Origin of the sequence: Bradyrhizobium sp. Pha-3 (assembly GCF_042258325.1) — a bacterium.
Lineage (GTDB): Bacteria > Pseudomonadota > Alphaproteobacteria > Rhizobiales > Xanthobacteraceae > Bradyrhizobium > Bradyrhizobium elkanii.
Map to the genome: position 1 here is coordinate 514,068 of NZ_CP170151.1, position 115,343 is coordinate 629,410.

General features: G+C 64.3%; 96 protein-coding genes, 1 tRNA gene, 1 other RNA gene and 1 riboswitch (2 of these 99 cut by a window edge). Of the genes, 36 read left to right on the plus strand and 62 right to left on the minus strand.

Annotated features, from left to right (window positions below):
* On the minus strand, positions 1-6,413 hold the 5' portion of the coding sequence (locus ACE10X_RS02355; RefSeq protein WP_375764011.1) for a cadherin domain-containing protein. The gene continues 1,618 nt to the left of window position 1, outside the view; the window shows 6,413 of its 8,031 coding nt (coding positions 1-6,413); it begins with the start codon at positions 6,411-6,413; the stop codon falls past the left edge of the window.
* An 864-nt stretch (positions 6,414-7,277) separates the two neighbouring features.
* Between ACE10X_RS02355 and ACE10X_RS02360 the strand changes: the two genes are divergently transcribed.
* The 3 genes from ACE10X_RS02360 (at position 7,278) to ACE10X_RS02370 (ending at position 13,070) form a co-directional block, all read left to right on the plus strand.
* Positions 7,278-8,462, plus strand: coding sequence for an efflux RND transporter periplasmic adaptor subunit (locus ACE10X_RS02360; RefSeq protein WP_375764675.1), 1,185 nt, complete (start codon positions 7,278-7,280; stop codon positions 8,460-8,462).
* On the plus strand, positions 8,459-11,632 hold the full coding sequence (locus ACE10X_RS02365) for an efflux RND transporter permease subunit (RefSeq protein ID WP_028344243.1): 3,174 nt from the start codon (positions 8,459-8,461) through the stop codon (positions 11,630-11,632). The genes ACE10X_RS02360 and ACE10X_RS02365 overlap by 4 nt, the downstream gene beginning before the upstream one ends.
* Before the next feature lie 247 nt (positions 11,633-11,879).
* The gene (locus ACE10X_RS02370) at positions 11,880-13,070 is read left to right on the plus strand and encodes an ABC transporter substrate-binding protein (RefSeq protein ID WP_038387900.1); all 1,191 of its coding nucleotides are present in this window, start codon (positions 11,880-11,882) and stop codon (positions 13,068-13,070) included.
* A 166-nt stretch (positions 13,071-13,236) separates the two neighbouring features.
* Here ACE10X_RS02370 and ACE10X_RS02375 read toward each other — a convergent pair whose 3' ends face one another.
* From ACE10X_RS02375 to ACE10X_RS02395, 5 genes are all read right to left on the minus strand, one after another.
* Complete coding sequence (locus ACE10X_RS02375; protein ID WP_016839786.1) at positions 13,237-13,629, minus strand: MAPEG family protein; 393 nt, start codon at positions 13,627-13,629, stop codon at positions 13,237-13,239.
* A 264-nt stretch (positions 13,630-13,893) separates the two neighbouring features.
* Positions 13,894-14,979, minus strand: coding sequence for a lipocalin-like domain-containing protein (locus ACE10X_RS02380; RefSeq protein WP_038387901.1), 1,086 nt, complete (start codon positions 14,977-14,979; stop codon positions 13,894-13,896).
* Positions 14,969-17,428, minus strand: coding sequence for an FtsX-like permease family protein (locus ACE10X_RS02385; protein ID WP_375764012.1), 2,460 nt, complete (start codon positions 17,426-17,428; stop codon positions 14,969-14,971). Before ACE10X_RS02385 ends, ACE10X_RS02380 begins: the two co-directional genes overlap by 11 nt.
* Positions 17,425-18,078 (minus strand): ABC transporter ATP-binding protein, encoded by a 654-nt coding sequence (locus tag ACE10X_RS02390; RefSeq protein ID WP_038387905.1) that lies wholly within the window; start codon positions 18,076-18,078, stop codon positions 17,425-17,427. Before ACE10X_RS02390 ends, ACE10X_RS02385 begins: the two co-directional genes overlap by 4 nt.
* Positions 18,079-18,114: 36 nt before the next feature.
* Complete coding sequence (locus ACE10X_RS02395; RefSeq protein WP_038387906.1) at positions 18,115-18,876, minus strand: class I SAM-dependent methyltransferase; 762 nt, start codon at positions 18,874-18,876, stop codon at positions 18,115-18,117.
* Positions 18,877-19,100: 224 nt separating this feature from the next.
* Here ACE10X_RS02395 and ACE10X_RS02400 point away from each other — a divergent pair, with 224 nt between their 5' ends.
* Positions 19,101-20,399 carry an MFS transporter gene (locus ACE10X_RS02400; RefSeq protein WP_038387907.1) on the plus strand — a complete coding sequence of 433 codons (1,299 nt, stop codon included), beginning with the start codon at positions 19,101-19,103 and terminating at the stop codon, positions 20,397-20,399.
* A gap of 4 nt (positions 20,400-20,403) precedes the next feature.
* Positions 20,404-21,063: a glutathione S-transferase family protein gene (locus tag ACE10X_RS02405; protein WP_038387908.1), complete on the plus strand. Its 660-nt coding sequence runs from the start codon at positions 20,404-20,406 to the stop codon at positions 21,061-21,063.
* 118 nt (positions 21,064-21,181) lie between these two features.
* On the opposite strand, the gene ACE10X_RS02410 is transcribed toward ACE10X_RS02405, so the two are convergent.
* Both ACE10X_RS02410 and ACE10X_RS02415 read right to left on the minus strand, forming a co-directional pair.
* Positions 21,182-22,900, minus strand: coding sequence for an amidohydrolase family protein (locus ACE10X_RS02410; protein WP_038387909.1), 1,719 nt, complete (start codon positions 22,898-22,900; stop codon positions 21,182-21,184).
* Positions 22,901-23,065: 165 nt separating this feature from the next.
* Positions 23,066-24,886, minus strand: a complete 1,821-nt coding sequence (locus ACE10X_RS02415; protein WP_051003260.1) for a chloride channel protein — start codon at positions 24,884-24,886, stop codon at positions 23,066-23,068.
* 78 nt (positions 24,887-24,964) lie between these two features.
* Between ACE10X_RS02415 and ACE10X_RS02420 the strand changes: the two genes are divergently transcribed.
* Positions 24,965-25,417 (plus strand): MarR family winged helix-turn-helix transcriptional regulator, encoded by a 453-nt coding sequence (locus tag ACE10X_RS02420; protein ID WP_038387910.1) that lies wholly within the window; start codon positions 24,965-24,967, stop codon positions 25,415-25,417.
* Between the two features lie 28 nt (positions 25,418-25,445).
* Here ACE10X_RS02420 and ACE10X_RS02425 read toward each other — a convergent pair whose 3' ends face one another.
* Positions 25,446-26,684, minus strand: a complete 1,239-nt coding sequence (locus ACE10X_RS02425) for an MFS transporter (protein WP_038387911.1) — start codon at positions 26,682-26,684, stop codon at positions 25,446-25,448.
* Positions 26,685-26,910: 226 nt separating this feature from the next.
* Between ACE10X_RS02425 and ACE10X_RS02430 the strand changes: the two genes are divergently transcribed.
* The gene (locus ACE10X_RS02430) at positions 26,911-28,158 is read left to right on the plus strand and encodes a hypothetical protein (protein ID WP_304557441.1); all 1,248 of its coding nucleotides are present in this window, start codon (positions 26,911-26,913) and stop codon (positions 28,156-28,158) included.
* Between the two features lie 164 nt (positions 28,159-28,322).
* Here ACE10X_RS02430 and ACE10X_RS02435 read toward each other — a convergent pair whose 3' ends face one another.
* Positions 28,323-28,496: a hypothetical protein gene (locus tag ACE10X_RS02435; RefSeq protein WP_016846987.1), complete on the minus strand. Its 174-nt coding sequence runs from the start codon at positions 28,494-28,496 to the stop codon at positions 28,323-28,325.
* Between the two features lie 112 nt (positions 28,497-28,608).
* On the minus strand, positions 28,609-30,876 hold the full coding sequence (locus ACE10X_RS02440; RefSeq protein WP_304557442.1) for a TonB-dependent receptor: 2,268 nt from the start codon (positions 30,874-30,876) through the stop codon (positions 28,609-28,611).
* Between the two features lie 108 nt (positions 30,877-30,984).
* A riboswitch (cobalamin riboswitch) is annotated at positions 30,985-31,183 on the minus strand.
* A gap of 112 nt (positions 31,184-31,295) precedes the next feature.
* On the opposite strand from ACE10X_RS02440, the gene ACE10X_RS02445 reads away from it, so the two are divergent.
* From ACE10X_RS02445 to ACE10X_RS02455, 3 genes are all read left to right on the plus strand, one after another.
* The gene (locus ACE10X_RS02445; protein ID WP_375764013.1) at positions 31,296-32,339 is read left to right on the plus strand and encodes a FecCD family ABC transporter permease; all 1,044 of its coding nucleotides are present in this window, start codon (positions 31,296-31,298) and stop codon (positions 32,337-32,339) included.
* Positions 32,336-33,109 carry an ABC transporter ATP-binding protein gene (locus ACE10X_RS02450; protein WP_038387918.1) on the plus strand — a complete coding sequence of 258 codons (774 nt, stop codon included), beginning with the start codon at positions 32,336-32,338 and terminating at the stop codon, positions 33,107-33,109. Before ACE10X_RS02445 ends, ACE10X_RS02450 begins: the two co-directional genes overlap by 4 nt.
* Before the next feature lie 200 nt (positions 33,110-33,309).
* Positions 33,310-34,125 (plus strand): ABC transporter substrate-binding protein, encoded by an 816-nt coding sequence (locus tag ACE10X_RS02455; protein ID WP_038385667.1) that lies wholly within the window; start codon positions 33,310-33,312, stop codon positions 34,123-34,125.
* Positions 34,126-34,221: 96 nt separating this feature from the next.
* Here the strand turns inward: ACE10X_RS02455 and ACE10X_RS02460 are convergent, their stop codons facing one another.
* From ACE10X_RS02460 to soxX, 8 genes are all read right to left on the minus strand, one after another.
* Positions 34,222-35,262, minus strand: coding sequence for an MBL fold metallo-hydrolase (locus tag ACE10X_RS02460; RefSeq protein WP_038385666.1), 1,041 nt, complete (start codon positions 35,260-35,262; stop codon positions 34,222-34,224).
* Positions 35,263-35,626: 364 nt separating this feature from the next.
* Entirely contained in the window at positions 35,627-36,082 is a 456-nt protein-coding gene (locus tag ACE10X_RS02465) for a hypothetical protein (protein ID WP_028343532.1), read from the minus strand.
* Entirely contained in the window at positions 36,079-37,827 is a 1,749-nt protein-coding gene (gene soxB, locus ACE10X_RS02470; RefSeq protein ID WP_375764562.1) for a thiosulfohydrolase SoxB, read from the minus strand. Before soxB ends, ACE10X_RS02465 begins: the two co-directional genes overlap by 4 nt.
* A gap of 34 nt (positions 37,828-37,861) precedes the next feature.
* On the minus strand, positions 37,862-38,176 hold the full coding sequence (locus tag ACE10X_RS02475; RefSeq protein ID WP_080583398.1) for a hypothetical protein: 315 nt from the start codon (positions 38,174-38,176) through the stop codon (positions 37,862-37,864).
* Positions 38,173-39,030 (minus strand): sulfur oxidation c-type cytochrome SoxA, encoded by an 858-nt coding sequence (gene soxA, locus ACE10X_RS02480; RefSeq protein ID WP_038385664.1) that lies wholly within the window; start codon positions 39,028-39,030, stop codon positions 38,173-38,175. Before soxA ends, ACE10X_RS02475 begins: the two co-directional genes overlap by 4 nt.
* Positions 39,027-39,338: a thiosulfate oxidation carrier complex protein SoxZ gene (gene soxZ, locus ACE10X_RS02485; RefSeq protein ID WP_038385663.1), complete on the minus strand. Its 312-nt coding sequence runs from the start codon at positions 39,336-39,338 to the stop codon at positions 39,027-39,029. The genes soxA and soxZ overlap by 4 nt, the downstream gene beginning before the upstream one ends.
* A gap of 269 nt (positions 39,339-39,607) precedes the next feature.
* On the minus strand, positions 39,608-40,096 hold the full coding sequence (gene soxY, locus ACE10X_RS02490) for a thiosulfate oxidation carrier protein SoxY (RefSeq protein WP_038385669.1): 489 nt from the start codon (positions 40,094-40,096) through the stop codon (positions 39,608-39,610).
* A gap of 32 nt (positions 40,097-40,128) precedes the next feature.
* A complete protein-coding gene (gene soxX, locus ACE10X_RS02495) occupies positions 40,129-40,419 on the minus strand; it encodes a sulfur oxidation c-type cytochrome SoxX (protein ID WP_051003058.1) in 291 nt (96 codons plus the stop codon).
* 376 nt (positions 40,420-40,795) lie between these two features.
* On the opposite strand from soxX, the gene ACE10X_RS02500 reads away from it, so the two are divergent.
* Complete coding sequence (locus tag ACE10X_RS02500; RefSeq protein ID WP_038385662.1) at positions 40,796-41,470, plus strand: DUF938 domain-containing protein; 675 nt, start codon at positions 40,796-40,798, stop codon at positions 41,468-41,470.
* A 6-nt stretch (positions 41,471-41,476) separates the two neighbouring features.
* On the opposite strand, the gene ACE10X_RS02505 is transcribed toward ACE10X_RS02500, so the two are convergent.
* The gene (locus tag ACE10X_RS02505) at positions 41,477-42,349 is read right to left on the minus strand and encodes a protein-L-isoaspartate O-methyltransferase (protein ID WP_038385661.1); all 873 of its coding nucleotides are present in this window, start codon (positions 42,347-42,349) and stop codon (positions 41,477-41,479) included.
* 86 nt (positions 42,350-42,435) lie between these two features.
* On the opposite strand from ACE10X_RS02505, the gene ACE10X_RS02510 reads away from it, so the two are divergent.
* The 3 genes from ACE10X_RS02510 to ACE10X_RS02520 all read left to right on the plus strand — a co-directional run bounded on the left by ACE10X_RS02510 (position 42,436) and on the right by ACE10X_RS02520 (position 45,859).
* Positions 42,436-42,927 (plus strand): type II toxin-antitoxin system HicB family antitoxin, encoded by a 492-nt coding sequence (locus tag ACE10X_RS02510; protein WP_375764014.1) that lies wholly within the window; start codon positions 42,436-42,438, stop codon positions 42,925-42,927.
* Positions 42,928-43,228: 301 nt separating this feature from the next.
* On the plus strand, positions 43,229-44,473 hold the full coding sequence (locus ACE10X_RS02515; protein WP_375764015.1) for an MFS transporter: 1,245 nt from the start codon (positions 43,229-43,231) through the stop codon (positions 44,471-44,473).
* A gap of 171 nt (positions 44,474-44,644) precedes the next feature.
* Complete coding sequence (locus ACE10X_RS02520; protein ID WP_304557443.1) at positions 44,645-45,859, plus strand: MFS transporter; 1,215 nt, start codon at positions 44,645-44,647, stop codon at positions 45,857-45,859.
* 92 nt (positions 45,860-45,951) lie between these two features.
* Here ACE10X_RS02520 and ACE10X_RS02525 read toward each other — a convergent pair whose 3' ends face one another.
* A complete protein-coding gene (locus tag ACE10X_RS02525; RefSeq protein WP_038385653.1) occupies positions 45,952-46,389 on the minus strand; it encodes a helix-turn-helix domain-containing protein in 438 nt (145 codons plus the stop codon).
* Between the two features lie 82 nt (positions 46,390-46,471).
* Between ACE10X_RS02525 and ACE10X_RS02530 the strand changes: the two genes are divergently transcribed.
* Entirely contained in the window at positions 46,472-47,329 is an 858-nt protein-coding gene (locus tag ACE10X_RS02530; protein WP_038385652.1) for a class I SAM-dependent methyltransferase, read from the plus strand.
* Positions 47,322-47,825: a DUF2938 domain-containing protein gene (locus ACE10X_RS02535; RefSeq protein ID WP_038385651.1), complete on the plus strand. Its 504-nt coding sequence runs from the start codon at positions 47,322-47,324 to the stop codon at positions 47,823-47,825. The genes ACE10X_RS02530 and ACE10X_RS02535 overlap by 8 nt, the downstream gene beginning before the upstream one ends.
* A 376-nt stretch (positions 47,826-48,201) precedes the next feature.
* On the opposite strand, the gene ACE10X_RS02540 is transcribed toward ACE10X_RS02535, so the two are convergent.
* Together ACE10X_RS02540 and ACE10X_RS02545 are read right to left on the minus strand one after the other, a co-directional pair.
* On the minus strand, positions 48,202-48,696 hold the full coding sequence (locus ACE10X_RS02540; protein ID WP_038385650.1) for a VOC family protein: 495 nt from the start codon (positions 48,694-48,696) through the stop codon (positions 48,202-48,204).
* Between the two features lie 134 nt (positions 48,697-48,830).
* Positions 48,831-49,376, minus strand: coding sequence for a carboxymuconolactone decarboxylase family protein (locus ACE10X_RS02545; RefSeq protein ID WP_038385649.1), 546 nt, complete (start codon positions 49,374-49,376; stop codon positions 48,831-48,833).
* A 170-nt stretch (positions 49,377-49,546) separates the two neighbouring features.
* Here ACE10X_RS02545 and ACE10X_RS02550 point away from each other — a divergent pair, with 170 nt between their 5' ends.
* The gene (locus tag ACE10X_RS02550) at positions 49,547-50,731 is read left to right on the plus strand and encodes an acyl-CoA dehydrogenase family protein (RefSeq protein ID WP_038385648.1); all 1,185 of its coding nucleotides are present in this window, start codon (positions 49,547-49,549) and stop codon (positions 50,729-50,731) included.
* Positions 50,732-50,884: 153 nt separating this feature from the next.
* The gene (locus ACE10X_RS02555) at positions 50,885-52,024 is read left to right on the plus strand and encodes an acyl-CoA dehydrogenase family protein (RefSeq protein ID WP_038385647.1); all 1,140 of its coding nucleotides are present in this window, start codon (positions 50,885-50,887) and stop codon (positions 52,022-52,024) included.
* 175 nt (positions 52,025-52,199) lie between these two features.
* Here ACE10X_RS02555 and ACE10X_RS02560 read toward each other — a convergent pair whose 3' ends face one another.
* The 9 genes from ACE10X_RS02560 to ACE10X_RS02600 all read right to left on the minus strand — a co-directional run bounded on the left by ACE10X_RS02560 (position 52,200) and on the right by ACE10X_RS02600 (position 60,791).
* Complete coding sequence (locus ACE10X_RS02560; protein ID WP_038385646.1) at positions 52,200-53,237, minus strand: amino acid ABC transporter substrate-binding protein; 1,038 nt, start codon at positions 53,235-53,237, stop codon at positions 52,200-52,202.
* A 60-nt stretch (positions 53,238-53,297) separates the two neighbouring features.
* A complete protein-coding gene (locus ACE10X_RS02565) occupies positions 53,298-53,891 on the minus strand; it encodes a L,D-transpeptidase (RefSeq protein ID WP_038385645.1) in 594 nt (197 codons plus the stop codon).
* A 170-nt stretch (positions 53,892-54,061) separates the two neighbouring features.
* Entirely contained in the window at positions 54,062-54,190 is a 129-nt protein-coding gene (locus tag ACE10X_RS02570) for a DUF2474 domain-containing protein (protein WP_085970665.1), read from the minus strand.
* Between the two features lie 101 nt (positions 54,191-54,291).
* Positions 54,292-55,293 carry a cytochrome d ubiquinol oxidase subunit II gene (gene cydB, locus ACE10X_RS02575; protein WP_028343512.1) on the minus strand — a complete coding sequence of 334 codons (1,002 nt, stop codon included), beginning with the start codon at positions 55,291-55,293 and terminating at the stop codon, positions 54,292-54,294.
* The gene (locus ACE10X_RS02580; RefSeq protein ID WP_375764016.1) at positions 55,290-56,696 is read right to left on the minus strand and encodes a cytochrome ubiquinol oxidase subunit I; all 1,407 of its coding nucleotides are present in this window, start codon (positions 56,694-56,696) and stop codon (positions 55,290-55,292) included. The genes cydB and ACE10X_RS02580 overlap by 4 nt, the downstream gene beginning before the upstream one ends.
* Positions 56,697-56,886: 190 nt before the next feature.
* Positions 56,887-57,465: a thioredoxin family protein gene (locus ACE10X_RS02585; RefSeq protein WP_038385643.1), complete on the minus strand. Its 579-nt coding sequence runs from the start codon at positions 57,463-57,465 to the stop codon at positions 56,887-56,889.
* A 17-nt stretch (positions 57,466-57,482) separates the two neighbouring features.
* Complete coding sequence (locus ACE10X_RS02590) at positions 57,483-58,238, minus strand: cytochrome c biogenesis CcdA family protein (RefSeq protein WP_038385642.1); 756 nt, start codon at positions 58,236-58,238, stop codon at positions 57,483-57,485.
* A 627-nt stretch (positions 58,239-58,865) separates the two neighbouring features.
* A complete protein-coding gene (locus ACE10X_RS02595) occupies positions 58,866-59,477 on the minus strand; it encodes a sigma-70 family RNA polymerase sigma factor (protein WP_016848063.1) in 612 nt (203 codons plus the stop codon).
* 246 nt (positions 59,478-59,723) lie between these two features.
* Positions 59,724-60,791, minus strand: coding sequence for an acyltransferase family protein (locus ACE10X_RS02600; protein WP_038385641.1), 1,068 nt, complete (start codon positions 60,789-60,791; stop codon positions 59,724-59,726).
* Positions 60,792-61,029: 238 nt separating this feature from the next.
* Here ACE10X_RS02600 and hrpB point away from each other — a divergent pair, with 238 nt between their 5' ends.
* From hrpB to ACE10X_RS02620, 4 genes are all read left to right on the plus strand, one after another.
* Complete coding sequence (gene hrpB / locus ACE10X_RS02605; protein WP_038385640.1) at positions 61,030-63,498, plus strand: ATP-dependent helicase HrpB; 2,469 nt, start codon at positions 61,030-61,032, stop codon at positions 63,496-63,498.
* 183 nt (positions 63,499-63,681) lie between these two features.
* Positions 63,682-65,133: an NCS1 family nucleobase:cation symporter-1 gene (locus tag ACE10X_RS02610; protein ID WP_038385639.1), complete on the plus strand. Its 1,452-nt coding sequence runs from the start codon at positions 63,682-63,684 to the stop codon at positions 65,131-65,133.
* A 189-nt stretch (positions 65,134-65,322) separates the two neighbouring features.
* Entirely contained in the window at positions 65,323-65,835 is a 513-nt protein-coding gene (locus ACE10X_RS02615) for a TIGR02281 family clan AA aspartic protease (RefSeq protein ID WP_375764017.1), read from the plus strand.
* A 153-nt stretch (positions 65,836-65,988) separates the two neighbouring features.
* Positions 65,989-67,488, plus strand: coding sequence for a phosphomannomutase/phosphoglucomutase (locus ACE10X_RS02620; protein WP_038385638.1), 1,500 nt, complete (start codon positions 65,989-65,991; stop codon positions 67,486-67,488).
* A gap of 145 nt (positions 67,489-67,633) precedes the next feature.
* Here ACE10X_RS02620 and ACE10X_RS02625 read toward each other — a convergent pair whose 3' ends face one another.
* The 6 genes from ACE10X_RS02625 to ACE10X_RS02650 form a co-directional block, all read right to left on the minus strand.
* Entirely contained in the window at positions 67,634-69,100 is a 1,467-nt protein-coding gene (locus tag ACE10X_RS02625) for a methyl-accepting chemotaxis protein (protein WP_038385637.1), read from the minus strand.
* A complete protein-coding gene (locus tag ACE10X_RS02630; RefSeq protein ID WP_051003057.1) occupies positions 69,081-69,452 on the minus strand; it encodes a hypothetical protein in 372 nt (123 codons plus the stop codon). Before ACE10X_RS02630 ends, ACE10X_RS02625 begins: the two co-directional genes overlap by 20 nt.
* Positions 69,453-69,552: 100 nt before the next feature.
* Positions 69,553-70,053: an Lrp/AsnC family transcriptional regulator gene (locus ACE10X_RS02635; protein WP_375764018.1), complete on the minus strand. Its 501-nt coding sequence runs from the start codon at positions 70,051-70,053 to the stop codon at positions 69,553-69,555.
* A 76-nt stretch (positions 70,054-70,129) separates the two neighbouring features.
* Entirely contained in the window at positions 70,130-71,077 is a 948-nt protein-coding gene (locus ACE10X_RS02640; protein ID WP_038385636.1) for a sugar kinase, read from the minus strand.
* Between the two features lie 78 nt (positions 71,078-71,155).
* Positions 71,156-72,106 (minus strand): NAD(+) diphosphatase, encoded by a 951-nt coding sequence (gene nudC, locus ACE10X_RS02645; protein WP_038385635.1) that lies wholly within the window; start codon positions 72,104-72,106, stop codon positions 71,156-71,158.
* 6 nt (positions 72,107-72,112) lie between these two features.
* Positions 72,113-72,532 carry an HIT domain-containing protein gene (locus ACE10X_RS02650; protein WP_028344138.1) on the minus strand — a complete coding sequence of 140 codons (420 nt, stop codon included), beginning with the start codon at positions 72,530-72,532 and terminating at the stop codon, positions 72,113-72,115.
* Positions 72,533-72,643: 111 nt separating this feature from the next.
* Between ACE10X_RS02650 and ffs the strand changes: the two genes are divergently transcribed.
* From ffs to ACE10X_RS02675, 5 genes are all read left to right on the plus strand, one after another.
* Positions 72,644-72,740, plus strand: an RNA gene (gene ffs / locus ACE10X_RS02655) — signal recognition particle sRNA small type.
* Between the two features lie 112 nt (positions 72,741-72,852).
* Positions 72,853-74,706, plus strand: a complete 1,854-nt coding sequence (locus ACE10X_RS02660) for a DNA polymerase III subunit gamma/tau (protein WP_038385634.1) — start codon at positions 72,853-72,855, stop codon at positions 74,704-74,706.
* 23 nt (positions 74,707-74,729) lie between these two features.
* Positions 74,730-75,050, plus strand: coding sequence for a YbaB/EbfC family nucleoid-associated protein (locus tag ACE10X_RS02665; protein ID WP_018269493.1), 321 nt, complete (start codon positions 74,730-74,732; stop codon positions 75,048-75,050).
* On the plus strand, positions 75,051-75,656 hold the full coding sequence (recR, locus tag ACE10X_RS02670; RefSeq protein WP_038385633.1) for a recombination mediator RecR: 606 nt from the start codon (positions 75,051-75,053) through the stop codon (positions 75,654-75,656).
* 138 nt (positions 75,657-75,794) lie between these two features.
* Entirely contained in the window at positions 75,795-76,238 is a 444-nt protein-coding gene (locus tag ACE10X_RS02675) for a hypothetical protein (RefSeq protein WP_375764019.1), read from the plus strand.
* Between the two features lie 223 nt (positions 76,239-76,461).
* Here the strand turns inward: ACE10X_RS02675 and ACE10X_RS02680 are convergent, their stop codons facing one another.
* The 3 genes from ACE10X_RS02680 to ACE10X_RS02690 all read right to left on the minus strand — a co-directional run bounded on the left by ACE10X_RS02680 (position 76,462) and on the right by ACE10X_RS02690 (position 79,715).
* Positions 76,462-77,838 carry an MFS transporter gene (locus ACE10X_RS02680; protein ID WP_038385631.1) on the minus strand — a complete coding sequence of 459 codons (1,377 nt, stop codon included), beginning with the start codon at positions 77,836-77,838 and terminating at the stop codon, positions 76,462-76,464.
* 79 nt (positions 77,839-77,917) lie between these two features.
* Positions 77,918-78,223: a GIY-YIG nuclease family protein gene (locus ACE10X_RS02685; RefSeq protein ID WP_038385630.1), complete on the minus strand. Its 306-nt coding sequence runs from the start codon at positions 78,221-78,223 to the stop codon at positions 77,918-77,920.
* A 283-nt stretch (positions 78,224-78,506) separates the two neighbouring features.
* On the minus strand, positions 78,507-79,715 hold the full coding sequence (locus ACE10X_RS02690) for a DNA recombination protein RmuC (protein WP_375764020.1): 1,209 nt from the start codon (positions 79,713-79,715) through the stop codon (positions 78,507-78,509).
* Positions 79,716-79,885: 170 nt separating this feature from the next.
* Here ACE10X_RS02690 and def point away from each other — a divergent pair, with 170 nt between their 5' ends.
* The 3 genes from def to truA all read left to right on the plus strand — a co-directional run bounded on the left by def (position 79,886) and on the right by truA (position 82,308).
* A complete protein-coding gene (gene def / locus ACE10X_RS02695) occupies positions 79,886-80,413 on the plus strand; it encodes a peptide deformylase (protein ID WP_038385628.1) in 528 nt (175 codons plus the stop codon).
* A gap of 222 nt (positions 80,414-80,635) precedes the next feature.
* The gene (gene fmt, locus ACE10X_RS02700) at positions 80,636-81,571 is read left to right on the plus strand and encodes a methionyl-tRNA formyltransferase (protein ID WP_304557444.1); all 936 of its coding nucleotides are present in this window, start codon (positions 80,636-80,638) and stop codon (positions 81,569-81,571) included.
* The gene (gene truA / locus ACE10X_RS02705; RefSeq protein WP_038385626.1) at positions 81,571-82,308 is read left to right on the plus strand and encodes a tRNA pseudouridine(38-40) synthase TruA; all 738 of its coding nucleotides are present in this window, start codon (positions 81,571-81,573) and stop codon (positions 82,306-82,308) included. Before fmt ends, truA begins: the two co-directional genes overlap by 1 nt.
* A 218-nt stretch (positions 82,309-82,526) precedes the next feature.
* Here the strand turns inward: truA and dapE are convergent, their stop codons facing one another.
* The 11 genes from dapE to rpmH form a co-directional block, all read right to left on the minus strand.
* Complete coding sequence (gene dapE / locus ACE10X_RS02710; RefSeq protein ID WP_038385625.1) at positions 82,527-83,693, minus strand: succinyl-diaminopimelate desuccinylase; 1,167 nt, start codon at positions 83,691-83,693, stop codon at positions 82,527-82,529.
* 17 nt (positions 83,694-83,710) lie between these two features.
* On the minus strand, positions 83,711-84,322 hold the full coding sequence (locus ACE10X_RS02715) for a DUF805 domain-containing protein (RefSeq protein WP_038385624.1): 612 nt from the start codon (positions 84,320-84,322) through the stop codon (positions 83,711-83,713).
* A 241-nt stretch (positions 84,323-84,563) separates the two neighbouring features.
* Positions 84,564-85,409 (minus strand): 2,3,4,5-tetrahydropyridine-2,6-dicarboxylate N-succinyltransferase, encoded by an 846-nt coding sequence (gene dapD, locus ACE10X_RS02720; protein WP_021079579.1) that lies wholly within the window; start codon positions 85,407-85,409, stop codon positions 84,564-84,566.
* A gap of 259 nt (positions 85,410-85,668) precedes the next feature.
* Entirely contained in the window at positions 85,669-86,361 is a 693-nt protein-coding gene (locus ACE10X_RS02725; protein ID WP_038385621.1) for a pyrimidine 5'-nucleotidase, read from the minus strand.
* A gap of 186 nt (positions 86,362-86,547) precedes the next feature.
* Complete coding sequence (locus ACE10X_RS02730) at positions 86,548-87,534, minus strand: DUF1036 domain-containing protein (RefSeq protein WP_304557893.1); 987 nt, start codon at positions 87,532-87,534, stop codon at positions 86,548-86,550.
* Positions 87,535-87,593: 59 nt separating this feature from the next.
* Positions 87,594-88,487: an acetylglutamate kinase gene (argB, locus tag ACE10X_RS02735; RefSeq protein ID WP_016848093.1), complete on the minus strand. Its 894-nt coding sequence runs from the start codon at positions 88,485-88,487 to the stop codon at positions 87,594-87,596.
* Positions 88,488-88,664: 177 nt separating this feature from the next.
* Entirely contained in the window at positions 88,665-89,033 is a 369-nt protein-coding gene (locus tag ACE10X_RS02740; protein ID WP_038385618.1) for a DUF423 domain-containing protein, read from the minus strand.
* Positions 89,033-89,683, minus strand: a complete 651-nt coding sequence (gene yihA, locus ACE10X_RS02745; protein WP_038385617.1) for a ribosome biogenesis GTP-binding protein YihA/YsxC — start codon at positions 89,681-89,683, stop codon at positions 89,033-89,035. The genes ACE10X_RS02740 and yihA overlap by 1 nt, the downstream gene beginning before the upstream one ends.
* Before the next feature lie 253 nt (positions 89,684-89,936).
* Positions 89,937-91,844 carry a membrane protein insertase YidC gene (gene yidC / locus ACE10X_RS02750; protein WP_038385616.1) on the minus strand — a complete coding sequence of 636 codons (1,908 nt, stop codon included), beginning with the start codon at positions 91,842-91,844 and terminating at the stop codon, positions 89,937-89,939.
* Positions 91,845-91,847: 3 nt separating this feature from the next.
* Entirely contained in the window at positions 91,848-92,243 is a 396-nt protein-coding gene (gene rnpA, locus ACE10X_RS02755) for a ribonuclease P protein component (protein ID WP_375764021.1), read from the minus strand.
* Between the two features lie 32 nt (positions 92,244-92,275).
* The gene (gene rpmH / locus ACE10X_RS02760; RefSeq protein WP_008542748.1) at positions 92,276-92,410 is read right to left on the minus strand and encodes a 50S ribosomal protein L34; all 135 of its coding nucleotides are present in this window, start codon (positions 92,408-92,410) and stop codon (positions 92,276-92,278) included.
* Between the two features lie 365 nt (positions 92,411-92,775).
* On the opposite strand from rpmH, the gene ACE10X_RS02765 reads away from it, so the two are divergent.
* The 4 genes from ACE10X_RS02765 to ACE10X_RS02780 all read left to right on the plus strand — a co-directional run bounded on the left by ACE10X_RS02765 (position 92,776) and on the right by ACE10X_RS02780 (position 99,503).
* Positions 92,776-94,254, plus strand: a complete 1,479-nt coding sequence (locus ACE10X_RS02765; protein WP_038385614.1) for a sensor histidine kinase — start codon at positions 92,776-92,778, stop codon at positions 94,252-94,254.
* A 152-nt stretch (positions 94,255-94,406) separates the two neighbouring features.
* Positions 94,407-94,483, plus strand: a tRNA-Arg gene (locus tag ACE10X_RS02770).
* A 1,134-nt stretch (positions 94,484-95,617) separates the two neighbouring features.
* Positions 95,618-97,594 carry an ATP-dependent endonuclease gene (locus ACE10X_RS02775; RefSeq protein ID WP_375764022.1) on the plus strand — a complete coding sequence of 659 codons (1,977 nt, stop codon included), beginning with the start codon at positions 95,618-95,620 and terminating at the stop codon, positions 97,592-97,594.
* A gap of 1 nt (position 97,595) precedes the next feature.
* Positions 97,596-99,503, plus strand: coding sequence for a UvrD-helicase domain-containing protein (locus ACE10X_RS02780; protein ID WP_375764023.1), 1,908 nt, complete (start codon positions 97,596-97,598; stop codon positions 99,501-99,503).
* Between the two features lie 571 nt (positions 99,504-100,074).
* Here ACE10X_RS02780 and ACE10X_RS02785 read toward each other — a convergent pair.
* The 6 genes from ACE10X_RS02785 to ACE10X_RS02810 form a co-directional block, all read right to left on the minus strand.
* The gene (locus ACE10X_RS02785; protein WP_375764024.1) at positions 100,075-100,734 is read right to left on the minus strand and encodes a hypothetical protein; all 660 of its coding nucleotides are present in this window, start codon (positions 100,732-100,734) and stop codon (positions 100,075-100,077) included.
* A gap of 28 nt (positions 100,735-100,762) precedes the next feature.
* Positions 100,763-102,973 (minus strand): ATP-binding protein, encoded by a 2,211-nt coding sequence (locus ACE10X_RS02790; protein WP_375764025.1) that lies wholly within the window; start codon positions 102,971-102,973, stop codon positions 100,763-100,765.
* Positions 102,966-103,277 carry a hypothetical protein gene (locus ACE10X_RS02795; RefSeq protein WP_375764026.1) on the minus strand — a complete coding sequence of 104 codons (312 nt, stop codon included), beginning with the start codon at positions 103,275-103,277 and terminating at the stop codon, positions 102,966-102,968. Before ACE10X_RS02795 ends, ACE10X_RS02790 begins: the two co-directional genes overlap by 8 nt.
* The gene (locus tag ACE10X_RS02800) at positions 103,274-103,570 is read right to left on the minus strand and encodes a hypothetical protein (RefSeq protein ID WP_375764027.1); all 297 of its coding nucleotides are present in this window, start codon (positions 103,568-103,570) and stop codon (positions 103,274-103,276) included. Before ACE10X_RS02800 ends, ACE10X_RS02795 begins: the two co-directional genes overlap by 4 nt.
* Positions 103,571-103,918: 348 nt before the next feature.
* On the minus strand, positions 103,919-104,137 hold the full coding sequence (locus tag ACE10X_RS02805; protein ID WP_375764028.1) for a helix-turn-helix transcriptional regulator: 219 nt from the start codon (positions 104,135-104,137) through the stop codon (positions 103,919-103,921).
* 221 nt (positions 104,138-104,358) lie between these two features.
* Entirely contained in the window at positions 104,359-105,045 is a 687-nt protein-coding gene (locus tag ACE10X_RS02810) for a hypothetical protein (protein WP_375764029.1), read from the minus strand.
* Positions 105,046-105,912: 867 nt separating this feature from the next.
* Between ACE10X_RS02810 and ACE10X_RS02815 the strand changes: the two genes are divergently transcribed.
* A protein-coding gene (locus ACE10X_RS02815; RefSeq protein WP_375764563.1) for an IS5 family transposase occupies positions 105,913-106,676 on the plus strand; the annotation gives its coding sequence in 2 pieces (ribosomal slippage) (positions 105,913-106,248 and positions 106,251-106,676; 762 coding nt in all).
* A 954-nt stretch (positions 106,677-107,630) separates the two neighbouring features.
* Here ACE10X_RS02815 and ACE10X_RS02820 read toward each other — a convergent pair.
* From ACE10X_RS02820 to ACE10X_RS02835, 4 genes are read right to left on the minus strand one after another with little or no spacing between them, the layout of a single operon-like run.
* Positions 107,631-108,827: a GIY-YIG nuclease family protein gene (locus ACE10X_RS02820; protein WP_375764030.1), complete on the minus strand. Its 1,197-nt coding sequence runs from the start codon at positions 108,825-108,827 to the stop codon at positions 107,631-107,633.
* Complete coding sequence (locus tag ACE10X_RS02825) at positions 108,820-110,883, minus strand: DEAD/DEAH box helicase (protein ID WP_375764031.1); 2,064 nt, start codon at positions 110,881-110,883, stop codon at positions 108,820-108,822. The genes ACE10X_RS02820 and ACE10X_RS02825 overlap by 8 nt, the downstream gene beginning before the upstream one ends.
* Positions 110,880-113,657 carry a class I SAM-dependent DNA methyltransferase gene (locus ACE10X_RS02830; protein WP_375764032.1) on the minus strand — a complete coding sequence of 926 codons (2,778 nt, stop codon included), beginning with the start codon at positions 113,655-113,657 and terminating at the stop codon, positions 110,880-110,882. Before ACE10X_RS02830 ends, ACE10X_RS02825 begins: the two co-directional genes overlap by 4 nt.
* A gap of 39 nt (positions 113,658-113,696) precedes the next feature.
* The gene (locus ACE10X_RS02835; protein ID WP_375764033.1) at positions 113,697-114,728 is read right to left on the minus strand and encodes a hypothetical protein; all 1,032 of its coding nucleotides are present in this window, start codon (positions 114,726-114,728) and stop codon (positions 113,697-113,699) included.
* Positions 114,729-115,046: 318 nt separating this feature from the next.
* On the opposite strand from ACE10X_RS02835, the gene ACE10X_RS02840 reads away from it, so the two are divergent.
* Positions 115,047-115,343, plus strand: partial view of a Panacea domain-containing protein gene (locus ACE10X_RS02840; protein WP_375764034.1) — the 5' portion only. 204 nt of this gene lie beyond the right edge of the window; only the first 297 of its 501 coding nucleotides appear in the window; it begins with the start codon at positions 115,047-115,049; the stop codon falls past the right edge of the window.

A 115,343-nucleotide genomic window follows, 5' to 3' on the forward strand; every position in this document is an offset into this window, starting at 1 on the left:
TCGGAGACGGTATTGCCGGTGAAGCTGCCGCCGTTGACGGTCAAGCCCATCACCGATGTCCCGGTGCCGAGGAAGTTGACGAGATTGCCGTGCGGCGAGTTGGCATTGCCGTGGATCGCGACGCCGTTGGCCGAGACCGTATTGTTGGTCAACTGCAGGTTGGTCAGCGTACCGCTGCTGTTGCTGATCTGGATCTCGAATTCCTCGTTGTTGCCGATCGTCGAATTGCTGATCGAGGTCGCATGCGCTCCGTTGGAGGCGGTGCCCGTCAGCCCAGCGATGTTGATGCCCGACTCGTCGGTGGCGGGATCGTCGCCATTACCGGTGATCGTGAGACGATTCAGCACCATACCGTTGACGTTGGAGCCGCCGATACCGTCACCGAAATTGTTGGTGATATTCATGTTGCTCAGCGTGACGTCCTGCGTGGATGTCAAGCTGACGCCGTCGCCGGTGGTGTTCTGAATGGTGCCGCCGGTGCCGGCAGCGCCCGTGCCGGTGACGGCAAGATGTCCGCTGGTGCCGGTGTTGCTGAGCACGATGCCGTTGGCGGCGCCGTTGGACGAGATGTCCTGGAAGGTGACGTTGCTGGCGCCGATTGTGGTGTTTGAGATGTTGATCGCGGTTCCGGTCGTGGTGGTCAGGTGATTGGTGCCGGTGACGGTGATGGTGCCGCCATGGGTGAAATTCATGCCCGCGCCGCTGGCGGTCTTGATCGTGATGTCGGACATCGTGACGGTGCCGACATTGTTGTTGTCGTCACTGATGCCCATGCCGGTCGAGGCCGAGGTATCGATGCTGACGCCGCTGATGCCGTGGCCCGACGTGCCGAGCAGGTCGATGCCGTTGTCGGCGCCGGTCACCTTGATCACCGGATCGGTGCCGGTCGCGGTGTTCGCGGTCACCACGGCGCCGGTCACCGGATTGGTGAAAGTCAGGCTGTGGCTGCCGCCGACCAGGTTGACGCCGTTGGCGAGATTGATGCCGTTGGCCTCGGTATAGGTGCCGGACCTCAGCACGACATAGTCGCCCGAGCCCGCCGGATTCGCCGCGTTGTAGGCGGCGATCGAGGTGTACGGGTCGGCCGCGGTGCCGAGATTGGCGCTGTTGGCCAGCGCCGTGGGCGAGTTGTCGATATAGAACACCTGCGGCACGACGCCGACATGGAAGGTCTGGGCGCCCGACGTGAGCGGCCCGCCGGTGCCGGTGTTGCCGTTGTCGTTGATGTTCAGCGTGACGGTATCCGAGCCGGTGAAGCCGTCGTCGCTGTTGTAGGTCAAGGTCGCCAGCGCGGTGTTGACCTGCGCGACGGTGCCGGTCAGCGTCACTGTGTGGCTGCTGTTGTTCGTGAAGCTGGCGAGCCCGGCGGTATTGAAGGTCAGGTTCGCATGGCTTGAGGCAATCGTCGCCGTGACGTTGCCGCTCGCGGCATCGATGTCGGCGACCGAAAGGCCTGAAATCGCGAAGTTGGTGTGCGAGAACGCTGTTCCGATCGAATTGTCCGCCGGCACCGACGCGGTGGGTCCGTCGTCCATGGCGGTGACGCTCCCCGTCGTCGATCCCGTCCCGGTGTTGCTGCCGCCATTCGCGGTGCCACCGTCATCGTGCATGGTCAGGCTGTAGGACCGCGCGGTAGTATCGGGGTTTTCGCTGGTGTTGTTGAACTGGATCAGGTCCAGCGCCGCATTGTAGTGCGCGAGCGTGTCGGTACCGGTGAAACTGATCGTCTCGGTGCCCGCGGTGCTGGTGATCTCGAAGTGGATGCCGCCGATATCGCCGCTGTTGCCGGCGTGGCCGGCGATCGACAGCGCATCCGACGGCTTCAGATTGTTCAGCACGAAGGTCGCATCGGTCAGGTTGTTGCCTTCGGCGTCCGTGATCGTCAGGTTCGGCGTGATCGTGACCGGCGTCGAGTTCGCTGCCGGCGTGCCGTTCGGCGGCTCGGAGAAGCCGGTGATGGCACCGAAGCTCACGACCGGCGCATCGTTGACCGGGGTGACATGGATGGTCGAGGTCGAGGTGTTGCTGCTGTCGGTGCCGTCGGTGACCGCAAAGCTGACGGTGCGATCCGCCCCGGACGGGTTGTCGCTCGAGTTGAAATAGGTGATTGAATCGAGCGCGGCCTTGTAGTTGGCGACGCTGGAGGAGCCGGTCAGCGTCAGCACGCCGGTCGCGGAATTGTACGAGCCGGTGATGCCGTTCTGGTTGACGAAGCCCAGCACATCCTGGCCGGCGGCGAAATTGCCGGTGATCTGCACCGTCGCGCCGGTCAGGTTGGCGCTGTCTATGTCGGTCACGTTGACCGACGCGTCGATCACGGTCGCGGCCTGGTTTTCGGTGTAGTTCAGCGTGCCGCCGGCCGTCGTGACCGGCGGATCGTTGACCGGCGTGACGTTGATGGTGCCGGTGACCGGTGTGGAGGTCGCCGTGCCATCGTTTGCGACGATCGTGACGGTGCGCGCCAAGCCCGACGGGTTGTCGCTGGTGTTCTGATAGGTCACCGAGGCGAGCGCCGCCTGATAATCGGCGACGCTGGCGGTGCCTGTCAGCGTCAGCATGCCGGTTCCCGCATTGAACGAGCCGGTGATGCCGTTCTGGGACGTAAAGGCGAGGACGTCCTGACCGTTCGCGTAGTTACCGGTGATCTGCACCGTCGCGCCGGTCAGCGTAGTGTTGTCGACGTCGGACACGATGATCGCCGGGTCGAACGCGGTCGCGGCCTGGTTCTCGGTGTAATTGAGGGTGTGACCGGCGGTGACGACGGGCGGGTCGTTGACCGGGGTGACGTTGATGGTGTCGGTGACCGGCGAGCTGTCGAGCGTGCCGTCATTGGTCGTGATGGTAACGGTGCGCGCCAGCCCGGACGGATTGTCGCCGGTGTTGATGTAAGTCACCGACGCCAGCGCGGCCTGGTAGTTCGCGACGCTGGACGAGCCGGTCAGCGTCAGCGTTCCGGTTGCGGCATCGAACGAGCCGGTGATGCCGTTCTGGTTGGTGAAGCCGAGGACATCCTGGCCGCTGACATAGTTGCCGGTGATCTGCACCGTCGCGGACACCAGATTGGCGTCGTCGCCGTCGGTGACGGTGATCGTCGAATCGATCACGCTCGCCGCCTGGTTCTCGGTGTAGTTCAGCGTGTGGCCGCCGGTGACGACCGGCGCCTGGTCGACCACGACGGAAATGGTGAAGGTCTGCTGGCTGTGCAGCGTGCCGTCGCTCGCATCGACCGTGACGTCGTAGGACGGGTCGGCAATGTTGATCTTGCTGGGATCGGCGACCGTGATCTTGCCGGTGGTCGCATCGATGGTGAAGCCGCCGCCGGAGGTGTCGCCGACCAGCGAATAGGTCACGGCGGGGCCGTTGACGTCGGTCGAGGATGCCGTGACGCCGGTTCCCGCGCCGACCGGCGCGTTGACCGCAACGCGGTTGGCTCCGGCGTCGGCATCGACCGGGGTCGACGGCGCGACGTCGGTGACGGCGATGGTGAAGGTCTGCGAACTCGTGAGCAAACCGTCGCTGGCCTGCGCGGTGACGGTGTAGGCGTGCCCGGCCGGGCTTTCGTAATCGATCTTGGAGCTGTCCGCGACGGTGATGACGCCCGTCGTCGCATTGATGGTGAAGCCGCCACCGGAGGTATCGCCGATCAGCGACCAGGTCACGGCCGGGCCGTTGACGTCGGTTGCCGCCGCGGTGATGCCGACGGTCGAGCCGTTGGCAGCGCCTTCGGCGATCGAGTTGGTGCCGACGTCGGCATCGACCGGGGTCGACGGTGCGGCGTCATTGACGGCGATGGTAAAGCTCTGCGAGCTCGCCAGCGTGCCGTCGCTGGCCTGCGCGGTCACCGTGTAGGAATGGGTCGGGCCGCTGCTCTCGTAATCGATCTTGGTCGAGTCGGCGACGGTGATGACGCCGGTCGTCGGGTCGATGGTGAAGCCGCCGCCGGAGGTGTCGCCGACCAACGACCAGGTCACGGCCGCGCCGTTGACGTCGGTCGCGTGCGCGGTGATGCCGACCGCCGTGCCGGCTGCCGCGCCTTCGACAACGCTGTTGGCGGCGGCATCGCCGTCGACCGGGGTCGATGGCGCAACATCCGCGATGTTGATGGTGAAGGTCTGCGAACTCGCCAGCGTACCGTCGCTGGCTTGCGCGGTGACGGTGTAGCTGCCGCCCGAGCTTTCGAAATCGAGCTTGCTCGAATCGGCGACCGTAACGACGCCGGTTGCGGCATTGATGGTGAAGCCGCCGTTGGAGCTGTCGCCGATCAGCGAATAGGTCACGGCCGGACCGTTGATGTCGGTCGCCGACGCGGTGATGCCGACGGTCGAGCCGTTGGCCGCGCCTTCAAGGACGGTGTTGGCGCCGGCGTCGGAGTCGACCGGGGTCGATGGCGCGACGTCAGTGACGGCGATCGTAAAGGTTTGCGAGCTCGCCGTCGTGCCGTCGCTGGCCTGTGCGGTGACGGTGTAGGCGTGGCCGGGCGCGCTTTCGTAATCGAGCTTGGTGCTATCCGCGACGGTGATGACGCCCGTTGTCGCGTTGATGGTGAAGCCGCCGCCGGAGGTGTCGCCGATCAGCGAATAGGTCACCGGCGGACCGTTGACGTCGGTCGACGACGCCGTGACACCGACGGTCGAGCCGTTGGCCGCGCCTTCGGCGATCGCATTGGTGCCGGCGTCGCTATCGACCGGGGCCGAGGGCGGGGCTTCGGTGACGGCGATGGTGAAGGTCTGCGAGGTCGCAAGCGTGCCGTCGCTGGCCTGCGCGGTGACGGTATAGGCGTGGCCGGGCGCGCTTTCGTAATCGAGCTTGCTCGGGTCGGCGACAGTGATGACGCCCGTTGTCGCGTTGATGGTGAAGCCGCCGCCGGAGCTGTCGCCGGTCAGCGAATAGGTCACCCCCGGGCCGTTGATGTCGGTCGAGGATGCGGTGACGCCGACCGTGGTGCCGGCGGCCGCGCCTTCGACGACGGTATTGGCGGCAGCGTTGTTGTCGACCGGCGTCGACGGCGCAACGTCGGTGACGTTGACGGTGAAGGTTTGCGTGCTGGTCTGCGTGCCGTCGCTGGCCTGTGCGGTGATGGTGTAGGCGTGGCCGGGCGCGGTTTCGAAATCGATCTGGGTGGGATCGGCGACGGTGATGACGCCGGTCGCGGCGTTGATGGTGAGGCCGTGGGCATTGCCGACCAGCGAATAGGTCACGGTGCCGCCATTGATGTCGGTGGCGTGCGCGGTGATGCCGACGGTGGTGCCGATGGCGGCGCCTTCGACCACGGAGTTGGTCGCGGCGTCAGAGTCGGCGGGCGCCGACGGCGGAGCGTCGGTCACGCCGATCGTGAAGGTCTGCGTCGTCGAGGTCGCGCCGCTCGTGGCCTGGACGGTAATGGTGTAGGCGTGGCCGGGCGCGCTCTCGTAATCGAGCTTGTTCGGATCGGCGACGGTGACGACACCCGTCGTGGCATTGATGGTGAAGCCGCCGCCGGAGGTGTCGCCGGTCAGCGAATAGGTGGTTGCGGGGCCGTTCGGATCGACCGCGGAGGCGGTGATGCCGACCAGCGTGTTGACGGCGGCGCCTTCGACGACGCTGTTGGTGGCGGCATTGACGTCGACCGGGGTGCTGATCGCGACGTCGTTGACGTTGATCGTGAAGCTCTGCGAGCTGACGCCGCCATGGCCGTCGCTGGCCTGGACCGTGATGGTGTAGGCGTGGCCCGGCGCGGTCTCGAAGTCGATCTTGGTGGAATTGGCGACGGTGACGATGCCGGTGTTGGGATCGATCTTGAAGCCGCCATTGGAGGAGTCCGATGTCAGCGAGTAGGTGACGCCGGGGCCGTTGACGTCGGCCGACGACGCGGTAATGCCGACCAGGGTATTGACCGCGGCGCCCTCGTTGACGGCGTTGGCGGTGGCGTTGCCGTCGGTCGGTGTCGAGGGCGGCGCATTGCTGACCGCGATCGTGAAGCTCTGCGACGAGACGAAGATACCGTCGGTCGCCTGCACATTGACGACGTAGCTGCCGCCGGAGCTCTCGAAATCGACCTTGGACGGATCGGCAATCGACACTACGCCGGTATGCGGATCTACCTTGAAGCCGCCATGCGAGGAATCGGACACCAGCGAATAGGTGACCGGAAGACCGATCAGGCTGGTGGATTGCGCGGTGATGCCGACCGATGTATTGGCTGCGGCGCCCTCAACGACCGTGTTGGCGCCGGAATTGGCGTCGGTCGGAGGCGACAGGAAGCCGGGCACCGGCGGATACGGCGTGCCGGGAGGGCAGCCCAGGTAAAGATATTGCAGACCATACGTATTGACGAACGCCTGCGCGGCCGGATCCAGAATGATATTGCCGCTCGGATCGAGATGAAGTTCGGGGCGTGTTAAACCACCGATTGTATAGGCAGGTATGGTCGACATAAGCACTCCTGCGAGCGGCGTGAAATCCGATCAATAACTACATTTGTTGGGGACGATGACGTGTGAAGCATTTCACACGTTGAGGTTGATCATCGGTGACCCGAGATCGCACCGGTTCGCTCGCAATATGCGGACATCGCGACGGTTGCGGAGTCCCGACATCAGCAAGTTCAAATGCGCTTGCCATTACGTAATCGCTTCCACTCACACTCGCCGCGAGAAAAGCCCAGTGAATGTTCGAGGAAAGCGCGGCGGCCAAGAAAATTTACCGGTTGGCAACCACGACCGTATTGTCGATGTTTCCGAGTGTCAATGTGTGTCCACGTGACACCGCGTCGTTAACCACGATTCGGCCATGCAGCGGGAGGTAGAGTATGGGGATTCGACCATTTTTAATCTTGTGCGACCCCCGGTGGTTTCTGTGCCGCAGACCGAATTGGCGTTGTGTGACGGATATGTGTCGGTGATTCGCCTTGTGATTGAATCCCGGCGAACCCTCTGTGATCTCTCCTCACCCAAAAGGCCAGTGAATCTGTCCCTTCCCGTCGTCACGGCTTCGCGATCACGTCGTAAGGCTTTCAGACTACGCAACTATTTGCTTGATCCGGCGGCCATCTTGAACAGACTGGGGAGCGGCTACATCTGTGACGTCCGCTGCCGCGACATTGCGGTGGTCCATCCGCGTTGAATCACCGCAAGTCCAATTGCGACTTTGGTAGCCCTGCACTGATCCTGGGGGAGAGGGAATTGAGTTCGATTGACAGAACGGGACGTGTGGCTCCGGTGACCGGCGTCGAGCGTCATTCGCTTCGCCGCCATGCCTCGCGCGGACCGTCGCTCAGGCCTTGGCTCGGCCTCGCGCCGATCGGGCTGCTGGCCGGGCTGGCGCTCGGCGGCTGCGACAACAAGAGCGCGCAATCGCAGGCCGCGCCTCCGCCGCCGCCCGTGACCGTCGCGCAGCCGGTCAAGCGCACCGTCACCGACTGGGACGAGTTCACCGGCCGCTTCGAGGCGATCGAGGAGGTCCAGGTCCGCGCCCGTGTCGGCGGCTTCGTCAACAGCGTCGAGTTCAAGGATGGTGCGATCGTCCACGCCGGCGATCTGCTCTACATCATCGATCCGCGGCCGTTCGAGGCGGTCGTGCTGCAGGCCGAGGGCCAGCTCGCCGACGCGCGCGCCAAGGGCGAACTTGCCAAGCGTGATCTCGAGCGCGGGCTGAACCTGGTGCAGACCAGCGCGGTCTCGGAGCAGGTCGTCGATCAGCGCCGCCAGGCGTTGCAGGCGGCGCGCGCCGCCGAGACCCAGGCCGAAGGCACGCTGAAGGCCGCGCAGCTCAACGTCGAATTCACCCATGTGCTGGCGCCGATCACGGGCCGCGTCAGCCGGCATCTGGTGACTCCGGGCAATCTGGTGCAGGGCAGCGAGGGCGGCGCGACGCTGCTCACCTCGATCGTGTCGCTCGATCCGATCTACATCTATTTCGACGTCGACGAGGCCACCTATCAGCGCAACAGCAAGCTGTGGTTCGAAGGCAGGCGGCCGAGCTCGCGCGACACGGCGAACCCGGTGCAGATCGCGTTGACCGGCGAAACCAAGCCCTCGCATGAGGGCAAGATGGACTTCCTCGACAACCGGCTCGACGTCTCGACCGCGACGCTGCGCAGCCGCGCGGTCGTTCCGAACAAGGATCTGTCGGTCCTGCCCGGCCAGTTCGGCCGCGTCCGCATCATCGGCTCCTCGCCCTATGAGGCGCTGCTGATCCCGGACAGCGCGGTTGCCACCGACCAGTCGCGCAAGATCGTGTTCGTGGTCAAGGACGACAACACGGTGGAAGCAAGAGCAGTCACGCTCGGGCCGCTCGACGATGGCCTGCGCGTCGTCCGCGAAGGCCTCAAGGCGGAGGATCACGTGATCGTCGACGGCCTGCAGCGCGCCCGCGTCGGCGCCAAGGTGACGCCGAAAATGGCGCAGGCTCCGGCGGATTCCAAGCCCGCGGCAGGCGACAAGCCGGCGGCCGCTGACAAGCCCGCCGCAGGTGCCAAACCATGAATCTCGGCAGGCTCTCCATCAACCAGCCCATCCTCGCGATGGTGCTGTCGATCGTGCTGCTGATCGTCGGCGCGATCGCCTATCCGACGCTGCCGGTCTCGGAATATCCGCAAGTGGTGCCGCCGACCGTCGTCGTCACCACGCAATATCCGGGCGCCTCGGCGCAGACCGTGTCCGACACTGTCGCCGCTCCGATCGAGCAGGAGATCAACGGCGTCGAGGACATGCTGTATCTCTACAGCCAGGCGACGTCGAACGGCCAGCTCACCATCACCGCGACCTTCAAGCTCGGCACCGACCTCGACAAGGCCCAGGTGCTGGTGCAGAACCGCGTCGCGATCGCGCAGCCGCGGCTGCCCGAAGAGGTGCAGCGCAACGGCGTGACCACGCGCAAGAACTCGCCCGACATCCTGATGGTCGTGTTCATGCTGTCGCCCGACGACACGTTCGACCAGCTCTATATCTCCAACTACGCGCTGCTGCAGGTCCGCGACCAGCTGTTGCGGCTCGATGGCGTCGGCGATATCCAGATGTTCGGCGCGCGCGATTACTCGATGCGGCTGTGGCTCGATCCCGACCGGATCGCCAATCTCGGTCTGACATCGACCGAGGTGCTGGCGGCGATCCGGGCGCAGAACCTGCAGATCGCCGGCGGACAAATCGCCGAGCCGCCGATCGCCGATCGCGCCTTCCAGCCGAACCTCGTCTTCACCGGCCGCCTCAAGGACATCAGGCAGTTCGAGGATATCGTGGTGAAGGCCGGCTCCGACGGCCGCACGGTACGTCTGCGGGACGTCGCCCGCGTCGAGCTCGGCGCGCTGTCCTACGCCACCAACAGCTTCCTGCTGCGCAAATCCGCCGTCGCGCTGCTGGTGACGCAACGGCCCGGATCGAACGCACTCGCCACCGCCAAGAGCATCTCCGACACGATGGAGCGGATGAAGGCGAGTTTCCCGAAGGGGCTCGACTACAATATCGGCTACAACCCGACCGAATTCATCGCCCAATCGGTCCACGAGTTGATCAAGACGATCTACGAGGCGATGGCGCTCGTCGTCATCGTGGTGCTGGTGTTCCTGCAGGGATGGCGGCCTGCGATCATCCCGATCATCGCGATCCCGGTGTCGCTGGTCGGCACCTTCGCGGTGATGGCCGCGCTCGGCTTCTCGATCAACAATCTGACGCTGTTCGGCCTGGTGCTCGCGGTCGGCATCGTGGTCGACGACGCCATCGTGGTGGTCGAGAATGTCGAGCGGCATCTCGAGCACGGCATGAGCAGGCGCGACGCTGCGCTCAAGACCATGGAGGAGGTCGGCGGCGCGCTGGTCTCGATCGCGCTCGTGCTGTGCGCGGTGTTCGTGCCGACCGCCTTCCTCGGCGGCATTTCCGGGCAGTTCTTCCAGCAATTTGCGGTGACGATCGCGGTCGCGACCGCGATCTCCTGCTTCTGCTCGCTGACCCTGTCGCCGGCGCTGGCCTCGCAGATCCTGGTGCCGCATGAGGAGAAACGCCCGCCGGCGCGCTGGAACATCATCGCGCGCGGCTGGGATAGCTTCACCGCGCTGTTCAACCGCGTGTTCGACCGGCTCGCGCACGGCTATGCATCGGTGGCCGACTTCGTGATCCGGCATACGGTGGTGATGCTTGCGCTCTACCTCGTACTGATTGGCAGCGCCGGCTGGCTGCTCGCGACCACCTCGCAGGGCTTCATTCCGGCGCAGGATCGCGGCTACGTCATCATCTCGGCTCAGCTGCCGGGCGCCGCGTCGCTGGCGCGGACCACCGCTGTTGTGCGCGAGATCGAGCGGATCGCGCTGGATACGCCGGGCATCGTTCGCGTCGCGGCTTTCGCCGGCTTCTCCGGTGCGACGCGCACGCAGCAGGGCAACGCCGCGGCGCTGTTCCCGGTATTCGACGAGCCGGAGGCGCGCCTGAAGAAGGGGCTGACGGCGAACGCGATCACGGCCGAATTGCGCAAGCGTCTGTCGGTGATCCAGGGCGCCTTCATCATCGTCATTCCGCCGCCGGCCGTGCCCGGTATCGGCACCGGTGGCGGCTTCACCATCCGTGTCCAGGATCGCCAGGGGCGCGGACCCGAACTGCTGGCTTCCGCGACCGATGAACTGGTGACAGCCGCGCGCAAATCGCCGTCTCTCACATCGGTGTTCTCGCCGTTCACCGCGAACACGCCGCAGCTGTTCGTCGACATTGATCGCGTCAAGGCGCAGAAGCTTGGGGTGCCGATCGCCAACATTAATGACACGATCCAGACCTACTTTGGTTCGACCTATGTCAACGACTTCAACCTGTTTGGCCGCACCTATCACGTTACCGCGCAAGCCGATCTGCCGTTCCGGAAAGACAGCCCCGATCTCGCAAGGCTGCGCACCCGCAACGTCGCCGGCGACATGGTGATGCTCGGCAGCATCGTGGACTTCAAGGACGTTTCGGGACCCGACCGCGTGGCGCGCTACAATCTGTACTCGGCGTCCGAACTGCAGGGTGAGCCGGCACCGGGCGTGAGCTCGACGACGGCGCTCAACACCATCAAGCAGCTCGCCGACCAGACATTGCCAAGCGGCTTTTCCTTCGAGTGGACCGACCTGTCCTACCAGCAGGTTACCGGCGCCAATGCCGGGCTCTACGTGTTCCCGATCTGCGTGCTGTTCGTCTATCTGGTGCTGGCCGCGCAATATGGCAGCTGGACCTTGCCGTTCGCGGTGATCCTGATTGTGCCGATGTGCCTGTTCGCGGCCACGATCGGCGTGCGCCTGATGGGCCAGGACGTCAACATCCTGACCCAGATCGGCTTCGTGGTGTTGGTGGGGCTGGCCGCCAAGAACGCGATCCTGATCGTCGAGTTCGCGCGCGACATCGAGCTCGAGGGCCGATCGCGGCTGGACGCGGTGATCGAGGCCTGCCGGCTCCGTCTGCGGCCGATCCTGATGACCTCGTTCGCCTTCATCCTCGGCGTGCTGCCGCTGGTGGTGTCGACCGGTTCGGGCTCGGAGATGCGGCAGGCCGTCGGCGTTGCCGTGTTCTTCGGCATGCTCGGCGTCACCCTGTTTGGCCTGATCTTCACGCCGATCTTCTACATGGTGGTGCGCAACCTTGCGGAAGGAAAGAACGAGGGCAAGCCGGCGGAGCCCAAGGCGACCGTGGCGGGTTGAGCAGCCTACACTTGTGTCCGTCACCCTGAGCAGCCTGCGAAGCAGGCGTCTCGAAGGGTGCACGGCCACGAGCCGGGCCGTCGACCCTTCGAGACGCGCGTTCCGCGCTCCTCAGAGTGACGGGAAAGTAGCAAGTGCTGTCGACGCAGCCCATACTTTTGGCTGAGCGGAAAGAGATGGGCAGGCGTGGGGTTATAAAATAATGTCGCGCCGATTTTCCTGATAGAAACTGCTGGGAGAGCATAACATGAAGTCCGGATTTTTGGCCGCCGTCGCGGCTTGCAGCCTGATGCTTGCGGCGCCGGCGATGGCCCAGGGCGTCAAGATCGGCATCCTGAACGATCAGTCCGGCGTCTATGCCGACTACGGCGGCAAATATTCGCTCGAAGCCGCGCGGATGGCGGTCGAGGATTTCGGCGGCGAGGTGCTGGGACAGAAGATCGAGATCGTTACCGCCGACCATCAGAACAAGCCGGACCTTGCGACCGCGATCGCGCGACGCTGGTACGAGGTCGAGAACGTCGACATGATCACCGAGCTCACCACCTCGTCGGTCGCGCTCGCGGTGCAGGAGCTGTCGAAGGAAAAGAAGAAGATCGACATCGTGGTCGGCGCGGCGACCTCGCGCATCACGGGCGATGCCTGCACGCCCTACAGCTTCCACTGGGCCTATGACACCCGCGCGCTCGCCGTCGGGACCGGCGGCGCACTGACGGAGGCGGGTGGCGACACCTGGTTCTTCCTGACCGCCGACTACGCCTTCGGCTACGCGCTGGAAAAGGACACCAGCGACATCGTCGTGTCGAAGAAGGGCAAGGTGGTCGGCTCGGTCCGCGTGCCGCTCAACTCGTCGGACTTCTCGTCCTTCCTGCTGCAGGCGCAGAGCTCGAAGGCCAAGATCATCGGGCTCGCCAACGCCGGACTCGATACCACCAATTCGATCAAGCAGGCGGCCGAGTTCGGCATCGTGCGCGGCGGCCAAAAGCTCGCCGGCCTGTTGATGACGCTGTCGGAGGTGAACGGTCTCGGGCTCGAGGCGGCGCAGGGTCTCGTGCTCACCGAGGGCTTCTACTGGGATCACGACGATGCCTCGCGCGCTTTCAGCGAACGCTTCTTCAAGCGCACCAGCCGGATGCCGAGCATGATCCATGCCGGCACCTATTCGGCGACGCTGAGCTATTTGAAGGCGGTGAAGGCCGCCGGCACCAAGGACAGCGACGCGGTCGCCGCCAAGCTGAAGGAGCTGCCGGTCGACGACGCCTTCGCCAAGGGCAAGGTGCTCGCGAACGGCCGAATGGTGCACGACCTCTATCTGTTCGAGGTCAAGAAGCCCTCGGAGTCGAAGAAGCCGTGGGACTATTACAAGCAGATCGCCGTGGTGCCCGGCGACAAGGCCTTCTTCACCGCCAAGGAAAGCGGCTGCCCGCTGACCAAGTGAGGCGGGGCTGGCGAAACAAACATCGGTGTCGTCCCGGCGAAGGCCGGGACCCATAACCACCGATGTCGGTTGTTGTGCGCAGCCGGAGCTCCAGCCTTCGCAAAACATCTGCCTGTGGTAATGGGTCCCGGCCTTCGCCGGGACGACGGCTCAATATGTGGCGGCGTTACGCGTGGACCAGCCGCCACACCGCGCCGCCGATCGCGCCGACCCAGAGGATGACGCAGGCCAGCGCCTGGATGGCGAAACCGGGGCTGCGTTTCGCCACCGCTTCGCGATAGCCGATGAAATAGACGATGCGGCCGATCACCCAGATTGCGCCGACCGCCGCGGCCGCGGCATCGCCAACATAGATCGCGAACAGCCAGAGCGACGGCAGGAAGATCGGCATCCATTCCAGCGTGTTCATCTGGATGCGGTAGATGCGCTCGAAATCCGGATTGCCCGTGATCGCCGGCAGCTTGACCCCGTAGACCGCGCGGGCGCGGGCGACCTGCAGCGCGAAGAAGAAGTGCAGCGCGACCGCAAGGCAGGTGACGATGGCGGTGTAGTGGTACATGTCAGGCGTGTCCTCTTTCCATTGACCCCGATGTCATGACGGGACAGCGAAGCCCGGTGTGACATGCGGCCGTGCCTTACCTCTCCCCGCGCGCGGGGAGAGGTCGGAACGCATCGTCAGATGCGTTCCGGGTGAGGGGGGACCTCGGCGAGACCAGCTGTCACCGAGTACGCGGAGACGGCCCCTCACCCCAACCCTCTCCCTGTAAGAACGGGGCGAGGGAGCACAGTGCCGCGGCCCCATTCGGACCAATTCCGTCACGTCCTAGTACCCCGTCATCTCAAGATAGCCGATTCCGGCGTGGCTGCCTGAGAAGCGGATCGGGCCTTCCCAATACGGGAAGCTGGTTCCCATCCAGGCCTTCGGATTGAGCGGTGTGGTCTCGATGGCAAGGCCGCGTGCGGGCAGGCTGACGCGCCATGACGTCGGCAGCTTGCGGCCGTCGATCTCGGTGGTTGCGAGCGGCGCGATGCTGTTGCCGCCGGCGGCGATCTCGGCCGAGCGGCCGTCCGGCGTGATCCAGTTGCCGAACAGGTTTTCGCGGCCGTCCTTCTGGCGCAGCCGGTACAGCATCAGCTTCTCGTCGCCGGGCAGATGCAACGAGAACCAGTCCCAGCCGGTCTGGTCGGCCGCCAATGGCTGGCTGCTCCATTCGCGATCCATCCACGCCCAGCCCGTGACGTCGACCGGCCTGTCGTCGATCACGATGCGGCCGGACGCCTTGTAGAACGGCTGGCTGTAGTAATAGGAGGCCTGTCCGCGATCCGACTTACGGCTGTAGCCGTGGTCGCCCTGCAGCACCAGCGCGCGGTCGGCCTCGAGCCGCAGCGCGGTGCTGAAGTCGGCGGCGGAGGCCTTGAGCTCGAGCGGCGCGACGCGCTGCGCATCGAACGCATCGCGCCCGCGCAGCTCCCAGGCGTCGATCCAGGCGCGGAACGGCGTGGCTTCGACGGCGGCCTGCCCGACGCCGCCGCGGGCAAAGGTCTCGCTGAAGCGGTGCGTGCCGGCGCTGGTCACGGCGGCGTGGCCCATCCAGAGCTGCCGATTGGCCCAGCCCTCGGCCGGTCCGCCCGCTTTCATCGCCTGGCGGAACAGCGTCCATTGCGCGCCATAGGCCGCGCCGCTCGTGTCGGACAGGTTGGCGGTCACGTACCACCACTCGATCCGGAATTCCGGATGCGGACCGTGGTCCGCGGGGAACGTGAACGGCTTGCCCGGCGAGACGGCGGCAAATCCTTCCGCCGTCTCGCCGAGCCCGGCAAAGCCCTGCGCAAGGCTCTTGCCGCCGAGCGCCAGCGCCAGCGCGCTGCCGGCAAAGGCGCGACGGGTGATGGTGACGCTAGCGCTCATTGACAAAGATCCTGATCAGGCTGGCTGGCTGCATGCGCGCCAGTCTGGCGACCGGGAGCGCCGCCGCGCAGAACGCGGCGGCCAGCGCCACCGCGAGCAGCTCGATCAGCTGCAAGGGAAATACGTGGAAGGGCAGCCGCCAGCCGAACGCCTTGACGTTGACGATGGCAAGCAGACACCACGCGACCAGAAGGCCGAGCGGCAGCGCGAACAGGGCAGTGATCAGCGCGACCGCCATGGTCTTCAACAGTTCGAGCGCGGCGAGCCGCCGCCGGGTCAGGCCGATCGCCCAGAGCGGCGCCAGCTGCGGCAGCCGCGAGTTGGCCAGCGTCAGCAGGCTGGTCAAAAGGGCGATGCCGGCGACACCGAGAGTGAAGGCGTTGAGCGCCGCGGTTACCGAGAAGGTGCGATTGAAGACCCGCCTGGATTCCGTTTTCATCCTCGCCTGGTCGGCGACGTTGCGGTCGTGGAGGCCGAATTTCTCCTGCAGCGCGGTGATCAGCGGTGCGATCTTGTCCGGTGCCACGCGGAGGCCCATCCGCGTCATTGGTGTCTGCGGGAAGCGCCGGGTCAGCGCGGCGAAGTTGACCGCGATCTGGCCCTTGGGGTTGCCGTAATCGGCATAGATGCCGACGATCTCGAGCGGCCAGTTGCCGCCGGGGACGGGCACCTCGATATGATCGCCGATCGCCAGCTTCATCCGTCGCGACAGCTGCTCGCTGACGAGGCCGGTGTCGCCGGGCCGCAGCCGAACCCACGCATTCGCAGCGCTCTCGAGCAACGGCCAGTTGTCACGATAGGTGGCGTGGTCGGGCAGGCCGAGCACCTCGATCGGCGCGCCGCCGAGCTGGGTGTCGGCGCGGCCGCCGGGCAGGATTGCCTCAACCTCGGGCCGGTCGCGCAGCCAGGCCTTGATCTCCTTTGCCTGCTGATCGCTGGCGGCGCTGATGTAAACGTCGGCGGCGAGCCTTCCGTCGAGCCAGACCAGGAAGGTGCGGTTGAAACTTTCCACCATGGTGCCGACACCGACATTGACCGCGAGCGCAAGCAGCAGCGCCATCAGCGCCAGCGACAGTCCCGACAATTGTTGGCGGCTGTCTGCCCAGAACCAGATGCCGACCGGCGCCCGCGCGCTGCGCTGCCCGAAGGCCAGCGCAATCTGCAGGACCATCGGCAGGATCAGCGCCGCGCCGAGCATCAGCGCGGCGAGCACGGCAAATCCCGCGATCAGGGAATCGCCGAACCAGATCAGGCCCGCGGCGACCGCAAACACCGCGAGTGCCGCCGCGCTCTGGATGATCAGCCAGCGCCGCTGCGCCTGCTGCCAGGCCTGCGGCTGCGCCGTCGCCAGCACCGGCATCCGGATCGCCTTGGCAAGGCTCGCGGCCGCCGCGGCGAGCGCGCCCAGAATGCTGATGGCGATGCCGGCGAACCACCAGACGGGTTTGAGCGAAAGCTGTCCGGGGATCTGCGCGCCATAGAGCCCACGCAGCGAGGCCGCGACATCCGGCAGCAAGGCAGCCGCGATGAAGTAGCCGCAGACGAGGCCGATGAGGCCGGCGACCAGCGCCAGCGACACCAGCTCGATCACCAGCACGGTGTTGAGCATTCGCGCCGAGACGCCGCAGGCGCGCAGCGTGCGCAGCATCGGCAGCCGCTGCTCGAACGCCAGCCCGATCGCGGAGTTGACGATGAACAGGCCGACGAAGAACGACAGCAGGCCGAACGCGGTGAGGTTGAGATGGAAGCTGTCGGTGAGGCGTTCGAGGTCGCTCTCGGCGCTCGGCTCGACCAGGCGGAGCTTGTCACCCGCCACGCTTTCCAGCGCTGCGTGCGGCACTTTGGACTTGCCGACGAGCAGGCGCGAGACCTGGCCGGGCATTTTGAGGATGTCCTGCGCGATGCCGATATCGACGATCAGTGCGCCGGGCGCGAGCTCGGCCTGTACGCGCAGCGGCGGCAAGCTCGTGCCGTTGGCCTGTGGCCGCTCGCCTTCCTTGAGGCCGAGATCGCGTAGCGTTTCGCCCGCCACCAGCATTTCGCCCGACGGCGTGACGAAGGCTTGCAGGCTGCCGCGTCCGACCGTCGGTGCGTTGCCGACCTCGGACGGCAGCGTCACCGGCTCGACGCCGAGCAGGCGGAAGCTGCGGCCGTCGATCTGGACCCGACCCTCCAGCATCGGCGACACCGGCCAGCCGGCGCGGCGCAGATCGACGAACAGTGCTTGCGGGAAGGTCGCGCTGTCCGTGGCGACCAGCATCGCGGTGCGCGATCCGCCGAAGGTCGCGGCGGCGCGGTCATAGGCGATGCGGGCCTGCTGGTTCAGCGCCTGCACACCGCTCCACAGCGCGGTGGCCGAGATCAGCCCGATCAACAGCGTCGCAAGCTGCATCGGATGCCGCCGCCAGTGGCTGAGCAGCACGGCGAGGATCCACAGCGCGCGCCTCATGCGACGATCCCGGCATGCAGGGTGACCTGGCGGTCGAGCGTCGCCGCGAGCCGCGCACTGTGCGTGACCATCAGGAAGCCGCAGCCGGTGCGGGTCACGAGATCGCGCGCCAGTGCCAGCACCTCGTCGGCGGTGTCTTCGTCCAGATTGCCAGTCGGCTCGTCGGCGAGCAGCAACAGCGGCTTCGGCGCCAGCGCGCGGCCGATCGCGACGCGCTGCTGCTGACCGCCGGACAATTGCTCGGGATAGCGCCTGAGCAGGCTTTTCAGCCCGAGGCGATCGACCAGTTCGTCGTGCCAGGCGGCGTCATGCCGGCCGGCGATGCGTGACTGGAACACCAGATTGTCCGCGACCGTCAGGCTCGGGATCAGGTTGAACTGCTGGAAGACGAGGCCGAGCCGGTCGCGGCGCAATTCGGCGCGGCCGGCGTCGTTGAGGCGGGAGACGACGATGTCGGCGAGGGCGATCTCGCCGCTATCGGCGGCATCGAGTCCCGCGATCAGATGCAGCAGCGTGCTCTTGCCGCTGCCGGATTCGCCTGATAGCGCCACGCTCTCGCCGGTTGCAACGGCAAGGTCGACGCCGCGCAGCACGGCGACGTCTTCGCCGGCAGAGCGGTAACTCTTGGTCAGGCCGGTGACGCGAAGCACCGCGGCGGTCTGGTCAGATGAAGCGATGGCCGGGCCTCATTGCGGCTTCTGGTATTTCAGGACGAACTCGTCGATCGGCACAGGTGCCTTGAAGACGGGAATGTCCTTGGGGTCCTCCGCATGATGCAGGAAATTGCCCTCGGCCACCAGCTTGAAGCCGGCCGCCTCGATCTCCTGCTTCAAGGTGCTCTCCTCGATCCGGTGCAGCGTCTTGGCGACACTGGTGCCTTCGCCCGCCTTGGCGGAGTGATCCGCGATCACGAGGAAGCCGCCCGGCTTGAGCGCGGCGAACATCTTCCTGTTCATCGCGGCGCGGTCGACCGGCAGATAGGTGATGTCGTGATAGAAAAAGAAGAAGGTGATCATGTCGAGGTTCTTGACCTCGGGCGGGATCGGGTCGTCATAGTCCCGCACCACATGGACGACGTTCTTCATCGCCGGCGCCTTGGCGCGGGTGTCGAACTTGTCCTTGACGAAGCGCTCGAGCACGGTCGCGGAATCCTGCGCATAGACCTTGCCCGACGGCGCGACGGTGCGCGCCAACAGTTCGGTGCTGTAGCCCGCGCTTGCCGCCATGTCGAGGATCGTCATGCCGGGCTTGACGCCGGCAAAGGCGAGCATCTTGGCCGGCTGCCGGCGCTGGTCGACCTGGCGATCCGCATCGCTGCGATCGGGCGCGGCGACGATTGCGGCGTAGTCGGGATTGGCGGCGTCTTCCGCGCGAACCTGAGGGACGGCAAGCAGGGCGGCGGATACCAGTGCAATGCAAGCGGCCGCACGTAGGATCGATCTGTTCATGAAATAACCCCGGGCTTTTCGTTGGCCTCGAACATAGCAGCCGGGACATGACAGTTCACCGCTTCACTGGCGCGACCGACGCGATCGTGATCAGGCCGTTGGAAGCGCTCTGGGGCGCGTGACCCCCGAGGAAATGCGGTGTTGCGTTGCACGGCGAGGCGTGGCTAGCATCGCCGGACGGGGCCGATTTACGAAGCCAAAAACGAAACGACGGGGAGCCGGACATGACGACGCAAGCGACGTCCAAGACGATCTCAGAGGGGACGCCGAAGGGCGCCTGGCAAATCACCTTCCTTCTATTCCTGTTCATGGTGGTGAACTTTGCCGACAAGATCGTGGTCGGGCTCGCCGGCGTGCCGATCAAGAAGGAAATGGGCCTCACCCAGGAGCAGTTCGGCGATCTCGGTTCGTCATTCTTCCTGCTGTTCTCGATCTCGGCGATCGTGGTAGGCTTCATCGTCAACCGCGTCGCCACCCGCTGGGTGCTGCTGATCCTGGCGGTGATCTGGTCGCTGGCGCAATTTCCGATGGTCGGCACCGTCAGCTTCACGACGCTGGTGATCTGCCGCATCATCCTCGGCGCCGGCGAGGGGCCTGCGTTCTCGGTCGCCGCGCACGCGATCTACAAATGGTTTCCGGACGAGAAGCGCACGCTGCCGACCGCGATCCTGTCGCAGGGCTCCGCATTCGGCGTGATCCTCGCCGTGCCCGCGCTGAACTGGATCATCGTCAATCACAGCTGGCATCACGCCTTCGGCGCGCTCGGCATCGTCGGCCTGATCTGGGCCGTCGCCTGGTTCGCACTCGGCAAGGAAGGGCCGCTGGTGTCGACGTCTGCCGTGACGGCCGACGAGCCGCGGATTCCTTACCTGAAGCTTTTGACCTCGCGCACCTTCATCGGCTGCGTGGTGGCAACCTTCGGCGCCTATTGGGCGCTGTCGCTCGGGCTCACGTGGTTCACGTCCTTCATCATCGAGGGGCTCGGCTTCTCGCAGCACCAGGCCGGCTTCGTCTCGATCCTGCCCTGGATCTTCGGCGCGACGATCGTGCTGCTGACCGGCTGGATCTCGCAGCTGATGCTGGCGCGCGGCTTCACCACCCGCGGCGCGCGCGGCGTGCTCGGCTCGGTGCCGCTGATCGTCGGCGGCGCCATTCTCGCGATGCTGCCCTATGCGCCGCCCGGCGGGATCATGATCGCGCTGCTGGTGATCGGCTCCGGCCTGTGTGGCTCGATCTATGTGGTGTGCCCGCCGATGCTCGGCGAGTTCACGCCGGTGTCGCAGCGCGGCGCGATCATCGCGATCTACGGCGCGCTGTACACGATCTCAGGCATTCTGGCGCCGATGGTAATGGGCAATGTGATCCAGCACGCGGCCACGCCGATGGCCGGCTACATGTCCGGCTTCACCATCAACGCGGCGATCATGGCCGGCTCCGGCCTGCTCGGATTGCTGCTGCTGTGGCCGAATACCGAGCGGGCGCGGCTGACCGGTGAGGCTGCCGGACAACCTAAATTCGCGTGAGACAATGGCGCGATATCGACTCCATTGCATCGGCGCCTCCGGCAACTCCTACAAGCTGGCGCTCTATCTGAACTGCGCCGGCCTCGACTGGGAGCCGGTCGGAGTCGATTTTGCCGGCGGGCAGATGCGAGACGCGGGCTGGCGCGCCAGCACCAACGCGATGGGCGAGGTGCCCGTGCTCGAAGTCGACGGGCAGTTGATGTCGCAGTCGGGCGCGATCCTGGTCTGGCTCGCGGAAACCACGGGGAAGTTTGCACCTCGCGACGACCAGCGCTTCGAGGCGTTACGCTGGATCATGTTCGACAATCACAAGTTCACCAGCAACCATGCGATGCACCGGTTTCAGCGGTCATTCATGCCAGAGCCGGTGCATCCGGCCATTCTCGCGTTCTTGCGAGGGCGGTCGGAGTCGAGCTTCGCGATCGTCGACAAGCATCTCGCGGATCGCGCCTTCATGCTCGGCGACAAGCCGACCATCGTGGATTTCTCCCTGGCGGGATACGTCTATTATCCCAAGGAGGAGACCGGTTTCGATATCGCGGCGGATTTTCCGGCGATCAATGCCTGGCGCGAGCGCCTCGCGGCGCTGCCGGGTTGGAAGCCACCGTATGAACTGATGCCGGTGGGATCGGATCTGCGGACCTCGATGTTGCGGCCAACATAACAAGGTCGCCCGTAGCCTGGATGAAGCGCAGCGAAATCCGGGGCAACTCTATCCGCGGATGGGCCTGCCCCGGATTGCGCTTCGCTGCATCCGGGCTACGCGCCGATCGCTGCGTCTCTCAATTCATCCCCCGCGCGCCGCGCACCAGTCTGCCCGGGCGTGCGCCGGTGGCCTTGCCCTCGCGCTGGGTCACGATGCCCGACACGATGGTGGCGTCATAGCCGTCTACCTGCTGCAAGAGGCGGCGGCCGCCGACCGGCAGGTCGTAATGCACCTTCGGCGGGTGCAGGTGCAGCCGGTCGTAATCGATCACGTTGACGTCGGCCTTGAAGCCCGGAGCGATCACGCCGCGATCATGCAGACCGACCGACAGCGCGGTCTTGCGCGACTGCGCCGCGACCACGAACGGAATCGAGAGCTTCTCGCCGCGGCTGCGGTCGCGCGTCCAGTGCGTCAAGAGATAGGTCGGGAAGCTGGCGTCGCAGATGATGCCGCAATGCGCGCCGCCGTCGGAGAGGCCGGGCACGGCACTCGGCTCGCGCAGCATCTCATGCACGGCATCGAGGTTGCCGTCGGCATAGTTCAGGAACGGGACGTAGAGCATGCCGCGGCCCTCGTCGGTCAGCATCGCGTCATAGGCGAGCTCTTCCGGCTGCCGGCCCTGGCGGCGCGCCTGCGGGCCAAGCGCGTTTTCCGGCGGCTGCTCGTAGTCCGGCGGATTACCCAGGAGGTACATCTTGTCGTAGTTCGGCCGGAAGAACAGTGGATCGTCGGTTGCCGTTGCGCTCTCGCTCAGGATCGCCGCGCGCACCTCGGGCCGGCGCAGCTGCGTGAGCCGCTCGGCCAGCGGCAATTTGGCGATCTCGCGGTAGCTTGGATGGGTCTGGAACGGGTTGCGCGACAATTCGAGCCCGAGCAGCAGCCCGACCGGCCGCGCCGCGATCTGGGTCGTGATCGACAGGCCGCGGGCGGCGGCTTCATTGATGGTGTCCATGGTCTGCCGCCAGCGCCGCGGCGCCTTGTCGGCCTGGGCGACCGAAAACGAGATCGGACATCTTGTGTTCTCGGCGACCCGCAGCATCATCGGCAGGTCTTCGTGCACGGTGCTCTGGTCGAGCACGAATTGCAGCACGCTGCGGCCGACGCCGTGCATCGCGCCGGCGATCACGGTCAGTTCATCTTCGCCGGCTTTCAGCGTCGGTGTGTAGTCGCCGGTCGAGGTGCGGTGATTGAGCGTGCGCGAGGTCGAGAAGCCGAGCGCGCCCGCACGCACCGCGTCGCCGGCGAGCGCCGCCATCGCCTTGTTGTCCTCAGCCGTCGCGGGATCGCGGCGCGCGCCACGCTCGCCCATCACATAGACCCGCAGCGCCGCATGCGGCAGCTGCGCGCCGATGTCCATGTCGAAGCTGCGCTTCGACAGCCACTCCATGTAGTCGGGAAAGCTCTCCCACGCCCAGGGAATGCCGGCGGAGAGCACCGGCTCCGGAATGTCCTCGACGCCTTCCATCAGCTGGATCAGCCTGGTGTGGTCGCTCGGCCGGCACGGCGCGAAGCCGACGCCGCAATTGCCCATGATCGCCGTGGTGACGCCGTTCTGCGACGATGGCGTGATGTCCTGGCTCCAGGTCACCTGGCCGTCGTAATGGGTGTGGACGTCGACGAAGCCGGGCGCCACGAGCTTGCCGCGTGCGTCGATCTCTTCCGTGCCCTTTGCCGAGACCTTGCCGACTTCGGTGATCTTGCCGCCTGAGATCGCGACATCGGCTTCATAGAGGTCGCCGCCCTTGCCGTCAGCGATCGTGCCGCCGCGGATCACGAGGTCTGGGGTCGAGGTCATGGCATTTCATCCCGAGGCTGTTTTTGGTTGACGGCATCATGGGTCAGCCCCTGATGCTGTCAACCAGCACCGATGAAGCTCTGGGATGCGCGGACGCTGATTTACAATGGGATCGAGCGTTGCCGCCCGGCGGAAATTTGTTCCGCCGGGCAACTCGCCGCGAACCTATCGCGCGCCGAAGAAGGCCGTCTTCTGGGTCTCTTCGGCCTGCAGCCTCGCGCGCACCCGCATCAGGTCCTTCCAGCCGATATAGCCGACGAGGCGCTGATCCTCGCGCGAGATCACAGGCAGATGCGAGACGTTGACCTGCATCAGGCGGTCGGCGAGCCGGTCGAGATATTCGTCGGGATAGGCGACGGTGATCTTGCTGCCGGCCAGCAGCTGCTTGAGCGTCGCGGTGCGATGCTTGCCGGCGCGACGCCAGCGCAGCACGGAGGGCGGGTCGATCACGCCGAGCACGTGATGGTTGGCGTCGACGACGGGAAAGCTCGGGTGACCGGTCTTCGGGTTGGTCAGGAAGGTGGCCGCGCCGTGCAGCGTCATGGTGTCGGAGACGGTCTCGACCGCCTTGGTCATGACGTCGCGCACGCGCGTCAGCGCGAACGGATCGACGCGGTACTCGCGCACCAGATGATGGCCGCGCCGCGCCACCTTCTCGGTCAGGATCGAGCGCCGCATCAGCAGCACGGTGACGCCATGCGCGGTGCCGCAGGCCGCGATCAGCGGCAGCAGCACATGGGTATTGCCGGTGAGCTCGACGGCGAAGAAGGTTGCCGTCAGCGGCGAGCGCATCGTGCCGCCCATCGTCGCCGCCATCGCCAGCAGCGCCCAGAAGCCGGGGCTCGCTTCGGGCAAATAGCCGCTCAGCGCCGTTCCCATCGCGCCGCCCATGATGAGCAGCGGCGCCAGCACGCCGCCCGACGTGCCCGAGCCGAGCGCGACCGACCAGATAACGGCTTTCACCACGAGCAGGAGCAGCGCGGCCTTCAGCACGACGTCGCCGCTCAGCATCGACGCGAGGTTGTCGTAGCCGACGCCGAGCGCCTGCGGTTCGATCAAGCCGCCGAGGCCGACGACCAGGCCGCCGATCAGTGGCCACCACATCCAGTGGATCGGCAGCTTGAGGAAGATGTCCTCGCAGCCATAGACCAGCTGGGTGAGCACGCCCGACAGAAGCCCGGAGAGGATTCCGATCAACATCCAGGCGCCGAGCTGCAGCACCGAGATGTCGACGCCGCCGGTGAACGGAAACAGCGGCGCGGGCATGTGCAGGAAGGTGCGCCCGACCGCCGCCACCACGGCGGCGACGGTGACGGGAATGAAGCTGCGCGGCGTCCATTCGAACAGCAACAGTTCGACCGCGAGCATGATCGCGGCGATCGGCGTTCCGAACACGGTGGTCATGCCGGCGGCGGCGCCCGCCACCAGCAGGGTCTTGCGCTCGTTGTCGCTGACCGGGAGCATCTGCGCGATCAGCGAGCCGATCGCCCCGCCCGTCATGATGATCGGGCCCTCGGCGCCGAACGGGCCGCCGGTGCCGATCGACACCGCCGACGACAAGGGCTTCAGGATCGCCACCTTGGGGTCGAGCCGGGAACGGCCGAGCAGGATGGCCTCGATGGCTTCCGGAATGCCGTGCCCGCGGATCTTCTCGCTGCCGAAACGCGCCATCAGCCCGATGATCAGCGAGCCTGCGACCGGCACCAGCACGGTCCAGAGCCCGAGCGGCGAATCCTGCAATTTCAGGTCGGCGAAGCTGAACTGGCCGAAATAGGCGATGTTGGTGGCAAGCTTGATCAGTTGCAGCAGTCCCGCGCCGGCCAGCACGCCGGCGGCGGAGACGAACACGGCGATCGCCGAGATCACCACGACGCGGGGATCGGTCGTGAAGTCGCTCAGGAGGTGGCTGGCCTTGTCGCCGATCTTGGCGTTGGTCTTGGCACTGGTCTTGGCGGAGGCGCTCGATTTGGTGGAAATGACGCTCATTGGTGGCGTAAGGCTCGGGTGAAGTGGACGCGTGGCGTCATATCGCATTGCGATATAATTACAAGCGGGAGACATCGAATGGCAGCGTTGAAAGGACCGTCGAAATCGCCGCGGCAGGACCCAAAGCGGGTTCCCAGCCAGGCCGATTACGAGGCGCTGTCGCAATTTCGCTATCTGATCCGCCGTTTTCTGGAGTTCAGCCAGGATGCCGCGAAGGCCGCGGGCCTGACGCCGCGGCAGCATCAGGCCTTGCTGGCGATCAGGGGGTATCCGGGCGGTGGGCCGGTTGCGGTCGGCGACCTGGCCGAACGGCTGCGGCTTCGTCACCACACCACGGTCGAACTGGTCGACCGGCTGTCCGAGGCCGGGCTGGTCGAGCGCGTGCTTGATCCCGCCGACCAGCGGCGGGTGCTGCTGAAATTAACCGGCCTTGCAGCCGATCATCTCGCCGAATTGTCGGCTGTCCATCTCGATGAGCTGTCGCGGATCGAGCCGCTCCTGAAGCAGGTGCTGTCGCGACGGTCGGAATGACCGCGCCCCGTGCACGACGTTTCGCGCGTCAGGCGCGCGGGCTGGCGGCCTCGGCCTGATATCCCGAAGCCTGTGGCTTGCGCTCGGTGACCAGGGCAAGCAGCACGGTCAGCACCATGAACACCACGGAGGCGCCGAACACCCAGTGCGGCATGTGCTGGTCCATGATCCAGCCGAACAGCAGCGGGCTCACGATGCCGCCGAAGTTGAAGCCGGTGGAGACGATGCCGAAGGCGCGGCCGGCGGCGCCGGGCGGCGCCGCGTTGCGCACCATCATGTCGCGGGACGGCGCGATCACCCCGCCGAGGAATCCGGCGAGCCCCATCGCCAGCGTGAGCGCCACCGGCGGCAGGTTGAGCAGCGCAATCAGCAGCACGAAGGCGGCATTGACCGCGAAGCAGGCCGCAGCGACCTGGCTGTGGCGGTGGGTCCAGTCGGCGAGATAGCCGCCGGCGAGCACGCCGGCGGCGCTGGCGCCGAGGAATGCGGTCAGCGCGATATTGGCCGTCGAGAACGACGCGCCGTAGCCGCCCATCAACGCGACCACGCCGAAATTGTTGATGCCCGAAGTCGACAGGCTGAGCAGCGTGAAGAAGGCCGTCAGCACCATCAGCGCCGGCGTGATCACGCTCGCCTTCGGCGCCGCGTCGTCCTTTGACTTGTTCTTGTTGGCGCCGGCATCGGGAATCCCGAGCACGATCAGGAACAGCGCCACCAGCGGACCGACCGCGCCGGCCACGATCAGTGCGCCGAGGCCGCCGATCGAGGCGAGGAGCGCTGCCATGATCGCGGGCGCCACCGCGCCGCCGAGGAAGCCGGCAAAGGTGTGGATCGAGAAGGCGCGGCCCATCCGCGCCTCGTCCATATGAGCCGAGAGGATTGCATAATCGGCCGGATGATAGACGCTGTTGGCAAGGCCAAGCAGCACCGCGCAGACGATCAGCGACGTATAGCTGAGATGCAGGCCGAGCCCGATCAGCGCGCAGCCGCCGACGGTCAGTCCGATCAAGAGGATCTTGCGCGCACCGATATGGTCGGCGAGGTAACCGATCGGCGCCTGGGTCAGCCCGGAGACCACAGCGAACACCGTCAGCGCTAGGCCGAGCTCGACATAGCCGACGCCCAGCTGTTGCTTCAGGAATGGGAACAGCATCGGCAGCACGAAGATATGGAAATGGCTGACCCAATGGGCGACCGAAATCCCCGTCAGCGTGCGCAGCGCGCTGTCAGCTTTCGCTTGCTGCGGTGCGGCCAGAACGTCGACCATGTTCTCGAAAACCCCAGTTCCATAGCGTTTTCAGGCGAAGAGGGTACCGGTTCGCGTGAAGAAAACGCGTCAAACAGAATGCCCGGCAGGGCCCGCCGAAAATAGAGATTGGCCGCTAATTGTCCATGAACGCGGGCGCATGGCTGCCCCCGGCACGGGCGTGCCGGATCGACACATGCGGCATTAAATGCGGCGACAAAGCGCGGCGGCACGGCGATGATCGGTCATGATCGACGCCAAAAAGCAGCTCAAGGTGCTTGTGTCAGAGGGCTCCAGCACCTCCGGCCGCGAGGCGATCACGATCCTGGGGCTGGCCGGCCATCACGTCGAGGTTTGCGACCCCTCGCGCTGGTGCTTGGCGCGCTACTCCCGCTTCGTCCGCAAATACCACCATTGTCCGCCGCTGCGGTCAGATCCGGCCGGCTTCCTGCGCTTCGTCGAACGCCTGTTGGCGTCGCGGCATTTCGATGTGCTGCTGCCGACCCATGAGCAGGGGTTTCTGTTCGCCCGCGCCGCGGCGGGGCTGGCCTCACGTACCGGCCTCGCGCTGCCGGATTTCGCCAGCTATCGCGCCGTGCACAGCAAGGCCGGCTTCAGCCGTCTGCTCCCCCGGCTCGGCCTGCCGCAGCCGCCGACCCGGATCGTGAGCTCGGCCGAGGAACTGCGCGAGGCGGTGCGGTTTCCATCCGTGGTCAAGACGTCGGTCGGCACCGCCAGCCGCGGCGTCTGGTTCGTGCGCGATACCGGCGATCTCAATCGCGCGCTCTACGACCTCGAGTCCGCAGACGATTTTGCCGGCGAGGTGCTGGCGCAGGATCTGATCACCGGCACGGTCGAGAAGGCGCAGTCGGTGTTCTGCCACGGCACGCTTGTCGGCTTCCATGCGTACCGCCAGATTGCGGCCGGTGTCGGCGGCGGCGAGGCGATCAAGGAGAGCGTGAGCAGGCCGGCGATCCGCGCCGGCCTCGAGACCATCGGCGCGCATCTTCGTTGGCACGGTGCGCTCTCGGTCGACGTCATCATGCCGCTCGACAGCGCGACGCCGCTGTTGATCGATTGCAATCCGCGGCTGGTCGAACCGATGAACGCCTTTCAGTCGGGCGTCGATCTGGTCGACTTGCTGCTGCGCGTCTCGCGCGGCGAGACCCCGGCGCCGCTGCCCGAGGGCCGCGCCGGGGTGCGGACGCATCTGGCGATGCAGGCGCTGCTCGGCAGTGCGTCGCGCGATGGCACGCGGCGTGACCTGATCCGGGAATGCGGCCGCATCGCCACGGGCGAAGGGCACTATCGGGGAAGCAGCGAAGAGCTGACGCCGGTGCGGCTCGATTGGCTCAGCGCCGTGCCGCTTGCGATGACCACGGCGTTGCTGCTCGCATCACCGCAGATCGCCTCATCGCTCGCGCGCGGCGGTTTTGGCGCGCATCTGCTCGATCGCGGCAGCATCAAGGCGATCGAGGGCGAGGAATTCGGTTAACTCCAACCCGTCGTCCCGGGCAAGCGAAGCGCGACCCGGGACCCATAACCACAGACATTAAATTGTTGCGCAGCGTTGGAGCCACAGCGTGCTTCAACAACTACCCTGCGGCAATGGGTCCCGGCTTTCGCCGGGACGACGTGGGGATGAATTGTTGCGTTAACCTACAATGGCTCGTCATCATTGCCGTAGCGGTCGAGCTTCGGCGTGGCGATGTCGCCATCCTCGTAATAGTCATCGTCCTGCAGCGCTGCGGGCGGCGGAGGCTTCTTCGACTTATCGTCGGTCTTGTCTTTGGTCTTGGCGCCGTCCTTGCTCGTCTTTCCGGCCTTGGCCATGCGTTTCCCCTGCACGGGTCAAATCAGCTGGCGGAATTCTACTCCAGTTTGCGGACGCTTGTAACGTGATGAGAGGGTACGGCGGAGTCGCACCCCGCCCCACCGGATAGCTCTAAAACGTCGCGCCGGCCTTTACCATGTAGGTGCGGCCCGGCAGCGGATAGGCCGAGAAGCGGCCCTCCGTGAACGTGCTCGCGATGGCGTAGTCGTAATAGAGCGCGTTGAACAGGTTGTTCACGCTCAGCGACCAGAAGAAGCGGTCATACTGCCCGCTCAGCTTGATATCGGCGGTGGCATTGCCGGGAATCCGGCTCTGGGTGTTGGCCTGGTCGTTGTCCATGATGCGCGAACTCCAGGCCCGCACCGTGGCGTCGAACACCAGATAGTTCTGCCAGATATTCCAGGTGACGCCGAGATTGCCGGTGTAGCGCGACACCAGCGGCACGTCGTTGCCGGCCCAGATGCCTTCGCGGAACACCGCACGGGTGATCGCCATGCCGCCGCGCAGGGTGACGCTGCCGCTGACCTTGAGCGCTGCGCTGGTCTCCGAGCCGTAGCGGCGGGTGGGGTCGAGGTTGGTGTTGAAGAACAGCACCGGGTTGAAATGGATCTCGTTCTCGAGATCCATCAGATAGACGCTGGTTTGGACCTGGAAGCGGTTGGTCCTGAGGCGAAAGCCGCCCTCGACGTCCTGCGAGGTCTGGGTCTTGAGCTGGAAGGTCTGCGGGATCGGGGCGAAGGTCAGCGGGTCGAATGACGGACCCGACGCGACGCGTTCATCGACATCAGGCGTGCGGAATGCGCGGGCCGCGCGGCCGAACACCGAGAAGGTGTCGGTCAGGCGATGCTCGACACCGACATGCAGCGCGTATTGCGTCTCGTTGCTGTCGAGCGGCGCCGCCTGCGCGTCGAACGCGAACGGCGCGTTCGGGTCGTAGCGATCGCGCGCCGAGACGCTGGTGTTCTGCACGCGCGCGCCGTAGGAGAAGTCCGTCGTCGGCAGCACGCCGATCGTGTGCTGCCAGTAGCCGGCCACGCTCTGCTGCTCGATATTGTAGATGTGGAACGGGTCGACGCCCCGATAGGCGCCGCGCGCCTCGCGGAAGGTCGAATCGTAATAGTCGATGCCGGTCAAGATCGTCGACGGCATCCCCAGCATCACATTCTTGACGCTGAGCCGCGGCGTGAGCGACCAGGTCTGCAGCGCGGCGTCATTGTAGGTCGAAGCGAAGCTGATGGTCGGCACCGTGCCGAAGAAGCCGCTCTGCGTCTCGCGCTGCCGCCAGCCGCCGTCGACGATGAGGTCGACGCCGTTGATCAGCGTCCTGGTGAAGCCGGCGGTGACGCTGGCGGTTTGCTGGTTGGCGTAGTCGAAGGGCGTCGCGGCGCCGCGGCGATCGGTGAGCAGTTCGTTGACGCCGATCGACGGATCGACCAGCCGTCCTCCGGGCAGGCCGAGCTTCTGGTCGCTGCCGGTGACGGTGAGGAAGGCGGTGAGATCAGGCGTGGTGTAGCTGACGTTGCCGACGGCGTTGCGTTGGTCGAGCGCATTGTTGACGCGGTAGCCGTCGGACTTGATGCCGTTGCCGTAGAACGAGGTGGACCACGGTCCGGAATTGAGCGCAGCGGAGACCGCGGCCATGCGGGTGTTGAACGAGCCGACTCCGGCCTCGGCCCGCATCGTCGTCGGCGGGCCGCCGACGCCCGTCTTGGTGATGATGTTGACCACGCCGCCCACCGCGTTGTCGCCGTAGAGCACGGCGCCGCTGTTGCCGCGCGTGATCTCGATGCGCTCGATGGAATCGAGCGGGATCGTGGTGAGGTCGAAGCCGGCCTTGTCGACGTCGTTAAGGCGGCGGCCGTTGAGCAGGAACAGCGTGTTGTCGGTCGCGAATGCGCCGAAACCGCGCAGGTCGACCGAGGTCTTGGCGCCGTTCGGCCCGCCATAGGGCGTTTGCAGCTGCACGCCCGGCACCTGCGCAAGAATCTCCGGTAACGACTGCACCGGCGAATGCGCGATGTCGTCGGCGGTGATCACGGCCGAGGAGGCGCCGACAATGCCGGCGAACTGGCGGCCGCCGCCGGTGCCACCCGTTCCGGTGGCCACGCCGCTCCCCGTCGTGCCCGATCCGCTGCCGCTGCCCGTATTGTTACTCTGCGTGGTGCCCGGCGCCGGGCGGCGCGGCGCCGGCGCTTCGTCAGCGGCCGGCCTGGCGCGCGTGACGTTCTGGTCGCCCGGCTTGGTGACTTCGATCGCCGGCAACTGATCGGGAGCGGGTGCCTGCTGCGCCCGCGCGGCGGAGACAAGGATTGCCGGCGCGATCATCGTCGACGCGAGCAGAAGCGCGCGGTGCCGCCGATCGAGAGGGAAGGAAAACATAAGCGAGGCCTCGGCAACGTCAGTGGCACGTCACCGCGAACCAGTCTCACCATCGTGCTCACGGCATCAGGTGAAGCTCATGCCTGTACTCCCCGACTGGCATCCTCGCGTGTGACCACGGCTGACGGCAGGTCTCCTGGCTCGCGGGTCGTTACCCTTCGTCGCCTTCCCAGGACCGAGATTCCCAGTGGCCTGTGACGAAGGATTCACCGCATACAGTTGCGGGGGCAGCCGCGGCGTTGGGGAAGTTTCCCCGTACCGCATTCCCTTTTCATCTCATGAAAGAACCGTCATGTTCATCTAGGGTTCGGCCGGGCAGCAAAGTCAATCCGGCCGAAGTCGGGCGGCGGCCGGGCGGCCACGGTTTTTGTCGAGTGTCGCTTGTCTGCCACGGCGATCGCTGTAAGACCATGGGTTCAATGAGCGTGCAGGATTTTGCCTTGGCGGCCGAGGTCGCGGCGCGACGCCGGTGGGGCGCCACCGCGGCGTTGCTCGCGCTCGTGGTCCTGCTGCTGGTGATCTCGCTCGGCATCGGGCCGGTGCGGCTGTCGCCGCTTGCGGTGATCGAGGCGCTGTTCGGCGGCGGCAGCGACGTGGCGCAGGTGATCGTGCGCGAGATCCGCCTGCCACGCACCATCCTGGCATTCGCGATCGGCGCTATTCTCGGGCTGTCCGGTGCGGCGCTGCAAGGGCTGCTGCGTAATCCGCTGGCCTCGCCGTCGCTGTTCGGCGCGCCGCAATCGGCGGCCTTCGGCGCGGTGCTGGTGATCGCGCTGGGCCTCGCCGATGTGCGCTCCTATGCGCTGCCGGTGGTGGCGATCATCGCCGCCTTCGGCTCGGTGTTCGCGCTGCTTGCGATCGCCGGCCGCAATGCCGGGCTCTTGATCCTGATCCTCGTGGGGCTCGCGATCTCGAGCTTTGCGGGGGCGGCGACGGCGCTGGTGATGAATCTCTCGAGCAATCCGTTTGTGGTGCTGGAGATCGCGTTTTGGCTGCTCGGCTCGCTGGAAGACCGCAGCTTCCAGCACGTGGCGCTGGCACTGCCCTTCATCGTCGCGGGCGCCGCCATCCTGCTCAGCCAGGCGAGCGCCTTCCGCGCGCTGACGCTTGGCGAGGAGGCGGCGCAGAGCCTCGGCGTCGACGTCGGGCGGTTGCGGCTCCTCGTGATCACAGGTGTGGCGCTCGGCGTCGGCGGCGCGGTCGCGGTCACCGGCACGATCGGCTTCATCGGCCTTGTCGCGCCGCATCTGATGCGTCCGCTGATCGGTCACGATCCGGCGCGGCTCTTGGTGCCGAGCGCGCTCACCGGTTCGGCGCTGCTGCTCGCGGCCGATATCGCGGTACGCATCATCCCCTCGACATCGGACATCAAGGTCGGCGTGCTGACCTCGATCATCGGCGTGCCGTTCTTCCTTTACCTCATCATGCGCGAACGCCGCGCGCTCGGCGGAGGCGTGGCATGACGCTGCTCTCCGCCGCCGCTCTCAATGCCTCGCTCGGCAGCCGCGAGGTGCTGCGCGATATCTCGCTGTCGCTGCCATCGGGCCATCTGGTCGCGCTGGTCGGGCCGAACGGCGCCGGCAAGACCACGCTGCTGCGCGCGCTGGCCGGGCTGATTCCCTCCGATGGCGAGATCCGGATCGGGGGCGATCCGCTGGCGTCGCTGCCGCTGCGCGAGCGCGCGAAACGCTTTGCCTATCTGCCGCAGGGGCACATGGTGCACTGGCCGCTGCCGGCGCGCGACATCGTCGCGCTCGGCCGCTACCCACACGGCGCGACCGATCCGGCGCGGCTGTCGCAGACGGATATTGAGGCGGTGCTGCGGGCGATGCAGGCGGTCGACGTCACTGAATTCAGCGATCGGCGCGTCACCGAACTCTCCGGCGGCGAGCGCAGCCGCGTCGCGCTGGCCCGGGTGCTCGCGGTGGAGGCGCCGGTGATCCTCGCCGATGAGCCGACCGCCTCGCTCGATCCGCGCCACCAGATCGACGTGATGCAGAAGCTGCGCAATGTCGCCGACACCGGTGTGCTGGTCATCGTGGTGACGCACGATCTCGGGCTCGCCGCGCGCTTCGCCGATCACGTGCTGGTGCTCGCGGAGGGGCGGCTGGCCGCGCAGGGCGCGCCTGTCGAGGCACTGTCGGAGAGCGTCCTCGCCAGCGTGTTTCGGGTCAGCGCCTATCGTGCCGAATTTCGGCGCGAAGCCGTCATCGTGCCGTGGGCGGACGTCTGATGTGGCCACGGCCTCACCACGAGCTCAGTTCACCTCTCCCGCTTGCGGGGGAGGTCGCTGCGCTCGAAGAGCGCAGCGGGTGGGGGCTCTCTCCACGAGATGACTCGCGGCGACACCCCCACCCCAACCCTCCCCCTCAGGCGGGAGAGGGGGCGCTGTCTTCGCGCGGACGCTCTGTTGCGTCATCTTGCGTCGCCCTGATGCTTTCACTTCTCGTGTGGCTCGCGTCAGCCGACACCTCGCTCGCCGCCGGGCCGCGCATCGTCTCGATGAATGTCTGCAGCGACCAGCTCGTGCTGTCGCTGGCCGACCCCGACCAGATCATCGGCCTCAGCCGCTTCTCGCGCGATGCATGGCAATCCTGGGCCGCGGAGAAGGCGCGAAATTTTCCGCGCCTGTCCGGCGAGGCCGAGGACGTGCTGCTGCTCAAGCCCGACCTCGTCGTGGTCAGCCTGTTCGACAAGCGCGCGACCCGTGACCTGTTGAAGGCCAACGGGCTGCACCTCGTCGAATTCACGGTGCCGCGCACGCTGGACGAAGTGAAGGAGCAGATTCGCGCGATGGGCGATGTGGTGCAGCACCCCGATCGCGCGGAGGCCGAGATCGCGCGCCTCGATGCGGCCACCGCCCGGGCGCGGGCGGCGGCGAGCGCGCATCACTACCGCGTGTTGCCGCTGGAGCGGCGTGGCTTTGTGCCCGGCGACGGCAGCCTGGTCAGCTCGCTGCTGGCGGCAGCCGGCCTTTCCAACGCCGCCGGCGAACTGGGCGTCGGCGCAGGCGGGTTTGCTTCGCTGGAGGCGATCGTAAAACTGCGGCCGGATTTCATCCTGGTGTCGGAAGCCGGCGACCGCGCCGAGGATGACGGTCGCGCCGTCCTGCTGCATCCGGCGCTGGAGCGCTTCTATCCGCAAAGCAAGCGCATCGTGCTGCCCGAGCGGCTCACCGTCTGCGGCGGCGTGATGCTGGCGGATGCGCTGGATCGGCTGACGGAAGAGTTGCAGCGAGTGACGCGGTGACCTTGTAGCCCGGATGAAGCGAAGCGCAATCCGGGGCCACTCAATCCGCGGATGGGCTGATCCCGGATTGCGCTGCGCTTCATCCGGGCTACGGGATCATCCCATCACCACGGGCCCGCCAGCCTTCTTCCACGCATCGATGCCGCCTTCGATATGGGCGGTGTTGACCAGTCCGGCTTTCTTCGCGGCGGCCACCGCCATCGCCGAACGCTCGCCGAAGGCGCAGAAGAACACGACGCGGCGGCCGGTTGCGGCCGCGACTTCGCGCAGCATGCCGCCGGGCTGCAAGGTGGCGCAGATTCCGGGATAGGGCGCGTGCAGCGCGCCCTCCAGCGTGCCGTGCTTGGCCCGCTCGCCGCTCTCGCGCAAATCGACCAGGAGGATATCGGGCCGGCCGAGGCTCGCGATGGCGTCGCGCGCGTTGAGGGAGAGACCTTCCTTGGCGAGTTCGTCCTGGTGCAGGCCGACATGCATGTTGGCGGGCACCACGACATCCATCAGCTTCGGGTTCGGCAGGTTGAGGTTGTTCATCAGCTCGACATAGTCGTCGATCGATTTGACCTGCAGCCGCGGATTGTAGCGCTTCTCCTCGCCGATGGTGGAGACGGTGTCGCCCTTGTAGTCATGCGCGGGGAATACCATGGTCTCCTCGGGCAGCTTCAGCAGGCGGTTGAAGATCGAATCGTACTGCGCCCGCGCGCTGCCGTTCTGGAAGTCGGTGCGGCCGGTGCCGCGGATCAGCAGCGTGTCGCCGGTGAAGACGCGGTCGCCCATCAGATAGCTATAGGAATCGTCGGTGTGGCCGGGCGTGTACAGCGCCTCGAGGCAAAGGCCCTCGATCGTCACCTTGTCGCCGTCGGAGACGCGCATCGACACCACGTCGGCCTTGCTCTGCTCGCCCATGATGGTGATGCACTGGGTGCGGTCGCGCAGCTCGCCAAGGCCGGTGACGTGATCGGCGTGCAGATGGGTGTCGACGGCCTTGACCAGCCTGAGGTCGAGTTCCTGCAGCAGCTTGCAGTAGCGGTCGGCCTTCTCCAGCACCGGATCGAGGATCAATGCCTCGCCGCCGGCGCGGCTCGCGAGCAGATAGCTGTAGGTGCCGGATACGCTGTCGAAGAGCTGGCGAAAGATCATGACGGCTTACCTATTCTCCGGTCCGAGTCACATGGAGGATATTATTCCATAGATAGGGTCCATTCAAAGCAAATCCATCCCCGTGCGACTCCTGTCCCGTCACCCCTAAGGTGCTCGCGAAGCGAGCCTCGAAGGGTGGACGGCCCCGGATATTTCAGGGAATGAGGGGCGGACGCGCGGAGGGAGCGGGGCCGTGCATCCTTCGAGGCTCGCTCCGCTCGCGCCTTCAGGACGACGGGACATATTTCGCAATTTGGGCGGCGCGACTACGGCCGCACGTAACTCCGGCCCTGCTCCTGCAGCTGCATCAGGTGCACCACTCCCGATGGTACGATGGTGGCGTCGGGGACGACGGCGATTAGGGTTACGGCCTCACCAGCGTGTATCCGTTCTCGGTGAGCAGCAAAATCTGTGCGACGCCGACCTGCACGGGGGTGGCGGCGGCGATGTAGTCCGGCCGCTTGCCGCTGTCGCGCTCGATCGTATCGACGGTGTTGAGGCAGATGTCGACCCGCGCGCCTTGCGCGACCAGGCTCTCGACCAGCTTGCGGTTCGGGTTGTCGGGCTTGAGCAGGTCGATGCCCGGGCCGAAGGCGACGATCTCGACCGCGACCTTGTCGGGATCGTAGTGCTTCATCAGATTGTTGGCGACGCTGATCACGAGGCCTTGCTTTCTCGGATCGTTGTCGGAGAGCTGCAGCACGACCTTGTGCTCGGCGAACGGCTTGTCCTGCAACGGCGCCAGCTGGGCGCGGGCGAGCGGCGTCGCCAGCGCGATCGCCGCAAGGCCGAGCGCGGCGATGATCGTGCGCCGCGTCATCCGTGCCTCGCGATGCCCGGATTGTCCTCGACGCCTTTCAGCGTCACGCCGGGCTCGTCGCGGTTCGGCGGCCGGCCGGAGCGCAGATGCCTGGCGACGACATCCCAGATCGGCGCGCCGCTCTGCTGGTTGACCGAGGCCCAGCCTGCGACCTTGTAGTGCTTGCCGGCTTCGAGGTGCTTGCCGTTGCCAAGCTTCAGCTCGGAAATGCGCTTGCCGACGGTCTCGCCGGGCGTACAGGTGTAGGCGAGGCCGCCGACGCGGACCATGTCGCCGCCCTGCTGATAATAGGGGTCGACGTTGAACAGATTGTCGCAGACGTCTTCCAGCACATCCTTGATCTGGCTGCCGGTCATCGTGGCGACGTAGGTCTCCGGATAGGTGATCGCGGTTTCCGACAGCACGTCTTCCATGGTCAGCGGCTGGCCGGCGAGCGTGGTGATGCCCCAGCGGAAGCCAGGCGACAGCGCGATCTCGGCGTTGAACTCGTTCAGCAGCGCATCGCAGATCAACTGGTCGACGGTGCCGGAGAAATTACCGCGGCGATAGAGCAGCCGGTCGGCCGAGGCAAGCTTGCTGTTCCATTCGTCGATATGCGGATCGCGCATCCTGTCGATCAACGTCTGCATCGCAGGATCGGGCTTCAGCAGTTCGGCGAACACCGGCAGCAGCCGGTAGCGGACATTGGCAACCTTGCCCTTGGCAAGATCGAGATCGAGCACGCCGATGAACTTGCCGTTGGAGCCGGCATTGGTCACCAGCGTGACGCCGCCGGCATTGGTCACCGTGATCGGGATCGGGATCGCGTCGTGGGTGTGGCCGCCGAGAATGACGTCGATGCCGGTGACGCGGCTGGCGAGCTTGAGGTCGACATCCATGCCGTTATGCGACAGCAGGATCACCGCCTCGACCTTATCGTTGTTGCGGTGGCCGTCGACGAGCTTCTGCAACTCCTCGTCGCGGATGCCGAACTTCCAGTCCGGCGTGAAGCGCTTCGGATGCGCGATCGGCACATAGGGGAAAGCCTGGCCTATGATCGCGACGCGATGGCCGCCGATCTCCTTGATGAAGGATGGCTTGAACACCCGTCCCGAGGCCGGATCAAACGCCTTGGCGTCGTTGAACGCGGCTTCCTCGGTCAGGAACACGTTCTGCGCCAGGAACTCGCCCTTGAAGCGCGAGAGGTTGTCGCGCAGCACCTGCTCGCCATAGGTGAATTCCCAGTGCCCGGTCATCGCCTCGATGCCGAGCAGATTGGCGGCCTCCACCATGTCGGCGCCGTTCATGGCGTTGGCGAGCCCTGAGCCCTGCCAGAGGTCGCCGCCGTCGAGCAGGATCGAACGCTTTTCGCCGACATCGGCGCGCAGCTTGTCGACCAGCGTCTTCAGGTGGGCGAAGCCGCCGAGCCGTCCGAAGCGGCCGGCGGCCTTCTCGAACTCGACGCAGGTGAAGGCATAGGCGTCGGCGCTGTCGGGCCGGATGCCGAAGCGGTCGAGGAACGCCTTGCCGACGAGGTGCGGCGGCTGGCCGGCCATCGCGCCGACGCCGAGATTGACGCCGGGCTCGCGGAAGAACACCGGCTTCAGCTGCGCATGCGTATCGGTCATGTGCAGGATGCGGGCGTTGCCGAACCGTTCGAGGTCGTAGACGCTGGCGGTGTCGGCGCTGCGCGCAAGGCGCGGCAGGCCGGCCGTCAGCGTTGCGGCGGCCGCAGCTTTCAGGAATTCCCGGCGGCGGATGATCATCATTCTCTCCGCGCGGCCCCTGGCCCGCGCGCTTTTAACGAACTTCCATGTCCTTCCAGCGTTCCTTTTCGCTGGTGGCCTGGAAGATCGAGGCCTTTGCCAGTGCCTCGGCCTCCGTGGCCTTGGCGACTGCGGTGTCGAAATCACCAGCCTCACCGGCCTTTTTTGCGGCAGATAGCGTCGAGGCGGTGGTGGTCCACTGGTTGCGCAGGGCGCCTGCTTCCTTGTTGGCGGCTTCGGCCGCCGCGTAGGCGGCCTTGTAGTCGGCCTCGGAGGCGGCGAGGGTGCCGGTCGCGGTTGCGATCAGCAGGGCTGATGCTGCGAGGACAGCTTTGATGGCCGCGCTCATGGCCGTGCTCCCGGCCCCGAAATCGGCAGGCCGTTGCTGACATAGGACAAATAGTATTCGAGATTGCGGTACTCGTCGTCCTGCGGATTGAGCGGCACGCCGCGGATCTGGCTGTTGCAGGTGGTGAAGCGGCGGCTGGTGGTGCCCATGCCGCTCCATTCCGAGCGGTAGATCGGCATCGCGTTCAGGATGCCGAGCGCCGGCGCCAGCACCTCGGCGCGGATCCGCTCGCCCGGGCTCTGGATGTGGCAGGTGGCGCAGGAGAAATTGAGCTGGCCGCGGCGGGTGTAGAAATACTCCTTGCCCTTCTGATAGGCCTCCAGCGCGCGCGGATCGTTCGGGATCTTGATGTCCATCGGCTTGCCGCGCGAGGTGAAGGCCATGTAGGCGGTGAGCGCCGCCATGTCGTCCTTCACATAGGAGAACGGCGCCTCGCCATTGGCTTCGCGGCAGCGGTTGAGCGCGAGCTCGAGCGTGACGACCTTGCCTTCCTTCTCGTCGAAATAGGGATAGTTCTGGCGGATGCCGATGCCCTTGTTCGGGAAGCAGTCGGCGTAGGTCTTGCCGTTCTTGAACGGCGTGGCGAACATCTCCTTGCCGGCTTCGAGCGAGAACTCGTAGGGCGGAAACTGCTCCTTCTCCTCCCACTGCCTGTGCAGGTCCTCATTCATCGAATAGGGACCGTTGACGAAATCCTCGAGCTTCAGCTTGGGGAATTTGCTGGTGAAGAATTTCTGGAACGCGGCCTTGTCGGCGGCGGGATCGACGGTGTCAGCCGCGCGCGCTGGTGCGCACGCCAGCAAGCCGAGCGCGAGCGTGGCTATTGTTGCGCGGATTGCGAGGCGCCGCGTCATTGAATCTTCGCCGTGGTGGTATCGGTCGCGCCCTTGTTGTCGACCCAGCTGACCTTCAGATCTTCGCCCTTCTTGCCGCCCTTGAAGGCGAACTTGACATAGGGGTCCTTGGAGACGCCGCCGCCCCAGTCGGCGACGAACACCGGCTTGCCGTCATACTCGAAGGTGAGCTGCTGGATGAAATGCGGCGGAATGATCTCGCCCTTGGCGTCCTTGACGAAGCCGGAATCCATCGGGTGCTGGATCAGCGCCTGCACCTCGGTGGTGTCGCCGTTTGACGTGGCGCGCACGCGAATGCTCGATGCCATCGGTTTAGTCCTCTGTTGTCGCGACGGCCCATCGACGGGCTCGCTTCACCTCTCCCGCTTGCGGGGGAGCATAGGCCGCCTTCAGCGGCCGTCTCTGAAGAACGCCGAAGCAAGGCTTCGGCTGCGTCGCATCGCTAGATGCGATCCGGGTGGGGGCTCTCTCCAAACGAAGAATGTCCATCGTGGCGATACCCCCACCCCAACCCTCCCCCGCAAGCGGGAGAGGGGGCACAGCGAGTTCGCGGGTTCGATCGACGCTCATATATGCACTAGCCGCCGCAGCCGCCGACGGTGACCTTGATTTCCTTCTTGGCGCTGTAGAGCTTGCCGCCGGCCTCGACGATCACGGTGACGTTGCTGGTCTTCGCCATCTTGATGCGGTTGACGACGGTCGGCAGCGTTCCGGCCGGAATCCTGTACGACGCCACCAGCGAGATCGGGTTCTCGCTCACCAGAAACGAGATCGAGGTGACATCGGCCAGCGTCGTGGTGGCGGAGATCGGCACCACCGCGCCGTTCTCGGCGATCTCGGGCGCATCCATCTTGACCTTGTCCGACGGCTCGGCGGTCTTGCCATAGAGCGCCTTGATCGCGTCGGCCTCGGTCTTCTGCTTGAATGCGTCTTCGGGATATTTGTCGTTGGCGAGCGCCTGCGGCACGTCGAACGGAATGACGCCGAGGCCAATCAGCGCGGCGATGCCGGCGCCCTTCAGCACCATCCGGCGCGCATCAAAAAATTCGCTGGTCGTGATGTTCATCGAAAAAAACTCCTCAAGCGACGGTCGCGGCGTCACAGCGTCTGCAGGAAGTCCACCACCGCGTCGATTTCCTTCTCGCTCAAAATCCGGTTTCGGCCGAACGGCGGCATCACCGTCTGCGGATTGCGCCTGGTCTCGTCGGTCACGATCGCGATCAGCTCGTCACGGCTGTATTTGGCCTTCAGGCCGGTCAGCTCGGGGCCGATCGTGCCGGGCAGGTCGCCGCCCTTGATGACGTGGCAGGTCAGGCAATTGCCCTTGCCGCGGTCGAAGGCGAGCTTTTGTCCCTCGGCGGCGGATTGGGCCTGCGCGGGCGCGGCCATGGCGGTGCCTGCCAGCAGCGCCAGGACGAAGGCTGGCTTGGAGAAAGTGGCGATCAAGGACGTTTCCCGGGCTTCAATCTCGATGATCCCATCGCAATATAAAGAGTGGAAAGCACAAAGGCCATCGGCTGGCAACACGGAGAATAGGCGTGTTGCGACGGGGTTAATGTCAGGGGCGACATAGACGAGATTAGACCCGTCACCCTGAGGTGCGAGCGGAGCGAGCCTCGAAGGGTCGACGGCCCGACCGCGGCCGATTCATCCTTCGAGGCTCGCAAGAGCTCGCACCTCAGGATGACGGATCAGCAGTGTCGGCATCCCGGTTCCGGTTTTGCTGATGGAGCGGGCTGATCTAGAAGCGGTAAGGAGAAGCGCGGTGGCGGAATTCGTGGCGGAGTTCGGCAAGGACGGACAACCGGTCGAGGCGGACGGGCGGCTCGATGCGCCGGCGTTCCATCGCAACCATCAGCCGATCTGGACCGTCCTGAAGGACTACCTCGCCGGCCAATCCGGCGACGTGCTGGAAGCCGGCAGCGGCACTGGCCAGCATGTCGTCTATTTCGCCGCTCAGACGCCCGACATCACCTGGTGGCCGAGCGACCTCCATGCGGCGCATCTGCGCAGCATCGAGGCCTGGCGGGCGCATGCCGCCCTTGCCAACATCCGGCCGCCGCAGCCGATCGATCTGTCCGACCCGGCCTGGTCGCCCGTGCCGTCGGACGGCAAAGGTCCGGACCAGCTGCTCGCGATCTTCTGCGCCAATGTGATCCACATCGCGCCATGGCGCGTGGCCGAGGGCCTGTTCGCCGGCGCCGCGCGGCACCTGCGCGCCGACGGCCGGCTGTTGCTCTACGGCCCGTTCAAGCGCGGCGGCAAGCACACCGCGCTCAGCAATGCCGTGTTCGACACGTCGCTGCGCGAGCGCGACGCCGAGTGGGGCGTGCGCGACATCGCCGATCTCGAGACGCTTGCGGAAAGCGTCGGGCTCAAGCTCGCCGGCAGCTTCGAGATGCCGGCCAACAACATGATTTTGGTCTTCGCCCGCAAGTAGCCGCGCTCAGTCGTAAGCCAGGCACCAGCCTGGCCCACGCAGCCAGCAACGTTCGTCGGGGATCCCGGCGTCTCGGTAGAGCCGGGTCACCTTCTGCCAGCCGCCGCGGGCGAAAGCTTCGGCAAGCGTTTTTTCGGACGTCTCGTCCCGGCCGCCGTCGCACGGAATGATCGCGACCGCCGATATCCAGTCAGCTTGGTACTCTGCGCCCTCGCGCCGGATCCGGAACACGGCGCCGGATCGCGCCACCTGCTCCGGCGCGCCACCCTTGAATCCCTCATCCGACGTCAGCGGCAAGATCAGGCGGCCGCCGGCGGTGAGCCCGTCGAGCCATCGCGCGGCAGGCCGGGTGCAGCCGGCGTTGACATAGATCACGTCGGCGGACTCGAACGGCGCAATCGTGCCGTCGCCCTGGATGATCTCGACATTTGCGTAAGCGGCGAGATTGGCGCGAGCGTCTGCCGCAAGGTCTGGATCGTATTCGATGCCGGTCACTCGGCCGGACGGTCCGACCAGATGCGCGAGGATCGCGGTGTAGTACCCTGTGCCCGTGCCGACATGCACCACGTGCTCGCCGGCGGCGGCCGCGGCCTGGTGCATGAGATGGGCGTGCAGCGACGGCTGGCCGTTGTTGAGACGCCGCTCGGGGCGCAGGGCGACGAGATCGTTGGTGTAGAGATAGACCGGGTCGGCATCGGGCGTCGGCGCATAGTCGCGGCTCCACCAGCGCAGCATCATCCATGGTCCCGGGCCGACGAAGTCCTCGCGGCGAATGGCGGCGAAGGCCGCGGCCAAGCGCGCATCGACGATGTTGGCGGCGGCCAGGATCTGCTTGGCATAGGCCGCGCGGATGATGCGGAGTTCGGCTTGCGGGTCCATTGCCGCGGTCTCCAACGATGTCGCGTGTTGTGTGATTTGACACACGAAGGTGTGTGAAATAGCATACTCAGACGACGGAGGCCAGAATGAAGAGACGGCTTTATCCGGCCGTGCTGGAGCGCGGGCCGCGCGGCGCGTTCGGGGCGTGGTTTCCGGATTTTCCCGGCTGCGTCGCCGCAGGACGATCGCAGGAAGACGCGATCGAGCGCGCCGAGCACACGCTGGCGCAGACCGTCGACGGCTGGGTCGAGCAGGGCAAGCCATTGCCGGAGCCGACGCCGATCGAGCGCATCGTGGCGCCGAAGGGCTCGGACGTCGCGGCCTTCTTCATGGTCGGCGTCGATCCGCCCGACCCGTCCGAGCGCGTCAACGTCTATTTGCCGAAGAGCCTCATCACACGGATCCACAAGCACGCCGCCGGACTCGGCATGAGCCGCTCCAGCTTTTTCGGTTTCGCCGCGACGCTCGCGCTTGAATGGCACGTTCACAAACCGCACCTCGTCGGGCCGCGCTCCAAGGTGCACAAGACCGGCGCGCTGCGCGCCGAGAAGCGGCCTGGCAAGAAGCCTGAGCGGTAAGTGGTTGATCATCGAGCGACAAGCTTTCTCACCGTCACCCTGAGGAGGCCGCATAGCGGCCGTCTCGAAGAGTCGACGGCCCGGCTGGTGGCCGTGCATCCTTCGAGACGCCCGCTACGCGGGCTCCTCAGGATGACGGGATTAATAGAGGCGCCAAGCCTGTGCGACATGAGAGCAGGGCTAACCCTCGTGCGCCTCCCGCATGGCCTCGGTCCGTTTGCGCCGGTTGATCGGCTTCGACCCGCTCTCCATAGTGCCGGCGATTGGGAGCTCCCGCCGGGGCTTCGAGGCGGGACTACCAATGATCGACGTGACAGCTGCGGATGAGGTGAGCGACGACGCGCGGGCGCGCAGCAATGTGTGGCGGCTCGCGGCGGCGCAAGCGCTGACCGGCGCCAATTCGGCGGTGATCTTCGCCACCGGCTCGATCGTCGGCGCGACGCTGGCACCCGACGTCTCGCTCGCGACGGTGCCGCTCTCGATGTATGTGCTCGGGCTTGCCGCCGGCACGCTGCCGACCGGCGCGATCTCGCGCGCCTATGGACGACGCGTCGCCTTTATCATCGGTACCTTCTGCGGCACGCTCACCGGCGCGCTCGGCGCCTGGGCGATCCTGCACTCATCGTTCTGGCTGTTCTGCGGCGCGACCTTCCTCGGCGGGCTCTACGGCGCCGTCGCGCAGTCCTACCGCTTTGCCGCCGCCGATGGCGCCAGTGTCGCGTTCCGGCCCAAGGCGGTGTCCTGGGTGATGGCCGGCGGCGTGTTCGCCGGCGTGCTCGGGCCGCAGCTCGTGCAATGGACCATGGACATCTGGCCGCCCTATCTGTTCGCGTTCTCCTTCGTGATGCAGGCGCTGGTCGCGCTGGTGGCGATGGCGGTGCTCTCGGGCGTCGACGCGCCGAAGCCTGCGGCTGCGGACCTGCATGGCGGCCGCCCGCTGCTCGAGATCGCAAAGCAGCCCCGCTTCATTGCCGCGGCGCTGTGCGGCGTGATCGCCTATCCGATGATGAATCTGGTGATGACCTCGGCGCCGCTCGCCATGAAGATGTGCGGGCTGTCGGTCAGCGATTCCAATTTCGGCATTCAGTGGCACATCGTTGCGATGTACGGTCCGAGCTTCTTCACGGGTTCGCTGATCGCGCGGTTCGGCGCGCCGGTTATCGTCGCGCTCGGGCTGGCGCTGGAAGCGGTGGCCGCGATGATCGGGCTGTCAGGCGTCACCGCGCCGCACTTCTGGGCGACGCTGTTCGTGCTCGGGATCGGTTGGAATTTCGCCTTTGTTGGCGCTTCCGCGCTGGTGCTGCAAACGCACCGGCCGCAGGAACGCAACAAGGTGCAGGCGTTCAACGATTTCCTCGTGTTCGGCATGATGGCGATCGGCTCGTTCTCGTCGGGCCAGTTGCTCGCGCATTACGGCTGGAATGCCGTCAACTGGGTGGTGTTCCCGCCTGTGCTGCTCGGCCTTGCCGTGCTCTCGTTCGCTTCATTCGCCAAGCGACGCACGAAATTGCGCGCGGTGGAAGAAATCCCGGATCCCAGCATCTAGGCATGATCCGGAAAAGTGTGGCGCGGTTTTCCGCAAGATCATGCCCAAAAGGGTCTCCTGCTGCCAGTTGCTGACACTTCGATCAGCTTCGAAATGATCCGCTTGCAACGCTGTTCACATCATGGGATCGGATTAGTCCGGCCATGACGATGTGAGAAGCAAGAGCAAGAAATGGACGCATCCTCAGCCACGCTGCCTGATGAATCCTCGCTTGGTTATGAGGGCTGGCGCATCGTCGTCGTCTGCTTCCTGCTTGCGACCTTCGGCTGGGGGCTGGGCTTCTACGGCCAGAGCGTCTATGTCGCCGAGCTGCAGCGGCTGCACGGCTGGCCGGCGTCGCTGATCTCTTCGGGCACGACCTTCTTCTACCTGTTCGGCGCGGCGCTGGTTGCCTTCGTCAGCGAGGCGATCAAGGCGTTCGGCGCGCGCAGCTGCCTGATCGCCGGCACCTTCGCGATGGCGATCGCGGCGGTCGCGATCGGCGAGGTGCGCGAGCCCTGGCAGCTTTATCTCGCCGATGCGCTGCTGGCGTTCGGCTGGGCCGGCACCAGCCTCGGCATCATCACCAACACGCTCGGCCTGTGGTTCGACAAGAAACGCGGCATGGCGATCAGCCTGGCGCTGAACGGCGCGAGCTTCGGCGGCATCGTCGGCGTGCCGCTGCTGGTGGCGGGGATCGGCGCTTTCGGCTTCTCAGGCGCGATGATCGCGGCCGCGGTGCTGCTCGTCGTGGTGATGGTGCCTGTCATCCTGATCTTCGTCGGGCGGCCGCCGATGCACCTGCACGCGGTGACGGCAGCGGCGGCCGATGCCCCGTCGGCGACCCAGGTGCGCGCCCGTGCGCTGCGCGACATCCGCTTCCTCTCGGTGTCGGTTGCCTTCGCGCTGGTGCTGTTCGCCCAGGTCGGCTTCATCGTGCATCTGATCGCCTATCTCGATCAGGTGATCGGCCGCGAGCGCGCCACGGTGGCGATGGCGCTGTTGACCGCGATGGCCGTGGTCGGCCGTGTCTCGTTTTCCTTCGTGATCGATCGGCTCAACCAGCGGCTGGCGTCGGCGCTGTCCTTTGTCAGCCAGGCGGTCGCGCTCGCCGTCATCATCAATGTGCACAATGACGTGGCGCAGATCGCGGCCTGCGCGCTGTTCGGCTTCTCGGTCGGCAATCTGATCACGCTGCCGGCGCTGATCGTGCAGCGCGAGTTCGATCCGCGTGCGTTCGGCGTGCTGGTCAGCCTGATCACCGCGATCAACCAGATCACCTACGCCTTCGGCCCCGGCGTGGTCGGGCTGCTGCACGATCTCTCGGGCAGCTACGCACTGCCATTCTACGGCTGCATTGGCCTCGAGCTGATCGCGGCGGCGACGATCATGACGAAGGGGAAGTAGATTGTAGCCCGGATGAGCGAAGCGATATCCGGGACCCGTCCCTGAACTTGCGCCAGACCCCCGGATGTCGCTTCGCTCATCCGGGCTACGTTCTACGACTTGCGGCGTGACTTCCGCACCTTCTTCGGCTCGCCGATCTTGCCGGCGGCCGCGACCCGCAGCAGACGGCGGAAGGTCGGACATTCCATGTGGCTCGGCGCGGGGCAGACCGCGGCGTGGCGCAGGCCGTCGCGCATCGCGTTCAGCCTGCGGATGGTGCGGTCGAGCTCGTCGGCCTTGGCAGAAAGCATTTTCCGGTCGATGCGCGGCCTTCCGTCGGGCGCGAACATTCTTGCGATCTCGTCGAGCGAGAAGCCGGAGACGCGCCCGAGCGCGATCAGTGCCAGCCGGTCCAGCACGCCCGGATCGAACAGGCGGCGCAACCCGCGCCGTCCATGCGAGGCGATCAGACCTTTCTCCTCGTAGAAGCGCAAGGTCGAGGCGCGCACGCCCGACAGCTCCGCCACCTCCGCGATATCGATGTCCCGCATGGCCCTTGACCTCAAGTTCACTTGAACTGGCAGTATCCAGCCTACCGCTTGCGTAAGGCAAGCATCAACAAGGACGAGAATCATGGGTATCGCACCGCAAGTCGACGACGAGCAAGTCAAACTCTGGAACGGCGCCGCCGGCCGCGCCTGGGTCGAGACGCGCGACGTGCTCGAAGGGATCTTCAAGCCGCTTGAAGAGCTGCTCGTCCGGTCAGTGTCTGATGCCGCGGCCAGCTGCGTGCTCGATATCGGTTGCGGCACCGGCGCCACGACTTTCGCTGTTGCCGGTGTGCTCGGCCGTCAAGGGCATTGCACCGGCATCGACATTTCCGAGCCGATGATCGCAGCGGCGCGCGCCCGCGCGGAGCGGGAAGGGCGGCCGGTCAGCTTCATCTGCGCCGACGCGCAGATCTGTCCGTTCGCGCCCGCGAGCTTCGACATGATCATCTCGCGCCTCGGCGTGATGTTCTTTGCCGATCCGGTGCAGGCTTTCGCCAATCTGCGCCGCGCGGCCCGGCCGGGTGCTGCGCTCCGCTTCATCGCGTGGCGCGGCGCCGCCGAGAATCCGTTCATGACGACGGCGGAACAGGCGGCGAAGCCGTTGCTGCCGGATCTTCCGGCGCGGCGTCCCGATGCGCCGGGGCAATTCGGCTTCGCCGACCGGAAGCGGGTCGAAACTATCCTGGAGGATAGCGGCTGGGACGCGATCGCGATCGAGCCGGTCGATGTCGCCCTCAGCTTTCCGGCATCGGAGCTGACCCGCTATGTGAGTTGGCTCGGCCCGGTCGGGACGATGCTGCAGGCGATGGAGGAGGCGCGCCGCACGCAGGTGATCGAGACCGTGCGCGGCGCGTTCGATCGCTACATCCAAGGGACCGAGATTCGCTTCACCGCCGCCTGCTGGATGGTCGCGGCACGAGCGGCGGCCGCGCATGGTTGAAGCCGCGGAATTTGTGGCGAGTGCGGTGCTGATCGGGACCGGTGCGACCGTCGTGATGGACATCTGGGGGATGGTTCGAATGCGCCTGCTTGGCATCCCGTCGCTGGACTATGCCCTGCTCGGCCGCTGGCTCGGCCATCTCGTATCCGCTCGCCTGCGCCACGACCGCATCGCCGCGTCACCGCAGGTCGCGGGCGAACGGGTCATCGGATGGGCCGCGCATTATCTGATCGGGATCGGCTTTGCCGGCGTGCTGCTTGCGATCTTCGGCCTCGATTGGCTGCGGCAGCCCACCATCGCTCCGGCCCTGATGGTCGGGATCGGCAGCGTGGCCGCGCCGTTCCTGGTGATGCAGCCCGCGATGGGCGCCGGCATCGCCGCGAGCCGCACGCCCCGTCCATGGGCGGCGCGGCTGCAGAGCCTCGTGACGCATGCGGTGTTCGGCTTTGGGCTCTACGCGGCCGGCTGGCTCGTGCACCCGTTCCTGAACCCGTAGCCCGGATGAAGCGAAGCGCAATCCGGGGACAGCATCACCTTACGGCGCGAACCCCGGATTTCGCGGAGCCTGTCATGGGGCGCGCGTTCGCGCGACTCGTTGGCTCCATCCGGGCTACCTCTTCACCTCCCCTTGAAAAGGGGAGGTCGCTTTGCTCGCAGAGCAAAGCGGGTGGGGATCTGCTCTCTCCACTAGCAGCAGAGCCCGCGGCTAACCCCCATCCCCTTCCCCCTTTCGGGGGGAAGGGGAATAAAGACCTGTAGAACCCGTAGCCCGGATGAAGCGAAGCGTAATCCGGGAACAGTATTACCTTATGGAGCGAACCCGGATTTCGCTGCGCTTCATCCGGGCTACACGCTTCTCCCGGGTTGCGGAATTACGCCGCCCGCTGCATCAGTAGGTCCTCAACGTCCAGCCGTCGCGTGAACATCGCGAGCTTGCCGTCCGCGCTGCGCGGCCATTCGGCCTCGGGGCGATCCCAATAGAGCTCGACGCCGTTCTCGTCGGGATCGCGCAGGTAAAGCGCCTGGCTGACGCCGTGGTCGCTGGCGCCGTCGAGCTCGATGCCGGCCGACAGCACCCGGTGCAGCGCATCGGCGAGCGCCGGGCGGGTGGGATAGAGGATGGCGGTGTGGAACAGGCCGGTGGTGCCCGGCGGCGGCGGATGGCCGCCCTTGCTTTCCCAGGTGTTGAGGCCGATGTGGTGGTGATAGCCGCCGGCCGAGATGAAGGCCGCGTCCGCGCCCAGCCGCTGCTGCAGCTCGAAGCCGAGGACGCCGCAATAGAAGCCGAGCGCGCGCTCGAGATCGGCCACCTTGAGATGGACATGCCCGATCCGCGTGCCGGCGATGATGGGGGGATTCTCTGGCATGAGCGGACTCCGTTGACGTCAATGCCCCTGCCATCAGGGGCGAGGTTCGCCGCCTGATATAGTCCGGATTTGCCGACGCCGGAGCGATCGATCCGGAAACGCAAGGTTTCCGAAAGGCGCCACGGTCGCCGGGCCTAGCAGAGCTCCGACAGCTCGCCGCCGGGCAGCTGGAACTCGAACGTGTTCAGCGTCATCGACACCATGGTGTAGTAGCCGCAGAGGCCGATCACCTCGACCAGGCCGCGTTGGCTCAGCACCTCGACCGCCTCGTCATACAGTGCCTTCGGCAGGCCATGACCTTCGTGCAGCGCCTTGGCGACGTCGTAGATCACCCTGGCCTTGGGATCGTCGAAGGTCGGCGTCCGGCGCACGCGAATGTCCTCGATGATCTTCGGATCGAGGCCGCCCTTCAGCGCCAGGCGCTTGTGGGCATACCACTCGTAATGCGCGGTCCAGTGCCGCGCGGTGACGAGGATCGCGATCTCCGACAGTTTTGGCGGAAAGATCGTGTCGAAGCGCAGCACTTCGCCGAGCCGCGTGGCATGCCGTGCCATCTCCGGGCTGTTCAGCCAGGCCATCATCGGCGCCGGTGGCGCGCCGCGCTTGCCGGCGATCGACTCGTCGTAGGTTTCTTTCTGGGCGGCGTTCATTTCGCTAGGCGAAAGCAGCTTCAGCCGCATGTCCGTTTCCTCTTGTTTTTCAAGCGTTACCCCATCTCGGCGATACACCCGATCGCGCGCAGTGAGTAGCGACGCCAGAGCATGGCGCGGCCGCGAGGCATATTGAATTCGGCGGCTGCGTAGGTCTAAGGTCGAATCCAATTCGACGATTTTTTGACTGGAAACGCACCATGGCTGACCTCGAGAAATTCCGCGCAGAGACCCGCGCCTGGCTGGAGCAGAACTGCCCGGCGGAGATGCGCAAGCCGATGACCTCGGATGGCGACACCTTCTGGGGTGGCCGCAACACGAAATTCTCGTCCGAAGCGCAGCGCGTCTGGTTCGAGCGGATGCGCGACAAGGGCTGGACCGTGCCGCATTGGCCGAAGGAATATGGCGGCGGAGGCCTCGACGGCGAGGAGGCCAAGATCGTGCGCCAGGAGATGGCGGCGATCGGCGCGCGTCAGCCGCTGACCTCGTTCGGCATCTCGATGCTCGGACCGGCGCTGCTGAAATACGGCACCGAGGAGCAGAAGAAGGAGCATCTGCCGAAGATCACCGCGGGCCTGATCCGCTGGTGCCAGGGCTATTCCGAGCCGAACGCCGGCTCCGACCTCGCCTCGCTGCAGACCCGCGCGGTCGGCGACGGCGACGACTACATCATCAACGGCCAGAAGATCTGGACGTCCTACGCCAACTACGCCGACTGGATCTTCTGCCTGGTGCGCACCGATCCGGCGGCCAAGAAGCATGACGGCATCAGCTTCATCCTGTTCGACATGACCTCGAAGGGCGTGTCGACCAAGCCGATCCTCCTGATCTCGGGCTATTCGCCGTTCTGCGAAACCTTCTTCGACAATGTTCGCGTGCCGAAGTCGCATGTCGTCGGTACCGTCAATCGCGGCTGGGATGTCGCGAAATACCTGCTGCAGCACGAGCGCGCGATGATCTCCGGCATGGGCGAGCGCGGCGTCGGCCGTCCGCTCGGCCAGATCGCCGCCGACTCGGTTGGTGCGGACGCGCAAGGCAAGCTCGACGACACGCAGCTGCGCAGCCAGATCGCGAACTTCGAGGTCGACGAGGCCGCGCTCGCGGCTGCCGCGGAGCGCGCGGTCGATCTCGCCAAGGCCGGGCAATCGCATCCGGCGTTCTCCTCGGCGATGAAATATTACGGCACCGAGCTCAACAAGCGCCGCTACGAGATCCTGATGTCGGCCGGTGGCATCGACGCGCTGGAATGGGAGAGCGAGCGCTCCAGGGGCGGCGCCCGCCCGCGCGCCTGGCTGCGCACCAAGGCCAATTCGATCGAGGGCGGCACCTCGGAGGTGATGCTCGGCATCGTCGCCAAGCGCATCCTCGACCTGCCGGGCGCGTGATTGGAATTCCTCATCCTGAGGAGCGCGGAACGCGCGTCTCGAAGGATGAGGCCCGGACACCAGCCTCATGGTTCGAGACGGCGCTCGCGCGCCTCCTCACCATGAGGGGCAACAGCGAAATCAAACGAAGATCTCTATAGCGGAATCCATCCAATGGCCCTCGTCCTCACCGAAGAACAATCCATGCTGCGCGACAGTGCGCGCGGCCTCATCAGCGACAAGGCGCCAGTGGCGCATCTGCGGTCCTTGCGCGATGCCAAGGATGCCACCGGCTTCTCGCGCGATCTCTGGAAGACATTTGCGGAGATGGGCTTCTCGGGCCTCCTGGTGCCGGACCAGTTCGGCGGCAGCGGGCTCGGCTGCGTCGAGGCCGGCATCGTCATGGAGGAAATCGGCCGCACCTTGATGCCGTCGCCGTTCCTCGCGACCTCGGTGCTCGCCGCCTCGGCGCTGTCGCGCGGCGGCAGCGAGGCGCGGAAGGCGCAGCATCTGCCCAAAATTGCCGACGGCTCGCTGCTGGCGGCGCTCGCGATCGATGAGGGCGCCAAGCATCGCCCGTTGCAGACGAAGTTGCAGGCCACGCGCTCCGGCAACGGCTTCAAGCTGTCGGGCGACAAGGCCTTCGTGGTCGACGGCCACACCGCCGATCTCTTGATCGTCGCGGCCCGCTCGGCCGGCAGTGCCGGCGACAAGAACGGGCTGACGCTGTTCCTGGTCGATCCGAAGGCGAAGGGGCTCGCGGTCGAGCGCACCGCGATGGTCGATTCGCACAACGCGGCGCGCATCGTGTTCGACAATGTCGAGGTCGACGCCGACAGCGTGCTCGGCGAAGTCGATCAGGGCTTTGGGCTGCTCGAGGGCGTGCTCAACATCGGCCGCGGCGCGGTGGCATCCGAAATGGTCGGTCTCTCCGACGAGGTGTTCGGCCGCACCGTGGCCTATCTGAAGGAACGCAAGCAGTTCGGCAAGGCGATCGGCGAATTCCAGGCGCTGCAGCACCGTGCCGCCCAGCTCTATATCGACATCGAGATCACCCGCGCCGCGGTGCTGAAGGCGCTTCAGGCGCTCGATACGGATGCCGACAAGGCCGCAACCGCGGTCGCGGTGGCAAAGGCCCGCGCCGGCACCACCGCGACGCTGGCCGTGCAGGAGGGCGTGCAGATGCACGGCGGCATGGGCATGACCGACCAGTTCGACATCGGCTTCTTCATGAAGCGCGCCCGGGTCTGCCAGGAGCTGTTCGGCGACAGCAATTTCCACACCGACCAGCTGGCGAGCGGCAAGGGGTACTGAGCCGCCGCATCGTCGTTATCGCGCGCACTGTCATCGCCCGGCTCGACCGGGCGATCCAGTATTCCAAAGGCCGTTGCGCTTGAGTCGAGAAGCCGCGGCGTACTGGATCATCCGCTTTCGCGGATGATGACAGTTGAGAGTGCGGCGACAGCGGTGGTTTAAGCCGCGCTGTCGATCAGCGGATCGGCGGTGCGTACTGCACGCCGCCGGCGTTCCAGAGCTGGTTCATGCCGCGCGGGATCTTCAGCTTGGAGTCGGCGCCGACGTTGCGGTCGTAGACCTCGCCGTAATTGCCGACATGGCGGATGATGCGCACCGCCCAGTCCTTGGTCAGGCCGAGATCCTCGCCATAGGAGCCCTCGGTGCCGACCAGCCGCATCACCTCCGGCTTCTTCGACTTCAGCGCCTCGTCGATGTTCTTCGAGGTGATGCCGAGCTCTTCGGCGTTGATCATGGCGTACAGCGTCCACTTCACGATCATCATCCAGTCGTCGTCGCGCAAGCGCACCACCGGCGCCAGCGGCTCCTTGGAGATGATGTCGGCGAGAATCGTGTGGTCGCTCGGCTTGGCGAGGTTGAGCCGCAGCGCATAAAGCTGCGAGGCGTCCGATGTCAGCGTATCGCACTGGCCGGAGTTGTAGGCCTTCACGACGTCGTCCAGCTTGTCGAACTTCATCTCCGTGTACTTCATGTTGTTGGCACGGAAATAGTCGGCGAGATTGAGCTGCGTCGTGGTGTTGGCCTGCACGCAGACCTTGCTGCCGTTCAGGTCGAGCGCGGAATCGATGTTGCGCGAGCGCGGCAACATGAAGCCCTGGCCGTCATAATAGGCGACCGCGGGGAAATAGAGGTCGTAATTGGTCTCGCGCGACATGCTCCAGGTGGAGTTGCGCGAGAGGATGTCGACCTTGCGGTTCTGCAGCTCCTTGAAGCGCTCGCTGGCGTCGAGCGGCACGAACTTCGCCTTCGACGGATCGTCGAAGATCGCCGACGCGACCGCGCGGCAGAAGTCGACGTCGAAGCCGGTCCAGTTACCCTTGTCGTCCGGGATCGAGAAGCCCGGCAGGCCCTTGTTGACGCCGCACAGCACGTCGCCGCGGCGGACGGTGCGCTTCAGCGTGCGGGTGTCGTAGCGCTCATAGGTGATGGCGGCGGCCGCAACCAGCGCGGCGATCGCGAGCCCGATCGTCAGGCCGCCTCGAAATGTACGCATGGGTTCTCTCTCGCGAATGATCGGGGGGAAAGCGGGACGGATATCGAAGCAGGCTGAAGGCTACAGTTCGGGCTTCTGCCGGATGATCACCTTGGTGCCGACCGGAACGCGGTTGTAGAGATCGGCGACGTCGTTGTTGACCAGGCGGAAGCAGCCGGAGGACACGGCGGTGCCGATGGTGTCGGGCCGGTTGGTGCCGTGGATGCGGTAGACCGTGGTGCCGAGATACATCGCGCGTGCGCCGAGCGGATTGCCCGGGCCGCCCGCCATGAAGCGCGGCAGGTAGGGCTGGCGCGCGATCATTTCCGGCGGCGGCACCCAGTCCGGCCACTCGGCCTTGCGGGTGATGCTCACCAGGCCCTGCCATTGAAAGCCTTCGCGGCCGACGCCGATGCCGTAGCGCAGCGCGCGGCCATTGCCCTGCACCAGGTAAAGGTGGCGCTCGGCCGTCGCGACGATGATGGTGCCCGGCGCCTCATTGGTCCGGTAATACACGACCTGCTTCTGCCATTCCGGGTCGAGCTCGTAGCTGTCGTCGGCGACAAGACCGGGCTCGTCGGCGTCCGGGCGGCTCTGGGCGAAGCCCTGCGACGTCGATAGCACGAGCGCGCCCGTCGCGATCAACATCCAGACCAGGTGACGAAGTTTCGTCATGCAAAGCTCTCCTTGTTGGCGCGCGGCCAAATGGTTGCTCCACCCGCAAATCAGGCAGCATCAAATCTCAGCGGCAGCTTGATGGCAAGCTTGGGGCGGCATCACAGGTATATCCCTGTAATGCTTCTGTTTTTTGTCATTGCTTGTCGCGGCACGTTGCGCGGGCCGCCTCATTTCGGCGCGATCCAGAGTCGCAAGGCGAACGAGATCAGGGCCACGGTGCCGACGCCGCCGAGCCAGAGCACCGCGAACCACAGCAGGCGCTGGCCGAGCGGCCGCTGATTCGGCACTAGAGCCATTTCCGTTCCGATGGAATCGGAACGGGGCTCTAGATTCTCGTCCTGACGCGTTTTCTTGACGCGAACCGGGATCCACTTCGCTGGAAAACGCTCTGGTGGCATCAGTGGTATCCGTGGCCGGGGCGCACCTTGCCGCGGAACACCCAATAGGCCCAGGCGGTGTAGCCGAGGATCAGCGGCACCAGGATCGAGACGCCGACCAGCATGAAGATCTGGCTGTTGGCGGGCGCCGCCGCCTGCCAGATCGTGATGCTCTGCGGCACGATGTACGGATACATGCTGATGCCGAGCCCGGCATAGGACAGGGCGAACAGCGCCAGCGTCAGGAAGAACGGCTGGTGGTCGTTCTTGTCGCTGAGCGCGCGCAGCAGCAGCGCGGTGACGGCGGCGACCGCGATCGGCACCGGCGCGGTGAGGATGATGTTGGGCCAGGCGAACCAGCGCTGGGTGTATTGCACGCTGAGGAACGGCGTTGCGATGCTGACGGCGCCGATCGCGCAAAGCATCGCGATCAACAACATCCAGCTCAGATGGTAGGCGCGGTCGCGCAGCTCGCCCTCGGTCTTCATCACCAGCCAGGTCGCGCCGAGCAGCGCGTAGCCGATCACCAGCGCGACGCCGGTCAGGACGCTGAACGGCGTCAGCCAATCCCACCAGCCGCCGGCGTACTGGCGTCCCTCGACATGGATGCCCTGCAGGATGGCGCCGAGCGCGATCCCCTGCGCCAGTGTCGCAAGCAGCGAGCCGCCGGCGAAAGCGAGATCCCATTTGTTGCGCGCCTTCTGGGTCCGCCAGCGAAATTCGAAGGCGACGCCGCGGAACACGAGGCCGAGCAGCATCGCGATCATCGGCGTGTAGAGCGCCGGCATCAGCACCGCATAGGCCAGCGGAAACGCCGCCATCATGCCGCCGCCGCCGAGCACCAGCCAGGTCTCGTTGCCGTCCCACACCGGCGCCACCGTATTCATGATGACGTCGCGGTCGGTCTTTTGCGGAAACAGCGGAAACAGGATGCCGAGGCCGAGATCGAAGCCGTCCATCACGACATAGACGAACACGGCAAAGGCGATGATGAAGGCCCAGATCGTGGCGAGATCGATCATCGCGCGCCCTCCACGGCAGCACCTGCCGCCGGCGTGATGCCGGCCGCGCGGGCGGGAAGATCTTTTGTCGGGCCCTGCTCGCCGGGATGCGGCGGCTGCGCCATCAGCCGCAGGATGTAGATCACGCCCGCGGTGAACACGGCGAAATAGACGATGATGAAGGCGATCAGCGACGAGCCCACCGCCGGCGCCGCCAGCGGCGACGCTGAGTCCGCCGTGCGCAGCAGGCCATAGACGGTGAACGGTTGCCGCCCGGTCTCCGTGGTGATCCAGCCCGCGAGCACCGCGATGAAGCCGGCCGGGCCCATCAGCGCCGCGAAGCGATGCAGCAGCGGCGATTGGTACATCATCCCCCGCCAGCGCATCAAAAGGCTGAACAGGCCGAGCCCCATGATCAGGAAGCCGAGGCCGACCATGATGCGGAACGACCAGAAGGTGATCGGCACCGGCGGCCAGTTCTCGCGCGGCACGGTGTCGAGGCCGGCCAGCGGCGCGTCGAGCGAATGCTTCAGGATCAGCGACGACAGCTTCGGCACCTCGATCGCATACTTCACCTTCGCCTCACGCTGGTCGGGCCAGCCGAACAGGATCAGCGGCGCGCCGTCCTTGTGGCTCTGGTAATGGCCTTCCATCGCCATCACCTTGGCGGGCTGGTGCTCCAGCGTGTTGAGGCCATGCTGGTCGCCGGCGAGGATCTGGATCGGCGCCACCAGCGTCGCCATCCACATCGCCATCGAGAACATCACGCGCGCGCCCGCCAGATGCTGGTCGCGGAGCAGATGCCAGGCACCGACCGCGCCGACCACCAGCGAAGTGGTGAGATACGCCGCCAGCACCATGTGCACGAGGCGGTAGGGGAACGACGGATTGAAGATCACCTTGAGCCAGTCGGCGGCGACGAACTGGCCGTCGGCGTTGACGGCATGGCCGGTCGGTGTCTGCATCCAGGAATTGGCCGACAGAATCCAGAACGCCGAGATCAGCGTGCCGATCGCGACCATCAACGTCGCCACGAAGTGCAGCCTGGGGCCGACGCGTTCGAGCCCGAACAGCATCACGCCGAGGAAGCCGGCCTCGAGGAAGAACGCGGTCAGGACCTCGTAGGCCATCATCGGGCCGATCACCGGCCCGGTCTTGTCGGCAAACGCCGACCAGTTGGTGCCGAACTGGTAGGACATCACGATGCCCGAGACCACGCCCATGCCGAACGCGACCGCGAAGATCTTCAGCCAGTAATTGAACAGGTTGATGTAGACCTCGCGCTTGGTGGCAAGCCACAGCGCTTCCAGCACCGCGAGATAGCTCGCAAGCCCGATCGAGAATGCGGGAAACACGATGTGGAACGACATCGTGAAAGCGAATTGCGCGCGGGCGAGTACGACCGCATCCCAGCCTTCGAACATCACGCACCATCCATCGTCGACCTGGCGTGGACCTTACCACGTCAGCTGTGACGACAAAGAGGGCGGATTGTCCGACTAAAGCGGGTTGAGTTTTGGCTGGATCGGCTTGGCGCGGTCTCGGTTCACCTCTCTCCGCTGGGGAGAGGTGAACTTTCGACGCCGTTCCAGCTCAACCTGATCTCATCAGGCCTTAGCTGTTGGCGTTGAGCAGCCGCGCGACGGTGCGGTCGATCTCGTCGTACTGTCCCTCGCCGGCGTGCTGGAAGACGATCTTGCCGTTCTGGTCGATGACGTATTGCGCCGGCCAATACTGGTTGCGGTAGGCGTTCCAGGTCTGCGAATTGTTGTCCTGCGCCACCGGGTAGAGGATGCCGTGCCGCTTCAGCGCCGCCTGCACGTTGGAGGCCGAATGCTCGAACGGGAATTCCGGCGTGTGGACCCCGATCACGACGAGGCCGCGATCCCGGTACTTTGAATAGAGCTGGGTGACGTGCGGCAGCGTGTTGATGCAGTTGACGCAGCCATAGGTCCAGAAATCCACCAGCACCACCTTGCCGCGCAGGTCGGCCAGCTTCAGCGGCTGCGAATTGAACCAGTTGCTGATGCCGACGAATTCGGGCGCGGTCTGGCTCTGTTCGGTTGTCATGGCGATCGTCCGCGGTACCGGCTGGGCCGGCGCGTCTGACTCGGTGCAGAGGCCGGGGATGACGGCGCCGCCGAGGCCAAGGCCCGCCACCAGAGCGGATACGGCAATCAAGCGCAGGGACATCGATATCTCCTTTGGGCTTACAGGCCGATCTGGCCGTTGGGATAGAATTGGGTCAGCCACGCCACGATCAGCGTGTCGTATTGCAGGTAGGACAGCGCGGCGAATGCGACGATCACGACGCCGAAGCCCTGCTGCAGGCGCGGTGCGATCCGCGCCATGCTGCGCACGCGCGTGGTGACGGCCTGTCCGCCATAGGCAATCGCAAGCATCGGGATCGCGGCGCCGATCGCGTAGGTGACGAGCTGCAAGCTCGCCCACGCCGTGTCCTTCGAGGTCGCGACAATGGTCAGGATCGAGCCGAGCACCGGTCCAGCGCACGGCGTCCACACCAGGCCGAGCGTAGAGCCGAGCACGAAGCCGCCGAACAGGCTGTGCGACGGCGCGGCCTGACCAAAGCTGCCCTCTTGTTTAGACGCGTTTTCTTGACGCGAACCGGTATCCACTTCGCTCGAAAACGCTTTGGCGGCGCCGGTGAGCCGGATCGACAGCCATTCGAACGGCGCCGGCCAGATCATCAGGAGGCCGAAGCCCGCGAGCAGCACGGCCGCGCCGGTCCGCAGCACGTTCGGATCGAAATCGAAGGCGCGCGTGATCGCGCTCAGCAGCAATGCCACCGCAGAGAATGACATCACGAAACCGAGCGCGATCATCGCGGGCCGCGCCTTGCCGGTCTGGCCTATCGATACCCCAAGCAGGATCGGCAGCATCGGCAGGGTGCAAGGGGCGGCGACGGTGGCGACGCCGGCAAGCAGGGCAAGGGCAAGGCTGAGCATCGTCGTCCGTCCATCAGAGTCCCGACGCGCCAGAGGGCCGTGCCGGGTACGCCTGATGTTCTTCGCGAGGACGGTTTGGCCGTTACGGCGGGCCGGTCGCGGCCGACGTCACGTCAGCGTGAGGTCCATGTCATGCGCTGCGCGGCTCGTGCCACCCAATCGGTGTCATCGCCCGGCTTGACCGGGCGATCCAGTATCCCAGAGGCCGCGCAATTGGAGACACGTCGAGCAGTTCGATGATCCAGAGAACGCGATCAAGCGCGAGACGCGGCCCCGGAGATTGCCGGTGGTGGCGGATAGGCCTCTGGAATACTGGGTCGCCCGGTCAAGCCGGGCGACGACAGTCATTTTGAGGCCGCAAGTTGCCACGCCAAAAACAGAGCGACCCGGCTGGGGGGCATCCCGGCCGGGTCGTTGGAGGTTACTTGGGAGGTTAGAACGAAGAGGTATCGAAACCGGTTCAGTAAATGGGGTTGGGGTCGCGTCGTTGGATATGGGTATAGAGATCGTGTTTTTCCGGGTGATGTCGTCGATTGTTTCAATTGTTTCGTCGCCTGACTTTTTCGGCTTCGTGGACAATTGCCTGAATCGCGCGATCTCCGATTAAGCTATTGAATTGGCTATCCTTTATGCGGCGACGCTATCCACGCCGGCACCCCGCAGGAGGTCGGCGAGCTGCTTGCGGGCATAGAACATGCGGGTCTTCACCGTGCTCTGCGGGATACCGATGATCTCGCCGGCCTCCTCGACCGACTTCTCATGGTAGTAGACCAGATTGATGATCTCGCGGTGGGCCGGCGACAGCTTGGCCACGCAGGCGCGCAGGATCTCGCTGGTGGTGGCGCGATCGAGCGAGGTTTCCGGCGTGTCGGCGCCGTCGGCGATCTCCAGCACGTCGTCCTGGTCGATGTCCTCATGCTTGCGCTGGCGCAGCGCGGTCAGCGCCTTGAAGCGGGCGATCGAGAGCAGCCAGGTCGAGACCTGCGAACGGCCCTCGAACTGGGCCGCGGTGCGCCAGACGTCCAGGAACACCTGGCTGACCAGGTCCTCGGCCATGGTGGTGTCGCGCACCATCCGGAGCACGAAGCGGTAGACCCGGACGTTATGACGGGCATAGAGCGTGTGCATCGAGGTGCGGTCATTCTTGGCGATACGCGCGAGCAGCGTTTCATCCGAGGTCGCGCGAGCAGCGTCGATATGCTTCGTGGCTGCAGCGTTGATGGCGATGACGTTCGGCATGACAGGCTCCCAGTTCGCCGTTGGGCGGCGGTTCGTTGGGAGAAACGTTAGTTAGCGCCCGTTTCCGGATGTCTGCGCGAAAAGCGGAAAATGGTTTCGTGACCGGGAGAATTGTTTCGTCGCCGGCCGGACGACGAAACATTCGGGACCAAAAAGCCAATAATTTCAATGTGTGGAAAATTCGAACGGCCGGATTCCCGCCCTCGGAACGAATCCGGCGGTCATGACTTCTGGCACTGTCGGGGCTTATTCGGCCGCCTGCAGCGAGGGCGCCGCCTTTTTCGGGGCAATCCAGAACGCATCGGGCCGTTCGAACAGGAAATTGGCCCGCGCCGCCAGTGCCAGCCGCCAGATCACGAGCGAGCCGGCGACGCCGACCGCGGTCACGATCAGCGAGATCAGGCCGATGTCGTGGATGATGCCGAAGCGCAGCAGAAGGGTGCGTGTCGCAGCCATCGGCAGGAAGAAGGCGAGATAGATCACGATCGAATGCTCGCCGCAGAAGCGCAGGAAGCCAAGACAGTGCGCGCGCGCCAGCAGCGTGCCGGTCACGATGATCGCGCAGGCGCCGGCAAAGCCGAGTGCGAGCGAGACGACCGGCCATTCGCTCACCTCGAGCGCAACCAGGCCGCCATTGATCAGCGCCCAGAGCCCAAGCCCGAGCAGGGCCAACGCAGGCCGTGCCCGCGTGCGGTCCGACAGCGCGAACACGTAATCGGCGAGGACATAGCCCGTGTAGAAATAGACGAAGCGGGAGCAGAACTCGTCGATCACGGTCCAGCCGGTCGCGACATGCGCCGCTTCCAGCAGCGCCGCGATCAGCCAGATCACGAACGGGGGGACGTTGCGCGTGAGCTTGGTGACGACGAAGAAGATCGGTAGCAGATAGATGAACCACAGCGTGCCGAACGGCTCGATGAAGGACTCGAGGTATTGCAGCCCAACCTGGGCCCAGCCGGTCTCGGCGGCCAGCGACGGCGCCTTGAAGCCGAACTGGATCGTCACCCAGAGGACGTAGAAATAGACGAAATGCATCACCTTGCGGTCGAGATAGGTGCGCCAGTCGCGATCGATCACGACCGACAGGAACAGGCCCGAGATCAGGAAGAAGTCCGGCATCCGGAACGGCTTCGCGAACATCACGACATAATGCATGAAGCCGGTCTGCTCGGCGGCCTTCTCGACCCCCAGCACCGAATGCATCATCACGACCATGATGATGCAGATGCCCTTGGCATAGTCGACCCAATCGACGCGTCCGCTCGCGCGTGGGGCGGAACGATCTGTCGCAGCGGCTGTGCCGTTCGTGGTCATCTTTGTCCTGTTCCGGCGTGATCGGGCCTATCATCGGCCCGATCGGTTGCTTTCTCCTTTATTGATACAAGCGATGTGCCATCGAACCGGACCTTTCCGCGGGTTTCCCGTGGCCGGCGAATGGTCTAAGAGGCCCAAGAACCCAAGAGAATCCAACAGGAATCCAAAAGGAATCCGAGACGGTTTGTTAACCATGGGACGCAGCCCGGCCCGAGCGCCGCTGCGGTGATGAGAATCCTTGCCGCGCCAATTCGATAGTCCGCTGCCGATCGACGCCGTGCTCGATGAGCTCGACCGCACGCTCGATGGTCACAACGCCGCAGTGCTGGTGGCGCCGCCGGGCGCCGGCAAGACCACGCGCGTGCCGCTCGCGTTGCTCGATGCACCCTGGGCGAGGAGCAAGAAGATCATCGTGCTGGAGCCGCGCCGCATCGCCGCGCGCGCCAGCGCCGAGCGGATGGCGAAGACGCTCGGCGAGCGTGCCGGCGAGACCGTCGGCTATCGCGTACGCTTCGGCTCGAAGGTGTCGCGCGCGACGCGGATCGAGGTCGTCACCGAAGGCATCTTCTCGCGCCAGATCCTCGACGATCCCGAGCTCAACGGCGTCGCCGCGGTGCTGTTCGACGAATTCCATGAGCGCTCGCTCGATGCCGATCTCGGGCTGGCGCTGGCGCGCGACGCGCAGACCGGCCTGCGCGAGGACCTGCGGATCCTCGTGATGTCGGCAACGCTCGACGGCGCACGCGTCGGAAAACTGCTCGGCGACGCGCCGGTGGTCGAAAGCGAGGGGCGCGCCTTTCCGGTCGAGACCCGTTACGTCGGCCGCAAGGTCGACGCGCCGCTGGAGCGGCAGATGGCCGAGACGATCGCGGCCGCGCTGCGCGCCGATACCGGCTCGGTGCTGGCCTTCCTGCCGGGCGCCGCCGAGATCCGCCGCACGCAGACTTTTTTGGCCGAGCGCGTACATGACGCCGCGGTTGAGATCGTGCCGCTGTTCGGCGCGCTCGATGCCGCCGTGCAGGATCGCGCCATCGCGCCGGCGCCGAAGGGCACCCGCAAGGTGGTGCTGGCGACCTCGATCGCCGAGACCTCGCTGACCATCGAGGGCGTGCGCATCGTCGTGGACTCCGGCCTGGCGCGGGTGCCGCGCTACGAGCCTGACATTGCGTTGACCCGGCTTGAGACCGTACGGGCCTCGCGTGCGGCGGTGGATCAGCGGCGCGGCCGTGCCGGCCGCATCGAGCCCGGCGTCTGCTACCGGCTCTGGGACGAGCCGCAGACCGCGTCGCTGCCGGCCTACACCGCGCCCGAGATCCTCTCCGCCGATCTGTCCTCGCTGGTGCTCGACCTCGCGCAATGGGGCGTCAGCGATCCGGCTGGCCTTGCCTTCCTCGATCCACCGCCGGGGCCGGCGCTGAAGGAAGCCAAGTCGCTGCTGTCAGAGCTCGGGGCGCTCGACGGCGATGGCCGCATTACAGAGGAAGGACAGAGCCTGCGCGCGTTGGCGCTGCCGCCGCGGCTGGCGCGCATGATCGTGGATTCCGCCCGCTTCGGTATGGGCGAGGAAGCGGCCGAGATCGCCGCTGTTCTGACCGAGCGCGGGCTCGGCGGCGACAGTGTCGATCTCGACGTCAGGCTCGACCAGTTCCGCCGCGACCGTTCGCAGCGCGCATCGAGCGCCCGCAGCATGGCGGCGCGCTGGGCCGCGCAGGTGAAGGCGGCGGCCGGCGAAGAGAAGGATCTCTCCACCGGCGTCATGCTGGCCTTTGCATTTCCGGATCGCGTCGCCAGGAATCGCGGCAATGGCAGCTTCGTGCTGGCCAATGGTCGCGGCGCCGCCGTCGAGCAGACCGCGGCGCTGGCGCGGCTGCCTTATATCGCGGTTGCCGAACTGACCGGCACGGCCGCGAGCGGCCGCATCCTGCTGGCGGCGCCGATCTCCCAGGAGGAGATCGAGCAGCGCTTCGCCGACCAGATCGAGAACGTGGAAGAGGTGACGTTCGACCGCGGTGCGATGGCGCTGCGCGCCCGCCGCCGGCGTTCGCTGCACGCGATCACGCTGTCGGAGGCACCGATGCCACTGTCGCCCTCCGCCGAGACCGCGCGCGTCTTCGCCGACGGCCTGATCGCGGCCGGGCTCGACCGGTTGCCGTGGTCGAAGCACTCCAAGCAATGGCGCGACCGCGTCATGTTCCTGCGCAAGGCCGAGGACGAGAGCTGGCCCGACCTGTCGGACGCAGCGCTCGCCGCGCGTGCCGACGACTGGCTGGTGCCGGCGCTCTACGACAAGACCGCGCTGAGGGATCTGTCCGCCGGCGACCTGTCGGACGTGCTGATGACGCTGCTGCCGTGGGAGTTGCGCGCGCGGCTCGATCGCGAGGCGCCGACGCATTTCGAGGCGCCGACCGGAACGCAGCTCGCGATCGATTACGAGGCCGAGCAGGGCCCGACCATCGCGGTGCGGCTGCAGGAGCTGTTCGGGCTCAACACCCACCCCTCGATCGCCAAGGGCGCGGTGCCGCTGGTGCTGGAACTGCTGTCGCCGGCACAGCGGCCGGTGCAGGTGACCCGCGATCTGCCCGGTTTCTGGCGCGGCAGTTACGCCGCGGTGCGTTCCGACCTGCGCGGCCGCTATCCGCGCCATCCCTGGCCGGAAGATCCCGCCAGCGCGATGCCGACCAGGCGCGTGAAACCGCGCGGCACCTGACTCTCTGCGCAACCGCGCAGCGCTTGTTGCGCCCGAAGGTCACATTTCTCTCATTCGCCGGGACGACACCGAGTCTGTCTTTTCCGGATCATGCTGATCAGTTGCGCTGGCGAGCGCCGGCAAACGGTGGTTAGATTTGCGCGCTGGGATGGGATCACGGGCTCGCACATTGGGGACGCTGCCATGGAGATCAAGAACGCATCGCCGTCGCTGTATAACGAAGATCTGGCGCCGGCCAGGGAACGCAACTGGGGCGCCTTCAGCATCTTCAACGTCTGGACTTCCGACGTCCACAGCCTCTGGGGCTATTACCTCGCCGCCAGCCTGTTCCTGCTCTGCGGCAGCTTTGTCAACTTCATCCTCGCGATCGGCGTCGGCTCGCTGGTGATCTTCGTGCTGATGAGCCTGATCGGCAATGCCGGTGTGAGGACCGGCGTGCCATATCCGGTGCTGGCGCGCGCTTCGTTCGGGGTCTGGGGCGCCAACATTCCGGCGCTGGTCCGTGCCGTCGTCGCCTGCTTCTGGTACGGGGCGCAGACCGCGGCGGCCTCGGGCGCGATCGTCGCGCTGCTGACGCGCATCGACAGCTTCAAGGCGTTTCATCAGTCGAGCCATATGCTCGGCCATTCCACGCTCGAGGTGATCTGCTTCGTCGTGATCTGGGCGCTGCAACTGCTGATCATCCAGCGCGGCATGGAAACGGTGCGGCGCTTCCAGGACTGGGCGGGTCCTGCGGTATGGCTGATGATGCTGATCCTTGCGATCTATCTCTGCATCGCGGCCGGCGGCATCTCGCTCACCGCGCCGATCCCGCAGGACGTGCTGCTGGAAAAGACCAAGGAAGCCGGCGTGCCCGGCGTGCCCGGCTCATTCCCGGCGCTCTGCGCCGTCGCCGCCACATGGATCACCTATTTCGCCGCGCTCTATCTCAACTTTTGCGACTTCTCACGCTATGCGCCCGACGTGAAAGCGCTGCGCAAGGGAAATATCTGGGGCCTGCCGGTCAATCTGATCCTGTTCTCGCTGGTTGCCGGTGTCACCACGATCGCGGCGTTCAACGTCTATCACGAGGTGCTGCTGCATCCCGACCAGATATCGGCGAAGTTCGACAGCTGGTTCCTGGCATTGCTCGCGGCGGTTACCTTCGCGGTGGCGACGCTCGGCATCAACGTCGTCGCCAATTTCGTCTCGCCGGCGTTCGATTTCTCCAACGTGTTTCCGCGGCATATCGACTTCAAGAAGGGCGGCTATATCGCAGCGCTGATCGCGCTGGCGCTGTATCCGTTTGCGCCCTGGGAAGGCAGCGCCGCCTCGTTCGTGGGGCTGATCGGCGCGACGATGGGGCCGATCTTCGGCGTCATGATGGTCGACTATTATCTGATCGCCAAAGGCCGTGTGAACGTGCCGGCGCTGTATCAGGAGAACGGCGAATATCGCTTCCAGAACGGCTGGAACGTCAGCGCGCTGATCGCGGCCGGCATCGGCGCGCTGTTCTCGTCGGTGCTGCCGAACTTTACCTCGATCCTGCCGGCGTGGTGGGCGGTCTATGGCTGGTTCTTCGGTGTCGGAATCGCCGGCGCGGTCTATTACGCGCTGCGCGTTGCGATGCCGAGCCCCGTCGCCAGGACGGCCTGAAAGACGGCCTAAAGGACGGCAAATTGCTGCCCGGGCAGCCGGCCGATGTCATTCGGCCGCTTCGCTGGGCTCGCATTAACGCTTCGCTCATCCTTTTCGCCAAAATGGCAGGCTCGTGCCGCCGCCCTCGCTCGCGGCGGGGCGGGCGGCGTGGTGAAATTGCGTGTTCGGTTTTCCGAGTATGGTGTCATGCGTAACCTGATGATTTTCGCGGCCATCCTGATCGGGCTGGGCACCTTCATGGCTCAGATGGCCAGCAAGATGTCGCCCGCCGCCGCGACCACCACAAGGCAGACCGTCGCCCCAGCCGTCACGGTGGCGCAGGCCAGCGCCCGCACGCTCAGCATTGCGCCCGATCCTCGCGGTCATTTCGCGACCGACGGCCGGATCGACGGCCAGCGCATCAACTTCATGGTCGACACCGGCGCCTCGGTGGTTGCGCTGAACGAGGCCTCGGCCGCACGCTTCGGCCTGCGTCCGGTGCCGGGCGATTACACCTCGCGCGTTACCACTGCGAATGGCACCATCAAGGCCGCACGCGCCCGCATCGCCATGATCGAGATCGGCGGCCTCACCGTGCGCGACGTCGACGCCCTGGTGCTTCCGGACGAGGCGCTGTCGGAAAACCTGCTCGGCCTGTCCTTCCTGTCGAAGCTGAAGCGCTTCGAATACGCCAACGGCAAATTGTTGCTGGAGCAATAGATCCAGCCTTTTTCGGGATACAGGCGGTAGCCTCGTTGCCGCCATTTCTGCCGTAATTGTCGGTCACCAGCCCCAGTCTCTGCTTTCGCCCGGCCCGCGCATTCGCTAAAGGCTGCGACGATGTTTTTCTGCATACGACCATAAGGCCGACCCATGTTTCCCAAGCCGAAATCCGTGCTGGTTCCGAACACCTATGCCTTCGAATCCGAGCCGATGGTGAAGCCGACCGGGTTTCGCGAGTACGACGCGCGCTGGCTGTTCAACAAGGAAATCAACCTGATGGGCGTGCAGGCGCTGGGCATGGGACTCGGCGCGCTGATCGCGGAGCTCGGTGTCCGCCAGGAGATCGTCACCGGTCACGACTTCCGCGGCTATTCCGCGTCGATCAAATACGCGCTGATCTCGGGCCTGATGGCGGCGGGCTGCAAGGTGCATGACATCGGGCTCGCGGTGACGCCGATGGCCTACTTCGCGCAGTTCGATCTCGACGTGCCCTGCGTCGCCATGGTCACCGCCTCGCATAACGACAATGGCTGGACCGGCGTCAAGATGGGTGCCAACCGTCCGCTCACCTTCGGCCCCGACGAGATGTCGCGGCTGAAGGCAATCGTGCTCAACGCCGAATTCAAGAACACGGCCGGCGGCTCCTATCAATTCCACGAGAATTATCCGGCGCGCTACATCGCCGACCTCACCAGCCGGCCGAAGCTGAAGCGCAGGCTGAAGGTCGTCGCGGCCTGCGGCAACGGCACCGCGGGCGCGTTCGCGCCGCAGGTGCTGAAGGCGATCGGTTGCGATGTGATCCCGCTCGACACCGAGCTCGATCACACCTTCCCGAAATACAATCCGAATCCGGAAGACATGGAGATGCTGCACGCGATCCGCGATGCGGTGCTGGCGCACAAGGCCGATGTCGGCCTCGGCTTCGACGGCGACGGCGACCGCTGCGGCGTGGTCGACAACACCGGCGAGGAGATCTTCGCCGACAAGGTCGGCGTCATGCTGGCGCGCGACATGTCGGCGATCAATGCCAACGCGCAGTTCGTCGTCGACGTGAAGTCGACCGGACTGTTCGTCACCGATCCCGTCTTGCAGAAGCAGGGCGCGAAGACCGTCTACTGGAAGACCGGCCATTCCTACATGAAGCGCCGCACCAATGAGCTTGGCGCGCTCGCCGGCTTCGAGAAGTCGGGCCACTTCTTCTTCAACAAGCCGTTCGGTCGCGGTTATGACGACGGCCTGGTGTCGGCGATCGCGATCTGCGAGATGCTCGATCGTGCGCCCGGCAAGTCGATGGCTGACCTGAAGGATGCGCTGCCGAAGACCTGGTCGTCGCCGACCATGTCGCCGCATTGCGCCGACGAGGCGAAGTACGGCGTCGTCGACGCCGTGGTGAAGCACTTCGAGGCGTTGCAGCAGCAGGGCGGGAAGGTCGCGGGCCAGAACATCCGCGACCTCGTCACCGTCAATGGCGTGCGCGTCACGGTCGAGGACGGCAGCTGGGGCCTGGTGCGCGCGTCCTCGAACAAGCCGGAGCTCGTGGTCGTGGTGGAAAGCCCGGTCAGCGAGCGGCGCATGCGTGACATGTTCGAGGCGATGGATGCCGTGCTGCGCACGCATCCCGAGGTCGGCGAGTACAATCAGAAGATTTGAGCTGGGTGCTCGCCGCGAAGAATGGTGTCATCACCCGCGAAAGCGGGTGATCCAGTATTCCAGAGACGGTCGTGATTGAGCCGAGAGGCCGCGGCGTACTGGATCGCCCGGTCGAGCCGGGCGATGACAGCTCAGGAGGTGGTGCTCACGCTGCCCGCAGCGAGGCCAGGAAGCGATCCAGCTCGGTCTTCAGCCATTCCGATTGCGACGACAGGCCGCTCGCCGCATCGAGCAGCTGTGCGGTCGCGCTGCCGGCCTGTTCGGAGGCGCGGTTGACGTTGAGGATGCCCTTGTTGACATCCCGCGTGCGATCGGCGGCCTGCTGCAAATTGCTGGAGATCTCGCGGGTCGCCGCGCCCTGCTGATCGACGGCGGCCGCGATCTCGCCGGAGACCTGGTCGATTTCCGCGATCGTGGTCCCGATGGTCCCGATCGCGCTGACGGCAGCACCCGTCGCGCTCTGGATATCCTGGATCTGGGACGAAATCTCCTCGGTCGCCTTGGCGGTCTGGTTGGCCAGTGCCTTGACCTCGCTCGCGACGACGGCGAATCCGCGGCCATGCTCGCCGGCGCGCGCCGCTTCGATGGTTGCGTTCAGGGCGAGCAGATTGGTCTGGCTGGCGATGCTCTGGATCAACGTCACCACCTCGCCGATCTTCTGCGTGCCGGCGGCAAGGCCTTCGACGACGCTGCTGGTGCGGCGTGCCTCGTCGGCGGCCTTGGCGGCGATCCGCGCCGAGCGCGTCACCTGCTCGGCGATGCTGTTGATCGAGGCCGTCAGCTCCTCGGTCGCGGACGCCACGGTTTCAACATTGCTCGACGCCAGCGTCGATGCGGAGGCGGCGGCCGTGGCCTGGCGAATGGTTTCCGCGTTGCTGCCGTTCATCGTTGTCGACAGGCCCTGCATCGCGCTCGCCGCCACCGCGACGGCCTCGACGACCTCGCCGATCTTGCGCTCGAAGCCGGCGGCGAGCTCGCGCCGCGCGGCGTCACGGTCGCGCTTGGCCTGTTCGGCCTCGATCCGTTCGGCGTTGGCGCGCGCTTCGGCGGCACCGGCGGCCTCGGCCTCCGCCGCCTTTTGCGCCGCTCTCTCGAATAGTTCGGCAAGCGTGTGCGCGAGCCAGATCAACACGCCGGCCTCGATCAGCAGGATCACGGCGTGGAGAACCACGCGGCCGAAATCGGCGCCGCCGGGATAGATCGCGGCCGGCAGGATGAAATTCAGCGTCAGGTGATGCAGGGCAACCGCCGCAGTGCCGGCGACGATCGGCCGATAGTCGCAATAGGCGACCAGGCACGCCAGCGCGGCGAAGAAGTACATGTGCATGTCGACCTGCCAGCGGTGGCCGGCGAACTGGTAGACCAGCATCGACACGCCGGCCATCAGGGCCACGGCAACGATCAGGCGCGTTGAAACGCCGTTCCCCGAGATGCGCCACGACAATGTCGCGGCCAGCGCCATCGCGACCATGAAGCCGGCCGGCATCAGCCAGTCGGTGTGCAGCGTCATGCCGACGATGACTGCGATCGGAACGTGCAGCCAGAGCACCACGAGCAGGATCTTGCTGGCCGTCTCGCGCAGGGCGGCCATCTCATCGCCTTCGAAGGTCATTCCCAACCCCCAGATCGTCATCCGTCCTGAAGCAGCCGGCGATCGCCTGCGGATCCATGGTCAGCAAGGCGCCGGCCTCGTACAGCCGGCTCAGCCCGCCATTTGGGTCAGGCCGCACCACCAGCAGGGCCGGGATCGCGGTCATCCGAACGATCGACGCATCGGCGGACGCGGCGGCGATCAGCGCGCGCTCGGCGCGCCACCATGGCGGAAAGGCCACGGCCACCACGTCGCTGCCCGCACGCACCTTGAGCGACAGCACTGCGACCGCGATCCAGCTCGCAATCAGCAATGCAGCCGCGCCCAGCCAGGCAGGCGGTCGTTTCGCTGGGATGATCTCCCCCGGCTCCATCGCAGCAGAATACCGCTGCCGGCGCTAACTTCAGGTAAATGCCGAACAGGCGAACTACCTGGGAGCGTATCGACGTCTCGTGCGGGGTGTGCGGCGGCGCTTACGCCGCGGGCACCGGCAGCGCCGTCACCGACTTGATCTTCTCCATCGCGAAGCGCGAGGTGACGTTCTTCAGCGGCACGGCACTGATCAGCTTCTTGTAGAAGACGTCGTAGGCCTGCATGTCCGCGACCACGACGCGCAGCATGTAGTCGACGTCGCCGGCCATCCGGTAGAACTCCATCACCTCGGGCATGGCGCTGACGGCGTCGGCGAATTTGCGCAGCCAGGCTTCCGAATGGTCGGCGCTCTCGACCGAGACGAACACGGAAATCCCGAGCCCGATCTTGTTCTGGTCGACCAGCGCCACGCGACGCAGGATCACGCCGTCGGCCTCCAGCCGCTGGATGCGCTTCCAGCACGGCGTCGACGACAGTCCGACCCGGTCGCCGATCTCGGCGACGGAGAGCGACGCATCCTCCTGCAACACGGTCAGAATCTTGCGATCGATCGCGTCGAGGCGGCGGCTGTTGTCATGAAGCTGAATGGCGACATCGGGCATAGAAGAAAGTTCCATATGAAAGTTCAATATCCCTCATATAGAGAATAATCTTCCAAATCAAGCGATTCGTGGCGGCTCAGGCCGGCTTGGCGTCGGCGTGCTGACCCAAAAACTCTTCAACTTCAGTACGTTGCGGTGCGGCATAAGCACCCCCGAAGCGGGTGCATTTCAGTGCTGCAGCGGCCGAGGCGAACCGCAGCGCGTCCCGCAGCGGCTGTTTCTCGGTGATGGCGAGGGCGAACGCCCCGTGGAAGACGTCGCCGGCCCCGAGCGTGTCGACGGTATGGACCGGGAAGGCCGGGGTTTCCTCGAGCTCGCCGTTCTCGTTGAGCCAGATCGTGCCCATCGGCCCGCGGGTGCCGGCCAGGAAGGACGGGGTGAGCTTGGCGAGCTTGTGCAGCGCCTGGCCGTCGTCGGTGACGTCGGCGGTCTCCTGCAGCGGCTCGCTGGAGAACACCAGATGGGAGGAGGCGGTGAGCAGCCCCTCCCGCATCGACATCGCGCGGTCGACGTCGACCACCACCGGAATGCCGCGTTTGACCGCCTCGGCGCAAAGCTCGGTGCAGAACGGCGCGCAGCGGCTTTCGGTCAGGATCGCCGCGCAATCCTCCAGCAAGAGCTCGGTCGGCGGCAGCTTGACCTTCCAGAGCTCCGGATCGCGGAAGGTGACGATGGTGCGCTCGCCGCTGTCGTCGATCATGATCGCCGAGATCGGGGTGACCAGGTTCGGCATGTGGATGAGATGATTGGTCTCGATGCCTTCCTGGGCGAGCTTGTCGAAGATGTAGCGGCTCGAGGTCTCCTGCGAATCGCCCATCGGTCCGCAGATCGAAGCGCGCCCGCCCAGCCGGACGATGCCGATCGCGGCGTTCAGCGCATTGCCGCCGCAGATCTCGTCGAAATGCGTCGCGTTCTCCTTGGAGCCGCGCGCCGGAACGCTGACCCGAAAGGTCAGGTCGCGCACCGGCAGGCCGATGCAGAGGATGCGGGGCGGGACTTTCGGGGCGCCGTTCTGAAAATTCATGCGGGGATCCGTCGCAATGGTTCCGTTACTGCCAGAACTGTGTCCAGCTTTAATCGGCAGAACGATGTCCGGTTCCCGCTATTTGTCCAACGGGTTTTCGTGATGCACCCAGCGGCCGAGCAGATGATGGGCAATCGCGAACGGATGCGGGCCGGCGAGCCCGTCGGGATGCTGGCGCTTCAGCATCAGCGACGCCTCGGCATGGTCGAACCAGCGCGCATCCTCCAGCTCGGTACGGTCGACCACGATGTCCTCGTTGGTCGCGCGCGCGGTGCAGCCGATCATCAGCGATGACGGATAGGGCCAGGGCTGCGTCATGTAGTAATTGACGTCGGTGCAGCGGATGCCGGACTCCTCGAAAATCTCGCGCCGCACGGCGTCCTCGATGGTCTCGGCCGCCTCAACGAACCCGGCGAGGCAGGAATACATGCCGGGCATGAACTGCTTCTGCCGTCCCAGCAGCACCTTGTCGCCGTACGTGACCAGCATGATCACGACCGGGTCGGTGCGCGGAAAGTGCTCGGCCTTGCAGCTCGGGCATTCGCGCTTCCAGCCGCCGTCCTTCATCGCCGTGCGGGTGCCGCAGTTCGCACAGAAGCCGTGGCGCTGATGCCAGGTTACCATCGATTTCGCCATCGCGATGGCCGAGAGCTGCTCGGGCGGCACCACGCCCTGCATCGCCATGCCGCGCAATTCGGTGATCGCGACGTCGGTGCGCCCGACCAGCTTCTCGGCTGCCTGCGGCGCGATCCCCATGCCGAAGATCGGCGCGGCGTCGCGCAGCCCCAGGAAAATCGTGCCGGGGTTGGCGCCGTAGTTGCGGGCTTCCTCCAGCGAGAGCAGTGCGCGGGCCCCGCCATCCTCCTGCTTCACGACCAGCGAGTCGCGATAGATCACATAGGCTCTAGCTTCGCGGTGGCCTTCCAGCGCGAACAGCTTCTCGTCATTGGTGCGCAGATGCGCGGCGCGGTCCAGCACATGGGTGACAAAGGCCGGCTGGCCGAGCGGAAAGGAATCGAATGCAGACATTGAATCTCAACCCAACCAGATCTTGCGGCGAAGCGCGCTGATGAAATTCTGCACTTCCTCGGCGTCATGCGCCAGCGGCGGCATCACGCCCCAAACGGGACGCGGCCATGCAGCGTCGCTGGTGCGGCGCGCGATGACGTGGACGTGGAGCTGCGGGACGAGGTTGCCGAGCGCGGCGACATTCAGCTTGTCGCACTTGGTGACCTCTTTGAGGGCCCGCGAGACGCGGGTGATTTCCGTCATCAGCTGCGCCTGCGCGACCTCGTCGAGGTCGATGATCTCGACCGCGCCGTCGCGCCGCGGCACCAGCAGCAGCCACGGATAATGCGCATCCTTGATGACGAGCACCTTGCACAGCGGCAGGTCGCCGATGTCGATGGTGTCTTTCTTGAGCTGCGAATGCAGCGACCAATTGGAGGCGGGCATGACGGGCAAATAATGCCTTTCCGTGTTCCCAGACAAGTCCCACAAAGCCAGCCTTACAAAGCCGGGTCAGGCCGCTTGCTTTCCGGCGGTTTTGGCCCCAAATAGGGACCGGGAGATTGGCGGTGGACGAGCCACTCGCCAACCGGGTCAGGTCCGGAAGGAAGCAGCCCTAACGAGGTCCGGATCGGGTCGCTCGTCAGTCTCCTACCTGTTTTTCCGAGCGAATCGCGCTGGAACGGCGGTCTCCGCGCCCGGCGCTCGATTTCGGCTCCTATCCGCACGCCGGCTGAAGAGACAATTCCCAAGTTGCGGATCGATGCATGAATGACGCTGGCGACCCCTCCCAACCGTCCGATGGCGCAGGCAAAGCAAGCCCTGACGGCGGTTTCGATCTCGGCGCCGCGCCGGACGCCGCCAAGCCCTACCGCGTTCTCGCCCGCAAATACCGCCCCTCCAGCTTCGAGGATTTGATCGGCCAGGAGGCCATGGTGCGCACCGTCTCGAACGCGTTCGAGACCGGGCGGATTCCGCAGGCCTGGATCCTGACCGGCGTCCGCGGGGTCGGCAAGACCACCACCGCGCGCATCCTCGCCCGCGCCTTGAACTACGCCAAGCCGGACGGCTCGGTGAACGGGCCGACCATCCACATGCCCGATCTCGGCATCCACTGCCAGGCGATCATGGAAAGCCGGCACATGGACGTGCTGGAGATGGACGCCGCCTCCCACACCGGCGTCGACGATGTCCGCCAGATCAATGACAGCGTACGCTACGCGCCGGCCAGCGCGCGCTACAAGGTCTACATCATCGACGAAGTCCACATGCTGTCGACGGCGGCCTTCAACGCCTTCCTGAAGACGCTGGAGGAGCCGCCGGAGCACGCCAAGTTCGTGTTCGCCACCACCGAAATCCGCAAGGTTCCGATCACGGTGCTGTCGCGCTGCCAGCGCTTCGACCTGCGCCGCGTCGAAGCCGACGTGCTGATGAAGCATCTCGGCAATATCGCGGCCAAGGAAGGCGTCGAGGTCGAGCCCGAGGCGCTCGGCATCATCGCGCGCGCGGCCGAGGGATCAGTGCGCGACTCGCTGTCGCTGTTCGACCAGGCGATCGCGCATGCCGCGGGCAATGTGAAGGCCGACGCGGTCAGGCAGATGCTCGGCCTCGCTGACCGCACCCGCGTGATCGACCTGTTCGATTCGCTGGCGCGCGGCGATCTCGCCAGCGCCTTCGCCGAATTCCGCGCGCAATATGACGTCGGTGCCGATCCGGTTGTGGTGTTGTCCGACCTTGCCGAGTTCGTCAATTTCGTCACCCGCGTGAAGGTCGTGCCGGGGACGGCAGACAATGTCGCGTTCGGCGAGACCGAGCGGGTGCGGGCGCGTGAATTCGCCGCCAAGCTGTCGATGCGGGTGCTGTCGCGGATCTGGCAGATGCTGCTCAAGGGCATCGCCGAGGTGCAGACCGCGACGCGCCCGGCCGCGGCCGCCGAGATGGTGCTGGTGCGGATTGCCTATGTCGCCGATCTGCCGACCCCGGATGAGGCGATCCGGATGATCGAGCAGAATGGCGGCGGCGCTGCGCCCGCGGCGTCGGGATCCGCCGCCTCGCAACCGTCGCGCGGCGCACCATCCTCGGCAATGCCTGCGATGTCATCCGCGCCGGTGCGCGCGCCGCAGGCCGCGCCGCGCGCCGATTTCGCCGCGCGTCCGCAGATGGCCGCGCCCGCCGCCGATGCCGCGCCGGCGCTCCGGATATCAAGCTTTCCGCAGCTGATCGCGCTCGCCGGCGAGAAGCGCGACATCATGATGAAAAGTGCGCTGGAGGCCGATGTGCGGCTGGTGCGCATCGAGGACGGCCAGCTCGAGATCGCCCTCGAGCCGAAGGCGCAACGCGCGCTCGTCACCGACCTGTCGCGCAAGCTCGAACTATGGACCGGGCGGCGCTGGACCGTGATCATCTCCAACGAGGCCGGCCAGCCGACCGTCCGTTCGCGGAACGAATTGGCGCGCAGCGAGCATCAGCGCACTGCGGAAGCCGATCCGCGCGTGCAGGAGGTGCTGGCGCGCTTCCCCGGCACCAAGGTGGTCGAGGTCCGCCGCCTTGCCGCCGAGGTTCCGGTCTCGGATGCCACCGGCGAAGACCCGATTGAAACTTCCGACAGCGACGACGATTGATATCTGGCTACAGGGACGCACGCATGGCTGATTTTCTCGGCATGATGAAGCAGGCAGCGCAGCTGCAATCCAAGATGCAGGAGATGCAGGAACAACTCGGCAATGTCGAGGTCGAAGGCATTTCCGGCGGCGGCCTGGTCGCGGTGCGCATGACCGCGAAGATGGAAGTGAAGGGCATCAAGATCGATCCGTCGCTGATGAAGCCGGAGGAACGCGAGGTGCTCGAGGATCTCCTGGTCACCGCGCATGGCGATGCCCGCCGCAAGGCCGAGACCGCGATGCAGGAGAAGATGATGGCGCTGACCGGCGGGCTCGGCCTGCCGCCGGGATTTGGTCCGACTTGAATGGCTGCGAGCGTTGCCGGCCCCGAGATTGAACGCCTGATCCAGTTGCTGGCGCGGCTGCCCGGGCTCGGGCCCCGTTCGGCGCGGCGCGCGGCGCTGCATCTGATCAAGAAGCGCGAAGCCCTGATGACGCCGCTGACCGCGGCGCTGCAGGTGGCCATCGAGAAAATCCAGGTCTGCAAGACCTGCGGAAACATCGATACGCAAAACCCCTGCACGGTGTGCACCGATCCGCGCCGCGATCCCTCGATCATCGTCGTGGTCGCCGACGTCGCCGATCTCTGGGCGCTGGAACGCGCCAATGCGACCAATGGCCGCTATCACGTGCTCGGCGCGACACTGTCGCCGCTCGACGGCGTCGGTCCGCAGGATCTCACCATCGATCAGCTGGTGGCGCGCGCGCACGCACCCGAGGTCAGCGAGATCATCCTGGCGCTCAATGCGACCGTCGATGGCCAGACCACCGCGCATTACATCACCGACCTGTTGTCGGTGGCCAATGTGCGGGTGACGCGGCTGGCGCATGGCGTGCCGGTCGGCGGAGAGCTTGATTACCTCGATGAAGGTACGCTATCTGCAGCCATGCGGCAGCGGACGCTGTTCTAGTGCGCGATGCCGGCGCCGAGCACGGCGTCGGGCGCCAAGCGATCGGTTACAATCGCACCGAAACAAAATGGTAGGGTGGATGCCGATTCGGGGACGGTCATTCACGCTCTGACGAATCAAGATACGGAACCACTGACAATGACGGCACACCGATTCGGCGTACGCTTGTTCGGCGTACGTTTGGGCTTTGCGCTTCTGGCGGCAACGTTCGCCGCGCCTTGCGCCATCGCACAGCAGGCCGACGCGCCGCAGAAGCCCGGCAAGATGATCCACGCCGGCGACGTGCTGTCAGGCGAACTCGGCGTCATGAAGGTGCGCGACGCCAAGAACCGCGGCAAGCGCGTCGCGACCTACCAGATCACCAGCGAGCCGCGCCGCCTGCCGCCGCCGAGCGGTCTGTGCAATCTCGAGACCGGGCCGGAAACCTTCCAGCTGATTCCGACCAACGATGCCCAGGCAGCGCAGCTCAAAAGCCTCTCCGGCAAGGAAATCTCGGTGAAGGTCGACGAGGTCGCCTGCGCCAAGGATGCCGGCGAGATGAGCGAAGCCATCGTCACCAAGTGGAGCGTGGTGGCGAAGTAGGGGCGTGCCACGATTGCGACGTCATCGCCCGGCTCGACCGGGCGATCCAGTACGCCGCGGCCTCTCCGCCGAATCACGAACGTCTCTGGAATACTGGATCACCCGGTCGAGCCGGGTGATGACAGCCTGTAGCCCGGATGGAGCGAAGCGAAATCCGGGACAGTTTTGCGGGCCAAGACCTCCCCGGATTGCGCTTCGCTCCATCCGGGCTACGGCGGCTGGGCTAAACCCGCACCGGCCCCAGCTCGTCGAAATGCCCGCGCCGCTGCAGCCAGGCGAGCAGGATCAGGCTCGGGATCGCGACCAGCACGCAGATCACGAAGAACATCTGCCAGCCGACGGCCTTGGCGACATAGCCGGCGCCCGACGACAGATAGGTGCGGCCGACCGCGGCGAGCGCCGTCAGCAGCGCATACTGGGTCGCGGTGTGCAGCGGATTGCGGCACAGCGCCGACAAATAGGCGACGAAGATCACGGTGCCGATCGCGCTGGTGAAGTTCTCCGCGGTGATCGCCAGCGCGAGCGCCCATTGATCGACGCCGACATGCGCGAGCCAGGAGAACGAGAGGTTGGCGATCGCCTGCAGCACGCCGCCGATCCAGAGGCTGGTCGCCAGCGAATAGCGCCGCGCCACGAAGCCGCCGGCAAAGCCGCCGATCAGGGTCGCGGCGAGGCCGACGCCCTTCACGATCGCCGCGTAGTCGACCTTGGAGAAGCCGATGTCGATCACGAACGGCGCGGTCATGGTGCCGGAAAACGCGTCGGTGAACTTGAACAGCACCACAAAGGCGAGCGCGGCGAAGGCGTCCTTGCGGCTCAGGAACTCGGAGAACGCCCCAAGTGCCGCGTGCAACACGCGTTCAGCGGCGTTCTGTGCGTGCGTGGCCGCTTCCGCGCCCTTCGATTGCGCCGGCTCGGTCGCCGCCAGCGCAGTGACGATGCCGATCACGACCAGCGCGGCCATCACCACATAGCCCCACATCCACGCCGACGGACGCGCGAGGCCAGCGGACTCGAAGCCGCTGACGATGAACAGCGCGCCGGCGGTCGAGACCAGCATGCCGACGCGATAGGCCGCGACATAGGACGCCATGCCGGCGGCCTGCTCGCTTTCAGGCAGGCTTTCGACGCGGAAGGCATCGACCACGATGTCCTGCGTCGATGAGGCGGTTGCGACCAGCAGCGCGGCAAAGGCCGCGAACCATGGCGATCGCGCAGGATCGGCCAGCGCCAGCACCAGGATCGCCGCGATCAGCAGCAGCTGCGAGAACAATAGCCAGCCGCGGCGGCGGCCGAACATCTGCGTAAACAGCGGCACGTGCAGCGCGTCGACCAGCGGTGCCCAGAGGAATTTCAGCGTGTAGGGCGTGCCGATCAGCGCCAGCAGCCCGATGGTGCCGAGATCGACCCCGGCCTCCTTCATCCAGACCTGCAGCGTCGAGCCCGACAGCGCCAGCGGCAGCCCCGAGGAGAAGCCCAGCAACAGCACGATCAGCACCCGCGGCTGCAGGTACAACGCAAAACTGTCGCGCCAGGAGGTGGCGGCGGGCTTTGGCTCCGGCTTTGCAGACGCGTCTGACGTCGCTTCAGGTGCTGTCATAGAGGAGTTGGTAGCAGATTCGGCCCCAAAAAGTCTGTCATCGCCCGGCTTGACCGGGCGATCCAGTATCCCAGAGGCCCTATCCGCCACCTGCGGCAATTTCCGGGTAAAGATCGATCCAGTCCGGATTGTCTTTCTCGATTAGGGAAATCTTCCAAGCGCGTCGCCATTTCTTCAGCCGCTTCTCGCGTCGGATCGCGTTCTCAGGATCATCGAACTGCTCGAAATAGACCAGCCTTACGACATCGTACTTTTCCGTGAAGCCTTCGACCAACTTCAACTTGTGCTGGCCGACGCGACGAATGAGGTCATTTGTCACACCGATGTAGAGCGTGCCGCCGATATGGCTGGCGAGGATGTAGACGTAGTAGCTGCGTGCCCCCATCTGCCGCCTCTGGATACTGGATCGCCCGGTCAAGCCGGGCGATGACAGCTGATTATGTGGTGCGATCTTTGGTCAGCAACATCACTAGGTGCGGTCATAGAGAAGTTGTTACCAGAATCAGCCCCAAAAAGACTGTCATCGCCCGGCCTGTGCGCAATTGCGCACATGGACCGGGCGATCCAGTATCCCAGAGGCCTATCCGCCACCTGCGGCTATTTCGGGATAAAGTCGGGCGATGACATCGATTGGGTGGTGCACGCCGGACAACTTCTAGAAACAACGATCACTCCCCCGCCTGCAGTTTGCGCGGGGCGGGGAACAGGTCGGACGTGCTGGGCTTGACGAAGCGGGGGACCTCGATCGGGGTCTCGGACTTGCTGAAGTCGAGTTCCTCGATGCGGCCGGCGCGTTTCTCGATCTTGTCGGCGGAGATCAGGATCTGCCTGACGTCCTCGTTCACCTGGCCGAAATGAGTCTGCAGCTTGAGCACGCGCTCGCGCAGGCGGCCGAGGTCGTCGCCGAGATGCATCACCTCGTTGCGGATCTGGTCGGCGGCGTCGCGGATGCGGGCGTCCTTCAGGATCTGCTGCATCACCTGGATCGCCAGCATCAGCAGCGAGGGCGACACCAGCACGACGCGGGCGCGATAGGCCTTCTGGATCACGTCGTCGAAGCCGTCATGGATCTCGGCATAGACCGATTCCGACGGCACGAACATCAGCGCGGTGTCCTGGGTCTCGCCCGGGATCAGGTACTTCTCCGCGATGTCGCTGACATGCTTCAGCACGTCGGCGCGCAGCCGCTGGCTGGCGAATTTGCGCTCCTCGTCGCTGCGCGCATCGTGCAGCGCGGTCATAGCCTCGAGCGGGAATTTCGCGTCGATGCAGAGCGGACGCTGGTCGGGCAGGAACACGACGCAGTCCGGCCGCTTGCCCGACGTCAGCGTGTACTGGAACTCGAACGAGCCCTTCGGCATGCCATCCTGGACGATCGCCTCCATCCGCGCTTGGCCGAAGGCGCCGCGGGATTGCTTGTTGGCGAGCACGTCGCGCAGCGTCGTCACCTGGGTGGTGAGCTCGTTGAGGTTCTTGTGCGCGTGGTCGATGATGCCGAGCCGCTCGTGCAGCACGCGCAGCGAATCCATCGTGTTGCGGGTCGATTGCTCCATCGACTGGCCGACCCGGTGGGTCACCGAATCGAGCCGCTCGTTGACGGCCCGGGCCATCTCCGCCTGCCGGCCGGCCAGTGCCTGCGCCATCGCGTCCACGCGGCCGGAGGACTCGCTCTGGGCCCGCAGCATGTCGGCGAGCCGCTCCTCCAGCTCGTCGGCGCGGATGGCCTGGGCCATCGCGAGTTCCGTGCCGCGCCGGCTGGCGCGTGCGATCACTAGCGCAATGGCGAGCAGCAGGATCAGCGCCAGCGCCCCCAGGCCGATCAATGCGTCGGAGACACGGACCGGAAGGTCGCCAATCGTCAGCAGAATCTCGTTCATGCCGGCAGTTGTAGCCGATTCGCGGCCCGGCGCGAACGAAGAGGGAACGTTTATGGCAAATGCATCCCTGATTTTCCGGGTTAATGCGGGGTGAAGAAACGTGGTTAACGTTGTCCTAACGGGTTCCTGAGCGCATTGACCCCATGAAGTCAGCAGCTTAAATCGCCGCCATGGCATTAAGAGAAATTATCATCCTGCCGGACAAGCAGTTGCGGCTGGTGTCGAAACCGATCGAGAAGGTGACGCCGGAGATCCGCAAGCTGGCCGACGACATGCTCGAGACCATGTATGACGCGCCCGGCATCGGGCTGGCGGCGATCCAGGTCGCGCAGCCGCTGCGGCTGATCACCATGGACCTCGCCAAGCGCGACGAGAACGGCGAGACCACGGCGAAGCCGCGCGTCTTCATCAATCCCGAGATCATTGCGCGTTCGGAAGAGCTGTCGGTGTACGAAGAGGGCTGCCTGTCGATCCCCGAATATTACGAGGAGGTCGAGCGCCCGGCGCGGGTGCGCGTGCGATTCACCGATCTCGACGGCACGGTGCATGAGGAGGATGCGGAGGGGCTCTACGCCACCTGCATCCAGCACGAAATCGATCATCTCAACGGCGTGCTGTTCGTGGACTATCTGTCGAAACTGAAGCGCGACCGCGTCTTCAAGAAATTCGAGAAGGCCGCCAAGCGCGCGGCGGAGTAGGATCGCCATCGGCACTCGACTCCCTCTCCCGCTTGCGGGGGAGGGTTGGGGTGGGGGTCTTTCCACGAGTCGTATCGCTGAGATAGCCCCCACCCGGATCGCATCTTCGATGCGATCCGGCCTCCCCCGCAAGCGGGAGGCCAACCGAATTCGCGGATAGACCCGCGCGCTTCATATGCGATTCCTCTTCCCGCAAGGGAAGGAACAGACCGAGTTCTCGTCATGCCTCTCCGCCTGATCTTCATGGGTACGCCCGATTTCGCGGTGCCGACGCTGCTGGAGCTGGTGGCTCATGGCCATGAGGTCGTGGCGGTCTACACCCGCGCGCCGAAGCCGGGCGGGCGTCGCGGCCTGCAGCTGCAGCCGACGCCGGTCGAGCAGGAGGCGCGCCGCCTCGGCATTCCCGTGATGACGCCGAAGACCCTCAAAACGCCGGAAGCGCTCGAAGAGTTTCGCGCGCATGACGCAGACGCCGCCGTCGTCGTCGCCTATGGCATGATCCTGCCGCAGGCCATTCTCGACGCGCCCAGGCTCGGCTGCTTCAACCTGCATGCCTCGCTGCTGCCGCGCTGGCGCGGCGCCGCACCGATCAACCGCGCCATCATGGCGGGCGATGCCGAGAGCGGCGTGATGGTGATGAAGATGGATGTCGGCCTCGACACCGGCGACGTCGCGATGGCCGAGCGGCTGCCGATATCGGACAGCATGACGGCATCCGATCTGCACGACGCGCTGGCGCCGCTCGGTGCCGACCTGATGGTGCGCGCGATGGCGGCGCTCGGGCGCGGCGGCTTGCAGCTGACGAAGCAGAGCGCGGACGGCGTCACCTATGCGGCCAAGATCGAGAAGGCCGAGGCGCGGATCGACTGGAAGGAGCCGGCGCATGCGGTGCTGCGGCACATTCACGGGCTCTCGCCGTTCCCCGGCGCCTGGTGCGAGCTCACCGGCGAAGGCGAGCCAGTGCGGCTGAAAATCCTGCGCTGCGAGCTGGCCAGGGATTCGGGCGCACCGGGCGATGTGCTCGACGAAAATTTTGCGATCGCCTGCGGCGACGGCGCGATCCGGATCCTCGAACTGCAGCGCGCCGGCAAGGCGCCGATGAAGGCAGCGGACTTTTTGCGCGGCACGCCGTTGAAGCCGCCTGCGCGGCTTAGCTGATGCCCCGCTACAAGCTCACCATCGAATATGACGGCACGCCGTTTTCCGGCTGGCAGATCCAGGACACCGCGCCGACCGTGCAGGGCGCGCTGGAGGCGGCGGTCAAGGCGATCTGCGGCGAGGACGTGCGCGTCCATGGCGCAGGGCGTACCGACGCCGGCGTGCATGCGCGCGGCCAGGTCGCGCATTGCGACATCGCCAAGCATTTTCCGCCCGGTCGTTTTCGTGACGGGCTGAACGCACATCTGCGGCCCAATCCGATCGGCGTGCTCGCGGCTGACATCGTGCCCGACGATTTCGAGGCGCGGTTCTCCGCGACCAAGCGGCACTATCTCTATCGCATCACCAACACGCGCGCGAACCTCGCGCTCGACATCGGCCGGGTCTGGCGCGTGCCGCGCGCGCTCGATGCTGACGCGATGCACGCCGCCGCGCAGCGCCTGCTCGGCAAGCACGATTTCACCACCTTTCGCGACACCGAGTGCCAGGCCAAGTCGCCGGAGAAGACGCTCGATCAGCTCGACGTCACCCGTGACGGCGCCGCCGTCAACATCGTGACGTCGGCGCGCTCGTTCCTGCACAGCCAGGTCCGCTCGATGGTGGGCTCGCTGGTCTGGGTCGGCGAGGGCCGCTGGAGCGCCGACGACCTCGCCGCCGCGCTCGCCGCCCGCAACCGCGCCGCCTGCGGCCCCGTGGCGCCGCCGGACGGGCTCTATCTGATGCGGGTGGAATACTAGGCGGTGTGAATGATCTCGTAGGATGGGTAGAGCGAAGCGAAACCCATCACTTCGAATCCGCGGCGCCCATGATGGGTTTCGCTGCGCTCTACCCATCCTACGGATGTGAGCCTGCCCGAAATACCACGCTGTATCTGGTGCGGGTGGATGGCTCGTAGCCCCAACCCCTACTGTGCATGGGGTTGTTTTCGATGTTTTTGTCCAGCCGGGCGGCTGGCCTACCCGAAATACCGTTCCAACACGCCGCGATAGATCTTCGTCAGCTTCTCCAGATCGGTCACCGGCGTGCGTTCATCGACCTGATGCATGGTCTGGCCGACCAGGCCGAACTCGATCACCGGGCAATAGCTGGAAATGAAGCGCGCGTCCGAGGTGCCGCCGGAGGTCGATAGCTCCGGCCTGCGGCCGGTGACCTCCTCGATCGCGGCGACCGCGAGGTCGGTGAACGGGCCGGGCTGGGTGACGAACACGTTCGAGTTCGACGGTTGCCAATCGATATGGGCGCGGATCCGGTTGCCGCAGGCTTTCACCAGCCGTTCGTCGACCAGCTGCCGCAGGCTCTCCTGGGTATGGTTGTCGTTGTAGCGGATGTTGAATTTTGCCCGCGCCTGGCCGGGGATCACGTTGCTCGCGGTGTTGCCGACATCGACCGTGGTGAATTCGAGGTTGCTGGCCTGGAACTGCGCGCTGCCGAGATCGAGCGGCTCGTCGCTCAGCGCCACGATCAGTCGCGAGATATCAGGCACCGGATTGGAGGCGCGGTGCGGATAGGCGACGTGGCCCTGCACGCCGTCGACGACCAGCGTGCCGGATTGCGAGCCGCGCCGGCCGATCTTGATCATGTCGCCCAGCACTTCGACATTCGAGGGCTCGCCGAGCACGCAATGGTCGAATTTCTCGCCGCGCCCGGCGCACCATTTCAACAGCTTGACGGTGCCGTTGATCGAGACGTCTTCCTCATCGCCGGTGATCAGGAAGGAGATCGTGCCGTTGCCATTCTCTTGTGGCTTGCCGCCATGGTCCTGCAGATATTGCAGCACCGCAGCGACGCTGCAGGCGATGCCGCCCTTCATATCGACGGCGCCGCGGCCGTAGAGATAGCCGTCCTTCACCTCGCCGGAGAACGCGCCGAGCGTCCACGCGGCTTCATCGCCGGGCGGCACCACGTCGGTGTGGCCGGCGAAGGTGATATGCGGCGCCGAGCTGCCGATGCGCGCATAGAGGTTGTCGACATCGGCGGTGCCGGGCTCGGAGAAGGTCACGCGGTGGACCTCGAATCCTGCGGTCTTCAGCAGGTTTTCGAGAACGCCAAGCGCGCCGGCGTCGGCCGGGGTGACGGAGGGGCAGCGAACGAGATCGCGGGTAATCGAGACGGCATCACTCATGCGCCTCGCTTAACACGTCACCCGGCGGGTGGACCAGCTTTGTGCGGCACGGTATCAAGCTCGCTCTGCTGATCCCAGCCGTGCACGGAGCGCGACCCGCTGTCGCGGCCTTGCCGCACATGGGATTTTCCAAGCGGATTGGGGCCGTAGCGATTAGGGTAGCGCGTGCCAGGCAGGAAGGCGAGCTCGATGAAGCCCCAGACATAGAGCACGAAGACGATCGTTCCCGCGGCCACCACCCAATAGGATTCATCGGGGAGCCGGTCCGAGAACTGGCTCATGAGACCCGGGATCGCGAAGAACGGCACCATCCACCAGCCGCTCTTGTCGCGGTCGTGCAGGCGCTTGATCGAGACAGCGACATAGACCCAAACGAACAAGAACGTTCCGCAGGCCTTGACCAGCAATGCCGGCAATCCGGCCCAGCTCAGCGATCTGTAGCTGTCGGGGTCGAAGGCCCGGAAGATGTCGTCGACATTGAAGCTGAACCCGTTCTTGCCGCCAAGGCCGGCCGAGACCGCCAGTAAAGCCAGGAACATCATCCAGCAGACGATGATCAGCCCTGCGAGCCAGAATTTGGCCCGGTTGACGCGGCCCTTGAAGCCGAACAGGTAATTGGCCCAGTCCATGAAAATAAACTCCGGGCTGCGGCAATTCTTCGCGGCCCGGAGATATGTCGGCGTCAGATCGAAATTGGTTCGATCAGTCCAGACCCGTCATCCTGAGGTGCGAGCCTTGCGGCGCAATTGCGCCGCTGGGCGAGCCTCGAACGATGCACGGCCCCGCTGGTGGCCGTCGACCCTTCGAGACGCCTGCTTCGCAAGCTCCTCAGGGTGACGGTGATGGACTGATCTCGCGGCGAAAGACCGATCAGTCCCGCAGCAGCTCGTTGATGCTGGTCTTGGCGCGGGTGCGCTCGTCGACGCGCTTGACGATCACGGCGCAGGCGGTGGCAGGTCCCGGCTGGCCGTTCTTCAGCGGCTTGGCCGGCAGCGTGCCGGGCACCACGACGGCATATTCCGGGACCTCGCCGACGAAGATTTCACCGGTCTCACGGTCGACGATCTTGGTCGAGGCGCCGAGGAACACGCCCATCGACAGCACCGCGCCCTTGCGCACGATCACGCCCTCGGCGACCTCCGAGCGCGCGCCGATGAAGCAATCGTCCTCGACGATCACCGGCTCGGCCTGCAGCGGCTCGAGCACGCCGCCGATGCCGACGCCGCCGGAGATGTGCACGCGCTTGCCGATCTGGGCGCAGGAGCCGACCGTCGACCAGGTGTCGATCATGGTGGCTTCATCGACATAGGCGCCGAGATTGACGAAGGAGGGCATCAGCACGACGTTGCGGGCGATGAAGGCCGAGCGGCGCACGATCGCGCCGGGCACGGCACGGAAGCCGGCGTCGCGGAAACGGTTCTCGCCCCAGCCCTCGAACTTCGACGGCACCTTGTCCCACCACGACGCCTTGCCCGGGCCGCCCGCGATCTGGCCCATATCGTTGAGGCGGAACGACAGCAGCACGGCCTTCTTCAGCCACTGGTTGACCTTCCACTTGCCGCTCGCCTCGCGCTCGGCAACGCGCGCCTCGCCCTTGTCGAGCAGCTCCAGCGCGTGGTCGACCGCCTCGCGGACCTCACCCTTGGTCGAGGTCGAAATGCCTTCGCGGGCGTCGAACGCGGTGTTGACGGTGGTTTCGAGGGCGGACAGCGACATCAGGACAATCCTTGGGCGTATCGGGGATTATGACGGGAATTTTGCAGGGCTTTTTCGGAATTTGGGGCCGCCGAGTCAAGGCAAACTCCTTCCTGCCAAGCCGACTCTCTCCTCCCGTCGTCCCGGCCAAGCGAAGCGCGAGCCGGGACCCATAACCACGAATGCCAGCGTTGCGGCACGCTGGGGCCACAGCGAGTAGCCAAGCGCGGATTGGTGGTAATGGGTCCCGGCTTTTGCCGGGACGACGCGTGTTGAGAGGCTACGGCTTCAGCCGCTGCAGGAAGCCGGTGAGATCATCCGTGACATGGTCGACATAAGCGGCGTCGCGGCCTTCGAGCTCCCAGGTCTCGCGCACCACCTCCTGGCTGCCGTCGGGCACGACCAGCACGGTGGTCATGCCGAGCTCATGCGGCACCACCAAATTGCGCGCGAGGTCCTCGAACATCGCAGCCCTCGCCGGATCGACGTCGTGGAGCCTGAGGAACTTCTGGTAGGTCTGCGGCGCCGGCTTCGGCTCGAGATCGGCGGCGATGATGTCGAACACGCCGTCGAAATGGTTGCTGATGCCGAGCCGGCCCAGCACCGCATCGACATGGTCGACCGAGCCGTTGGTCAGGATCAGCTTGCGCCCCGGCAGTTTTGCGATCGCGGCTCCCATCGCCGGATTGGGTTGTAGCGGCGAGTGGTCGATCTTGTGCACATAAGCGAGATAGTCGTCGGCCTGCACGCCGTGCTCGGTCATCATGCCGCGCATCGTGGTGCCGTAGCGCAGATAGTAGTCCTTCTGCAGCCGCCGTGCTTCCTCGGGCGAGATTTTCAGCCAATTGCCGACAAACTCGCCGATCCGCGCATCGACCTGCTGCCACAGGTTGACGTGATGCGGATACAGCGTGTTGTCGAGGTCGAACACCCAGGTCTCGACATGGCCGAAGCTGCGGGCAGTTTTAGTCATGGCTTTCTCCGCGTGTCGGCGCGATCGCCCAGTCTTCCGCCGTCGTCCTGGCGAAAGCCAGGACCCATACCGCGGAATCTATCAATGTGGCACGGTGCTCGTCGTTCTTCGCCAAACGCAATCCTGTGGTTATGGGTCCTGGCTTTCGCCAGGACGACTGTGGTATTTGTGGCGCCGTTGTCTTCATCACGGCATCGCAAAGCGCAGCGTCTTGCCGCCGCTGGTCATGTCGACGGTGGTAAAGCCGAGCGCGGCGAGGCCGCGGGTGGCGCAGTCGCCCTGTTCGTTGATCTCGAACTTGCTTTCGCGGGTGCAGAGCTGGACCCCGCCGCCCCAGTTCAGCGGCTTGTCCTTGATGCGGATGGCCCGGTTGTCGTTGTCGACCGCTTCGGCAAACGAATAGATCTGCTTCGGCGTGCCTGTCACGTCCGGATGCAGGCACTTGCCGGGGTCGATGCGATACCAGCCGCGGCTTGTCACCACCTTGCCGTCGTCGGTCGCAACCGCGGCCATCACCTTGTGCGGCGTGTCGTTGCACCAGGTCAGCCCCGATGGCGACGGCTTCTGCACGGCATCGATCATGGTGGCGAAGAAATTCGGCGACTGCACGATGTCGCCGGCGAGCCCGCGACTCCTGAGGAACGCCGACAGCGCACTCTGGGTCTTCGGCCCGTCGACGCCGTCGATCGGCGCCGCATCGTAGCCCGCGATCACCAGCAGGCGCTGGATGCCGGCGAGGCGCGCCTGCTCGTCGTCATATTCGCTGTCTTCGGCGAGATAGGCGACCAGATTGCCGTCGTCGGTCTTCGTCGGCGTGATCTGGGTGAATTGCGCGGGCATCTGGCCGGAGCGGCATTGCCGCGCGGCGGCGATCACGAAATTGTCTTGAGCCACGCAGAGCGTGTCGGTGCCGTTCTGCGGGATCGGCGAGGCGCCGTAGACGCCGAGCGCCCGCGCATTGAGCAGCACGCGGTCGGCGGTGAGCGCGCCCTGCACCACGACCCGGCAGGTCGCCGGATCAATGCGAAACCAGCCGCGTGTCGCGGTCGCGGCCTTGTCGTCGATGCCGATCGCGGCCTCGATCACATAGCTCATGCGGTTGCAGAGCTTGAGATCGGCATGCGCCGGCGCCGACGAGAACAGGAACGACACCAGCGCGGCCGGCAGCGCCATCGCGAGCCGCGCCGCCGGCGACCGGCGAGGGATCCTCGCCGTGTGTCCCGCGTCTGCCATTACTTATGGATCAGCGTGCCGGTGCCCTGGTTGGTGAAGAGCTCGAGCAGCACCGCGTGCTGCGTCTTGCCGTCGATGATCACGACGCCCTGCACGCCCTGTTCGAGCGCGTAGATGCAGGTCTCGACCTTCGGGATCATGCCACCGGAAATCGTGCCGTCGGCGATCAGCTTGCGGGCTTCCTTGATCGACAGGTCCGGAATCAGCTTCTTGGACTTGTCGAGCACGCCCGGCACGTCGGTCAGCAGCAGCAGCCGCTTGGCCTTCAGCGCGCCCGCGATCGCGCCGGCGAAGGTGTCGGCGTTGATGTTCAGGGTCTGGCCGTCCTGCGAGGTCGCGAGCGGCGCCAGCACCGGGATCAGCTCATAGCCGATCAGCTGATTGAGCAGCGTGAGGTCGACCTTTTCGGGATCGCCGACGAAGCCGAGATCGATGGCCTTCTCGATGTTGGAATCCGGATCGACCATGGTGCGCGTCGTCTTCGACGCCTTCACCATGTTGCCGTCCTTGCCGGAGAGGCCCACGGCCTTGCCGCCGGCTTCGTTGATATAGCCGACGATCTGCTTGTTGACCGAGCCCGCCAGCACCATCTCGACGATCTCGATGGTGGCGGCGTCGGTGATGCGCAGGCCCGCGGCGAATTCCGACTGGATGCCGAGGCGCTTCAGCATGGTCGCGATCTGCGGCCCGCCGCCATGCACGACCACCGGATTGATCGCGGTCTGCTCGAGCAGCACGATGTCGCGCGCGAACGCCTTCGCGGTGTCCTCGGCGCCCATGGCATGGCCGCCATATTTGATGACGATGGTTTCCTCGTCATATTCCTGCATGTGCGGCAGCGCCTCGGACAGGATGCGGGCCTGATCGAGCGGGCTGATGTGCTGGTCGGTCATGGGGCTGGTCTCGTCGTCAGCGGAGGGATGGCGCGGTTCTATCTGATTGGCGGGCAGGGCGCAAAGCGGGAGAGGTATTCGCTTGTATCTGTAGCCCGGATGGAGCGAAGCGCAATCCGGGGTTTGCAGCCGCGGCACGATTCCCGGATTTCGCTTGCGCTCCATCCGGGCTACGGGTCACCGCTTCGGCCACACCGCCGCGACCGCCAGTACCAGCCAGCTCAGGATCAACAGCGTTCCGCCGGCGGGCGCGGCCATCGGAAACAATCCATGGCCGGCATATTGGCGCAGCACGAGGTCGCCCGCGAACAATGACGCCGCGATGACGAACCCGGCCGCCGCCACGACTGCGAGCTTGGCATGGATGATCGCGCGATCCGCGACCGCGATGGTCGCAACTACGGCGGGTGCATGGAACAGCAGCATCGAGGATGCCGCCGCCAGCCGCGTCGCATCTGGCAGATGGGCTGCAGCCGCCGCCAGCATCACGCCGCAGGCGCCCATGATGGCGGCAAGGCCGATCAGGAGGCGGGATGCGCCGCTCATCAGCGCCGTTCCTCGATCAGGCGCACCATGGCGGCACGCAGCTCCGGCATGCCGTCGCCGGTGCGCGACGAGGTCACCAGCATTTCGGGGAAGGCGGCGGGATGTTTTGCGAGTGTTGCTGACGTGTCGGCGACGACGGTCTTGAGTTCGCCGGCCTTCACCTGGTCGGCCTTGGTCAGCACGACCTGATAGCTGACCGCGGACTTGTCCAGCGTCTTCAGCACGTCGAGATCGACGTCCTTGATGCCGTGGCGCGCGTCGATCAGCACGTAGACCCGCGCCAGTGTCGCGCGCCCGAGCAGGAATTTGTGGATCAGCGCCGTCCATGACGCCACCTTGGTCTTCGGCGCCGAGGCGTAGCCGTAGCCGGGCATGTCGACGAGGCGGAAGCCCGCCTTCTCCGGTCCCTCGAAGAAGATCAGCTCCTGGGTTCGCCCCGGCGTGTGCGAGGTGCGCGCCAGGTTGCTGCGGCCGGTCAGCGCGTTGATCAGGCTCGACTTGCCGACATTGGAGCGGCCGGCAAAGGCGACCTCGAGGCCGGCCATCGGCGGCAGCGTCTCGATCGAGGGCGAGGCCCAGATGAAGCGCCAGTCGCCGGCGAACAGTTTTCGGCCTTGCTCGATCAGCGCCGCATCGGGTTCGGTGCTCATGCGAAGGATTCCATCTCGTGGCGGCCGGGCAAAGGCCCAAGGCGGGTCCTTGGCGTAGGACGACCCGGCCGTCCAGGTCAACGTCTGGAGCCTCGGTTCTGATTGAATCGAAGCTCCAGCTGTTTGTTTTGACGCGTTTTCTTCCCGCGAACCGTCGTCCGCTTCGCTCGAAAACGCGCTGGCCGCGCTCCAATACGTCGATGCCCGGCACAAGGCCGGGCATGACATGGTGACGAAGCGCTGTTGCTGGAAGCTACGTCGCCTTCTTTGTCTCAGTCGTCACGCTTTTTTTTTGAAACGTCGACTTCAGATTGTCGAACAGCTCCACCTTCACGCCGTTGCGCCGCATGATGTAGCTCTGCTGCAGCACCGACAGCAGGTTGTTCCAGGCCCAGTAGATCACGAGACCCGCCGGGAAGCCTGCCAGCATGAAGGTGAAGATCAGCGGCATCCAGTCGAAGATCATCTTCTGGGTCGGATCCGGCGGCGCCGGATTGAGCTTCATCTGGACCCACATCGTGATGCCCATGATGATCGGCCAGATACCCATCACCAGATAGGAGCCGAAATGCGGTCCCAGCAGCGCGATCGGATCGAACGGAATGAGGCCGAACAGCGTGAACAGGTTGGTCGGATCGGGCGCCGAGAGGTCCTTGATCCAGCCGAAGAACGGCGCGTGCCGCATTTCGATGGTGATGAACAGCACCTTGTAGAGCGAGAAGAACACCGGGATCTGCAAGGCGACGGGAAGACAGCCCGCGATCGGGTTGATCTTCTCCTTCTTGTAGATCTCCATCATCTCCTGCTGCTGCTTCACGCGGTCATCAGGATAGCGTTCCTTCAGCGCCTGCAGCTGCGGCTGCACCGACTTCATCTTCGCCATCGAGGCGTAGGACTTGTTGGCGAGCGGGAAGAACAGGAGCTTCACGATCACGGTCACCAAGAGGATCGCGATGCCGAAATTGCCGACCAGGCGATAGAACCAGTCGAGCGCCAGGAACATCGGCTTGGTGATGAAGTAGAAATGGCCCCAGTCGATCAGGAGATCGAAATGGTTGAGGCCGAGCTGCTTGTTGTAGCCGCCGAAGCCGACCAGCGGGAAGTTGAGGCCGACCGTGGCGGCCTCCTTCGCGCCGGCGAACAGCCGCCCGTTGGCAACGCCGGTGCCGCCGATCGGAATGGTCTGCGCGCCGAGCATGTAGTCGGTCTGGTAGCGCTTGTCGCCGGTGGTGAAGCGGGCGCTTTCGAGCGTTGCGGTGGTCTCCGGCAGCAGTGCCGTGGCCCAGTATTTGTCGGTGATGCCGAGCCAGCCGTCGGTGACCTTCGTGAACACGATGCCGCGCGAGTTTCCGCCGGTCGAGGTCTTGGCCTCGTCGATGTTCTTGTAGCTGAATTCCTGCAGGCCGTGTTCGCCGAGATAGCCGATCGGGCCTTCGTGCAGAATCGCGTAGCCGGAGACCGGCGGCTTGCCGCCGCGCGAGATCAACCCGAACGGATACAGCGTCACCGGCGCGCTGCCTTGATTGATGACCTCGTCCTTGATGCTGAAGAGGTAGCGATCGTCGATCGAGATGGTGCGGCGGAAGGTCAGGCCCTGGCCGTTCTCGTATTTCAGAATCACCGGGGCGCTCGGCGACAGGCTGTTCGATCCCTCCTGCTGCCAGACGGTTTCGGCGTTCGGCGTCTTCACCGATGAGCCGTTGGCGGTCAGCCACAGGAACTCGGCATAATAAGGCTCGGCCGTGCCCGACGGCGAAAGCAGTACGACAGCCGGCGATTTCGGATCGACCGTCTCGCGGAACTGGACCAGCGCCAGGTCGTCGATCCGGGCGCCCTTCAGCGCGATGCTGCCGGTGACGCGCGGGGTCTCGATCTTGATGCGCGGGCCGGAGGCAAGCACCGTCTCGCGGCTCGCTACCGGAGCGTCAGCAGCAGGCGCGCCGGGGGCCGGAGAGGGAGTCGCTGAGGTTCCCGGAGCGGCGCCAGGAGCAGCGCCGGGAGTAGCACCCGGAGTCGCCTGCGGCGCCGGCTTCTGCAACTCCGCCTGGCGCTGCGCCTCGCGCTGCTTCTCCATCTGCGGCACATTGTAGAAGTATTGCCAGGCGATCAGGACGAGGCCGGACAGAATGACGGCAAGGATCGTGTTGCGGTTGTCGGACATCTCTTAGGGTCTCGTCATTCCATTCGGATTGGGCGCGCTCTTGTTACCCGTCTTGTTGTTACCCGTCTTGGGCGCAGGCCGGTCGAGGCGGCGCAGCGCCGACCGCAGGTCGTCAAGCATGGTCGCAAAGTCGCGGGTCAGCGCGTCACGACGGCCCACTAGCACATAATCATGGTGCGGCCGCATGAATACGGCGTCGACCTGTCTCATCACTTCGCGAAGCCGGCGGCGGATGCGGTTGCGCTCGGTCGCGGTGCCGTTCTTCTTGGTGACGGTATAGCCGACGCGGATCGGGCCCTGATCGTCGCGGCGGCGGCCCTGCAGCACAAAAGCTGTGGTATTCGCCCGTGCGCCATTGGCAACGGCGAGGAAATCCGCCCGCTGCCTCAGCCGATCCATAATGGGTATCTCCGGAGAGGAGACGTCCGGGCTCAGGCGCTCAGGCGCTTGCGGCCACGCGCGCGGCGCGCAGCGAGGACCTTACGGCCGCCGGCCGTGGCGAGACGGGCACGGAAGCCGTGACGGCGCTTGCGCACCAGTTTGCTGGGTTGATAAGTCCGCTTCACGGGTAATTCTCCGCTGACCGGGCAATTTGCCGTTGTATTGAGATGGAGTCCGGTGATGCTGGCAGGCCCAAACGAGCCGTTGACGGCCCCAAGGAGCCGCCCCCGGGTCAAGAACCGGGCCATCGCGGACAGTTGGCGCGGCTTATAAGGGAGCGCCCTGTTTTCGTCAATGTCACAGGCCGTCGCAAAAAGGCTTCTTCGAAACGTCGCAATTGGGGCGAATATATCTGATTTCGCGGGGTATTTGACGGTATGGAGACGCTTTGGGGCGTTCGGGGAACCGCCCACATTAGCGATCCGTAATTTGACCGGCTTGGGGGCCGGGCCCCATCTTCCGACCCCTAAGCCAAACAAGGCCTTATCTTGTGGCTCTAACTGACGATCAGGCGACCGCGCAGAAGCAGCGGCCCAAGCCGTCCCCCCGGCTCGGGCTGTCGGGCAAGCTTTTGCTGCTGACGATTCCCCTGGTGATGATCGCCGGGCTCCTGATCTACGTGCCGGCCATCGCCAACTTCCGGATGAACCGGCTCAACGACCGCCTGGCCGCCGCCAATACCGCGGCGCTGGTGCTCGATGCCGCCCCGTCCGGCCTGGTGCCGGATTCGCTGGCGCGGCAGATCCTGACCAGCATCGGCGCCCGTGCCGTCGCCATCAAATTGGGACAGCAGCGCCGGCTGCTCGCCAGCGCCGACCTGCCGGCCGCGATCGACCATGACGTCGACATGCGGACCATGACGGTGTGGTCGGCGATCGTCGATGCCTTCGAGATCATGCTGGAGCATGGCGACCAGACCATCCGCGTGGTCGGACCCGCGCCGGGCCAGGCGCAATTCATCGAGGTCGTGATCGACGAGAAGCCGCTGCGGCAGGCGATGTACCGCTTCTCGCGCAACGTCCTGGTCGTCGCGCTGTTGATTGCCGGCCTGACCGCCGGCCTGGTCTATCTGGCGCTGCATTATCTGTTCGTGCGCCCGATGCGGCGGCTGACCGCGAGCCTGGTCGGCTTCCACGAGAATCCGGAGAGTTCGGCGCGAATCATCGTGCCGAGCCAGCGCGGCGACGAGATCGGCGTTGCCGAGCGCGAGCTGTCGGACATGCAGCGCGACCTCGTCTCGATGCTGCATCAGAAGAGCCGGCTTGCCGCGCTCGGGCTCGCCGTCTCCAAGATCAACCATGATTTGCGCAATCTGCTGGCGTCCTCGCAATTGCTGTCGGATCAGCTCGCCAGCGTGCCCGACCCGCGGGTGCAGCGCTTTGCGCCGAAATTGTTGCGCTCGCTGGAGCGCGCCATCGCCTTCTGCCAGTCGACACTCTCCTATGGCCGCGCGCAGGAGGCGGCGCCTGATCGCCGCGTGATCATGGTGGAGCCCGCGGTTGCCGAGGTGCGGGAGTCGGCGGGGCTTGCGACCGATGTCTCGATCACCTGGATCAGCGCGATCGAGCGCGGCCTGACCATCGACGCCGACCCGGACCAGCTGTTCCGCGTGCTGCTCAATCTGGTGCGCAACGCGACGCAGGCGCTGGAAAGCCGGCCGGCCAGCGACGGCGGCGCGCAGCAGATCCGCATCACCGGCCGCCGCGAGGGGACGGTTGCGATCATCGAGGTCTCCGACACCGGTCCGGGCGTTCCGGCCAAGGCGCGCGAGCACCTGTTCGAGGCGTTCCAGACCTCCGGGCGCCCCGGCGGCAGCGGACTCGGCCTTGCGATTGCCGCCGAGCTGATCCGGGCGCACGGCGGCCACATCCATCTGGTCGAGGGCACCATCGGCGCCACCTTCCGGATTTCGATCCCGGATCGTCCGGTGGAACTGCTGTCGGTCCGCAGCGAGCGGGCGAGGGCATAGGGGCCCTTCCGGTACTCCGGGGCGGCTAAAGCCGCGCCGAAATTGGCACTTCCAGACCTTGCCAACTGGAGCCGGAGCCTGTAGCTAGAGCGCTCTTTCGCGACGTTCCGGGGCTCCCGGAGCCATGCGGGCTCAAGCCCTCCCGCGAAAATGCGCCCGTAGCTCAGCTGGATAGAGCATCAGACTACGAATCTGAGGGTCGGACGTTCGAATCGTTCCGGGCGCGCCAGTTTTTCCCTTACAGATTAGGGTCTTATCGCTAGGGCCAAAAGGCTTGGCTATTTTCGCGTTGCCCGTGCAAGCGCTGTGCAAGCTGACGGTCGAAATTCGCGCTCGTCGGAAGTTGATCCCGCGCCCTTGCTCACATCTTTGCCGCACCGCTGGCCGGGGCTGACGAGCCGAGCGAGCCATGCGATCGTGGCATGGTATCCGGTGCACGCACCCCTCCGTGGAGCCTTCTTCTTTTAGATAAGGAATCGGGCCGCCCAAGCCGCCCAAGCCGTCCGAAACGCTATAGCTATGCGGGTTGCTCATGCGTGCGGTTTGCCGTCCGGTGCCGCCCGGAACCGTCCGAAAAATCGAGGTCGTCAGGAGCGCCGGCCACGGTCCTGACGCTGTGACGCGCGCTAGGTGCGATACGTCAGGGTTGTCAGGTGAGAATCCCAACTTAGCGGCTGGCGAGTTTTCGGGGCGCGCTTGTGCCGTAGAGGGGCGGCCCCCGGGAAGGACCCGCTCCTCGGCAGCGTGCCGCAGGCCGGATGGCGCGCCTCGAAGGGAAGCGCGCCTCGCGAGGCCACGACCGAGGGCATGAACGATGCGTCGCCATGATCGCCGACATGCACGGGCAGCGTGCCGAGCGCGAGCGGCAAGGGGGCGGCGGGGGGCACGTGCAGCCAGCGAACGGTGAAACTTCTCGGCATCGCCCTCTGCTGGACGCGAGCGATGCGCGGCGCGCCACGAGCGAAGCGCGCGCCATGCGAGGCCTCGATGGAGGGCGCTAACGATGCATTGCTCGATCGTCCGATACCCAATGCTAGCGTGCCGAAGTGCGAGCGGCGAGAGGTAAGCCACACCCCGAACGTTGCGCCGGGTCACGGAGCATTTGTATCGTACGAAACAAGGTAGCGGCCTAATGGAGACCTTTTTCAACGTGGCGGGCTGTATTTGCTTCACTATGCTCTTTTGACGCATGGATGCGTCCCGCTGCGAAGCCTATCAGCCTTCTGTTGCAACTGTCGTAGTCCCGCGCGCCGCCTGGAAAGCTTGGTCGCTTGCAAGTCAAAGTGGACATCCACTGGACGCCCGGTTCCGTAACTTCGAAAAGATTGTATTGTGCCCGCCTTCAACGAGAACGAGCGGGTGTATGCGCCTCCAGTCTGTTTCTATTGCCGGCTTCCGCTGCTTCGGGTCCAACCCGCACACCATTGAAATCGGAAACGACCTACTGGCCATAGTCGGCCCGAACGCATCAGGTAAAACGGCCGTTCTTCAGGCGCTGTGCAAGCTGTTCGGGGTCACGCGCGCGCAACGAACGGTGCGGCGGTCCGACTTTCATTTGCCACCCGACGTCCCCCCGGATGATCGGACAACGCGAACCATGTCCATCGACGTGATCATCGCGCTCCCCGAACTCGCCAAAGGATCAGCGACCGCGCACACCACAGCGCCCGCGTTCAAACACATGCAACTGGCCGGGCCCGGCGCAACGCCTGTGTGCCGGATGCGCCTCGAAGCGCAGTGGGAATATGACGGAACGGCCGAGGGGGAGGTGACGCAGAATCTCTACTGGGTCGATAAGCTCGACGAAAAGATCACCGATGCGGACAAGCGTGTTGTCGCGCCGCTCGATCGTGGCACCATCCAGGTCTACTACACACCCGCAACTCGCGACGCCGAAGCTCAAATCCGCGCCTCGACGGGCGCGCTTGCCGCCCGACTGCTACGGGCCATCGAGTGGTCGGCAAAGACTAAGGGCACGGTCGAATCCGCTACAAAGACCCTTTCAGCGGCCTTTGGCGGCGAAGCCGCGATCAAGGCCATCAGCGGTGCGCTGTCCGACCGGTGGAAAGAGCTTCACGACGAGAAGACCGACACCGATCCGGCACTGACGCTGACCAGCCATCGCTTTGAGGAAGTCGTTGCGCGTATTCAGGTGCTCTTCAATAAAGGGCCGGCATCGATCCAGCGCGGCTTAGACGCGCTTAGTGATGGTCAGCAGTCGTTGTTCTACTTCGCTTTGGTCGCGGCCGTTTTCGATCTCGAAAAGGATGCTGTCGCCGGGAAGATCAAAGGCTTCCGCACGGATGATTTGCGAATTCCGGCGCTCAGCATCTTCGCAATGGAAGAGCCGGAAAATCATCTTTCACCTTATTACCTCTCGCGGATCGTGAGTCAGACGCGGTCGATCGTTGAAAGTGACACGGCTCAAGCCATTATCACGAGTCATTCGCCGGCCGTGCTGAGCCGCGTCGATCCAACAGAGGTCCGATACTGCCGCTGCGACGAGAAGACCCGGCTGACGACGGTGAAGGCTGTAAAGCTGCCGGAAAAAGACGAAGAAGCCATCAAGTTCGTGCGCGGAGCGATGCTCGCGTTTCCGGAGCTCTATTTCGCGCGGTTTGTGCTGCTGGTTGAAGGCGATTCCGAGCGGCTCGTTCTGCCGAAGCTCGCCGAGGCAGATGGGTTTTTATTTGACCCGTCGTTCGTCGCAATCGCGCCGCTCGGGGGGCGTCACGTACAGCACTTCTGGCGTTTGCTCAACGGTCTCGACATTCCGTTCGCATCGCTGCTCGACCTAGATCTCGGCCGCGAAGGGGGTGGCTTTGGCCGCATCAAGACTGCTCTTGGGCACCTCATCGATAGCGGGGCTGATCGCAATGAGCTTTTGAAAGTCGATGATGGCTCTGTGCTGACGCCGGCTGAATTCGAGGAAATGCATGAGTGGGACGAGTACGAGAACCTTTCCGGGTGGATTGATTTCATTGCCTCCTACGGCGTCTATTTCTCCGCACCACTCGATCTCGACATGGCCATGCTGAAAGCATATCCCGAAGCCTACAAGGCCGCGATCCCGAAGGGCGGCGGCCCGAAGATGACGCCCGAAAACGCCGCAAAGGTCGTGCTCGGTGAGGCCGGGCCTGGACTTGACGCCTACAAGACTGCCTATCCCGGCTACGACGCGCAAATGCCAGCGTACCGCTATCACTTCCTCACGCACAGTAAACCGGCGACGCACCTACGTGCGTTCGCGCATCTCTCCGAGGAGAAGCTTGAGACGGCGATGCCGGAAACGTATCGGAGCCTACTGAAACACATCAGCAATAATCTCAAGCGGGACTGACATGACGCTGCTGCGCCGTTACATCAGGCCCGAGGACTGGACGCCTGCCGGTCTCGATGGGCTTGAGGATAAGGCTTTGGAGGTCGTGCGCTCCAACAACCATCGGTCTGTCATCGCGGGACCCGGCTCGGGCAAGACCGAGCTGCTTGCGCAGCGCGCGTCCTACCTTCTCCAATGTGGCGTATCGCCCCGACCTCAGCGCGTTCTCGCATTAAGCTACAAGCGCGATGCTGCGTTCAACATCGCTAAGCGTGTTTCGGCACGCTGCTATGCGGAACAGGCGCACCGATTTGATTCATTCACGATCGATGCCTTCGCCAAGAGCCTCGTCGACCGGTTCGGGCAAGCGCTTCCGCCAGAGTGGCGACCAACTCCGGACTACGACGTTGTGACCCAAAGTCGCGATCCGATTTTTCGCGACTTTTTCCGCTCTCTCACGCCACCCGCCTCGGTGGGCACTGCGGCCGACATCATGGCCCTATCGGTCAAGACATTCGAGAAGCGCTGGATCGTGTCACGTCCATTATCAACACGCCCGGTTCCAAACCCACCGCCCGGCGATTGGGCGGCCGATCAGTTCTGGCAGGCATGGCTTCATGGCAGCGCGCGCAGCTACCTGACCTTCGCCATGATCGGTCGGCTTGCAGCTCACCTTGTCCACACGAATCCGATGGTGCGGCAGGCGGTCCAACTGACCTACTCTCATCTCTTCATGGATGAATTTCAGGACACCACGCAGGTTCAGTACGACCTCGTGAAGGCGCTATTCCTTGGTTCCGACACGATCGTGACGGCCGTTGGTGACAACAAGCAACAGATTATGCGCTTTGCGATGGCAATGGACGACCCATTCGCGGCATTCGAGGCGGATTTCAAAGCTCAGCGCACGCCGCTTCAAAACAATTATCGATCGTCACCCGACCTCGTCCGCATTCAGGAGATTCTAGCGCGTGCCATCGACACCAATACTATCAAGCCAGCATCCAAGACGGCTGCATCCGTCACAGGTAGCAGCTGTGAAGTGTGGGACTTTCACAGTGTAGCGGCAGAGGGCGCTGCACTTGCAGGCTACGTCGCGAGCGAAATGAAGGCATACAAGCTAAAGCCGAGAGACTTCTGCATTCTAGTGCGGGTCCGTGCTGCTAATTACATGAAGATCCTCGCCCCGATCTTCGCAGGCGCAGGAATTCAGCTGCGCAACGAGTCGGAGATGGTCGGTGAGGTTGCCTTGCAGGAACTGCTGGGAGAGCCGATTTCGGAAATCGTGATCGATCTCTTGCGCCTAGTGAGCGCGAAGCGGGCAGGGCGCTTCTGGACGGACTGCCTCGACGCCGTGTGTTTCATGCGTGGTCTCGCGCTGGACGACGACGATGCGCGCGCCAAGGTCGCAGCGGGCCTGGATAAGCTGTCAACGGACTTTGCTGCGATTCATTCGGAGCCGGCTGCATCGCATGCCGAAGCGGAAGCGATCGTGAGGATGCTCATAGATTTCGTTGGTCGCCAGCACATCGTTGCGTCGTCGCCAGACTACCGGCAAGGTGATTGGTTGGCCAAGGTAATTGACGCCGTGACGGTTCATCTTGAGATATCGTGCAAGGCAGCCGCGAACTGGACCATCGCATTGGACGTCTACGAGGGCGAACACGCGGTGCCGCTCATGACCATTCACAAGAGTAAGGGGCTCGAATATCACACGGTGATCTTTGTCGGTCTCGACGATGATGCATGGTTTGCATTTCAGTCGCAGACCAAGGAAGAAATGTGCGGGTTCTTCGTCGCGTTCACGCGCGCAAAGCAACGCGTCATTTTCTCTTACTGCGCTGCGAGAGGAAATCGCGCCGGCATCGCTCCGCTGTACACGCTGCTGAACAGCGCGGGCGTCAAGACTATCGCAAAGAAGTCGACCTAAGGCACGGCAAAATCGCGGGCTTCGGCCTTATTCGCTGGGCGCATCGAACTGGACAATGCAAGCGAGCTTCCAGCAATTCGCCACCACGGCGCTTTGCGTCCTCGCGGGTTGGCAGAAGTGGCCAACGCGCGGCGCAGACAAAATGCCTTACTACTTCTTTGTCTGCAAAATGCGGACGTAACAGCCGGCGGCATCGATCACGTGCTCTTCAACAAGCCGTGGGTGGGAGCGAACGTCCGCGCGTCCCCGCGATGTCCCTCCTAGTCCATCGCGGCACTGGCTTGCGGAATTTGGTCGCTATTCAAGCATAGCGGACATCAACAAGGCGCGCCGAAGAGTAACAAGTTCTTGGTTACTGTTGCGGTGGCCGTTTCAATCGTTCACCGGCGCGCAATTCCAATTCCGTGGATCGACACTCTGATGCGCGCCGCCTTCGTCGAGCAAATATCGCTCGTGAAGCTTCATCCGCACGGCGGTCGCGATGACGCGAAGCGCAAAGCCGGCGTCGCCAAGGGGTGAATTTCGATCCGCCGTTGCGGTGCAGTCAGTTACCCGCGCGCCGCTCTGCATCCTAGTCGTGGCAGTCGTCCGTTTTGTCATCGTCAATTTTGTCCATCGTTGATTTGGTTGGTTTAATTCCGTGAACGGGATCGACGATCCACGGCTCGGCGTTCTCTGCGATGACGCCGAAGGCGTCTGCTATCTCCACACGCATGTTGTGAACGATGGCGTTCAATTCGGATCGCAGTTGCGAAACTCCTGCCTTTGTGAACGCTGTCGCGAGAGCATCGGCATGCGAGGGAAGGCGCGTTATGACCTTAAGGACAGATTCGGCCATGATGCGTGCGCCCGCCTTCGCCTCGGCAACAGGCACCAATTCGCCGAGCCGTTGTTGAAGTTCGAGATACTTCAAATCGGCGGTGTATTGTTTCTCTCGCGTCTGCGCATCACGGAAGGCGGAAGAGGTTGGTGCATCGATATCGGCCATCGCCTTCGTTGCTGTACCAGCCTCCCGGGCAGCATCGCCGGTCGAGCCCACCGCAAGGTCATATTGCGCGAGATTCACGCGAAGCGAGCGGCCCTCGCCACGGGTATCGATGTTGCCGGCCTGGGCGAGCCGCCGAACACGTTCATGAACGCTTTGGCGGGATAGATTCTTTAGTCGCGCAAGCTCGGCAACGGAAAGCCACAGGCCGGAATCCAATTCGCTATCGAATGATGTTTGAGACATTGAAGGTTCCTTTGAATTGGTGCCAGGGTCAGACCGGCGCGATGTCGTCGTCGGCCGCTTGTGACGGCAGAGCGACGCTGCGCCCGGGCGCGACCGGCATGTCACCGGGCGCAATGATCGAGATCAATCGAGCGTCTGATTTCCTCCGGTCGATCACGAAGCCCTTGGCGCGCAAAAGCGGCGCGGCGCGATCGAGGCGATTACCGAGCCCTGATGCCGTCGCCGGCCAGGCGCGCGACCTCCGGACCGTCTCACTGGTATGGCCGGTCAATCGACTAAGCAATTCGGTTGCCGTGCCGGTCCAAACCTGCTCGGTGCTCTCACTCATGAAATCCCGGATCGCGACCGCCACCGCGTCAGCTTCGAAGGCGCCGTCCGCAACATCGGCCCGGTTTCGATTGTATGCGGCAACAAAGTCCCCCGCTTCCCAGCCAAGGCCAGTTTCGGACGCGGTGATCCACTTCATGAAGTCAGCCATGCGAGGCAGCCGATCCAGTTTGACGCTCGCGACATTTCGCAGTCCCGCGCTGACGGCATCCAGCAAACCGCCGAGAATCAGCGGCTGCCGCTCGTGGTAAACCTGCCACAACGCGTCTTCTGGCCGACGGCCCGACTCGGGAATGACGCGAAGGTGCACATTGAGCGCGCGATCGGCCAAGTCGGCCCGATCGGTCAATGATGGGATGCCGTTGAGGATAACGGGCGACTGCACCTCACAGATCACCTCGTCGCGATCAGTATGCAGCATACGGGTTGCGAAGCCGCCGCCCGTCGCGATTCGGCAGAGCGCGTCACTCAGCCAATTCGGCACCGATGACAGGTTGTCGAAAGCGAGAACCTTTGAATTCATCGCCGACACGATAAGGTCGCGATCGTCTTTTGGGGCAGCGCGGATCGGCGCGGCGCTCGGGTCGATCAGCCCGCGCACCATGCGCGAGAATACCGACTTGCCGGTACCCTGCTCCCCGTTTACCACGAGGACTGGATACGGTCCCCGGTCGCGCAACGCGGCAACCATGAACGCGACCACAAGTTTGAAGCTGTCGTCATCCTTGACGTTGACGAGATCGCGAAAAATCTCGATCCCCTCGCCAGCCTCCGGCTCGGGCAACGCGCGCATCGCCGGTGTCCGGATGAATTTCACCGGCGGGCGCTCGACCACTTGCCATCCGTGCGCTGTGATCTCGACGGCGCGCCATGCGTCATCGCAGAGATCAAGATAGATATGTTCGCCATATCGGCCCGTCCGTAAGCAAGCGATGTGGCGAGGGCATTCGTTGATCGCGATTGCTTCCAGCGTTCGGATCACGTCATCGAGCGTGGAGCTACTAAGGACCTGGCCGGTTTTCAGGCGAGAGAGATTTGCCAGCCATCGCTTGAAAGCTTGCGATTTGAGCGCCCAATTCTCGGCGTGCCCGGCGATCTCGATCGTGGCGTAAGCAACAAGATCGGCATCATGCCAGAGATCGAGCCCGTCAAGCGCGGCCAACAATGCATCGCTACGGCTTTCGCGGCGCTTGCGCTCCCCCGGTTCAGTGCTTTGATCCGGTTTGTCATCTTGGGCAGTGCGCGCACCGTCGATCAACAACGCGATGCGATCCGGTCCCCAGCCGTCGGCCTCGGCATCCGCCGCGTCCCATCCCTCAGTGCAGGACTCGGGCAGCGACATGATGCGCACGGATGTCGCGATTGGCGCGACGATCGATGCGACGGCTTGAGAGTACGCCAGTCCGGCGTCGTCCGCATCGGGCCAGATAATCACGCGCCGCCCGGCGAGCGGCGACCAATCGGCTTTCCTCGCGCTCTTTGAGCCGTTCGGACTCGTGATCGCCACGAAGCCGGCCGGCAACAAGCGTCGAGCAGCGTCGCAGGCCTTCTCACCCTCCGTGACGACAACAGGCGCACTCGGCTTCGCTGCGAGAAGATCGAGGCCATAGAGCGGGCGGGACGCCGGCCACGACTCCCACCGCCATTCGAGCGCGCCGGCCGCATCATCACGCCACAAGGTTTGAGGCCGGAACTGCTTGTCGCCATTCCGATCAAAGCGGTGCACGTAGCCAAGCAATGCCCCGGTCGCGTCGGTGTATCGCCAAGTGGCAGACGGTTGGCCGAGCCGGCCCTCGGGCGGCGCGGGCGCGTCGGCAGGAATTGGAACAACGATGCTGCGACCGGCCTCGGGCTCGATCGTCGACGGGGCGGCCGGCTTGCCGCGAAGCGGCGCAAACGGATCACTACTCATACGGATTCAGTCCAAGCATGCCGGCCACCCGCAACGCGGCCTCAGCTTGCTTCAAGCGGAACAAATAGGCGGCGAGGGAGACGAGATCACCGCCACGATCGGCGGTGGCGAAATCGGCCCACGAGCCGGTGCGGAGGTTGATCTTGAAGCTCCCGGGCTTCGCGTCGCCCCGCGTCGGATTGAGCGCAATCCATTCGGCGCCTTCGCGCCGTCCGCTCGGCAACCAACGCGAAACGATCGACTCGGCTTGAGCGCGCGCCGCCGATGCGATACGCGCGAAAGCGATGAGTTTTCGCGCTGTCATGAGCCCGTCACCGCCTCATTGAGGGCCACGATGTCGGTCGCCGTGATTGAAGGCAGTTGCTTGGAGGAACGAACGCTGCCGACAATCATCAGGCGATAGCCGCTCCCCTGCCAGGGAGACTGCGGATTAGAACAATGAGCCGCACGTCCAGTCAGCACCGCCGGCTCACCATCCGGCTCGCCGTGAGAGTGCACGGCCTGACAGTGCGGGCACCGGAACATCAGCGAAGTCCCGCCATCGTCTCGTTTGATGCGGTAAGCGGGGATCAAGTCTTCACGGTACGCTGCTTTCATGCCCGGCGCTCCCGACGAAGCCGGCACCTGGCGCAACCGCACGTCGCGACGCTCGCCTTCGACGGCTTCCCATCGCGTCGGGGCTCGGCATCACACTGCAAACAAACGCAACCGCGTCCGCAGCCGCGCTTCACCGAGCGCAACGCGCCACTATGCGGACAAACAAAGCCCTCGCCCACACCGACATTCCCGAGAACTTCGACCACGCCGTCATTGATCAGGTTGCCACTCAAGGCGTCGAAGTAGTGCCGGCCGACCACGCGGAGGGCCGGTCGCAACGGCAGCACCGAAGGCCGAGCCTCCCGCCCGGTCGGTTTGCTATCGCTCTCAGAGCGCTCGAAGTGCGGCTTAGACATGCGCGGACCTCCGCGCGTCCGCCTCGCTGGTCGAGGTGACGATCCGCGCCTTAATGTATGCGAGAACGTCGCCACGCCGATACCGGACAGACCGGCCCAGTTTCACGTAAGGGCATCCCGCCCCACGCAACCTTTCCATTTGCAGCGTTCGCACGCTCTGGCAGCGCATCTGCGCCGCCTCGATTTCGTTGATAAGATCGTCGTCTGTCATTGCCGCGCTCCATGCATCATCGGCGGGCATCCCGCCCGCACGTTGCTGTTACAGTGGAGTGCCAATGGATTCTTCGGCATCCCACCGGGTTTCAGTGGGGTGCACATACTCCTGATTTTTGCAGCCGTAAGAGTACGAAAAGACAGGAGACTTGGACCGAGTTTCGTAACGTTTGCGGCTTTTGACCGGAGGGGTCGATCTCAGCCGCCCAGAGGGCGCAGCTATTTCGCCAGCTTAAAGACCTCGCCATCGCCTGCGATGATTATCGCAGACTTCGCCTCGGCGGCACGCGTTCGCCACTTCGAAAGCACCATCGCGACTTGTCGGCTTGGGTCGGTATACAAGCCGACGCTCTCATAGGCGGCCTTGACGAACGAAGAGAACACTTCAGATCGGGTAGGGGGAGAATTTGTCAGCAGCTGATAGAGTTCGGCCGCGCCCTCGATAAAGGCATGATCCCAGACGCGAAGAGGCGTGCCCTTATGCGTTACGTTCTTTATTTCCTTGTCGATAAATTCGGACAACAATTTGGCCTCTTTGACGGCCTCACTGGCCGCGCGCTTCACGCGACTTAAAAGGTCAAAGACCTCCCGAACGCGCGCCCGCTCTTCGTCAAGATCAATCATTCCGGTTTGGCGATTGACGATTCCCAAAACTAGAGTTCGCGGCCATCGAACGCTACTAGAAGTCCTCAACCAGTCTTCAAATTGCGAGACGACGTCGTCCAATTCCCGCTTTACTGTCGCACTCTGCGCCTTTGATTGATCGAGATCGTGGCCTCTGTTGAGCACCAATCCCGCTCCGCCTACCGATCGCAAGAGATAAAGCCGAGAATCGTAGTAAGGGCAAAATGTCGCGCCGAAGGGCGTTTTTTGCCGTTCATATGCATGAGGCGGCACGAGTTTCACTCGGCGTCCCTTGCTCTTTAGAACGTCAATCCAACTATCGATTGCGCATGATGCTTTCGGCCGCTTTCCAGGCGGCCATTGCTCTCGTGCCGGAATATCCTCAACGCGGGATACGCCGAATAGACGGTTAAGGGCTTGCTCGATATTGACAGTTCTTGCCAAGGTCGTCACCGTCGCTTGCCGGCTGACTTCCGCTTCTGCAATCGGACGCCATCGCCGTCACCGTTCTCGGGAATCAAGTCGATGCCGGCGGCCATGAGCACGCGAAGCACGGCTTCTATGTTTTCTCGCTTTGCAGACGGTTCGCCATCTACAAGTTCCATGCGCTTGATTGTGGAGTCAACGACACCCTAGCGTTCCACCAAATTCCTTGCGGACCCCTTAGAAATCCGCGCGCCATGCGCGGTTGTCCGTCTGTAAACACCCAAAGGCCCCCGATCTCAGTTTGACAAAGATTCAGTTGCTTGACCTATTTTAGGTAACTCGAATCCACGCCACAAGGGAGAGATAAGGACGATGCCGGGCTCACCAGTCAAGACATCCGGAACATGCATACAGAGTGGCATTGCCATCCATAGTCACCCGGACGCGGAAATCATTTCGTTGGCAACTGAGATTGCCCAGCGTTGTTCGGAGCTGGGCCCACTCGATGAGAGGATGGCTCGCGGGGCCGGCCCCGAACAACACTCTGTAAGCGGCGCCGAAATGGTGGACGCCCAGGCGACTGAGATTGCTGCCGATCTCGATCGCCTTGAGGAACGGATCGCAAAATGCCGCGCGGTCACCGTTGAAGGGCTAGGTGGTGTGGACTCTAAGGATTCCCTTTTAGGAGCAAATCAGATTCAAGGCTGCTTTTGGGAGGCAGCCTTGGGTGCGATGGACCGATTGGTGTTGAGCGACGCGACGTGGGAGCGGATGGCGCCGCTGATCATAGGGCGCCCCGATCAGAAGGGCTCTACCGGGCGCGACAACCGGATGTTCGTGGAAGGTGTGCTGTGGATCGTGCGTACGGGGTCTCCCTGGCGCGATCTCCCTGAGGTCTTTGGGGATTGGAACAGCGTGTTCCGACGCTTCAGCCGATGGAGCATCAAGGGTGTTTGGTGGCGGATATTCGAGGCGATGTCCGATGACCCGGACTTCGAATATCTGATCGTCGATTCCACCATCGTTCGGACACATCAGCACGCCGCCGGGGCCAAAAAGGGGGGTCTGAAGATCAAGCGATCGGCCGCTCGCGCGGGGGCCTGAGCACCAAGATACATATGGCCGTTCGAGGCTTGGGATGTCCCGTGCGGTTCACGCTTACCGCAGGTCAGAAGGGCGATGCACCGCAGGCCGCCGCATTGATTGAGGGCTTATCCGCCGAGGTCGTCATAGCCGGCACGGCCTATGATGCCGATCACTTGCGCCAAGCCATCGCCGCCAAGGGCGCGCTCGCCGTCATTCCCAACAACCCGTCACGCGCGCTCAAATATCCGCTCGACAAGCATCTCTATGCCCAGCGCCATCTCGTGGAATGCTGCTTCTCAAAGCTCAAGCAGTTCCGACGCGTCGCAACCCGCTTCGAAAAGACCGCCCGAAATTATCGCGCCGTCGTCACCCTCGCAGCCATTGTCCTATGGATGCGCTAGTGTCCACACTACCTAAAGGCAAAGGCCACCATAGCGGATATATTGCGCCGGTTCGGCTACGAAAGCATATCAGACTCGATCATCCGCGATCTCATTACGAGCGACGGTCCGCTCCCGCAGGCAGGCGAACTTAATGCTACCTAATTGCGCTCCGTCAGCGGACCGCCCGTCACTTCTGCATTGCTTAGCGGTACACAGACGATGCCCCCAAAACTATACACTCTTGCCGAGACCGCTGCGATTTTCCGCGTTTCCAAGCGGGTCTTTGCCGGCTTTATAGCCGACAAGCCGTTTTATCGGACAATTGGCCGCGCAAAACTCTTTACCGATCAGGACATCTTGCAGCTCTATGAGGCGATGGAAAGTCCTTCGAAATCGAGCAGCGTGCCGGCTCCCAGCGTGCCGCGCTCCGAAGCGTCCGATTACGCGCGAGTTGCTGCACTCATGCCAAAGGCATTGCGGAGAAAATCAAAGCAGCGAGTTCGGTAAATTGTGATCACGAGCCGAGCGCTCGCTCAGCGACGAAACTGTTGTTTTATGTAGTAGTAGGCGATTTTGCTCTGCATTAAGCGTTCGTGGGCTTCATCCATCACTTTCTAAATTCCTCATCGTTTGGAAGAAGCCCGCTTCACTAGCGTCTCAGCTCCCCTCGGCAATCGTGAAAAGCAATTCTTTGCCGAGACGAAGCAATTCAACGCAGTTGGCAACATCGGTGCGCGCGTAGAATGTCTCTCGATCGACGACGGGTGATGCGATGACTCGGAAGCGATCAGCCCGGGACTGATCGAGGCTAGACACTGACGTTCGCCCTGTATTGCGCTCGCAAGAATCGCCAACGCTTAATAGCGCACTTAGCCTATCCGCTGGCCGCGCTAATCAACGCGAGAAGCGACAAGGCCGGCATGCATGCGAAGAGCGTAAAGTAGCTTCAGGTATCCCTGTATCGGAGCATTTCTATCCTGCTGCACGTGCAAGCGAGGCAGTCTTCGGATCATAGACGTAGCCGGTAATAGTGCCGTTCTTTATTTTCTCGATAGCCTCATCGATCACGAAAAGTGGTACGAGAAACCATTCACGCGGGGTGACCGGCTGCCCAAAGCGGTCCTTGATTTCGACATCGAGGCGGGCCGTGCCGAAAATGCGGTGGATCAGGTTCTCAAGTCGGGTGCGGCTGATGTTGAATAGCTCATAGGTTGCGACGATCTCGACATCTGCCATGAGGAACGTCGGATCGAGCCGAGCATCGGCGACACGGCGTGCGACATCGCCGCCGGTAACACCGATCTTGTGCAGGACATCGCGATGGGACACGACAGTTGGGTGATCGGATTTGCTCCGCAGCACGTACACCACGCCGCTTGCCTCGTCTCCCTCCTCCCTCTGATCGGCGAATAGCGGACCAGCAGACGGCTCGATGATCCGCCGGCCGGCAGGGTCCTGCTGGAGTGCCTTCTGAAAAGACCGCATGAGTAGGTTGCTCTCGGTCCCGTTGTCGAAGACCACGCGAAGGCGTGCGTCTATGTTCCCGTGCTCATTTGTGAAGGGCTCCTCCATCGTCGCAACGTAGGCTTTCTGGCCTCCTAGGATGTAGAGCCGGCCCGGCGCGATCTCGGACTTGCGTTCAAAGCGCCGGGTCTCCCGAAGGCCAGTGCTGAGTTCTTTCTGCACCTGCTCGAACAACGGTTTGAATTGGCCGAAATCCTCGCATTTCTGGCGATTGGCGATCTCCTCGGCCGTGCGCTTTTCGGCGGCCGATCGGACATGCCGGAGTTCCGTAATGTCGGCTGACGCGGCGGCATCCACTCCGAGCTGCGTCAGAAGCTCATCATCGTCCAGTTCGTCGGGGAGGTTGACTCGAGACGGCTCTACGCCCGCCAGAAGCCCTTGATGATCGAGGGGTTCAAGCAAGGCGCGGCAGTCGGCCAGCGCACGAAGACGATCAAGGCGCACAGCATACATCCGCTCGAAAATGTCGCGGTCTTCTCCATGCTGCGGGGATTGACCGTGCTGTTCGACGAAACGCTGAATGTCCTCGAACCCAGCGACGACCCGCTCCTCGCGCGGTGTCCGGCTGGATTCCTTCTTCGCTTCGGCCTCGACGCCAAGTTCGGCAAGAAGCGCATCATCCTCTTCGGTGAAGCCTCTAGCCACGCGCGGCCTCCGCCCTCATTCGTTGAAGGAAGGCCACGCCCTCGGCCATGCGTCTTTCCCAGGCGTCCGGCGAGGTGATCGAGGGCAACCTGCCGCGATCCTGCTTAAATTTTAAGGCGCGTCTAGCTAACTCCCGCGCCTCCTCGACCGACAGGTTGACGCGCTTGGCCCCGATCACGGCCGCGACCTGCTTTAAGCTTTCCTCGCTCATGGTCTTGGCAAGAATAGCATAGGCTTCCCCGAAGGGATTAATCCGATCGATAAGGTCGATATCCAGCTCGCGCACATCCATGGCGAACCTGCGAACACCATCCACGAAGGCGGTGTTTGGCGTCGATTCACCATTCCTTTCGGCTGCCCCCAAGGCGACATCCTTGGCCTTTTGGGTGAGGTTGAGTGCGGCGACGGCGTGCTGCCGGACAGCCTCCTGATCCTCCTCGTCCAGGTCGGGATACTTGTCCTTGATGATCTTGCCCAGACGGAGCTGGGTCAGCTCTTCGGGGATAAGCTCAGGGTCGAACAGTCCGCGCTCAATCGTCGCCTTGTCTTGGACGAAGGCAGCAATGACCTCATTAAGGTCCTGCCCACATATGCGCTGCGCCTCCTCGCTTTTCGGCGCAACAAGGCCTCTGATCTCAATCTGGAACTGGCCTGTCTCCTCATTGAAGCCAACATTGCACTTGTTCGGATCGTAGCCGTCCTGGCCATAATCGAACCCTTCCATCGGACCGTTCGCCGGATTTTTCGGCTTGAACTCAAAGCGGGGGGCGAGCACCTGCTCCATAAGCAAGCTCGCTGCGATGGCCTTCAGCGTGTCGTTTACGGCCTCAGTAACGGCCTCCTCGGACGCATCGGGCTCCGCGATCAGATTGGTGAAGCGTGCACGGGTCTTGCCCGGTGCATCGCGAGTGGCGCGGCCAATGATCTGCACGATCTCGGTGAGACTGGAGCGGTAGCCGACCGTGAGCGCGTGTTCGCACCAAATCCAGTCGAATCCCTCTTTGGCCATACCGAGCGCGATGATAAGGTCCACATGGTCACGGTTAGTTTTCTGCGCAGGCTCTTTCAACGCCGAGGACACGCGGTCTCGCTTCGCTTCGTCATCGTCAACTAAATCGGCGATTCGAAGGACACGCCCCTCTGCTGTCTTGACCAATTGGAAGCCCGTCTCCGGGTCGGTCCCCTGCCACTCACCTAGCTCCTCGATAATGTGCTCGACTTCGCGAATCTTGTCCTTTGTGCTCTCGCGCGAGTTTACGTTCGGGATGTGGATGATCGTTTTCTCGGTCGGCTTCAGTACCTTCAGTATGTCTTCGACATAAGAGCCGGCATAGAAGAAGTAGCCGATGTCGAGTTGCTTCAGATGTTCGTAGCCATTGAGTTGTTCATAGTAAGTGTATGTGACGGTGTCGAACTTCGCTTCGTCCTGCGGAGAGAGGACCGCGTCGGCATCGCCTCGAAAATAGGAGCCAGTCATAGCCACAATGTGTATCCGGTCTCGGGCGATGAACTGGCCGAGGTGGAGGCCCAGCTTGTTGTCAGGATTAGCAGAAACGTGGTGGAACTCATCAACGGCGATCAACCGATTGTCGAATGCCTCAACGCCAAGCCTTTCCACCGCAAAGCGGAAAGTCGCATGAGTACAAACTAGCACCTTGTCATCGCTCTTAAGGAAGGTTTCCACTGCATTGACCTTACCGCCGTTATCCGAGCCGGGCGCGTTGCACAAATTCCACTTGGGCTCGACTGTCCAATCGGCCCAAAATCCAAATCGGGTCAGCGGCTCGTCGTCAAAGCTCGCTCCGATCGACTTCTCCGGCACTACGATTAGCGCTTGGCGGATTCCCTGATTGTGGAGCTTGTCGAGAGCGACGAACATGAGGGCGCGGCTTTTGCCTGACGCCGGCGGCGATTTGATTAGAAGGTACTGTTCGCCCCTTTTCTCGTAGGCGCGCTCTTGCATCGGCCGCATCCCGAGGGCATTGGCCTTCGTCGAACTGCCGTTGCGCGCATAGGATACCGAGACAGAAGGGACGGATTTGATTTGGCTCGTCACGCGTGAACCTCCGCGCTGCGCTTGATTGCACCAGGCCTCGAAGTCATCTTTACGTATAACTCGAATAACTTTTCGAGACGCTCGGTGTCGTTGCGGAATTTTCGGCCGATATAAACACGCTCAAGAACCTCGTCATTGCGCTCGTGCACTTCGCGAAGGTCCGCCGGCATTCTTTCCGGGTCATAAAGATCGGCGATGGTTGCAGGGAAGTGCGCCTCTCGCACGAGAAGAATGTCTTCAGCGCAGTGAGTCAGATCAGCTTTGTTTTTTTCGGTCAGCGGCGGCACCGGAAAAGTGTTCCAGCCGAGGGTGTTAGAGTAGCGGAAGTCTGTTTTTAGTTTTCCGCATACCGTTGCGATCCAGATCATGTGCAGGCGAGATGCGACTAGTGCCATGTTCCAAAGAGGCGCGTCGTAAAGCGCGAACAGCAGATCGCTCGCGATGGCGTCTCTCCCCAGCAAAGTGATCGGAATGTAGGACCGTCGCTCGGAGGACACTTTAGCGACCACGAGCGAGTGTTCTTTTGCTGTACCTGCTATTTGCACGAAGCGATGGGGACGTGAAGCGAAGTCGCGAGTCGAACCTGCCACGCTCTCCAGACGGAATGATCTTACTTTGTGCAATACTTTCTTCAGATAGGGATGCTCATGAGCGAAATCCGCATCTTCGTCCTCGACCCATATGCACCATCTAAGTTTACCTTGGATCATTTCTTCCGATCCAAGATATGGGCGAATGAACCGATTAATCTCGGGATACTCACGCAACACCGTTTCACGCTCGTCGCGGCTCAGAATAAAACTTCCTCCGTCTCGCGGCATGTTGCCGAATAGCATTTGGGACGTCAACGATAGTGGGCTGCGTAGTTGTTCGACAAACGAGTTTTGTCCAGCAACAAGATACGCATTGATGTGCGGCACGCTTCGCTCAACAAGCAATCCCTCCTCGTTCACGGAAAAGAGCCGTCGAGACGCGCCTGGCTGGCGGCCGATACCAACGATCGCAACAATTACTCCAGCGTTATTGCTGGCTAGGTTGGACCACTTAAATGAAGTGTGTGCGAACGCAATCTCGTGGCCGGTGTTGAAGATCAACGGCCACAGAACCGGTACCTGCTGTCCCTGACATATCGAGTTAGTGGTCACAAAGGCGGCGACGGCGTTGGTTTCCATGCCGTAATCGGCTGCTTTCATGAACCATCCAGCGACATAGTCGAGGAACTTCCAACTCTTTGCACGTCCACCAAAGATAGATCCCAGTTCGGCCTTCTGCTCGTCGGTCTGCCATTTGGAACCAAGGTATGGTGGATTTCCGCAAATATATGTTTCGCCTCCTATGTTCTCGAAATCTATCTGCGTCTGGTCGAGCGGTGTCTGAAAAAGGTCGTCAGCGCGATGCTTGACGGCAATTCCTGTCGGCGGGCAGATACTCAACCAGTCCAGTCGCAGGGCGTTACCGCAGGTGATCCAATTCTGCGCGTTGAGTGGCAGAAACTCGGCGAGTGCCAATTTTTGGCCCCGGTAGAGAACATCGCACTGAAACTCTGCGATGATCAGGGCAAGTCGCGCGATTTCGGCAGGAAAATCACGCAACTCAATACCGCGAAAGTTAGTAAGTGGAATTTCCGATGGACGCTCTAGCTCGCCACGGCGCCTGTTTATTTCGGCTTCGATGGCACGCATTTCCTTGTAAGCGATAACAACGAAGTTGCCCGAGCCGCAGGCAGGATCAAACACCCTGATCCGCGACAAACGCTTGCGTAAGTTCAACAACATGCGGGAGTTGTTTTCGGCCTCCTCTAGGCGCAACCGAAGATCATTGAGGAACAGAGGATTTAGGACCTTCAAGATATTGGGAACACTAGTGTAGTGCATCCCAAGCGCACCTCGCTCCTCGTCTTCTGCGACCGCCTGAATCATTGACCCAAAGATGTCGGGATTGATCTTAGTCCAATCGAGATTGCCGATGTGGAGGAGGTAAGACCGCGCAATCCGGCTAAAGCGAGGAACGTCCGCATTGCCGGAAAAGAGCCCGCCATTCACATATGGAAAGACGATTGCCCATCTCGGTAAGTCCGTAAGTCCACGGTCTTCGATCTTGGTGTTCATAGCGCGGAACAATGCGCTGATCACCTCATGAGTGTTCGATGAGTCTCGCGCGCTCATCTGCTCGATTGTGGCGGTGAACAGGCTGCTTCCATTGAAGATGTCTGTGTCTTCGGCGAAGAAGCAGAAGATGAGCCGGGCCATAAAATGGTTCATGTCGGGGCGGCGCTCGGCCACTCCCCATTCAGGATTATCTTTCAAAAGCTCGACATACAGCCGATTGAGACGGCTTGTAGCCCGGATATCAAATGAGCTTTCGCGGACTTGTTTGACAGTGGTAATGCCGGCGAGCGGCAGAAAAAAACCGAAGTGATCTGGAAATTCGGCGTACGCACAGGCGACAGTCTCACCGCTGAGCAAATCTTCGGCTTCGAACGTATCTCCGTCAGTAGCCAGAATGAACTTCGCCTTGGCTCTAGTCGTTGCGGGACTGGCTTTAAGGGCGGCAAGCGTGTTCGTGACTTCGCCAGGGGCGGCTACAGCAATATGAATGTTGTTCGTCTGAAGAACGCCGGCAAGGTCGGACCTATTCGACTCTCCTCTGCGCAGACGCTTGAGCGTCGTCTCTTTGTTCCCGAAGGCTTGCAGGAAGGCGAACGGAAACTCCTCGCGGTCGAATGGCTGCTCGGCGAGGGCCGATATGGCCTCTTCAATTTCTACGGCGTTCATGCTTTTCAATGCCCTTACGGGACGGTGTTGCTAAGATTCTCATTCTATGTGGCCATACCTTCTGCCGCTTTTCGTGACCCGAACTGACGCCAGTCGGTGGCCGAAAGCTGATTCGAAATCTTCCGCTTCCAAGGCCCACATTCGATAATGACCGCCCTGGGGGGAGAAGACGAGAACCTTTCCATCGTACATGTCGAAGCCATGCGTCTCGGGTATCGGAAGAGAAATCTTTTCCATCATATTGTTTCCGAGCCTTAGGTTGTTGGTGACAGGCCCTCCAGCGGGAGGCTCGAACGTGACTTCGCCGATGACAGAATTCACCGCCAGATTGTCTGGAGCATTGAAGCCGAAATACCGATTCATGCCGCGGGGCATGTCGATCTGATTTCCAGGCTTATCAGGCCCTCTGTTGCGAGTAACGTACCCAGCCTCGATCCAGAACACCTCCAGTTCATCGTAATTAGGAGCAGGAGCCTCGGGTTCGGGCGCTTCTAGTGCTGCCGATGCCGCCCACCTTTCCTCATATGAGTCCAATATGTCCTCAACTGGCGTGGCGGCTTCCCAGAGGTCCTTGGCTGCCCTGAACGCTGATCGGAATGTCTTTTTGAACTCCATCGTGGTCGCTGCATGCAAGCTTGCTCCACACTCCGCAGATTGCCGAAGCCCATTGGATGAGAAGTTGCCCGAACCCACAACCATGCCAAAACGGCTTTTCGTCGAGTTTGTCAGAAATCCCGCCTTCATGTGGAAATCACGCCTTGGAAGGAAGCCGTTCCTCTCCACCACCCACGCGCCATCGTGTATGCGGACCTCCACGTTCGATCTCTCGATCAAAAATCTCAGAGCTTGTGGCTGTGTCCGGCCGTAATCGATTCCGAACAGCCATTGAGAAGGGACTTGATCCCAAAAGTCGCTTCCAAATGCTAGATCGAACGCAATTGCTCCTGACTGTGTGGCGTATGCATACAGTCCCAAGAATTGTTCGGTTTCGGCCCACTCGTGTGCACGCCGAAGCTCAGCCAAGGTGGTTGGATGGTTCTCCGCTGACTGGATGAAGGCTTTTAGCTTCATGAATGCGTTCCAAGGGTTTTGACGTTGCCGCACAACCGGTGGGCAGCGTGATGCGCCCATGAATGCCTATAGTGATAATCAACTTGCCCGTGAAGGACAGCCGATAATGCCGTTTTTCGGCTCAACTCACCAGAAACGGCCCTTCGCTGCTGCCGATTGGATGCCGAGAGCGGTGTATAACGGCAATCGGGAGGTACAGCATGGCCGGCAAAGGCTGCCAGCATTGTACTGCTGTTCATAAGCCTCTCTTTGCGAGCGTCTGCCTTGTGAGGACCAAGATAATCAACTAGAACGAAATGGGAACGGACGGACTTGAACATGCCGTATGATGGCCGAGCGGTCGCAAATTTCGTGCTCGACAAATGCGCTGAACGCGGGGCGGAGGTTTCGAACCTTGCCTTGCAGAAAATCGTGTACTTCTGCCACGTTTGGTCGTTGATCGAGCTAAAGTCTCCACTTATCGCTCACCGATTCGAAGCTTGGGAATACGGCCCCGTTCTTCCTTATCTTTATCGGGAATTTAAGAGCTTTGATCGGTTGCCAATCGGTGGGCGCGCCAAGCGAATCGATCCGATAAGCGGACGTAGCGAAGTTGTGCAATACGATTTTGACCCC

Excerpts from the sequence above, each read along its gene's own strand:
- ACE10X_RS02365 (WP_028344243.1), top strand. The coding sequence starts at position 8,459 with ATGAATCTCGGCAGGCTCTCCATCAACCAGCCCATCCTCGCGATGGTG.
- ACE10X_RS02370 (WP_038387900.1), top strand. The coding sequence starts at position 11,880 with ATGAAGTCCGGATTTTTGGCCGCCGTCGCGGCTTGCAGCCTGATGCTT.
- ACE10X_RS02375 (WP_016839786.1), bottom strand. The coding sequence starts at position 13,629 with ATGTACCACTACACCGCCATCGTCACCTGCCTTGCGGTCGCGCTGCAC.
- ACE10X_RS02380 (WP_038387901.1), bottom strand. The coding sequence starts at position 14,979 with ATGAGCGCTAGCGTCACCATCACCCGTCGCGCCTTTGCCGGCAGCGCG.
- ACE10X_RS02385 (WP_375764012.1), bottom strand. The coding sequence starts at position 17,428 with ATGAGGCGCGCGCTGTGGATCCTCGCCGTGCTGCTCAGCCACTGGCGG.
- ACE10X_RS02395 (WP_038387906.1), bottom strand. The coding sequence starts at position 18,876 with ATGAACAGATCGATCCTACGTGCGGCCGCTTGCATTGCACTGGTATCC.
- ACE10X_RS02400 (WP_038387907.1), top strand. The coding sequence starts at position 19,101 with ATGACGACGCAAGCGACGTCCAAGACGATCTCAGAGGGGACGCCGAAG.
- ACE10X_RS02405 (WP_038387908.1), top strand. The coding sequence starts at position 20,404 with ATGGCGCGATATCGACTCCATTGCATCGGCGCCTCCGGCAACTCCTAC.
- ACE10X_RS02410 (WP_038387909.1), bottom strand. The coding sequence starts at position 22,900 with ATGACCTCGACCCCAGACCTCGTGATCCGCGGCGGCACGATCGCTGAC.
- ACE10X_RS02415 (WP_051003260.1), bottom strand. The coding sequence starts at position 24,886 with ATGAGCGTCATTTCCACCAAATCGAGCGCCTCCGCCAAGACCAGTGCC.
- ACE10X_RS02420 (WP_038387910.1), top strand. The coding sequence starts at position 24,965 with ATGGCAGCGTTGAAAGGACCGTCGAAATCGCCGCGGCAGGACCCAAAG.
- ACE10X_RS02425 (WP_038387911.1), bottom strand. The coding sequence starts at position 26,684 with ATGGTCGACGTTCTGGCCGCACCGCAGCAAGCGAAAGCTGACAGCGCG.
- ACE10X_RS02430 (WP_304557441.1), top strand. The coding sequence starts at position 26,911 with ATGATCGACGCCAAAAAGCAGCTCAAGGTGCTTGTGTCAGAGGGCTCC.
- ACE10X_RS02435 (WP_016846987.1), bottom strand. The coding sequence starts at position 28,496 with ATGGCCAAGGCCGGAAAGACGAGCAAGGACGGCGCCAAGACCAAAGAC.
- ACE10X_RS02440 (WP_304557442.1), bottom strand. The coding sequence starts at position 30,876 with ATGTTTTCCTTCCCTCTCGATCGGCGGCACCGCGCGCTTCTGCTCGCG.
- ACE10X_RS02445 (WP_375764013.1), top strand. The coding sequence starts at position 31,296 with ATGAGCGTGCAGGATTTTGCCTTGGCGGCCGAGGTCGCGGCGCGACGC.
- ACE10X_RS02450 (WP_038387918.1), top strand. The coding sequence starts at position 32,336 with ATGACGCTGCTCTCCGCCGCCGCTCTCAATGCCTCGCTCGGCAGCCGC.
- ACE10X_RS02455 (WP_038385667.1), top strand. The coding sequence starts at position 33,310 with ATGCTTTCACTTCTCGTGTGGCTCGCGTCAGCCGACACCTCGCTCGCC.
- ACE10X_RS02460 (WP_038385666.1), bottom strand. The coding sequence starts at position 35,262 with ATGATCTTTCGCCAGCTCTTCGACAGCGTATCCGGCACCTACAGCTAT.
- ACE10X_RS02465 (WP_028343532.1), bottom strand. The coding sequence starts at position 36,082 with ATGACGCGGCGCACGATCATCGCCGCGCTCGGCCTTGCGGCGATCGCG.
- soxB (WP_375764562.1), bottom strand. The coding sequence starts at position 37,827 with ATGATCATCCGCCGCCGGGAATTCCTGAAAGCTGCGGCCGCCGCAACG.
- ACE10X_RS02475 (WP_080583398.1), bottom strand. The coding sequence starts at position 38,176 with ATGAGCGCGGCCATCAAAGCTGTCCTCGCAGCATCAGCCCTGCTGATC.
- soxA (WP_038385664.1), bottom strand. The coding sequence starts at position 39,030 with ATGACGCGGCGCCTCGCAATCCGCGCAACAATAGCCACGCTCGCGCTC.
- soxZ (WP_038385663.1), bottom strand. The coding sequence starts at position 39,338 with ATGGCATCGAGCATTCGCGTGCGCGCCACGTCAAACGGCGACACCACC.
- soxY (WP_038385669.1), bottom strand. The coding sequence starts at position 40,096 with ATGAACATCACGACCAGCGAATTTTTTGATGCGCGCCGGATGGTGCTG.
- soxX (WP_051003058.1), bottom strand. The coding sequence starts at position 40,419 with ATGGCCGCGCCCGCGCAGGCCCAATCCGCCGCCGAGGGACAAAAGCTC.
- ACE10X_RS02505 (WP_038385661.1), bottom strand. The coding sequence starts at position 42,349 with ATGGACCCGCAAGCCGAACTCCGCATCATCCGCGCGGCCTATGCCAAG.
- ACE10X_RS02510 (WP_375764014.1), top strand. The coding sequence starts at position 42,436 with ATGAAGAGACGGCTTTATCCGGCCGTGCTGGAGCGCGGGCCGCGCGGC.
- ACE10X_RS02515 (WP_375764015.1), top strand. The coding sequence starts at position 43,229 with ATGATCGACGTGACAGCTGCGGATGAGGTGAGCGACGACGCGCGGGCG.
- ACE10X_RS02520 (WP_304557443.1), top strand. The coding sequence starts at position 44,645 with ATGGACGCATCCTCAGCCACGCTGCCTGATGAATCCTCGCTTGGTTAT.
- ACE10X_RS02525 (WP_038385653.1), bottom strand. The coding sequence starts at position 46,389 with ATGCGGGACATCGATATCGCGGAGGTGGCGGAGCTGTCGGGCGTGCGC.
- ACE10X_RS02530 (WP_038385652.1), top strand. The coding sequence starts at position 46,472 with ATGGGTATCGCACCGCAAGTCGACGACGAGCAAGTCAAACTCTGGAAC.
- ACE10X_RS02535 (WP_038385651.1), top strand. The coding sequence starts at position 47,322 with ATGGTTGAAGCCGCGGAATTTGTGGCGAGTGCGGTGCTGATCGGGACC.
- ACE10X_RS02540 (WP_038385650.1), bottom strand. The coding sequence starts at position 48,696 with ATGCCAGAGAATCCCCCCATCATCGCCGGCACGCGGATCGGGCATGTC.
- ACE10X_RS02545 (WP_038385649.1), bottom strand. The coding sequence starts at position 49,376 with ATGCGGCTGAAGCTGCTTTCGCCTAGCGAAATGAACGCCGCCCAGAAA.
- ACE10X_RS02550 (WP_038385648.1), top strand. The coding sequence starts at position 49,547 with ATGGCTGACCTCGAGAAATTCCGCGCAGAGACCCGCGCCTGGCTGGAG.
- ACE10X_RS02555 (WP_038385647.1), top strand. The coding sequence starts at position 50,885 with ATGGCCCTCGTCCTCACCGAAGAACAATCCATGCTGCGCGACAGTGCG.
- ACE10X_RS02560 (WP_038385646.1), bottom strand. The coding sequence starts at position 53,237 with ATGCGTACATTTCGAGGCGGCCTGACGATCGGGCTCGCGATCGCCGCG.
- ACE10X_RS02565 (WP_038385645.1), bottom strand. The coding sequence starts at position 53,891 with ATGACGAAACTTCGTCACCTGGTCTGGATGTTGATCGCGACGGGCGCG.
- ACE10X_RS02570 (WP_085970665.1), bottom strand. The coding sequence starts at position 54,190 with ATGGCTCTAGTGCCGAATCAGCGGCCGCTCGGCCAGCGCCTGCTGTGG.
- cydB (WP_028343512.1), bottom strand. The coding sequence starts at position 55,293 with ATGATCGATCTCGCCACGATCTGGGCCTTCATCATCGCCTTTGCCGTG.
- ACE10X_RS02580 (WP_375764016.1), bottom strand. The coding sequence starts at position 56,696 with ATGTTCGAAGGCTGGGATGCGGTCGTACTCGCCCGCGCGCAATTCGCT.
- ACE10X_RS02585 (WP_038385643.1), bottom strand. The coding sequence starts at position 57,465 with ATGTCCCTGCGCTTGATTGCCGTATCCGCTCTGGTGGCGGGCCTTGGC.
- ACE10X_RS02590 (WP_038385642.1), bottom strand. The coding sequence starts at position 58,238 with ATGCTCAGCCTTGCCCTTGCCCTGCTTGCCGGCGTCGCCACCGTCGCC.
- ACE10X_RS02595 (WP_016848063.1), bottom strand. The coding sequence starts at position 59,477 with ATGCCGAACGTCATCGCCATCAACGCTGCAGCCACGAAGCATATCGAC.
- ACE10X_RS02600 (WP_038385641.1), bottom strand. The coding sequence starts at position 60,791 with ATGACCACGAACGGCACAGCCGCTGCGACAGATCGTTCCGCCCCACGC.
- ACE10X_RS02610 (WP_038385639.1), top strand. The coding sequence starts at position 63,682 with ATGGAGATCAAGAACGCATCGCCGTCGCTGTATAACGAAGATCTGGCG.
- ACE10X_RS02615 (WP_375764017.1), top strand. The coding sequence starts at position 65,323 with ATGCGTAACCTGATGATTTTCGCGGCCATCCTGATCGGGCTGGGCACC.
- ACE10X_RS02620 (WP_038385638.1), top strand. The coding sequence starts at position 65,989 with ATGTTTCCCAAGCCGAAATCCGTGCTGGTTCCGAACACCTATGCCTTC.
- ACE10X_RS02625 (WP_038385637.1), bottom strand. The coding sequence starts at position 69,100 with ATGACCTTCGAAGGCGATGAGATGGCCGCCCTGCGCGAGACGGCCAGC.
- ACE10X_RS02630 (WP_051003057.1), bottom strand. The coding sequence starts at position 69,452 with ATGGAGCCGGGGGAGATCATCCCAGCGAAACGACCGCCTGCCTGGCTG.
- ACE10X_RS02635 (WP_375764018.1), bottom strand. The coding sequence starts at position 70,053 with ATGCCCGATGTCGCCATTCAGCTTCATGACAACAGCCGCCGCCTCGAC.
- ACE10X_RS02640 (WP_038385636.1), bottom strand. The coding sequence starts at position 71,077 with ATGAATTTTCAGAACGGCGCCCCGAAAGTCCCGCCCCGCATCCTCTGC.
- nudC (WP_038385635.1), bottom strand. The coding sequence starts at position 72,106 with ATGTCTGCATTCGATTCCTTTCCGCTCGGCCAGCCGGCCTTTGTCACC.
- ACE10X_RS02650 (WP_028344138.1), bottom strand. The coding sequence starts at position 72,532 with ATGCCCGCCTCCAATTGGTCGCTGCATTCGCAGCTCAAGAAAGACACC.
- ACE10X_RS02660 (WP_038385634.1), top strand. The coding sequence starts at position 72,853 with ATGAATGACGCTGGCGACCCCTCCCAACCGTCCGATGGCGCAGGCAAA.
- ACE10X_RS02665 (WP_018269493.1), top strand. The coding sequence starts at position 74,730 with ATGGCTGATTTTCTCGGCATGATGAAGCAGGCAGCGCAGCTGCAATCC.
- recR (WP_038385633.1), top strand. The coding sequence starts at position 75,051 with ATGGCTGCGAGCGTTGCCGGCCCCGAGATTGAACGCCTGATCCAGTTG.
- ACE10X_RS02675 (WP_375764019.1), top strand. The coding sequence starts at position 75,795 with ATGACGGCACACCGATTCGGCGTACGCTTGTTCGGCGTACGTTTGGGC.
- ACE10X_RS02680 (WP_038385631.1), bottom strand. The coding sequence starts at position 77,838 with ATGACAGCACCTGAAGCGACGTCAGACGCGTCTGCAAAGCCGGAGCCA.
- ACE10X_RS02685 (WP_038385630.1), bottom strand. The coding sequence starts at position 78,223 with ATGGGGGCACGCAGCTACTACGTCTACATCCTCGCCAGCCATATCGGC.
- ACE10X_RS02690 (WP_375764020.1), bottom strand. The coding sequence starts at position 79,715 with ATGAACGAGATTCTGCTGACGATTGGCGACCTTCCGGTCCGTGTCTCC.
- def (WP_038385628.1), top strand. The coding sequence starts at position 79,886 with ATGGCATTAAGAGAAATTATCATCCTGCCGGACAAGCAGTTGCGGCTG.
- fmt (WP_304557444.1), top strand. The coding sequence starts at position 80,636 with ATGCCTCTCCGCCTGATCTTCATGGGTACGCCCGATTTCGCGGTGCCG.
- truA (WP_038385626.1), top strand. The coding sequence starts at position 81,571 with ATGCCCCGCTACAAGCTCACCATCGAATATGACGGCACGCCGTTTTCC.
- dapE (WP_038385625.1), bottom strand. The coding sequence starts at position 83,693 with ATGAGTGATGCCGTCTCGATTACCCGCGATCTCGTTCGCTGCCCCTCC.
- ACE10X_RS02715 (WP_038385624.1), bottom strand. The coding sequence starts at position 84,322 with ATGGACTGGGCCAATTACCTGTTCGGCTTCAAGGGCCGCGTCAACCGG.
- dapD (WP_021079579.1), bottom strand. The coding sequence starts at position 85,409 with ATGTCGCTGTCCGCCCTCGAAACCACCGTCAACACCGCGTTCGACGCC.
- ACE10X_RS02725 (WP_038385621.1), bottom strand. The coding sequence starts at position 86,361 with ATGACTAAAACTGCCCGCAGCTTCGGCCATGTCGAGACCTGGGTGTTC.
- ACE10X_RS02730 (WP_304557893.1), bottom strand. The coding sequence starts at position 87,534 with ATGGCGCTGCCGGCCGCGCTGGTGTCGTTCCTGTTCTCGTCGGCGCCG.
- argB (WP_016848093.1), bottom strand. The coding sequence starts at position 88,487 with ATGACCGACCAGCACATCAGCCCGCTCGATCAGGCCCGCATCCTGTCC.
- ACE10X_RS02740 (WP_038385618.1), bottom strand. The coding sequence starts at position 89,033 with ATGAGCGGCGCATCCCGCCTCCTGATCGGCCTTGCCGCCATCATGGGC.
- yihA (WP_038385617.1), bottom strand. The coding sequence starts at position 89,683 with ATGAGCACCGAACCCGATGCGGCGCTGATCGAGCAAGGCCGAAAACTG.
- yidC (WP_038385616.1), bottom strand. The coding sequence starts at position 91,844 with ATGTCCGACAACCGCAACACGATCCTTGCCGTCATTCTGTCCGGCCTC.
- rnpA (WP_375764021.1), bottom strand. The coding sequence starts at position 92,243 with ATGGATCGGCTGAGGCAGCGGGCGGATTTCCTCGCCGTTGCCAATGGC.
- ACE10X_RS02775 (WP_375764022.1), top strand. The coding sequence starts at position 95,618 with ATGCGCCTCCAGTCTGTTTCTATTGCCGGCTTCCGCTGCTTCGGGTCC.
- ACE10X_RS02780 (WP_375764023.1), top strand. The coding sequence starts at position 97,596 with ATGACGCTGCTGCGCCGTTACATCAGGCCCGAGGACTGGACGCCTGCC.
- ACE10X_RS02785 (WP_375764024.1), bottom strand. The coding sequence starts at position 100,734 with ATGTCTCAAACATCATTCGATAGCGAATTGGATTCCGGCCTGTGGCTT.
- ACE10X_RS02790 (WP_375764025.1), bottom strand. The coding sequence starts at position 102,973 with ATGAGTAGTGATCCGTTTGCGCCGCTTCGCGGCAAGCCGGCCGCCCCG.
- ACE10X_RS02795 (WP_375764026.1), bottom strand. The coding sequence starts at position 103,277 with ATGACAGCGCGAAAACTCATCGCTTTCGCGCGTATCGCATCGGCGGCG.
- ACE10X_RS02800 (WP_375764027.1), bottom strand. The coding sequence starts at position 103,570 with ATGAAAGCAGCGTACCGTGAAGACTTGATCCCCGCTTACCGCATCAAA.
- ACE10X_RS02805 (WP_375764028.1), bottom strand. The coding sequence starts at position 104,137 with ATGACAGACGACGATCTTATCAACGAAATCGAGGCGGCGCAGATGCGC.
- ACE10X_RS02830 (WP_375764032.1), bottom strand. The coding sequence starts at position 113,657 with ATGAACGCCGTAGAAATTGAAGAGGCCATATCGGCCCTCGCCGAGCAG.
- ACE10X_RS02835 (WP_375764033.1), bottom strand. The coding sequence starts at position 114,728 with ATGAAGCTAAAAGCCTTCATCCAGTCAGCGGAGAACCATCCAACCACC.